The organism is Vibrio campbellii CAIM 519 = NBRC 15631 = ATCC 25920 (assembly GCF_002163755.1).
In the GTDB taxonomy this organism is placed as follows: Bacteria; Pseudomonadota; Gammaproteobacteria; order Enterobacterales; family Vibrionaceae; genus Vibrio; species Vibrio campbellii.
This window is the reverse complement of sequence record NZ_CP015864.1, coordinates 1-115,343: the sequence shown is the minus strand read 5'-3', so window position 1 is coordinate 115,343 and position 115,343 is coordinate 1. Positions and strand designations below refer to the sequence as shown.

Below are 115,343 nucleotides of genomic sequence, written 5' to 3'. Positions count from 1 at the left end.
GCGCTTATAAAAAGTGAGTGCCCTCGTGTTCGTTCGGCTTACAGAAAGTACCGCACGCAAGCACCCCGCCTGGCTCAACGTTCTGACGATATACTCTTGCACTTTAGGGGCAAGCCCTAATCCACGAAAATTCGGTTTTAGATAAATAAGGTGCACATAGCCCGTGTCCGGCTCGGGTGAAAAGCTGCGAAATTCGAGTTGCCCTGCAAACTCGCTATCCACAAATATATGAATGTAGAACCAACCTGATGTCGATAATCGTTCCAAGACTCGCTCACGATAGCCACTGATGAAGTCCTCGAAGCCATCATAGTGTCCGAAGCTACAAAAGTACGCATCCTTCCTAGATGCAACACATAGCTCGAAATCGTCATCCATGTTTATCTGTCGAAAAGTAATTTCCATCTTTACCTTTTTCCTAAATCAAATATAACGCCTAACTAAACAGGCAATAAACGGCGTCCCCACAAGGTACTATGATCAGGGATGAAAACCTAGTAGCAACTCAATCAATGTGCAACAAGTTTAAATTATTGAAAATATTATTCATTTACCATTGAGACGGATGACCTAACACGGCACAATGCCTCCCCAAATAAGACAAAAAGTTGTCCCGTCAACGTCATACAACAAGGAGAAGTTCATGATTGTCGTAGCGAGGTTTTCTTTTCCACATGAAGCACATATCGCCAAAGCAAACCTTGAAAGTGCTGGTATTCAGAGCTTTATCGCCGATGAGCATACCGTGAATACACAATGGCTCTACTCCAACGCTATTGGTGGTGTTCGCTTAATGGTTTCGGAAGAGGACTTTGAGGAAGCAACCGAGATCCTGAGTTGTGACTTCTCTGAAAGCCTTGAAACTCACTCCGCAGTCGCTGGAGAGAAAAAAGACCTTTGCCCTCATTGTGGAAGTAGTGATCTATCCGCCCACACAAAAGGAAAGCGACCTGCATTTCTGGTGTTCATATTGTTAGGGTTTCCACTTTTTTTCTATAAACAAGGCTACAAATGCAATCAGTGTGGTGAGTTCAGCGAGCAACTTTGAGCCATGGTATGAATATTACCTTCTCCCAACTCAAAGCAGCATTATTCGATAGGATTGAGAAATCATGATTGAGTGTAAAAAGTTTATTTTTGATGTCGATGCAACGTTAGTTGATACACAGGCCGTAATAGACAATATCTGGAAAAAGTGGTGTGAGACCGTTGGCGTCAGCTATGTTGATATGAGCCAATACATCCACGGAAGAAAAATTGAAGAAACCTTGCACTGTATATCCCCAAGTTACGCTTGTGACGTACAAGTAGAGAAAGTAAAAAGCATCGCATTGTCTGAGATGACAAAGGCACAGGCGATATCCAATGCCCATTCATTCATTTCCAACCTTAGTCCTAATGCTTGGGGTATTGCGACAAGCGGGCCAAAAAAAGTGGCGACCACCAGTCTACTAGCGTCAGGCTTTGATCTACCTAAAGTGATGATATGCGCCGAGGACGTCCTTAAGGGCAAACCAGACCCAGAACCGTTTATTAAAGCCGCACATGCACTGAATGTCACTCCGTCCGAATGTGTGGCATTCGAAGATTCCCCCTCGGGCGTGTTATCAGCGAAAAGAGCTGGATGCTTTACGGTCGCGCTACTCACTAGCCATAAAGAGGATGAATTGGAAGATGCAGACCGTATCGTGCAAGGCTTCGAATACCTATCGGTTGTTAAAAATCGGAATGACACATATTGCCTTGAAATCGCAATAACTTAAGAGTTCAAACTAACTAAGCTTAAGCAAGACACTTGATAACTTGTTTTTCAGATTTTGTAACGTTTGGGATTTAGTGCGAAACCTCACAATGCAATTGATGATTTCAATTTAATGAATAGCGTACTCTTAACGTCAAAACAAGTAGCAAAATCGGCGTTAATCTAACTGTGATATAGCTCGGTAACCTTCTTGAACTCCTTATTAAAGGACTTTTTCTACTTACTAGTAATCTGGAGACTATCATTAGGAATAGCTAATGCTTGTTAGCTATAAAAACTCTACCATTACAAATTATATACATTTTTTAACTTAGATTAATAATAATTATTATAAGTTTATATTTCAATTTTAATCATATTCTCTCTTACAGTATTATTATTATAAGCTCTAAAAAACTTGCACCTTTACTAGTATTTGATAAATATTTTGAATTTAAGTTGTTTTGAGTAATTTTTACAAATAGCATTTTGTTACAAGAAAAATCATTTCAAACTTAGAAAATATTATGCACAACCCAATCAAAATAATTTGTTTATCAATATTTTTACTTTTCTCCAATTCTGCACTGAGTTCATCATTATTTTTCAAGAATGGCTTGAACTTTTCAGGAAACTCCAATAATGAAGAGATGAAAGCTTTCTATTCATTAAATAAAGGATCCTGGGTGGATATTGCCCAATTAGATATGAGTGATACTAGCTCTCTATCTAATTTAGTGACGTATACCAATGGTGACAGGTTAAGAGTTAAAATCATGACCCCAACCAAGCGTTTTGTTAGCGAATCGGTATTAATACCAAACGATCGTAATTCCCAACCCCACATGTTTGAAATTAAAGGAACAACATTGCCAGAAGAATTACATGTTCAGGTGGATGGCGTTCTAGGACAAGGGACGATAAAACGCTCTTTCAAAACTGATTCTGGACGTCAATATCGTATTACTACCTGTGGAGGAGCAGGTGTAATCATCGCTTGTGCGGTTGGCAATTATGGTGAATTAGTAATGCAGTTCGCAGGCATAGCGACAATGCCTGTATTCTCGGGTTCATCCTATATTGATGAAAAGTTTTTCGACAAACTTGAGAAAGGTAAACAGGTCGAATTAACAGCTAGAAAAGGACACTATTTCGGCGGCTTATTCTATCACGAGGTCAAAGTTTGGGATCGAGACGTCGGTGAAATCTTTGATCTTAAAGCTGGCGGATTAGGGCTTGGTGTAGGCGACGCAATATCTATCAAATTCACACGTTGGTAATATAATAGTATTGAGAATCAAATGAAAAAATTAATTTTATCACTGAGTTTATTAGCATTTTCTGGCGTGCTGGAAGCAAGCCCTCAAGCGCTAGCAACCACAACAGAAAATGAGTTGTCGGCAACACATCAGACCGCTATAGGGCCATGGAGGCTCATCGGCATCAACGGTGAGACCCCGAAGCACAAATCATTAATACAAATTGCTCAGAAAAATATTTACGGTGATACCGGGTGTAACCGTTTTTTTGCTCAAATTATTACTTTTGAAAAAAACACATTGGAGCTTACCTCTATTTCCAATACAAGAATGGGGTGCAGCATAACTCAAGCGGCACAGGAAGCAATAATCTTAAATACTCTAGAGGAGGGGGTATCTATCGTCTATGACAGAGTCAGTGAATTACTAACTGTCAGAGGACAACACAACACACTGATCTATGCATCAGTAAAATAGGGTCATTATTTTATAAATAAAACTGCAATCTAATGATAAAGAGAACTATGCTAGATAACTCTCTTTAAAATACTTCTATCAATCATTATAAGTTAAGGGCTTAATTATATGAAAAATAATAAAAATTTATCAATACTCAGTCTTTCAGTCTTACTTCTCTCATTCAATACTTCTGCTGAAGAGTGTGATTTCAATAGTCTAATTGAAGAAATTAACATATCGAAATATGAGCAAAATTTCTCTGAATATTTTTCTCCATCCATTCTACATGAATTCAGAATGGCAAAATATAGAGAATATAACACTGTTGACTATCTACAATTTGAGATTCATGGAGAAGAACATCCTGACTTTGGAAAATTATTAAAGCAAATTATGATGGGGCATATTGCGCGTATTACCCAAGATAAATCATTGGCTGATAATTACAATATTGATACTGTCTCCGCTTCTGCTGACAGATTTAAAGCGAACATTCGATCAATATCACACCTTGATGACTACGAATTTTTTAACCAGTACTTAACGAACTCATACAGAGACTCAAGCCTTCATTATGATTTTCTTAAAGAAGCGATTACTTCTTTGTCTGTTCAGATTGATAAAACGCCGGTGAAGACTTGTGCTTATCAAGTTAATACTAATATTGGTAGAACTGACTTTGTACAAAATGTGACTTTTAAAATGAATAATGGAGTCATCGTTTCGCCTTCTCCGTTAGTATCAATGTTTGATTACCAAGCTGGTGCTTATAAGAATGAGGACATCCCGGATAATGCTGAGAGTGGAATAGATTTTGCCGATGTTCCCACTCATCTATATCCAGAAGGAGTTCAATGGTGGCGAGTCGATGATAGCAACCAATAAGTTTTGGCTAATTAATTAAAGTACTTGTCCTCAAATTAACTTTTGAAGTAACAGATCTATGCTTTATCTCTCTGAATAAGTATGAAGATCATGTTTAGCCGAGAGTTAACTGAGAGACACTCTCCTACAGAGCCGCTACAATCGTAGCGGTTCTTTCTTAGGCTCTACCTTTAAATTTTCAAGAGAGTTCCTATTTACCCCCTCCCCACTAATTACAATCCAAACAATTAATAAATTTCAAGATTTAACTCGCAAAAAATAAAAAAAAGAATCAATTTGAGAACTTGTGCCGCACACTGACATAAAAAAAACAGGCTAAATTTTGCACACATTCATGAAGTTGATAGGTTGGTCCCTGTAGGGTAAATACTCTATTAGTGATAAAAATTAAAATAAGGACTTTTTATGAGACCATCATTCTCGATCAGTATGGCGCTTGCTACCACAGTGGTTGGCTTCCATTCCTATGCAGACAGCATCAACACAACTACCTCGTCATTAACCTCAACCAACGTTGCTGAGCAAAAACAATCGTTAGCATTGCAGATCAGTGCCAGCTACGCCGATCTTGAGTCTTCTTTGAAAGCTCAGATCACCGAAAAAAGTTTATCGATGCCGATAGACAAGCTGAATTCAGCTCAGCCCTACTCGACCTTCTCTAGCGAGATGCAAAAAGCCGATCTTAGCTATCGCAAGATAAAAGGTATCAATAACTTCAGTGATTCCGTTCTTGAAATCCGCATGGCTGATGAAACCATGATTGACGCTTGGAAGGATGGTAAGAGCCCGCTGTTCGCATTCGAACCATCTGGTGACGATGCCGATTGGCAATACATTGAAGCGTATGACGTGTACGGGCAAGTTCATGAGTTAGACGTCTACCAAATGCCGGACGTTCCTGTCTTTGTGATTGATAGTGATGGCGCCAAAGAGCTCAAAGCGGGCCTGATGGCGATGCAAGCAGAGCTGAACCAGCTTGGCATAGCTACCCAAATTAATGCCGACGGTAAAAACAGTGCCGACAACACTCAAAAACAGCCTCTAATCGGCAAGGCTCGTCACTCTATATCCGAATCAGAACCGGAAGAGCTGAACACGACTCAGCTTACGAAGATTCGTTTAGCGGTGGATAGAGAACCTTGGATCTCAGGTAAAGCCGAAATCTACGCGATCGTAACGGGCGTTGATGCCAGCCGTTTAGAACCGCAAATTGACTTAGTTGAAATGCCTTATCTGGATTACAACAAGCACACCTATTACCCAAATCAAACCATCATTTTTTGGCCTCGTTACCGCTGGGGCGCAGCAGACATTATTCTGATGGAGCACGATGACGGCACCGACTATAAAGAGCTTGCAAAACTGCTTGTCAAAGCTGCAGAAGAGGTACTGAAGATGATTCCTGATCCAGAGGTACAGGGTTATGTGATCATCCCGCAGATCACTAGTAAAATCATTGAGTTGATTCCAAATAATATCTTGGTTAACGATGATGACTTTGTAGACGTGTACTACACCCTACTGCAAAAAACGCCTTATGTTGACCGCCCTGGCGCGGGTGGTAACGCGGTCGCATCTTTCGCTCCAGTCACCATACTGCCTACTGAGTAACACTTAGCACATAACTTTGGCTGATAGGACCTGCTATTGTGTATTTAGTGGCGATCTAGCCCGATAGAACGAGCGAAAGAAACGAGCCCTTCCTAAAAACAGGAAGGGCTTTAAATCTCGTAGACCCAGCACTCTTGCTGTGTATCGAGTAGTTCCGATTTACCACTTTCTATCTGATATGTATAAAACTGGTTCAGAGGAGGTGAGTAGACATGTAATGTAATAAGAGGCTCATCGTCAGCCTGTAAGTTAGATATCTGGTGTATGTCATTATCTTTGCTAACCGTCACATTACCCTCTTGATATTGGGTCGACTGAGAAGCAAAAATATGTCCATTAGCTGCCTTCTCAAACACCGTTTCTGTTGCTTCACCATGTAAAATCTTTACGCCACACGAAGTATTTAAATGATCGTGTATTTTACTTCTTTGTCCATTAAGCCAACTCAAAATTAAAACTTCGCAATGTTCACTCTTAAAAAGTCTTTGTCGAGAGTATGTCTCCTTATCAAAACTCGCCAACGACTTGATCTCTTCTTTAGTCAGTTCTACGTGATCCAGTATGAAACGGATAGAGGCTAAAGATATGGGTTTATTCGCTAGCTGTATTTGCTCTATAAACTCATGAAAGTTAAGCTTATAACCGCCATTAATTAACTCAGATAGGGTAATGGATTTCATCAGGTTGATATCAGTACGTTGCAAAATAATCACCTTGGCTATGCTTTCGCTTTTCCAAACTTGAAGTTCGAAAGTTCTCTTTGGATGATGAGAATATGGCTGATTTAACTCAGCAGAAGTCGAAGGATACTAGCACAAGAAACAAAAAATTAACATTACGCGTCGTGCATTTACATTTACACAACAAAACACCTAGTGATCTATTCTAGAATTTGTAATTGTCATATGATCATTAATTGGGCAAAAATGGCAGACTTTTTGAAAGTGCGAATAAAATGTAAAAATTATAGTGTAAAAGCCCACAATGTGAATAAACATTCAACTAGTAAAAGTTTTGGACAAAGATGGGTAGGCAGAATAAAATCTAAATAGATAACACTAGATTCGAAAATGTTCCTTGAACTCCATCAGATCCAACAATTAAACGTGCCCGTTAATGGTCGACTGTATCTGTGATCCATCAGCGTAGTCTGTTCGAGCTGCAACTTATCTCATCAAAAGTGTGGAAAATTAAGAGTTCCCTTTATTTAAACTATAAAATTTTGCTTCGTTTGGACTATTCTGACAAGTACGTTAATCTTTATCTTCAATCGTGAAAATACTGTGGATAATCAGTCGCTTTGATTTTCGCCCTTAAGGGCTACGACGACAATACTTTTAGAAGCACTTCATGCTACTTTCAAATTCAGTAAAAGCCACTCTAATTAGCTTACATTCATCGTTTTTATTGCGGCTGGCTGATTTTTTTTCTGAAAACGACACCCTATCCCCATCAAGCTCTGCATATATATCCGTCCCCCACGTATACCCAAAGTCTTTCGCCATAGTGCTTATATCACAACTAAAATATCTAGCCTTTCCCCCTAACCTAGAACGCATATACTGAACGATTTTCTTATCAGATTTCCAACCCATCTTGTTGTACTCATAGTGTTGTTCAAAGTTTCCAACTAAGTACCACGAGGTACAGCCATCAGCTCCACCAGATTTCAGTATCTCGAAAGTTTTTTCAATTTCATCCTTAGATGCTCCAGGAGAAATATGCGTGCCTATTATTCCGATGTTAGGTACAACTCCTGTTATGGTGATACATTGAATCACTCCTGGATATATGATTCTTTTTCCTGCAGCTGAGACTACATATTCATGCACTTTTTGCTCTTCTTCAATTGGGTGGAGCTTAGCTGTTACCCTCATCTCTTTATTTAATTGCCTCTCGCTTCTATTGGGAAGTGCTTTCGCTCGATTACGAGCCCATCGTTTCTCATCTTCGGCTGAATAAGTTAGTTCATTTCTGCGTTCAGTGCGCTGGCGTGCTGCACGTTCTCTTGTGTTTTCTTGTATCTCTTCTGAAGCTACAGGAGCGGATTCATATCTCATGGTGTCGGCTTTACTGATGTAAAAAGATAAGAGCCATATTGCCAGTGCTTTATTGGCATCAGCAAGGTGCCCCGACAATTAGATGATGAAAAGGGTTAATTTCAAGGGCAAAACAATCGAAATGAAGTCTCAAATCACGTTGAATTACAGTATACAAATAAGTTTTTATAGGTACACAAACGAGTCTCATTGATAGTGTATCGTAGACAAGACGGACCACGATTATGTTATCTGTAGAGCAACTAACTATATTTCTTTAGTAAAGAAAGCTAGCGCCCATAGAAACTCAGGTGATATCTTCAGCCCCTTACGCTTCTTAACCTCCTAGTTACCCCCTGAACCAGCAGGTTCGGAATCACAGGTATCTTGTGTTTGCTGCCCGTCGGACATTTAAACTCAATTCCCGCTTTAGGCACTCAATCCGACCAATAATCCTTTATCCAAGGGATCAAACCTATTTACTAGTAGGTAGTTTGATGTTATTGTCATTACCAGCGATAACAAACGTCGCTTTTTACAGCACTTAGGTATGCAATGCATAGATCCTATGTGTATCCATTAGAGTTTATAACTATGAATGTGAGGAAAAATAATGTCAGTACAACAAGCTAATGCAGTATGGCAAGGCACATTAAAATCTGGCAAAGGTGTAATGAAATACGGCGAAATAGAAGGTCCATTTACTTTTGCCTCTCGCTTTGAAACAGGTCCGGGAACAAATCCAGAAGAGTTAGTTGGTGCAGCTCACGCTGGCTGTTATTCGATGTTTCTATCTGCTTTATTGTCAGAAAAAGGTTTCAATCCAAACATTAATACGCAAGCGAAAGTTCACTTAGGTGAAGAGGATGGTCCAAAGATCACTCACATTGAGCTTGACTCTAAAGTATCTGCTGAGGGCTTAGAAGAGAAACTCTTACAAGAGCTTGGCGCACTAGCTAAAGAAAAATGTCCTATTTCACGCCTTTTTTCTGGCGCAGAAATATCCTTGACACTTACTCTTGTTTAGATTGAGAACACTATACTTAATTAACCTAATCCCGAGCCGATTGCTTAGACCCACGAATTAATATTCATCTATGGTTAATAAAAGAATTGACAGCAGATATCTGCTGTCAATTAAAGGCAAATATTATGAATTTTTATTTGATAGGATCATAAAGCGACCTGTTGCTAGACCGTAAATTCCGTCATAAGAGCCAATTGAGGCGGTAACCCTACCAACATAAACAGGAAACTAAAATAAGTCCCCCTCCTCGGACTACGGAGTCAGTGAAGCTGGTAACAAAGGCCTATAACATTAATAGTATTGGTATGAAAAACCTGCCATCACTTCCTTCCCATTTCATAGTAATCTCGCCAATTATTCACTTCCACATGCTTTTATCAGCACTGATGTATCAAGACGACCAAGGCCTCTTTCTTGTAAGGAGAGGTATTGACGATCAACTTCTTGAGTAAGAGGGAGAGACAATCCATTTTTTTCTGCTTCGTCAAGACAAAACTTGAGGTCTTTGCGCATCCAGTCAATTGCAAACCCAAAGTCAAACTTGTTCTGAGACATAGTAACTGCACGGTTTGCCATCTGCCATGAACCTGCTGCTCCGTGCTTTAAAACATCCACAACCTGTTCCATATTCAGACCTGATTTCTGGGCAAGAAGCACCGCTTCACTGAGTCCTTTTAAAACTCCAGCGATACATATCTGATTAACCATCTTACATCTCTGGCCTTGTCCGTTATCACCCAGCAGAACAGCTTGTTTTGAATAACTTGAAAGTACTGGCAAAGCGGCGTTAAAAACATCTTTTTGACCACCGCACATGATGGTTAATGCGCCATTGTCAGCTCCTGCTTGACCACCTGACACCGGAGCATCAATAAAATGTATGCCCCTCTCTGCACACTTAGAAGCAAGCTCTTCAGCCAACTCAGCTGAAGTTGTTGTGTGATCCAGTAATACCGAACCTGCACGCATACTATTCAGAATACCTGTATCACCGTATACCACACTTCGAACGTCATCATCATTTCCGACACAAATCGCAACAACATCAGCCCCCTCAGACGCTTCTGATGGTGTAACCGCAAATTTCCCCTGATATTCAGTTGTCCAGTTTTGAGCTTTTGAAACCGTACGATTATAAACGGTAACGTCAAAACCACGATTTGAGAGGTGACCGGCCATTGGATACCCCATTACCCCCAAACCAATGAAAGCAATCTTTGAAATTTTATTTGAATTATTCATTTCTTTTCCTTTTGACTAGGATGAACACAACATTGACATACACTAATCGATCACATTGACATATGTCAATGTGATCGATTTACTTATGTTTAAAATTTTTTAAATGAATTAAACTAGATATCTATCTTTGAAAATTATGGAAGTATCTTCAGGAGCACCAGTGAGCAACGCCAAGTTTGTCAAAATTGCCAAGGTTATCGAGAGTCGTATAGAAACTGGGGAATATCAACCTAACTCAAAGCTTCCGACTCACAGGGTTCTTGCTGATGAATTAAAGACAACACCAGCGACCGTTGCCAAAGCTTACAGCCTACTCGCAAAAAAAGGGAAAATTGAATCATACGTTGGCCGGGGAACTTATGTGAGTGAAAAGTCTGGTTTAGGTAAAGCGATTCAAGCCCCTGAACATAGCGATAGCTATAATTTTTCTATTCTTCAGCCTTGTCTGCACAAAAATGTCGACTCGCTTCAGCGAGCTTACCAGTCCACAGCGATGACAATCACGTCGGAACTGATCGGCTATGTCGAGCATTCAGGGCATGAAATCCATCGTCAAGCCGGCGCAACTTGGGCTGAACATTATGGTCTCGAAGGCGGGAATGCAAACAATACGATCCTAACCAATGGAGCACAACATGCGCTGTCGTTACTCATCGATGCAATGACTAAGCCTGGCGATACTATTGCTGTAGAGTCTCTCACTTACCCCGGTATTTTTGCTATAGCCAATCTTTCTCAGCGCAATATAGTTGGGGTTCCGATGGATGCATATGGTGTTTCCCCGGACGCTTTAGACTCGGTTATTACAATGCACAAGCCTAAATTGGTGATTATCCTTCCGTCGCACCAGAACCCGACCGGAATCACTATGCCAGAATTTCGCCGGGAAGAGCTTGCAAGGGTTATTCGTCGACATAACATATGGCTCGTTGAAGATGATATTTACTGTTTTCTTGATGAGACGCCAATACCCGCAATCAGTAACTATATTCCAGAACTCTCTTTTCATATATCTGCCTTATCAAAAGCAATCAGTCCCGCTATGAGATGTGGATACATCAAAGCCCCCGATAGTCAAGTTGCTTTGCTAAATGCCTACATACGCTCGACTATATGGCTTCCGTCTCCGATTAACTTTAATGCTGCAACACACCTTATTGAAACAGGAGAAGCATTTGATTTGGCCAACACTCAACGTAGCACTGCTCAAGAAAGGCAGTTAATAGCTCGTGAAATCATACCTACGATTAAATGTCGATCCACCGGTTATCATATCTGGTTGCCTTTACCAGAACAGTGGAAAGCGGAACACCTAGTTCAACAAGCTAAACATCACAATATCCTTGTCAGCAGCGGGAGCTATTTTGATGTAAACGGAATAGAAGCGGGTCATATCCGTCTTTCATTAATGAAAGTTAACACTGAAGCAAGATTACGAGAAGGTCTTAATAAATTAAAGTCTCTAATGGATTCAAACGTAAATACTATGCTCCCTTTCTAGTCTGTGGCTAGATGTATTGATTAATTAGAGCCTTAACTGCTGTAAATAAAGTTTGGATAGGACACAAAAAATATTCTCCATGCATACGCTTTTTGCAGAATCCGAATAAATTTGAAGAGCACATCAGCTCATATCAGGCGAAGTTTCAATTTTAAACTCACATTAGCGAAGCTCATCTTTCGTTATGTAGTATCCATTTCTTAGATTTATATTGATGATGGCATTAATTAAACCGGAACCGGGAAAATCAGCAACAACGATTCCCACATATTCTAGCCTATTATCTATAATATAATTTTTGGTCAGAGTATTAGTTCCTTCAAAAGCAATTGAGCAAAGACCGATAGAGCAACCAACTCTCGGGAAATCTGGATAGATACTTCCCCATTCTTGAGTTATTAAGCCAGTCAAAAGCCTAGGTGCCTTTGTTTCTTGATAGGAGTGACCACTTGCTACAAAGTATGGGAAGGCTCCTGTACTACCAGAAAGAAAATTGATCTGTGACTGTTTATTTTTATTTGCTTTGATTAAATGCTCTTTTACTTTCAGCCATTTGGCATATAAGTCCCAATTTGAAGTGAGTTTGTGGTCATCTTGTATGCTGAACGTATTGTGGTAGTCCAACCCGAACCATCCATATTTTCGTGAAGCAAAATTCTGCAGAAACACAATTTTCCCTCTAACTTCTTTAATCATTGGATTTTCAGCCTTAGATTTAGGTATCCAAATTATATTACTATTGCTGTTTACATACCTATTAAAAGTATCTTCAAAGGTTTCAGAGTTATTTTTAGCACTATATTCCTCTTTTACTCTTATAAAAACAAACTCTGTAGGGTTATTTTCTAAAAATGATTTAACCACTAAAAGAATATCTCCAAACATCTGCCTTTGATAAAATGGTCCATGATGTATAGCAAAAGCATTACCTATATGTCTTAATCTTATATCGAGAAATCGGATGCCTGCATCTAACTGCTGATTTATTGATAGTGTTTGGTTTCTTGGTATATCACCACCATAAAGCGCAGCAGAACCGTGTGTGCCTGGAATGGATATATTTCGAATTTTTACATCGTTATTAATTTTATTCATCCAGGGCTTATTAATCGGTAAGTCTGAGGTACCGTAATAATATGCGTTATCGTTATGTGCAAAAGACAGAAAGCTGATTGAAAGAGTACTAATGATTATGAGCATTCTGATTGTCATGGTAATACGTCCTTGTTTAATTGATAAACTTGATATAAAAATTCATAGAACAATAGCTACCGGCGCATTTTAAAAACAAAAAAACTATTTTACAAATTTTAATAATTTAATAAAAACTAATTAATCTGAGCATGTTATGTAGGGTAATATCAAGAGATGATTCTAACCTGAAGCTTTCATTAAGAGTGATTAGATTTCGCTACGAGCTATTTTTGATTGACAAGTGGTGCTTTTGCCATAATACCAGCAATACACGCCAATTTATTTTTTCAATATTTTATTTTTCTATGTTGTCTTGTCATCTTTGCAATTAGTTATTCTACTCTTGAAAGTTGGAGGATATAGATAACTCATCTTCCAAGCTTTTCTATAAAACTTTGGAACACCGCCACTAGCAATCCAGTTAATTAGCAAGCCCTAAACAAGCACTTCAAAAAACAAACATAAATTTCGCGACATAGATCACACCACCAATGCTTGGAAAAAATTAAAAATGTAAACTCAGTCAATATAACAGATTGATATTTCGAAACTAAATCTGCGATAGTTTAATTTTCACTCATGATCTGACAGAAAAATAACAATACAAATGATAGTAATTATCATTTTCATAAAATAATATGCCGCTCGTTGTTTTTGCTTCCTGTAGACTTAAGGTATTGAAGTAAATGTATAAAAAATCAATTTTGTCAGCATCTATTCTTATTGCCCTCTCGCAAGGTGCCTACGCTGAGGGTACATCCACGTTTAATGAAGTCGTTGTCTCAGCGACTCGTACAAACAACCAGATTGAAGATACTGCGGCATCAGTTGCAGTTGTCACAGATGAAAACATCGAAGAAAGTATGATAACTGGTCTTGATGAGCTTTTCGAATACACCCCGGGGGTTACGGTCAAAACTAATCCTCGACAAGGCGTTCAAAGTATCAATATCCGAGGTATCGAAGGTAACCGAATCAAAGTGCTAGTTGACGGCGTTTCCCAAGGTAACCAATTCGAATCCGGCAGTAACTTTATTAACTCGTCTCGCGTCGAAGTCGACACTGATCTTGTTAAAGCAGTAGAAGTGGTGAAAGGTGCAGCCTCATCCTTGCATGGTTCTGATGCGATTGGTGGTATTGTTGCCTTTGAAACTAAAGATCCCTCAGACTTTTTAAAAGGTCGCGATTTTGGTGGTCACGCGAAATTTAACTATTCTTCAGAAGACAACACCTTCAGTGAATCAGTTGCACTAGCAAATAAAACTGGCGAGCTCGAGTCATTAGTTGCTTACACTCGCCGAGATGGCAATGAGCTTGATAACTTCGGTGATTTGCTCGACGCCGATACCGCTGCAAATAACTTATTAGTTAAATTACAATACCAGTTAAATGCAGATCATAGGCTTGAATTTAGCGGTAACTATATTCGCAATGAAAATGATGGCAATCAGTCATACAGTGGCTACACAGATGGACGAAGCGAAGATACAACAGAACAATATCAAGTTGGTATAAAGCATATTTGGGATGCTCAAGCATCAGTTGCTGATACATTAACGTGGCAACTAGATTACTTAAGTAAAGATGAAAGAGGCTTAACACATCGTGTTAAAGGTATAAATAATCAGCTTAAAGACTATACATACAGCGATGAAGGACTCCAGTTTGACATGCAGTTAGATAAGTATCTAACGTTTGGTGATACTGAGCATTATATCGTCTACGGTGCATCTTATTTAGGTAAAGACATTAAAAATATAAATAACGAATACAACAGCTCAAGTCCTGATAGAGAAATGTTTTACATGCCATCAGCCACTGAGCATCGTTATGGGTTCTTCCTTCAGGATGAGATTACGGCAGGAAACTTTACTGTTACTCCGGGTATTCGTTACGATTCGTTTGAAACCGATCCTGGTGATGCAAGTGCTAACCAAAGTGGTAACACTCAAGACGAGTACCAAAAACACTCCGATTCTGCATTCACTGCTCGCCTAGGTACTTTATATAGGTTAAACGAAACACACAGCTTGTTTGCACAAGTCAGCCAAGGCTTCCGCGCTCCAGATTTCAAAGAACTCTTTTACTCATATGGCCATTCAGACGCGGGTTACATAAACAAACCAAACCCAGATCTTAAGGCAGAAGAAAGTATTTCCTATGAATTTGGCTGGCGTCACAACAACGAGTTCTCGAGCAGTGAGGTCTCTCTATTCTACAGCGACTACGAAAACTTTATCGAATACCGAACGATCAAGGGCGATTGGACGGACGAAAGCCCAGCGATAAACCAATATGTGAACGTTGGCAAAGCAACAATCAAAGGTATTGAATTCTCCAATCAACTGTCTTGGGATAAGTTCATGCCAGTTAAGGGCTTTAGCTCTCGAGTTGCTGCAGCTTATACAGAGGGTGAAAATGGGGATAACGATCCGCTTAACAGCGTTAATCCTTGGAATATAGTTGCTGGCTTAAATTACGACTCTGAACAGGATTGGGGCTCTTCATTAACGGTCAATTACATTGCCTCAAAAGATAGTAGCGATATCGACGGTGAAAATATCTTACCAATTTCTTCAGCAACGGTTATCGACGTAACCGCATACTATAAACCAATCCAAGATCTGACTCTTCGAGCAGGTGTATTTAATGTGGCAGACGAAGAATACTATAATTGGAATGATGTACGCGGCGTAGAAACTGAAAATAAAGATCTCACACAAGCAGGTCGTAACTGGGCTATCACGGCAAAATATGAATTCTAGTCAACTCTCATAAATACAAAAAGCCCGACAAGCTTGTCGGGTTTTTTGTACTTTCATCCCTACGCCACCGGAAACACAACTCTCTCGCTGAATTCTACACCTAGGTGCTTGTTGCAAAAACCAAACAACCTACAAGATCTTCACTAGGATTCTAACTGAACAATAGTTATGACCAAACTCGGCTTTAGACGGCGACATTTCCCCTTAACTAATCTAGATTTGCCTTCATTGGTATGACTCTAATTCCATGATAAATACTAAGTTTGGTGATGCGCTTTCAGAAGGAGATATTCCTGTTAATCACACCACCTCTCCACCAGCCAAAAAATGGAAAACAGCCGCCCGAAAGCACAGTATTTTCATCGCATGATGAGTTAATCACGACGACCTTTCAATTGAAATTTTGGGTCATGTAAGGTATTGGCACTGAATTTCCAACCACCATTAGACGCTCTATTCCTTCCTTTGACAGTCAAATCAGACTCAACACGCTCTACCTTTACTTGATTGCCCTCACTCGTTTTCATGTCAACAGTTCCTGTATAGGCGCCATCCGCAGCAAAAACAACATTCATTGAAGCAACCATTAATCCAAGTACAATTACCTTATGCATATATTAGCCCTTTATTTTTTCAATTTTTATTCGGTTAGTTACGGTATTTCTTTTATAAATCAGCTTTCACATCTTTAAAGGTCCGGTTTAGTTTCGACCCGCCATAACGCCGCCATCGACATTTAAAATCGTACCCGTTACCCAAGAAGACTTATTTGACAACAGATATTCAATCGCATCAGCAACATCGTCTGTAGAACCAATACGACCGATTGGGTGAAAATCATTAAAGCCTTCTAGTGCTGATTCAATCTCATCTTCAGCGATGAATGACTTATAAATTGTCGACATCACGACTGCTGGAGCCACAGCGTTTACACGTACACCGTGGTCGCCTAGTTCAATGGCCAAATTTTTTGTCAGTGCATGCAGTGCCGCTTTCTGCATAGAGTAAGCTGAAGAAGGCGTTGCTTTAATTGCTTGATGTGCCCACATAGAACCGATGTTTACAATGGCGCCACCACCGTGTTGTTTCATATTTTTCGCAACGGCTTGTGTAATGAAGAAGAAAGCACGGTTCATATCTAACTGAAGGTCGTAATCTTGCTCAGAATGCTCTAGGAAATCGACAGGTTTAAAGAAACCAGCTGCGTTCACCAAGTAGCCAATGTGACGTTTTTCTGCATTTAACTGTTCAATAAAGCTTTGAACAGCAGAAGGGTCGTATAAATCAACCTGAGCAGTTTCAACATGACCATTCGTGGTTGATTCCAGATCCAATTTTGCTTCAGCAAGATTCTGTTTGTCATGAGAGAGAATCATTACAGGCACACCAGACTTAAGCAGTCGCTCTGCTGTTGCTTTACCCATACCAGAAGAACCGCCAACAATTAGTGCAATAGAAGATGTGTTAAACATAATGAAATCCTTAATTTAAAAACTACCTATCAATAGGTAGTTAGTTTATTCAAAAAAATGGAGGAGTAGTAGAGACCATCTCCTCGTCAGTGGGTGTACTTTAAGATCAGTTCGGTTTCACGTCAATAACTTTATCTACCTACTAGAAGGTAGTTATTATGAATTCCACTATAAGCTCTTTCAAATCAGCAAGATAGGGACAATCAATTTTATAAAAATACTTATTTGGCCTTGTTGAAAAATCTCTAAAACACCAATTGAAGAGTCAAATCCATATTTTTCCAAGACTCAGTTTTTAGACATAAAAAAGCATTGTTACTTGAATCCGTAGAACTAAATAAAAAAACTCTACTCTGCAACACCTCTCAGTTATCCGAGCTCCATACCTGAAATTACAAAGCAACTAACTGGCAGCAGTACAACAAAGCCGCTCTGCCTTCCTCAACAAACTTTTTAACATATTTAGAATTTACGAAGGAATTGAGGTGCTCATACGGGCACCTCACAAATAACTTCCATCCCTTGCAACAATCCGAATCAGTGAGCCATAAAAGTACACCAGTAAAAACTTTTACATCGGAATGTATTTATCAAAACTCAACTGTGAGAGCGTTACTATGATTAGTAAACCGAAGAAGTTAACTTAGTTCTTACTTGCCAAACTTGAGGAAAGAATTGGCGATCAATCAATCTGGTTAACTTCTCAATCGGCTTACCTCTGGTTCCTTGAGTATTCATCCCCAAAGTTCTAACGGCAAGTTTGTAATGATATGTGCGCCATAAGCTGACATTCTCATCCCAGTCAATCAAAGATTCCATCAAAGCGAATAATGGAGTATGGGTTTGCGATTTGTATAGGTTGACAAGGTCAATGTCTTTCTCTGACAAATAAGTCTCCACCGCAATGTTTAACTGCTTGGCTATAGACTGAGTTTCACGCCAACCCGGTGATTCTATACCTGAGCCATTACCCAGTGCAGGCCGTATACCTTGGAAATCCCATGGAGTCATAGACTTTAATATACTCAATTGCTCGATGATCTGAGCAACTGCCAGTGCTGCTCTTCTGACATGAGTCATGGCTTGTTGAATTTTTTCCTGTTCTATCGATGATCTTGCCTGCTTCAACTCATAGCAACTTAGTTTGAGCCATAGCTCCGTCGATTGATGCACAATTTGAAACATCATCTCATCCTTATGGATCAGCTTTTCATCAGGCAGTTGAAGTGACAACAAAACATCGGTCTTCATGTAGCGTGCATAATCATTACGCCCTTCACCATCTAATACTGCACAGTTATCCGTTTTCATTGATTCTAAACCTCAAAAAATCAACATCTTAATGGCTAGAAAATAAAATAAGCAACCAAATGCATATTAAATCTAAGAAGTGTTAGCTAGTTCTAAATAAGCTTAACTATTAATAAATGGACGCTCATTTAACAATAACCTAGAGTCCCTTTACGGGTAGAATACAACAAGCCAATACAAAAAATTAAAGACATATATCAATGAAACTCAAAGCAACATGCTCAGGTAAGTTTTGGTCGCCGATCTATGTTGGTTTAACTGATCGTATACAAAACGCAGGTTCTATCATTTTGAGTCTCTCTCGCGGCACTCTCGAGTTGAGAAGTGCCATAAGTGCAAATTGCAGTCTTTTAGTTTTTGGGAGCAGCGCGTTAGAACTTCTAACTAAGTATCATTTTGACCATGAGCAACATAGCCCACAGAGTAAACTTCTCCCCTGCTATCATTAATGCCGTCAGAACTACTCAACCACGTCACCCCAATTGTTTCCCACGAAGTATAGTTTAGTCCGTGAACATCTTTAGGCTGACTCAGATTCTTATAAATGCACGCAAGGGAGTGTTGAGAGGTCGGCACCGTTGGCTCCTCATCAACATACCATACTTCAACCTTCGGGCGACCAAAATGTTCACAAACCGCTTTAAAACCATCACTTTGAAGAAATGAGGCCATTGCATGATGATCTCTCCAAACATAAAAAGGCGCATAACTATTTATAGGATTTTCATAACTTTTAGCATCTTTACGTGAATATAGAAAAGCCTTCAAAATTAACCCTGGAACCCCATCAAAAAGGTGACCTTTTTCTTGAATTCTTTTCTCAATAGACTCCATCGGATAATCAGATGGAAGAACTACTTTATATTGCATAGCGATCATTTCTATCTCCTATTTACTGAATACTCTATCTAAGCTAACGGCGTTACTTACACGCTTAATCACACTGTCAGTTGCAAACCACCGAACATAAAAAGCCAAATGAGTTAACGTTTCTTTGAATTCTCTGTTAGTGATCCCGTAAGTTGTTGCGAGATCTATGTGCGGGGGCAATTCTTTAAGCCTTCCTAACAAGGCTAGGTTTGTAAGCGTCACCCGACAGTACATTTTTAGTTAACTCGTTTAGCCTCGGGGTAATCGTTAATTTATCTTGGTTATTAGTCATTCCATTACTTCCGATTTCAAAACCGATGTTTATAATGACATCTGCAGACAATTCGAAAAATCAAAACATTCAGGACAATAAATTCACAATTTTGGGACATTCAGTGATATGAAAGATACGGTATTGGATCTTCAGGCTCTAAAAACATTCGTACTTGGCATTGAATATAAAAGCTTTGCCCTCGCGGCAAAACATCAACACAAGTCAACATCTGCTGTAAGTGCACATTTGAAAAAACTAGAAATGCAGACTGATTCCACACTAGTAAAGAAAGAGGGCCGATATCTATTACCAACTGAGCAAGGAGAGTATTTATTGAGCTACGCAAAGAGAATGCTTGCTCTGAACGATGAAGTGTTGGAAACCTTAAGATGCGTTGATTTGCAAGGCACAGTAAATGTTGGGTTACAAGAAGATTTTGCAGAAGAAATTCTCACCGAATGCCTTGGACGCTTTAGTCGCATTAATGAACAAATTCATATGAATACAATGATCGAGAGGTACGCTGGACTAATATCGGCTATTGAAGATGGTTCACTCGATATATCTGTTACTTGGCAAGGCGTTAAGCGAACTCCATACTCTGATACCATTGCCCATACTCCAGTACATTGGGTATCCTCACCAGATTTCCCCCTCGGTCATTTTCTCGAAAAAAATATACCTTTACCATTGGTAGTGGTTGAGCCAAATTGCCTTTTTAAACAGAAAGCCATAGAAGCGTTGGATGCTGAAAGAATAAAATGGAAAGTTGTATACCAAAGCCAAAGTCTCGGTGGTGTCTGGCCTGCTGTACACGCGGGAATAGGTATTACAGTTCGAACGAGCATGGGTTGTCCAGCTCACCTCGAAATCATCAAAAAAGGATTACCAGAATTGGGAAATATTGGCGTTCAAGTTCATCGTTCACAAGCAGCAACTGACAACGTGAAGGAAAAGTTGATTGATCTAATAACAAGGGTGATTAAAGCGAACTACAGCTGACATGAATAACTTTTATTAAGGCAAATATCATATACAGAATACGAATGAGTAAAAGCACTAAACACACTTTTGAGCTAGGAAGTGCATCGGCTAAAAAACTCGACCTGAGAAGCTTTGGACAAAAGCACGTTGGGGTATGGATTCTAACGTGCCCAAATTGGATTAGAAAAAGTATCTTGAATCCTTAAATATTTTTTTATATCAATAACCACTCTGTAGACAGAACTGACATCAGTACTTTATCGACAAATTCACCATTACGAAAACCTGATTGTCGCATCACGCCCTCATGTTTATAACCTGCATTTTCATAAGCCTTAATCGCACCGTAATTAAGAGAGCTTGCTGTAAGCTGAACTCTGTGCAAACCAAGAGTTCGTATAGCGTAATCTGTTACGATTTTTGTTACTGATGTACCAACCCCCTTACCCCAATAACTTTTTTCTCCAATAAGAATGAAGTATTCACCGCTACGATTTAGAGTACTGATCCCAGATATACCAGCATACCCAAGTAGCTGATCATTTTCGGTGCTACATATACCGAAAGATATATTTTTAGGATCTGAATTTATGGATAAAAGCCATTCCTCGATATCTGATTTTGATTGAGGATACGCGTATGAAGAAAGACTATAAAGTGTAACTTCACGGTCACGAGACCACTTGTAAAATGCTTCCTTATCTTCCACATCCAGTGAACGAAGATAGTAGCCATCTAGTTCCAATTGCATGATTTTCCCTATAATCTCAAAGTGGCATATAACACCCTGTTATTATGAATCCCCTCATAATTTCATATAAAACAATGAGTAGACGAGTACCACTCATTCTGATCGAATGAATTTCGCCAAAAACACACCTGATTAAATGGATTTAATAGGGAGCCCTAACGATGCGCGATATTCAAATTCTACAGCAAACTATAGAGAATCAATGCCCTGAAATTCACAAAAAACGACTTAGATCTCTAATGCTTGCAACCAAAGCGGTTCTTGATGGCTCTGTTCTAACACTCACTAAAATTGGAAGAGCTCTCGATACTGATACCACAGTGAAACATGCCATCAAACGTATCGGCCGACTGCTTGGTAATCGCAATCTACATCGTGAAAAAGAATCCATATATAGATGGCATGCCTCCTTTATTACACATGCCAATCCATTTTCGGTGGTACTGGTTGATTGGTCTTATGTTCGAGAACAACTGCGCTATATGACATTACGCGCTTCGGTATCTGTCAAAGCACGCGCCGTCACACTTTATGAGCAGGCATTTGAGTACAAAAGCTATAACTCACCCAAGAGCCACCATCACTTTCTCGATAAGCTGCAATCTCTGCTCCCAAAAGGTGGCACACCTATCATCGTCTACGACGCAGGTTTTAGAAATACATGATTTCGGCAAGTCGTCAATAAGTGGTGGTTCTTGCTTGGGCGTGTACGTGGTGAACTCTCGATTAAGTGTGGCAAAGACTCTTGGCAATGGAATAAAACGTTTTACCCTCAAGCAACAAGATAGCGTCAAAAATTAACTATTGACGCCATAGTCTCTTGTTATGTGCGTGCTTAAACTGAATACCTTTGCTAACAGAACAGCTAATCGATATAAGAGGCGACCGCAACTGCACCAAAATAAAGTTCAAGTGCGAAATAAAAAAGTACACTTTTGGAGACTTTCTTCTTTAAAAGCACTTTAACCATAAGAAGTGTGACAATGACGTATACGATGGCAACAACATTCTATCCCTACATGTAGCTTGAGCCTAACCGTGGCTACCCAACCGACAACACTTAGTAACCCGAACAATCAAGATGCTGGAAATGCAAAAAAGATATACAAGACTGCACCAAATACCGAGCCAGCCATGAACAAACCCAACTTAAGTGCTGTACTTTTATCCGATTCCTTTTTGGACATAGTAATTCCTTTTACTAATTTAAATTGACTTGCATGCACATCTAAACAACACGAACACCAAAGCACATAACGCCTTGTTAAGGTGTGAGGCACGCAATACCGAAGCCTCCGCATACCACCTTAACCACTAAAACCAACGCATAGTAAAAATGCCACGCGTGCCGAATCACTCTTGAACAATTTGTTAGCAGTTTTTCTGCTCAAAATTATGCTTTTATCGCATACACCGTTATGTGGTTTGAACTTTCACGCTCATAAACACTGACATGAAGCACTTGGAACCCTGCTTTCTCTAGTTCAACAACTAGATCATTTTCAGAGGTAACATGACGATATGGACTGCCATCTCTATAAGTTTCATAGCTCATTTCATTTTTAGAGCACAAGCTACTGACAAAAAACACCCCGTTTTCAGACAGTGAACGATAAACATGACTCAAGAATATGACTCGATCTGCACCGATAATGCAATGCAAGCAATTACCGTCAATAACAACATCATAACGTTCTGGAAGTTCAAGAGACGCTACCGTTAGGTCCGCTAAATAATAATTACCCTCGACTCCTGTTGCTCTGGCTTTTTCCTTTGCCCATTCGATTGCGGTTGGTGAAATATCTATACCTGTCACCTCAAAGCCCAACTTCTGGAAGGCTCTGCAATGATGTCCATCACCGCAACCTAATTCGAGCAGTTTACCTTGCACAGGTCGTTTAAATAGCTCGAGAAAACGCTCCACTAAAACTGCTTTAGACATTCGCTCGTTGCCACCCCAACCTTTCCAGCCAGCTTGGAGAGCTTCAACATACATGTCTTCATGAACTTGATAGTTTTGTTTCATATTCATCCTTGACTGCTAACGCCGCGTTAAGTGGTGAGCAACGCAGACCACCACACCTAAACCATTGTGACGTAAACACTAAAGCTGAATCAAACCGAAAATGCCGAGCGTTGGGAATCCGTCTTAAACGCTTTGTTAGCAAACAAACTCAACGACTTATGCATAACTCCATTACCACACAATCAATTCCTGCACCAAAACCGTTTGGGATGGTTTTGGTTACTGTAAAACCACGTTTCTCGTAGAAACCTTGAGTGTGTTGGGATGTTTCGATTTTCACCTTATGCAATGAGGTATTGTTCTTTATATAAGACAGTCGTAAGTCAGTTAACTGTGTTCCTATACCTTGACCATGAAGTTCTTTATGGACCAAGCCCCAAGCCAAAGAAGCAACTGATGACTTTAACCCGACACCACCACAACCAAGCAATTTCTCACTGTCGCTTTCAAGGCAAACATAGTATTCAGAACTTTCAGATAAAGCATCAAGATATTCGATAAATTCTACACGCTCTGATGAATCAAAGTATTGACCAATATTACTTTCAAACGCTTCAATACATTGCGCTCGATACTTACTACTATATTTTCGGATTTCCATATTTCCGCCTTGTTTGCTAGCGCCCTGTTAATGGGTGAGCAACGAGATACCAAAGCCGCCGCAGACCACCTTAACCACTAAAACCAACGCATATTGAAAATGCCACGCGTTGCGAATCCCTCTTGAACAGTTTGTTAGCTGCAAATTCCACCGTCAAAGATCAAACTCTAAGTTATAAACTTTGAAGACATTCACTAAAGGCTCTTCCCAACCGAGGCACACTCGTATCTGTTCAACTATGGGTTTAACTTGGCTCTTGGCCACGTTAATTTCTACTTTTAACAGTGGGTAGTTTTCCACTTTCCCCTTATCTCCAAATATGGGAGTTGAGCCATAGAGAGCTCGGTGAGACCCTGTAACCGACCCAATAGCCCAGCAGTGATCATAGTTTCCGATTTTATCGACACTTGACTCATGTAAAGTACTTAGAACTAGGCCTTGTTGCTCAGGTGTGCAAAAAATTTCTAGTTTATACATCTGATTTTTAATCTCCAAAATACCGATTGCAGCTAACGCCCTGTTAAGGGGTGAGCAACGCAATACCGATGCCGCCGCATACCGCCTTAAACACTAAAACCAACGCATAGTAAAAATGCCACGCGTTGCGAATCCCTCTTGAACAGTTTGTTAGAGCGCAACTCACAGGTTGAACAGAACTTTCAAAAGAGAATTAACCAAGGAAGAAACTCCTAGAAATAGTACTACTGGCAAGCCTATCGCTATTATCAGTTTAAACTCAACAAATTGACCTACAACAGCATCACCATACCTACCACCCAGAAACTTTCTCGATTCATCACCTACTGTCGATTTGACTTCATCTGTAACTGTCTTGCGATCTTTACCGATGAATTCTCTAAACAGCATGAAGCCGAAAGGAGCGATAATAATGCCGGCGATAAGATATGAAATGTATTCAACTATATCGGTCATGTTCATACTTTTTTCTCCTGCGCTCTAACGCCGCGTTAAGTGGTGAACAACGCCAACCACCAAACCTAAACTATTGTACCTTAGACACTAAATTCAATTTAAACTGAGATCGCTAAGCGTTGTGAATCCGTCTTAAACGCCTTGTTATATGCGAATTTGATACAAGTGCCCTGACTCAAATTCATTCTTGGCTGCACTCTTTATTTGCCAACCCAGTTTATGCGCTACTTTTTGGCTACCCACATTATCTGAAGCTATAAACACTTTCACTTGGGTTAAGTCGATGGTTTGAGCCAATTTAAATATTGCCAGCTTGCACATTAAAACAGCTAGTCCTTGCCCCCAAAACTTATGACGAATGAAATACCCAAAGTCTAGCTCAGCATCAAGTAGCGTAACTCCACAAAAGCCAACAATTTCGTTATTTTCAACAGACCTGAACGCAAATCTGGTTTCTGATTGTTGCTCATTAACAAACCAAGCCTCAGCTTCTCCATCAGTCAAAGGTCTTCTTGGTCCCAAAAACTTCATAGTCTGCTCGTTTTGGAGCAAGTCAAATACAGCACTTCGATCACTATCAACTAGGTGTGAAATAATGATTTTGTCCAATTCTTCCTCCTAGCATATAACGCCTTGTTAAGGTGTGAGGCACGCAATGCCGATGCCTCCGCATACCACCTTAACCACTAAAACTAACGCATAGTAAAAATGCCACGCGTGCCGAATCACTCTTGAACAATTTGTTAGCTTTCTAGCCAACGAAGTACACTGAATCATTTTCTGCAAATAAACAATCCAACGGGTAAGGCAGCTCAAGCCTTGGCATATTACCTTTTGAAAACCATTTAAGGCATACCGTTTCATCATCGAGTGCGGATTGAGAACAACTTTCTACTACACATTTGAACATGATAACTGTGTATTCAACTTGATCACCATTTGGGTATGTAAAACCAAAACCCTCACCACCGAATACACCAAGTAGGCGATCTACTTTTACAGCCAAACCCGTTTCCTCGCGAACTTCCCTGATCAATGCTTGCACTGGCGACTCTTGAGGTTCGATCATTCCGGCAGGAAGGGTCCATGTGCCATCTGATTTTTGCTGAAGTAGTAGCTCTTTATTTTCATTTAAAATGACACCCGCAACGCCGGGGATAAGAAGTGGCATCGTTCCAATCTTAGAACGAACCTCTTTGATATAGTCACTTGCGCTCAATTTTCCTCCTTGAAAGCTAACGCCCTGTTAAGGGGTGAGCAACGCAATACAGAAGCCGCCGCAAACCAAGTTAAACACCAAAACCAACGCATAGTAAAAATGCCACGCGTTGCGAATCCCTCTTGAACAGTTTGTTATGCTCATTCTGCAAGAGGGCACCGAAACTTGTTATCCCTATCTTTAGCGGTAATCGTTTCACCATAGGTATAGCATTCAAGTGTCAGCTCGTTGTTTTCAATTATTACGATAAACCCAACATCAACATTGCCTAGTTTTCCTACAAATACAGGTTCTGAAACAACATGTCTGTCTATGGGTATTGAACGGGACTTTAGCGTCAAAAAGTACCCAGCACCGGTAAAATAAATCTGCTGATTAAGATCTACACTATTAACAATAGTTTCCCAGTCAATCGAAAGAGTATCGAGCGCACTTTTAATAATGACCTTTTCAAACAATTTCATCGCTTTCTCTTTGAGCATAACGCCGCGTTAAGTGGTGAGCAACGCCAACCACCAAACCTAAACATTGCACCTTAAACACTGAACCTGACTTGAACTGAAATCGCCAAGCGTTGTGAATCCGTCTTGAACGCCTTGTTAGCAATAAGAACTCAGAGGTCGAGATAGCCTCTCAATCTTTGCTGGTTAGATGGCACAGCGTCTGGGAGGGCTAAGTACGCTTCTATGTCCATAAGCTTCCAATATTGCCCCTCATCACCAAACTGAATTTCACGTAACTCACTTTCGGTTATCGTCACAGCAAGAAAATACGCATAACCAAAACCTGTATGACTATCTACTTTTTGCTTGTAATGAATACGCGATGGGCACAGTTCGATCCCGAATTCTTCTTTGAGCTCTCTGAGTGCACAATCCTCTGGAGTTTCGTTCCCTTCACGGCCGCCACCAGGTAAATCCCAGTAATTCGGATATGAGATGGAAGAAATATTATCTCTTTTATAGGTGATAATTTGGTCGTTACACTTAACAACTAACTTGCACCCCTTAAAATGTTGCACACCATCCCTCCTAAGATTGCTAACGCCCTGTTAAGGTGTGAGCAACGCAATGCCGAAGCTACCGCATACCACCTTAAACACTAAACGCAACGCATAGCAAAAATGCCAAGCGTTGCGAATCACTCTTAAACAGTTTGTTAGTTGGTGGATGCCAAGGCTAACTGAAGACCTTCAACGTCTTTGCATCCAAGGTAAATATTTTTGCCACTAGACAACTTTAATTTAAGGGCTTTACCTACTGAAGCATTGTACAGCCAGCCGTCCTTTAACATACGAACTCCGATGCCCTGATACCACTTAGTTTCATAAATTGAAACTTCTGTAATGCTTGAAACTTCGACTTCCTTACGAAGAAACCCAAGACCAAAATACCAGCCAACTTTATTCCCATTTACTTCGATCGTCATCGAGTAAAACAATGTTCCTATAACAAAGTTGATTGCCAGAGCTATGAGCACAACTCCGATATAACTAGAGGTAAAAACTATAATCGCACTGAGAATCAAAAGGATGGTTATCAATGCTTTGTTAACTTCCGATTGTTTATACATAGCTTCAACTCCTTGAACCAACTAACGCCTTGTTAAGGGGTGAGCAACGCAATACCGATGCCGCCGCATACCACCTTAAACACTAAAACTAACGCATAGTAAAAATGCCACGCGTTGCGAATCCCTCTTGAACAATTTGTTATGTGGTTTTCCCACGTAGTCCTATTAAATTTCCAAATGGGTCCTCAACTTGGCACATTGAAAGCCCATCTTCAATTTCCATTGGTCCACGATAAAGGCACGCACCGAGTTCTTCAAAATGAGCCAGGGCAACACATAAGTTATCTACTGACCAGTAAACAACTGTGCCACTTTTACCAGCACCAACCTTTTTGTCTGCTTGGACTATTTCTAGTGAGAAACCATTTATATCAAGCGCTGTGAAGTCAAAGTCAGGATGGTAAACCGGTACGGCTTCTGGAAAAGCTTTCTTGTACCATTCAAGCCCTTTCGCTACATCTGGGACATGAACAAGAACCGCTGATGGATTCATAATTTTTCTCCAACCACATAACGCCCTGTTAAGGGGTGAGCAACGCAATACTGAAGCCGCCGCATACCACCCTAAACACTAAAACCAACGCATAGTAAAAATGCCACGCGTTGCGAATCCCTCTTGAACAGTTTGTTATGTGTATTGGGCAATGACATTGTTTATGGATTTCACCGCCGCAGTCCTATGTTTCGATAATTTAAAATGTTTCGGAAGATGCAGTAATGAGATTCTATATATTCCAAACTCGTCTTCGCGACGATCAGTTGATGCGAGATAATCCCGTATAGCAAGAGCATGCTCTTTTGACCATGCCCAAAGTACTTTACCTCTTACATCAAATCGCCAATATGCATCATCAGCCCAGTGAATGTTAGTAGAGTCACTTTGATAACCACACTTCAAGCACGATACTTCACATTTAAACGACCCGCTAACTACTTCGGGTTTATAACGAACAACCTGATTATTTACATTCTTAAGGTTTGGTAATTCGTTAGCTCTTGCTTCTGCGCCGCATTTAGGACAAGAGACCGAAAAATATTGTGGGAAGCTAAACCAGTCATAGATATACGTCATTCTATCTCCGAATCATCATACACATAACGCCATGTTAAGGTGTGAGCAACGCAATACCGATGCCTCAGCATACCACCTTAATCACTAAAACCAACGCATAGTAAAAATGCCACGCGTTGCGAATCACTCTTAAACAGTTTGTTATGCTAATGTGATTCGTTGTCCGTGCGAGCCTTTCTGCCCAAGTAACCGCCGTGATGTCTTAAACCATATTGTTCTTTAGTGAAGCCATTAAGTTCCATTACTGAGATCGCAATTGCATCGCTGATTGCAAGCATCACGGCAATCGTGGTCGTTGGTGTGAGATCAAGTGGGCAAGCTTCTTTATGCATTCCCATATCTAATACATATTCACAATGTTGCCTCAGCTCTGAGTCTGGATGAGAGGTTACACCAATGATATGTGTTACCCCTAAGTGACGTGCCAGCTCTAGAATTTCGATTACCTCTCGCGACTTTCCGCTCGTGGAAAATGCGATTAAAATGTCACTTGGGCTAACAATTCCTAAATCACCATGAGCGGCCTCTGCAGGATGAAGAAATACTGACGGAGAACCAGTTGAACTTAATGTGGCTGAAAATTTATGTGCAATATGCCCAGCTTTTCCGATGCCTGTTGTTATAATTTTGCTCTGACAGTTTGCTATTAACTTAACAACGCCTTCGTAAGAGTCGTTCACGTGAACAGACTGGATAGCTTTAGCTTCCTCGCTCAATACATATTTAACTCGTTCTAGAATATCCATTTTATTTTCTCATTTGCATAACGCGCAGTTAAGGTGTGAGAGACGCAGATCCACCCTAACCTAAAATAAACTCTGATAAATCCGTGCCTATTTGGGCACTAAAACCCCAATGCGTTTCGAATCGGCTTGAACGTCTTGTTATTCCGCAACTAAAGTCGGCTATGTTTACGCCTAATCTTTTGATATGACGAGAAATTTTCGGTATGCAGGCAAAAATCGAAGCCGAAGTATTTGGCAGCTCACTACCTTAAATCGCTTTAGCGTCACTCTTTAATTGCTGCGCCATATTAAGGTGCGCTTAAAGCGCTTTAAGGCTAGCATGGAAATGACCAATATTCGCCCTTTTCGCCGCTTTTCCACCCTATTACCCCGCCACTTTCACTCTTAGGCTACAACCACGTACATTCAGCCTGAGAGATCCGTTGCGGAAATAACGCCTTGTTAAGGGGTGAGCAACGCAATACCGAAGCTCCTGCATACCACCTTAATCACTAAAACCAACGCATTGTGAAAATGCCACGCGTTGCGAATCCCTCTTGAACAATTTGTTAGGTGTTTCTCAACGCGCTCAGTACCTTAAGCGAAAATTCGTCCCAACCTGGAGCAGTAAAGGCAATATTCCTTGCCTGTTTAACTGCGTCAATAGCTTCTTTAGGGGACAGTTTTTTAGTCCTCATTAAATATGCTGCCAAAGCTAGACCAGTGCGATCTTTACCTGGTTTACAATGAATAACAACCACACCATTGCGCTCGTGGTGTTCAATAAAATCGAGCATTTGTGGGAGAGTGCTCAAGCAAAGATCCAAATCACCATCAAGAGGTGGTGCATTACTTGAAAGCGGAATATTTTTGTAGGCAATACCCAATGAGTCCAGAAGAGAAACATGCACCATTTCACCGTCATTCACAGATAGAATGGCTACTACGTTGTTATTGTATAGTTCATTGAGGTCCCACATACAGTTGTCAGGACCACACCTACCAGCCACTGATTTTTCGATAAAAAATAACTGCTGCAAAATTGTTCTCCATTAAACACTGGTGTACCCCACAAAAAGTAGACAGTACATAACTACATACTTTCATACTCAACTGGGCTGACGTGCCCCAACGCTGAGTGTCTTCTTCTGCGATTGTAAAATACCTCGATGTATTCGAAGATGCCCATTCGGGCTTCTTCGAGGGTTTGGTAGTCTTCTGCGTATATCAGTTCGACTTTCAGTCGACTATAGAACGACTCCATCACTGCATTATCCCAACAGTTACCCTGCCGACTCATGCTCGGTACACCTCCATGCTTACGCATGAAGTCCTGATATTTATATGCTCCGTATTGTACACCACGGTCCGAGTGGATAATGACGCCCTTAGGCGGCTTACGTGACTCAAACGCCATTTTTAGGGCATTGGTGATGAGCTCGACGGTCATCGTTGTCCCTAACGACTAACCCACAATACGCCTTGAATGCAAGTCCATAACTGTCGCCAAGAAGAGCCAACGGCTCTTCACCCAGATATACGTGATGTCCGTAACCCACTTCTGATTTGGTACCTCAGATTCAAAGTCTCTACGCAGTAAATTGTCAGCAACATTCGTCATCGCAGCCACATCCTTGCTGTATTTAAACCCTTTACCATTCCGTGCCCTGATACCTTTTTCCTTCATGATATCAGCCACATAATTCACGCAGCAGGCATAGCCTGCTTCGTTTAGTTCTTCTGCTATTCGCACTGAACCATAGCATGCCCGATATTGGGCAAAGGTACACATGACCAACTGTTCAAAGCGCTCTCGCCGCTTTGAACGCTCACTCGGCGTATGATGGCACCACTTATAATAGCCGCCCCGACTCACTTCTAAGGTGCGGCACATTAAGCTAATGGAATACTCACCGCCATAGCTTTCAATGAACTCGTACTTCACTCTTGCTGCTTCGCGAAGTACGCCGAGACCTTTTTTAGGAATTCCATTTCATCTTTGAGTCGCTTGTTCTCGCGCCTTAGCGCTCGAAGCTCTTCGGACTCATTCTTCGAATAATCGACACCGTCTAAGGTGTTAAACTGTTTATCAGATAGGCGTGTGAACTGGCGCTTCCAGTTCCGGATCTGCTGGGCACTGATGCCCAGCTCCTTGGCAACGGAGACAGCCGTTCGGCCAGGAAGACTGGCCAAGCGCACTGCTTCTTTGCGGAACTCTTCGGTGTACGCTGGATTACGATGTTTAGCCATAAATCACCTCTCAATTAGACCCTAGATCTAACTTAGTAAAGTGTCTACTAAACGTGGGGTACTCGGACACCTAACGCCGCGTTAAGTGGTGAACAACGCGACCACCTAACCTAAACCATTATGCCGTAAACACTTAAACTGAATAAAACCGAAAATGCCAAGCGTTGTGAATCCGTCTTAAACGCTTTGTTATAAGCGTGGTGAAGAGTAGTACAGACCTATTTCACGAAACTCAGAGCAGTATCTAAACAGTTAAAGTCTTGAATACGCTGGTAATGATTTACTCTACCACCGACAATCACTACATTAATAGCTAACTCTTTGCACGCTTCTAAGTCCCATTCTGCGTCACCAAAATAGGTAACAGGATAGTTATCAATTTGGTTGATTGCTGATTTTGCCAACTCCATAATTTTGATACGAGAGTAGTGATCATTTGATGACATAATCGCTAGTTTCTCAGTTTCAAAACCAGCTGATTCCAACTTTATCTTAGCTGTTTCTCCCCACCCACCTGTAGCAATAGAAACAACATATTCGTCACTGTCTAACAGATATGACACGAATTTTTTGGCTCCGGATACTTCTTGGGGAGGTGATGTTTTAACCGATTGCTGAACATTACGGATAAAAATAGGTTTAACGAGACTCTCTAATTCAGCTAGAGAATATTTAAGGCCTTGTTGCTCAATAAAGGTTTTTAATACTCCTCTATCTGTGACAAAGGGATAACTACCCCAATCTGTAGATATTTCAAGCCCTATAGTTTCTCGCACAGCATCAACAAAACACTGTTCATCCATTGCATATGACTGTAGTAGTGTTCCATCAATATCTAGCATTACATGATGTTTCATTTAATTCCCTTTAAGCTTATAACGCCCTGTTAAGGGGTGAGCAACGCAATACAAAAGTTACCGCACACCACCTTAATCACTTAAACCAACGCATAATGAAAATGCCACGCGTTGCGAATCCCTCTTGAACAGTTTGTTATGTTTAGACTTTCTCATAAGTGGCAATTTCACTTAGCCACCAATTTAGTTTATCGTCGATTTGAGCATGATATCGCAACTCATAGATTTCCGATATAGCATGCTGCTCTGATTCAATGTCAATGGCTTCTAGAACCAGGTTGCCCGTTTCCCACAAAGTTGCTCTAGATAGCAAGCCGTTTCCTTCAATTTCAATGTATTGAGCTTTTACTTCGTCACCAAGTTTCTCTGACAATTCAACAATTAAACTTTCACCGCTAAATATCTTGGATTTTGATGATGCCCATGAAGCTAAATATTCAAGCATATCTACACCTATAAACATAACGCCCAATTAAGGGGTGAACAACGCCACCACACAACCTAAAACATTGTGCCATCAACACTAAACATGAAGTAGAAGCAAAAGTGCCAAGCGTTGTGAATCCCTCTTAAATTGCTTATTATAAAATACCTCAATGTTTGCCCTTACAAGTTAATGCTGTCTTTTGGGTGATGAATACCATCGTAAATTTTGACCGGCTCCAAATCATAAGGATTAACACCTTCAAGACACGCAACATTAATTGCGAATTGATGTGGATTGGAGCGCCTTTGGTGATGAGTATATATGCCGCAAGTTTTACAAAAGTAGTGCTTCGCCGTCATGGTATTAAATTGATAAAGGGTCAAGTTATCTTCACCTTTTACAATTTTGAGGTTTTCAAGCAAAACAGATGCAGCAATTGCTCCGCGCTTCCTACACATAGAACAAGAGCAACGACGAGGATCTTCTAGTCCATTTGGCAACGTTAGTTCTAATTCAACTGCCCCACAATGACATTTTGCATTGTGTACTCTTTTTATGTCCATATTATTGCCTCCATGCTAACACTCCGGAAAGTGTTATAACGCCTTGTTAAGGTGTGAGGCACGCAATACCGAAGCCTCCGCATAGCACCTTAACCACTAAAACTAACGCATAGTAAAAATGCCACGCGTGCTGAATTACTCTTGAACAATTGTTATGTAGCCGACTTTCAGGCTAGCGCTTTCTGTCCAAGTTGGATTTTGGGCGCGATACCAACTTTGCGATACAAAGCTAGAGCTGATTCATTGAAAGAGTATACTTCTAACCACAGTTCTTCCCCGCCGTTAGAAATAGCCCTTTCCTCAAATGCCTCTATTAGCGCCAGTCCAACGCCTTGGTCTCTAAAACATGAATCCACTACTATTTGTTCAATGCTTGCGATTTTTCGCTGTTTGAGTGTCCAAGACTTACGGACCCATAGCTCACCAAAAACCAAACCTACTAACTGCCCATTGATTTCGGCTACTAGAAAAATTGAGCTTTCACTTTCGATTATCTTGTGTAGGTCTATTTTTTGTTCAATTTCTTCCGGTGATAAAAAGTCGTCAGGTAAATTTGCTTGATGATACTCATAAAGCTGAAACTGTAGTTTCTTGATAACACTGATATCTTCAATGCAAGCTTGGCGAATATTTAACATATATAAACCCTTTTAACTTACCGCCCTCTCGCGGCTACATAACGCCCTGTTAAGGGGTGAGCAACGCAATACAAGAGCCGCCGCATACCGCCTTAAACACTAAAACCAACGCATAGTGAAAATGCCACGCGTTGCGAATCCCTCTTGAACAGTTTGTTATGTTTGGGGCTCAAGAGTTCTGCTCAACTCTATTTCCCTACCTGCGACTAAGTTTCCAGTAGGAATAAAACCACAATTTAAGTAGAAACCTTTTGGACCACCAGTGCCATCTACAACACTTGTATAAAGAGCCGATGCTCCAAACTCGTTAAGCAACTCTGAACTTAACAACTCGATAGCTCTACGACCATAACCTTTTGACTGTTGTGCCTGATCTAGCATGAAACGCCAAAGGAAAAGTTTATCTGCGGAAATGTCTGCGTTTACCAAGATGAAACCTATTGGCTTATCATCAGCATAGATGCCACGAAACCAAGGAAAATCCATATAGTTCGCTTCAGCCAATGAAACAGCATTGCTATCAACATGATTTAATTGACTTTTAGCAACTTTCAACTGGCAGATTTCATAGAAATTATCATGGTTAATTTTTCTTAGCTCTATGCTCATACTGACAATTCCCTCCTAAAACATAACGCCGCATTAAGGTGTGAGCGACGCTTGGCTGTACTTGAGCGAAGCGAAAATGCCAAGCGTTGCGAATCACTCTTAAATGCTTTGTTATGCTTTATTTTTACCCATCAAAGACGCCAGCCCTGTTAGAGAGTTAGTATTACCTGTTGGCTCTTTAAGGTTACCCAACCCCAATGAAAGGAAGTTTGGCTGGGATTCTGTAGCCTTAGCAGGCTGCCCTAAGCTCGTTTGAGATTTTAACCTAGTAAGTTCACTCTCCAGTTCTACTATTTTTGAATTCAACTCTGATTTTTCAGAGGTTAGCTTTTTTACACCTGATCGGTAGATGCTAATGAGAGATTTATCTAGCTTATCAGCTAACTCTTCTGGAGATGAGTAATATGCTGGATTGTGGCGACTAGACACGACACTTTTAAAGCGTTCAAATAGCTTCCTTTTCTTGGCATACTCTTTATCACTTTTATCGTCATGATATATAGGGTCAGAGCTAATTCCTGATTTGAAATAAGCGATAACTGGCTTACCCATTTTAATGGCATTGTTGTATTCCCAAAACGTAATACTTAACGTCGAGCTACCCGTCATACTTGGCAAAATTGATCCGTATCTGTCGCCAATAATGAGAATTACAAAGTCGCTTTCTCGTATGCCAGTTAAGATTTCTTTTTTAGATGTTTGGCTAGATGCTGGTTGGATATCCAAAGCATTAACATTCAACCCTCTATCAGCAAGTACGCTTGCAACTTGTGCTCTATCAGACTTCAAATCAACAAATGTTGAACTTATAAAAGCTGAAGGATGAGATGTGTGCATATTTATTTTCATTATTTTTAATACTCCGAAATCTATCTTAAAGCATAACGCTCTGTTAAGGTGTGAGCAACGCAATACAGAAGCTCCCGCATACCACCTTAACCACTAAAACCAACGCATAGTACAAATGCCACGCGTTGTGAATCACTCTTAAACAGTTTGTTAGTTCTTTGACCCACTGAGCGCCTGAGGTTTATAGCCTAGTGAATCCAAATCAACACCTTGCTCTAAAAGGAGTTTTTCAAACAATGGTAATAGTGGTCCAAGGTTTTCATTTAATGTGTCACGAACCGTATCAACAACTACTTGGGTACCACGCTCGATTTCTATATTGATAAAGTCACCAATGGCTTTTGATTCGAAAACCGTCATTCTACGAGTCTCAGGAATAAGCCAAACTTCAAACCAACCTTCATGCTTATTTACGTCAGCTACAGTCAAGCTCGCTCCATTTAGAGCTATATAACCTTTAGGGAAAACGTATCTTTTCCATGCTTCAGGGAGTGCTAAACGAACACAATAGTTATCCTCAATTTGTTTTACCTCGACGATAGCCACATTAAAGTCCACATGACCAGATAGCGGGTGGCCGCCAATTTCTGCCCCATCTTTTGCGGCTCTCTCAACGTTAACTAATTGGGATGAGCAATACTTACTCAGAGTTGTGATCAAGAGGCTTTGCAGCATTACGTCGAACTTAACACGAACATCTGACTGTATTTCAGTGACTGTCAGACACACACCGTCAATAGCAATGCTTGCCCCAATTTCTAGATCAGTACAAAACCCTTTAGGGAAGTCGATAACAAAAGTTCTAATCCCTCTTTGATCTGTCACATCAACAATTTCGGCTACCGCCTGAACTATGCCTGTAAACATACTTACTCCATTGATAGTTAAAACAACTTTGAGAACTAACGCCTTGTTAAGGTGTGAGGCACGCAATACCTTAGCTTCCGCAGTACACCTTAACCACTAAAACTAACGCATAGCAAAAATGCCACGCGTGCCGAATCACTCTTGAACAATTTGTTATATTCAGCACTAGCCATTGTGTCATTTGGACCTAAGAAAGATCCACAAAATACTCCACTACTTGAGCTAAGAGAAAAGCTTATCTGAGACCAAACATCGTTGAACTGATTTGGTGGGCAGAAGAATAAACTTGCGTCGGCTACGACTAGTGACACATCTGGATAAGTAAATGAACTAAAGTCATCGTTAGACAAATGTACACGCTCATCACCTTTAAATCGCGCCTGACATCGATTTATTGATTCTTCCTCCACATCAAAAGCATACACTTCAAAGCCTTTAGATCTCAAAAAAGCAATATCAGAACCGGCACCGCACCCACAATCTATAGCGATACGCTCTTCACCGACTAAACTGAGCGCATAAATTAAATCTTCTCGTACGACACGATTTTCCGTCGAGTCGTAGTATTCATTAATTTCTTTAGTACTCACCCATGACTCCCAGAAAAATATAACGCCCAATTAAGGGGTGAGCAACGCTACCACCCAAACCTAAAGCATTGTGCCATAAACACCAAAATTGAAGTAGAAGCAAAAATGCCAAGCGTTGGGAATCCCTCTTAAATTGTTTGTTAGGTTTGTGCCACAAAGCTCATTAGATGATAACTTTCTTGCCCTTTATCGACTGTCTCTTGAATTTTGAATCCTTGAGAAATGTAGAAATCTGTAGCATTTATATTTTGAACAAGACTTTTTAGGCTTAGGCTATTGCTTAGTTCTTTGGCATGATTTAACAGTTTGAAACCAATACCACGTTTAAGATTATTCGGACAAACGAACAAATGATGGATAAAGTTTTCAGGTTTCCAAATGGATATAAAACCGACAATTATCCCCTGCTCTACAGCCACCCAAATTTCTTCACCATCAGTGTCTTTAGCGAAGTCTGCCAGACTATATCCCGATGTATCCATGAAAGAAAAAGTAGCAACTCTAGATTCAAAGTAGATCCTCGCTGTAGCTTCGTAGTGATGAGACTGAAACCTGATAATTTCCATGAACTTACCTTATAAACCTAACGCCGCATTAAGGTGTGAGCGACGCTTGGCTATACTTGAGCGAAGCGAAAATGCCAAGCGTTGCGAATCACTCTTAAATGCTTTGTTATGTTTAATTACCTACCGCAAGTTCGGATATCTTTGTTTTGCCATTAACTGAATCGACAAGTCTAATGTATTTACCTTGATGTGCAGTCCAGAAAGCGCACCCACCTTGAGTGTCTGTGCTAATTAATGATTTTAAAAACGACTTTTCGTCCTCGGTGTCAACTGCAACCTTCTTTCCTGGCAATATCGTTAAAAGAGTGTTTCCTGAACCAACCTCAACCGTTTCATCTATTGCGAGCTTTCCTTCTTTGGTTATACAAAATGCGTAGTTCGTATTAATCTTGGCTTTGTCACCTACAACAAGATCATATACATAAACCTTCCCTGTCTTTTTTGAATAATCTTGAATATCTATATCCCACAACACTTCAGATTTGCATGTGAATGAAACAATCATTGGAACTAATAATGCTAAGATTTTCATTTTTACTCCTTGTTAAGATGAAACATAACGCCCTGTTAAGGGGTGAGCAACGCAATACGAAAGCTGCCGCATACCACCTTAATCACTAAAACCAACGCATAGTAAAAGTGCCACGCGTTGCGAATCCCTCTTGAACAGTTTGTTATATGCCTGTTTTCGAATAAACTGCCGTGCCACTCAATTCACCAGATGGCAATCTTCGGTCGTTCCGTAAAATACCTTCAAAAGCATACCCGCCTCGCTCTGCTACCATTCTACTTTTCAAATTCTGTTCAGCAGCTTTGATTTCAACTCGGTTAGCGCTTAGCTCATTAAACGCGTACGACTCTATTGCTTTCACTGCTTCAGAAATGAAACCATTGCCAACACCTGAACTACGCACCCAATAACCAATTTCAAAAAACGGTACTGATTTATCGCGAATAATTAACCCTATTGCACCAAGAAAGCGCCCTGTACTTTTTTCTATGATTGAATAACGTAACTCACCTTCAAAATTATCAAAGTTATTGATGGCTTGTTGCGTATTTTCAATTGATTCAGCTTCTGTTAACGCAAATGGAACCCAAGGAAGGTAGACACCGAGTTCATTTTTGCTTTCCCTTATCGCTTCAAGCATCAGAGGTTGATATTCCATTGAAGGAGGTAGTAGTTTAAGTCTATCTGTTTCCATATTTACCGATATCCAATTAAGGCTTATAACGCCCTGTTAAGGGGTGAGCAACGCAATACCGAAGCCACCGCACACCACCTTAATCACTAAAATCAACGCATAGTAAAAATGCCACGCGTTGCGAATCCCTCTTGAACAGTTTGTTATGTACCGCCGCAAAATAATGCACTTTCAATTTTGGACCATTGATCCATGAACGGAATAAAGTCACTTTTGGGGATGAACTTCTGTGCAGCGGTATTGTTTTTTAAGAACACCTCTTCCACAGCCCATACATGATGGTCAGCATAAACAGCCCATGCCTTTGCTCCATCATTAAGCTCAGGTTGTGTCATAGGTTTGATAGACAGATACCCTTTTAACAAGGCCAATGATTTATTAACATCCATGTCAAACATGTACATACAGGCTCTAGCCACCTCATAACCAGGTGGCATATTTTGTACTAGGTCCCAATCAATCACATCACTTACAGCACCGTTTAGATCAAAAAAGACGTTAAAATGATGAAAGTCGCCGTGAATTAATTGCCTGCTTGTAGACGGAGTATATGAGTGTACGGCTTGTGAGCTCGCTAGATAGTCACGCTGTTGTTTTACTCTTCGTAGCACCGAACCTTTTGCATCAAGCGCACTATTGATTTCAATACAGGCAACTATTTTTTGTAACCTATCGACCCAAGCACTTTTATCCCATGAGAGCTCGATTGTTGGAAAACCATTTCCAGCCATAGAAGCTAGTTGAACATGTAATTCAGCCAATGCTTTTCCTAACTGAAAAGCATGTAATTCCGACAGCTCGCTTTTTTCAATTAGCCCCCCTTTTGCCTCAGGGAATAATGCGTAAAAGCCCTCACCTATTTTGCCAAAGGAGCAGCCATCTCGCGTCAAAACTGGGGCAATTATAGTACTCAAATTTTGGGAGAGTTTTTGTAATAATTCATGCTCAAGCTTGATTTGTGCAACATTGCGAACACGATATTTTCTAAGGTAAAAAGTCTCTGAGGATTGGATCCGAAAGACATGATTAGTCGCGCCAGCTGATTGCCGATTTAAACTAGCATCAGCATCTATTTGGTTCCAGTTTTCACTAACCTCACGAACAAAATCACTCATAGTTCAATTGACCTCATAGGTACATAACGCCTTGTTAAGGTGTGAGGCACGCAATACCGAAGCTTCCGCATACCACCTTAACCACTAAACCTGAAGCATGGTAAAAATGCCACGCGTGCCGAATCACTCTTAAACAATTTGTTAGCAGGACATTACGCAAGTAGCCGATGCTTCATTGACATAACTATAACCTTCGACAGTGACTGTAATCTGCTCTAAACCAAAAACTGACTCTGACGTTATCACTATAGGGAAGTTTAGTCTTATCATGTCGTTATGATTGGGCTTCGTAATGCCAAACCAAAAGCCTACGGTTTTGCCATTTACGAACATATTGGGTTGAGAATATTCGACTTCAGCTAATCCGTAATGAATAAAACCAATAAACTCATTACCATTCGCATCGAAGAATTTCGCCCTGACAATGATGTTAGAGTTGGGATCTAGTGCATCATCTTGGCTAGCTTGACAAATGACAGTCTCATCATGACTATCATCTTTCCATGAGGGAAACTGCCATACAGCATGATCTTGTATATCTTGGGGAGTTATTTCCCATATTTGCTTAGCCATGTTACTCCTGTACTGCTAACGCGCAGTTAAGGTGTGAGAAACGCAGATCCACCCTAACCTAAAATAAACTCTGATAAATCCGTGCCTATTTGGGCACTAAAACCCCAATGCGTTTCGAATCGGCTTGAACGTCTTGTTATTCCGCAACTAAAGTCGGCTATGTTTACGCCTAATCTTTTGATATGACAAAAATTTTCGGTATGTAGGCAAAAATCGAAGCCGAAGTATTTGGCAGCTCACTACCTTAAATCGCTTTAGCGTCACTCTTTAATTGCTGCGCCATATTAAGGTGCGCTTAAAGCGCTTTAAGGCTAGCATGGAAATGACCAATATTCGCCCTTTTCGCCGCTTTTCCACCCTATTACCCCGCCACTTTCACTCTTAGGCTACAACCACGTACATTCAGCCTGAGAGATCCGTTGCGGAAATAACGCCTTGTTAAGGTGTGAGGAACGCAATACCGAAGCTTCCGCATACCACCTTAACCACTAAAACTTACGCATAGCAAAAATGCCACGCGTGCCGAATCACTCTTGAACAATTTGTTATACATTTATTCCGCCGCCTCTCGAAGCCAACTATCTAAGGACTCACGCGGATTTAACCCATATGCTCGTTCAACGTTTGTCGCGTCTGGCGGCATGATTTCTGCATTGATATAAAGTTTATTTCGACAATTTAAGCTATCGAGGTAACCTTCAATATCCAAGCGCTTAAGAGTCAACTCCATCGCAGATAAAAGAGCTGCCGTAGTTTCTTCACTAAAACCATATTCAGAGGTCACATTGTCCAAAAGAAGTTCAACACCTGAGAAGTATTTATCGCAGAAACCAAACAACGGTGAGTCTGCATATGACCATTTTATTTCTTCTCGGTCTTCAAAGGATGAAGCTTCGGTTTGCAACAGTTCATCAGACCAAGCCGAAAATATAGGTCGATGCCCCTCTCCAGTTGTGACCAAAGCTACGTAATAAAAGTGATGCTTCGGAAACTCAGACGACAACCTTACTATTATTGATTTGGTCGCCTTGTAGAGCATATTTTCTAGTTGCTTAAGTTTCATATTGATCCAAATGTATAACGCCGCGTTAAGTGGTGAACAACGCGACCACCTAACCTAAACCATTGTGCCGTAAACACTTAAGCTGATAAAAACCAAAAATGCCACGCGTTGTGAATCCGTCTTAAACGCTTTGTTAGCCGTTTTGGACGCCAACTATAGAAAAGTGGTGACTAGCGATATTGAAACCTTCGCGTAAATAGAACTTATGTGCTGGAAAACGCTGAACACCAGAATCCAAATGTATTTGTTCGCAACCGCTTTCTAAAGCATATGTTTTAAACCAATCGATAATAAATTTACCTACTCCACTCGAACGAAATTGCGCATTAGTTACTAAGTCTTCAATGTAAATATGCTTACCCCAAGCAAGCTTTTCACCTACGCTAAAGCCTGCTGCTGCTAGTACGCCTTCTGGCGATTTGACATAGACGACTTGGTAACCATTTGATTGCTGCTTCTCGATCTGACCAGACAAAGTATCTAAGTTGTAATTTGGGCGAAGTTGTAACAACACTTCTAGGACTGACTTGTAATCAGGGTTTTTCTCTAAGAATTGTACTTCCATGTTTTCTCCATTTTGACGGCTAACGCCCTGTTAAGGGGTGAGCAACGCAATACCAAAGCCGCTGCATACCACCTTAAACACTTAAACCAACGCATAGTAAAAATGCCACGCGTTGCGAATCCCTCTTGAACAGTTTGTTAGTATTCAGACCCAACCTGTTACACCGAACTTAAAAAGAAGTCTTATTTGTCAGTTCTCTATCGTCTTGATACCACAGTTTTCACAGATCGTATGTCGAGAAAACTCATCCATAGAAGCTAAAAATGGACCAACTGCCCAGCCTTTGATTAACCCAGCAACAAACTCTTTACGCTTTTGATGTTTTACACCAGCAAAAGGACTTGGGTTCCTAATCAATACGGTAATATGTTTGGATTTAATGTTGCAAGCAGAACAGTGATATTTGTCTATCTGATGAAGCACTAATTTTCCTCCTGAATACTAACGCTTTCTATACGGCTTGCAGCCGTTTTTCATACTCCTATAATGCAATCTTTGTGAACACAGTTCAATTGATAATCAATAGGTTAGTGAGGAGTGTTAAACATTAGATTGCAAGATGACGTATAATTTTTAAAAAGCTTACGTCGACACTCTCTTGGATAACTACAGATAAGGCAAACTTACAATTGCAGATTGTGGTTAGACTTTAGCGCTGAGAAGGAATGGGGCACTTTCGAGTTAGAAAGTGCCACGGGTAAAAATTCAACCTGAGAAGCTTTTGGACAATTCTGAGTCAGAGAGTGTACTAATTTAGCTTTTTACGGATAATTTTTAGTACTCCAAAGCACACACAGCTATCGCTTCTCACGATGGCCGTGTGTGCACGAAATGGACAAAACCAAGCAATTTATATCTATAGCATTGGATTCGCTTTATGCAGAATGTTTCGCTGAACATGCAAAATTAATCTAGCCCCGAAAACGCCCTAGAGATATTAGGACATTCAGATGTAGCGACGACACAAATCTATACCCATGTTATTGGCGAACATTTTGCGGGTACTGTAAGCCCACTAAATAAAATCTTTATTGAAAACTATAAGGAAAACCAATGATCCTTGCCATGAACCAAACATAAGAAAGATTAGGGCTTATTTGGAACAGATACTTGAGTGGAGTAAACAATCTTAATTGCTTTGGGGCACTTCTGAGTTACGAAGTGCCACTGTGAAGGTTCTGGACAAAAATGAGTTTCGGAAATTTTAATATTAGCAAAACATGAATAACTTGAGGTATGGCAAAGTGAAAAAAAACCACAGCTCGGAGTTAAGAAAGTGGGCAAAATATGGGTGACATGATGATATTGAAATAAGCAAGTAGATAATAAGCGCATGGTTTTACACTGACAACAGTGTTTCTACGACCTACTGATTGCTTTGGGCATTAGCGGGTTAGATTTCCTGCACTATAATCAAGTTTTATTTCATATAATTGAGAAAAAATGTTTATGTCAATATCACTCACGACTACTCATGAAATTTCGAAAGGCATTATCGGCTTATGTGTTGGTATTTTCTGTGCCTTAGTTGGCTACAACAACATCGTGGACTTTAATAGTAACTATCAGTTTGTTCAACACGTACTCGCTATGGATTCATTAGAACCATGGTTTGATGGTAAAGCATTAATGGGGCGAGCGATTACTGATGAAACATTTCATTTCATAGGTTACTGTGGCGTTATCGTAGGTGAAATATCTGCCGGTTTGTTCTGTATTTATGGTTCAATTAAAATGCTTCGCAATATTCGTCGCCCTGAATTTGAAACAGGTCAAGCCTTCTATATCATCGGCTGTACAATCGCAGCTTTAGTCTGGTATCTTGGCTTCGCTATTGTTGGGGCTGAGTGGTTCCAAATGTGGGCAAGCCAATGGAATGGCCAAATGAAAGCATATGCTTTTATCACATTTATATTATTAACCATGGTTTACATTATCATCCCCCCTCCAAGACGACACTAAAATTCAGTTCGGAAACGTTAGTGACCAAGGTATTAAACCAATTAATGTGCTTACTTAAAGTTGCGTAGTGGCACTTTCGATCTAGAAAGTGCCACGGGTAAAAATTCAACCTGAGAAACTTTTGGACAAAACTTTGCCAGTACTTTTACTAAATTAGAAAACCATCAATAACTAGGGGTATGGCAAATCTACTTGTTAAGAGCTAGTGCGTTGAGTAAGTTCGCACCATTAAAAGGGTTTGTATTTGTTTGTTAATGCGCACTAAGTGCCGTTACGTAAACTCAGGCATAAAAAACTATCAACTAACTGTCAGTCGGTACTAGGTTTCCTCCAAGTTTTCTTCGTGCTGAAAAAACGGCTCCAATCGGGAGCCGTTCTTGTATCTAAATCTAGGTTTGTACTAAGTGCAATTACGTTGAATAAACAATCTACGCAAAGCGAACTTTATGTTAAATTGAATGCTATTGTCTAGGATTTCTAGCAGAGCAAATTTCGCTTTCAAAGTCGCTACGGTAAGGGTTTATATCGAGACCACCTCTTCGCGTATATCTAGCAAAAACTGTCAGCTTTTCAGGAGCACAGCATCGTTTGATATCAGAATAAATACGTTCGACGCATTGCTCGTGAAATTCATTATGTTCACGAAATGAGATTAAATACTTCAGAAGACTCTCATGGTTGATTTTTGCTCCCGTGTAACGAATGTATACGCTTCCCCAATCTGGCTGATTCGTCACCAAACAGTTCGATTTCAAGAGATGAGAGCATAAAGATTCAGACACATATTCATCTACTGTACTCCCAAATAGCGAATCCGCATTATACTCAAACGAGTCTACCGTGATGTCCAAACCGTCAATACAATGAAATTGCTTATTTATTGAGGTTTGTTGTGGTTCATCTACATCCGTAAAAGATACCGTCACTTCTGCACCGGCAGCATTAGTTAAATCAGACTGCATTTTCTCAATAACAATGTCTTTTGACTCAAAGCGAGTTTGATTGAAGCTATTTAAATACAATTTGAATGACTTAGATTCAATCAAGTTGTCAGACGTATGAGGAACCATAAACTCCGCTATTGCGACGATTGGCTTTCCTTTATTGTTCAACCATGACACTTCAAAAGCAGTCCATAGGTCATAACCCGCATAATTGGCGACCTTTAGATCTTTAATCTCATCTCTGCCTATCTTTCTTGGGATAGGGTCGAGCAATTCAGGCTGATACTCAGAGATATACTCACTTCTTTTACCTAGGTTCTTATCGTAGGTTGTCATTATTATTTAGCTCCTTGACGTTGATTAAGCGGGAAAATAATTTTCTTGCGTAGTAAATTGGTGCGACGCTGAACAGCGCATATAAGATCTTGATAGTAACTTGGCTAAAAAACATAACCAAAAGCACGTCATTTGGTACTACATTAAAGAATGCAATACTAATAAATAGTGCGCTATCCACAACGGATGCGATACTAGTACTTGCTATGACTCGAATGGCAAGCCAGCGAGATTGTGTGGCGATCTTTATTTTGTACAGGACGTAAGCGTTAATGTTCTCAGAAATAAAGTAAGCACTTAAAGAAGCTAATAACACTGAGGTCATACTCGTAACAATTGAAGTATAATGCTCATCCATGGCTTGCCACGGACCTATGCTAGGAATGGTGGTGGATAAATAGAGAAGGGCGAGTATCCCTGCATTGACCAGTGTAGTTTGTCTAATGGCTTTTCTTGCGAGCTTTAGTCCAAAGTATTCGTTTAATATATCAACAAATATAAATGAAATTGGGTAAAGTATTATTCCGGCAGGTACGATCAGGCCTGTGTTGAATATTTCTACGGGTTTAATTCCGGTAATGTTTGACAATGTATAAAGCGAACACAGGCAAAGTACTAGAAAAGAGTAGCTTACCCAATAACTTTCATGTCTGTCTTCTAGCTCGTATGCCCCTTCAAAGCTCGTTTTTGAATATGCTTTCTTGCATACTTCAATTAATTCATTTCGATTTAGATCATCCGCAACCTCGCTGGAAATAAGTTCCTTAGCAGACATATTCATAACCTTTCCAGTTCCCCGAACCATCACGCTAGCCATCACTTCAGAGGCATTATTAAAACCAATTAATTTATATTTATTATTAAACACAAAAACGTTCCTCGAGTATTAATCCAAAAAGAAAATCATTTTCTAAGAGAGGGATGTTAGGGGGAAGAGAATGTAATTCACCATCGCGAACGATAAGCTTACTCAACTCTTTTTCATTGTAATTCGAGCGATCAATAATCAGTAGATTACCCTGAGTAAAATAATTAGATAGAACCTGCTCTACTCGAATCGCCACGATATTACCTCCTTCAGAAAAATGATAGGTAAGGGGATAATCAGTTACTAGGTCGCCGATGTAACATTCACATTTCTGTACGAACTCCATTTCACTTAGAATCGGGACTGCAATAGGGTTTTTATTGCCAAAGACCGATATTACGGGCGTTTCAGATAGAACATCTTCAAGGGACTCATTTTGAATAATATGACAGGTCGTCCCAAAGAAGTTGGCAATACGTTCAACAGTCGAGGCCTGCACCCTTTCAACTTTTCCATCCAGTATCTTATAGATAGTGGAACGCGTAACACCGGTTTTACGACTTAATGACGCCTTGGTTTCTTTACTTTTATTTAGGCCAAACTCTATGTTGTCTCTGAGTATGTCTAATTGCTCACTGTTATTCTTCATTTTTGTCCCTTCTAGTCATTAGCTAGGGTTCTATCTTAAGAAACTTGACCAGTATCATATAAAAAAAACTTTGATATGCATAGAGTTTAATAAAGTGTATCCTAATGTGTATCTTTAAAGGTTGGTTAATAGTAATGAATACAGAAGATCTAGAGCGTCACCTTCAAGAGATAACTTACTGGTGTAAGTGCTTTAATACAGAGCCAGAGAAAAAAGAGGCGGTAAGTTATCTTTATGTTCATACACAACTGCTATTGGACGAGCTTCAAAGTAAGAAGCCAGCCAATCAAGTACCTTCAAAAATGTAGATACCCCGTGAACTATGACTTTGATGTGACGGAAATATTGTTCTTTACGCTGAAATCTGAATATCATCATAAAGATATCCATCCTCTCAAAATCGGCGCTCATTATTCCCATTCCATTAATTGATATCTTTGGAATAAAAAGACAGTTTTCAAACGCTTTTGGAAAAGGTATTTGACTCTTTAGACAAGGCACTATGCTTCCATAGTGACTTGTAATTTTGTAACGCTTCTGAAGCGAGTTACAGGGCAAAAGCCCTCACATTCATTTGAGCCCAAAACGATACAATTACATCCACTTTTCGTAATTGTTGATCTTTGGCTACCAGATTAGTTATATGTGAGCAAATCACGGATGATTGAATACGCTAATTTGTTCGATAAAGCTGATAATGGGGCAACTGTTAGCCAGCAACTCAATTGACTCCCCCCAACAAAAACGCCCTTCACGTAAGTAAAGGGCATTTGTTATTTGAAGCTGAGTGTTGAAGGTTAAAGCACTAAACCACCGTCAATCTTGAGCACTTGGCCTGTTATGTAGGCGCTCTTGTCGGAGGTTAAGAAGGAGACGCCATTGGCGATGTCTTGCACTGAGCCCATTCGACCTAATGGGGTTTTACCCTCCATCATTTGAATCACTTTTTCTGGCAGGTTCTTGGTCATATCGGTGGCGATAAAACCTGGTGCAACGCAATTGACGCGGATCTGCGCACCCTTTCTTGATAGCTCTTTCGCCCAGCCTTTGCTCATCGAGATAACACCGCCTTTACTTGCGCCGTAATTACTCTGGCCGATGTTGCCATCCGTACCCACAATAGAAGAGATGCTGACAATGCTGCCTGCGCCCTGCTCTAGCATCACTGGCGCGACGCGTTGAGTGAGCAAGAACACCGCTTTTAGGTTTAAGTCGATAACGTTGTCCCAATCTTGCTCTAGCATGTCTGGCAACAAGGCATCACGCGTGATACCGGCGTTGTTAACCAGCGCATCGATTCTTCCATGCTGCTTTACGATGCTGTCTACCACTTCGCTGACCGCTGCTGCATCGCACAAATTGACTTGATAATTGCTTAGCTGCGCTGACTGGCTCCATTCCACAGGCGATATGTCTAGCCCGACGACGTGGAATCCATCTTCCAGTAATTGCTCACAAATCGCTTGGCCAATACCACGAGCCGCACCAGTAACAACTGCTACTTTTTCCGCTTTCATCTTGGTCTTCCTTAAATGTTGAGATTACAAATTCGCTTTTTCCCTAGCGTTTTTTATTTTTATGCCTAGCCGCGTTACAGCTGCGCTTCTCATACGCAGGGTCTTTTATATTTACTTCAAACTATAGGAACAGTCTGGGAGCCGGATGTGAACTAATCAAGACAACTTGATGATGGTTTGCAAAATAACGGGTTTCCGTCACCGTTCTGTCGATATGGCGGTGTAATAAGTGCGCTGTTTGTTGAATAACTCGCCTTTCATTTAGAGCTCATAAAACTAATTCTTAGATTATGCAGCAAAGTCCTAATAAACCTGTGGGTATTACATTCTTGTTATCAAAGTTCTCGATTACGGCTTAAAGATACAGCGTGCTTTTAAATATGGACGTAGCAAAGGACGCCTTACCTGAGAAAGATAACAAAACCTACGGGAGATAAAATGAATCAGGCTTACATAGATGCAGCAAGAACGCTGCAACAGTGCACGTTCGGGCCATCCCAACGTGACATTAATGATCTTGTTCAATCGGGAAGCATTGAAAACTGGGTCGCTCAACAAACACTTATTACACCGTCTTCTTGGCTGAAGCATTTTGAGCAAGATGAGCTCAACGTACCGGACTTAGGGCAAAGCTTATATTACGCCAGCAGCTGGACACGCATGACGGTCGAAGGCGATGATATCTTGCGTCAGCGTATTGCTTATACCCTGTCTCAACTCTTTGTAGTCAGCGTGAAAGATCCGGCATTTAAAGCGGCTTCTAAGCGTCGCTACATGTGTAATTACTTCGACGGGTTGCTCGACAATGCCTTCGGAAACTTCCGCGATGTGATTCGCTTTGTGTCGAAATCGCCAATCATGGGCGAATACCTGACTTTTGTGAATAACGTTTCTAACGAGCTCACTGCCCCAGATGAAAACTACGCACGTGAACTGTTGCAACTGTTCACGCTTGGCCCAGTTAAGCTGCGTAACAACGGTGAAGTGCGTTTGGATGCCGAAGGTAACGAAGTGGCGTCTTACACTCAAGAAGACATCGAGCATCTTGCGCGTGTGTTTACGGGTTGGAAGTTCATCGATATTCGCGGTAACGATAAGTACAGCCAGCCAATGGAACCGCGTGGCGAGCACGATATGGGCGAGAAACCCATTCTTGGTAAAACCTTCCCTGGCGGTGTCGGTGCAGAAGAAGAGCTGGAAGCGGTGATCGAGCATTTGATGAACCAAAACACGCTCTACACCTTTGTGACTAAGTTTTTCATCAACAAACTTGTGACCAGCAATCCAAGAGCGGGTTACATTCGCCGTGTGCGCCGTGCGTTCAAACGTTCTGATGGCGACATGCAAGCCTTAATCATCGCGATTCTGACGGATAAAGACGCGCTTCGCTCTGGCGGCACGGTAGGTAAATTGCGTGACCCGCTTTCTGTGTTTACCCATGCGATGCGCGCGCTACAAGTGAAGCGACGCGACGGCGTATTGATGTGGCCAAAACAGTTCAACAGGTATAACCGAACCTTGCCGCTGTCGGCACCTTCTGTGTTTTATCATTACCAACCTGATGATGCGCCAAACCACCCTGATTTTAATGGTCTCGTGGCACCAGAATTCAATGTGTACCAATGGCATGACATCTACCAATATGGAATTCAGTTCCGTGAGCTTGTCGCTCGTTTCGAGGAAGAGGCCAAAGAATGGTACATGGATGAAGTGCTGTTCACCCGATACCTTGCTTTTGATGACGAAGGCGTAGTGGATTACCTCAACGAACATTTGTTTGCTTATCAAATGAGTGAGCAAGCTCGTCAATGCTATCTCGATTACCTCGCCCAGTGCCCAAGTCGCCAAACTAAATGGCGCAAAGAGATTAAGAATCTCGTTATGAACGCACTGCTTTCACCAGAATTCATCACACAGGGGTAATCATCATGAACTTAACACGACGTCGTTTTTTACAAGCAGGTTCCGCTGGTGTTGGAGTTTCTGCACTTAACCTTGCTGCTTTTCCTGCCTTTGCAGACTCTTTCAATCAGTGCAAAAACGGCTATCGCGCCGTTGTGGGTATCGACCTTGCGGGCGGCAACGATGGCTACAATATGCTGATCCCAACGGCCGCACCGGCGAACAGCCAATATCGTGCACTGCGTGGCAGCTTAGCTTTGGATGAGACGAGCTGTATTCATTTAGATGCGGTCAATGATGACGCCAAACTGGCATTAAACCCTGCCATGGCAGCGCTCAAGACCTATTGGGATAATGCTAACCTTGTACCTGTTGTGAACCTAGGTCCACTGACACAGCGCGTAAATAATGTAATTTATGGTGAGAGTACTCGCCCAGCTCATTTGTTCAGCCACTCTCACCAATCCACTATGGTTCAGTCTCACGCGACTAAATCTCTGTCGAAAGAGGGCTTTGGTGCTAAGACTTCCACAGAACTCGGCACTATGCTGCGCAGTCTAAATAAGCTGTCACCAATGTTTGATATTGGCGGCACGCAAGTGTGGACCAACTGTATCGAGGCGCAATCTAACTCGGTCGGCTCTCAACCACCGAGCGATATTTTTAATGACCAACGTTCGCGAGATCTGTTTGATCAACTGCAAAACACGGGCAGTTACGGTAATGTTTTTCAGTCTCATTATGCTGGTGTCGCGGTGGATGCAACCAGAATGTATCAGGAGTTCAGCGCTATTTTGAATGCCGAGATTACTGAGGTGTTCCCAGAAACACGCATCGGTAATCAGCTAAAAGCGGTATTTAAACTGCTACTACATAAAGATCAGTTCCAGCATCCTGCGCAGTACTTTAGTTGTAAATTAGGCGGGTTCGATACGCACTCAGCTCAAATTAGCCGCCAAACGGGTTTGCTGCAAGAGTTGGCAGAAGCGATGGCCGCGTTCCAACTGGCTTTGGAAAACAATGGCTTGTTTGATCAGGTAACGACATTCACCCATTCAGAATTTGGCCGTACTTTGATTCCAAACGGTACGGATGGTACGGACCACGGCTGGGCAAGCCACGCATTGGTGATGGGCGGCGGTGTAGCAGGAAAAGTGATCGTGGGTGAATATCCAGACTTATCTGAGACAAGCCCTTACTTGCTCTCGCGTGGGCGTGTGATTCCGACCATCTCTTCCGATCAGCTTCATGCGAGTTTAATGGCATGGTTGGGGCTATCTGAAGCGGGAATTAATCATTTATTCCCTGCGCTGGATAACACTTTGACAGATTCAATCCAACCTCAGACTCTCCCTCTGTTCAAATCTTGCTAATATAGAAGGAGATATATAAGTAACTAAGCAATCTATTAATAGTCTAAATAATTACTAATAAGAAAAAGCAGTGCTAAACAAAAGGCTCCGTTCACGCGGAGCCTTTTTATCATTTGGAGAATAGTCACGCCGTCTCTTCATTAATGGAGGGCGATTTATGCAGCCAAGGCTGAACCAAGAGATTAAACAGCATACCCGCGATAAATAGGGTAATAACAATGCTCGCTCCGCTCGGTAAGTCGTACCGAGCTGACGCCGCAATGCCAGACAAAATCCCCACAAGGCCGATACTGATGCTCGCAATGAAAAATCTCGTTCCTTTTAACGCCGCGGCACACAAAGCCGGAATCACCAACAGAGCAAACTCTAAATAGATGCCCGTGAGCTTGACCGTTATTGGCATCAAGATAGCAAAGATTAAGTAAAAGCCACTGCCCTGCATAAACGCAGGTTTTAGCCAAACCAACAGCAACATCGCCGCGGTTATTAATGCCAAGGGCCACACATCATCCCATGTCGACCACAATAACTGCCCGTTAAGAATGCCTTGGATAAAGTCTGCACCATGCGGATCTTTACTTACGAGTAAGATCGCCAATGAGGCGGAGACCACAAACAAGCTGCCGATCATCGGCTCCAAATGCTGTTGGTAACGCTTCTCCATTAAGGCAATCAAACCACACAGCAATAACGACATCACCCAAGGGCCGACCATCTCGCCGAAGAAGGAACCCGAGAAGAGCGCGTATTGGTTCAGCCAATAATGACTGAGTGCAGCTCCCAATGCGGCAACTTGTGCCACCGCCAAATCAATGAAGATGATTTGGCGTTTTAGCACTTGTTGACCAAGCACCACGTTACCGACTAACGCGATCAAGCCACACAGCACCGCGGGCAATAACCATGCGTACTCTGTCATGGTTTAGCTCTTCACCGGATCGGGCTGCACCAGAACATCTAGCAATTCGTCGATGACTTGGTCGTACATTTCATCAAGGCTTTGCCCATTGGAAACCGTGAGCGGTAACTGGATCAAAGGCTTGTCTGTCTGCTGCTGTAACCAGTTCGCGGGGCGTTTATCTTGGTGCGATGAGAATACAATCGCATCAAAGCTATTGGCCTCTAACTTGGTTAATGATTGCAGATGAGAAGTGGTTGGCGAGATTCCCGGCTTCGGTTCAAGGTCAGCGATTTGCTCCATACCAAGCCAATCGTAAAGATAACGATAGGTAGCGTGATAACCGACAACTTGTTTGCCTTTTAACGGTGCCGCTTTCTCGTGCCACTCATTCAGCTTTTTGCGCCAATGAGCTCGGAACTTCATGCCGTTAAGTTGGTAAGTTGGCGCGTTATCTGGATCGATGATTTTCAAGCGATCAGTTATCGCCCGTGACAGGGGAATCATGTCATTCGCCGCAAACTGCACATGTGGGTTTCCGTGCGCATGTATGTCCCCCATACTGCGGTCGACATGATCATGAGTGTCTAACATACGCACGAAATCGGTCGCGTAAACCATGCTTGATGCGCCATTTTGCACAGCGCTATTACTACTGCGAACTTGCAGCATTGGTAGCCACCCGACTTCTAGCTCCGCACCGGAACACATTGCCATGTCCGCTTGGCGCATTTTGGCAATTAAAGAGGGACGCGCTTGCACGTAATGGGGATCTTGCTTAGCGGTCGTCGCAGAATAGATGGTGGCGTCTGGCGCATGGCTTTCAAGAAAGGCTTTCCATTCTGGCTCGCAGACGAAGATGTTCAGCGCCAAAGCAGGCGAAGAGATGATGGCAGCCCCCGCCGCCATCATCGCTACACTGCATTTACTGAGCGTAAGCTTAGAACGCATGTGCACCGTGCGCTCCAAATGTCATCACGTATTGCAGAGTGAATACGTTGTCTGTCTCGCTGTCTTGGTTGTCGATACGAGAGTATTGCGCTCGGATTGTACCGAAGTGAGAAGAATCCCACGCGATCATCGCATCCATTTCTTTGTCTTTTAGAGCAGTGAAGTGCATGTGGTCACCGTGTGCGTGGCCATCGTAGCTTTCTGCCTCACCGTAACGTAGACCTGCAGACCAGCTTGGGTTGAAACGGTAAACACCTGACACGTAGTAAGCGCTTAGGTTATCTGGTGATTCTGCATCGTCTTTGAACTTACTGTCTACCACACCGTCTAGCAGCATGTATTCAGCAGATAGTGTGAAGTTGCTGTATTTGTAGTTGCCGTCTGGGGCCCACTTCCAAACAAAGTCTGCGCCGTAAAGGTTAGCGCCAGTTACCGCTGCACCGTGACTATGGTCGTGTCCATGCTCGTTTGCATGACCGTGGTCGTGATCTTCAAACTCTGTCACTTTGCCGTTTTCGTTACGTAGGTAACTTAGGCCAAACTGCCAGCTTGAAGATTCAGAGAAATCGTCACCCAGTTTCAACGTTGTCGTGTAAACACCCACTTCAGAGCCATTTTCAACAGAAGACATCTTGCTGCCGCTTAGCGCTTCTACACCAAACTTCACGTAAAGATCTGTGGGTAGCACGATGCTTGCGCGTACACCATCATCGTAGTAATGCGAACCAAGGAAAGTACGATAAGCGATTGGACGCTCAACGAAACTGTCGGTATGCATATGCTGGTTGTTTAAGTAACCAAAATCAGAGAGGAATCGACCTGCACGCACATTTAAGCCGTGTGGAAGAGCTAGAGTCTCGATGAATGCTTCTTCAAGCATCAGTTCGGTTTCATCACCGTGGCTTTCTAGAACCGCCGTCAGTGAGCCGTGGAATTTATCATCGATGTTTGCAGACATGTTCACCTCAGTGTGACCAAGGCCGAAACCTTCTTCACGCTCTGAGTTGTTACGCTGGCCATCTTGATAGTAACCGTCTAGTACCACGCCGATCTGAGGATTCGACAGCGTATCGGCAAAAACTGGGGAAACAAACAAGCTACCAACCGCTAAAGAGACCAATTTCTTATTCACTACGTTTTTCCTTATTTTGTTATGTTATAACACCACTTAATATTTCGCAGATGTTATAGCATAACAAAACCTAAAAAAAGCGAGGTATGTAACAATTTGTAAATTTAGATTCTATTAAAATTATCAATAGCAATCATAAGGTTAATGAGATTTCGCCACACTTTAAGCTCTGTATGATCATCATTGTCCCGCTCTCTTTGGCTGCTCGATGTTGGTAAACAAGGGATACTCACTCGCTTGAAGGGGTGAAAGCTGGCATGGGTGGAACGGCATATACTTAATCAATACGGAGACAGGACTGGAAACACAAAATGCTCAATATGGACTTCTCACAACGTTTAGTGATTAAAACTCATCAACAAGAATGGATTGCTAGCCCAGCCGCTGGTGTTTGGCGTAAACCATTGGAAAGAGAGGCGAAAGAGTCCGGGCATACCACCAGCGTGGTCAAGTATGAGCCCAATTCACAGTTCGCAACACACGCTCACCCATATGGCGAAGAAATACTGGTGCTAGAAGGCGTATTTTCTGATGAAGATGGTGATTACCCAACGGGGACTTACCTTCGTAACCCCCCGGCAGTCACCATGCTCCGTTCAGCAAAGGAGGCTGCGTTATCTTAGTGAAACTCAATCAATTTGCTCCCAATGATCTAGAGAGCGTGCGCATCAACACGAACCAAGCAGAGTGGTTAGAAGGTATTGGCGGGCTAAAAGTGATGCCACTGCACAAGTTCGGGCACGAGCATGTCGCATTAATAAAGTGGCCGAAGGGCGAAAAGTTTCAGCCACACCGCCACTTTGGTGGTGAAGAGATCTTTGTGTTATCTGGAGAGTTCAAAGACGAGTTTGGCGAATACCCCACTTACACTTGGCTGCGTAGCCCTCATATGAGTGAGCATTTCCCTTTCGTAGACGAAGAAACGGTGATTTGGGTGAAGACTGGTCACTTACCTATAAGTTAACTAGGCCTTAAGTTAGCTAAACCGTGAATTAGCTGAGCCGTAAGTTAACTAAACCATAAATTAGTTAAGCCGTTCCTATCAAGTAATCGAGGCGAAACACAAGAACGGCTCGAATCACCGAGCCGCTATCCATGAAACATAACCGTTAAATTATGCGCTCATAATTTTTGAGGAGAGCCAGTCTTTTAGCTCCGCTCTGTTGTGTTTGAGTGTGTTCATTTCATGGTCGTCGATTGGGTTTCCTTGCAATTCGAGTTCGCGGATTTCTTTGTCGAGCTGGTTGTAGTTTTTTGCATTTTCAGCAAACGCGCTGTCGTTTGCCGTCAGTTGAGTGATGGTATCCAAATGTTCTGGGAATTCATGAGTTAATGAGTGATTTTCACCTAACATAGAGACCTCTTTGGCTGAGTACATTTTAGTTAAATAAGCTGCTTAATTCCTAAGCAACGCTTAAAGCCACCATAGCATTTCAGCCAAAGGGAAATTGTCGATTTGAGCACATTTTGACCGACATTTTATAACTTCATCCGTTTGTCATCTATTTACAAACGTATCTATAAAACAAGCAGATCGTGGGCTTTTCTCATCCGTTAAAAGCCTACTTTATGGCTTCGCTATTTTTCGCTAAAAGAAGCTGATCGGTAAATAGAAATCTAACTCGAACGCCTCTTCATGATTGAGGAAATGGTTTTTATGGTAGTGCACGTAGGCTGGTGTCGAACGTTGTTTGAAGCCCGAATTGGGCAGCCATTTCTCTAATACCATACTGATCTGCGGCAGCAATTCACCATACACCCCAGTAAGTCGAAATACCGCATGTAAGCCACCCGGAATGCTCATTTGATTCACAACGCCACGATACTTAAGCGGCTTATCAATTGCCATACAAGCAACGTAGCGGCATTTATCTAACTCAACCCAAGCAGGATTAGAATGATGCAAACCGTATTGGGTGGAAAAGTCACGATGCTCTGAGTTCGCCCAAGCTTTTAGCACCAACCAAGCATTGCGAATAGAACGGTTGTAGCCTTCATGACGAACGTAAGCAGCAAAGCGTTGTGGCACTTCAACTATCTTTGGCTCCGGTAAGGTACGCTTCGCGACTCGATGGTAACCCGCCGCCACTTCTGGGTCTTTGAGGTATGGCTTCTCAGCGACTTGCAAATCGTGCTTACGCCAAGCGCCGGGAGACATATCAAACGTGGCTTTAAACGCACGGCTGAACGAAGACACCGAGCTGAAACCACACTTATTGGCAATCTCCAATACCGATGATTTGGTATCAAACATCAACTGGTTTGCAGCGTATTCCATTCGGGTGCGACGAACGTATTGGTGAATTGACTCCCCAACAACGTCTTTAAAAATACGGTGGAAGTGCTGCTCAGAATACGCTGCTACATCAGCCAGATCTTTGGCGGATAATTCTCTACCGATGTCTTGATGAATATAGAACAACACATCATTGATTCTGGAAACCTGTTGCTGGCTCATAAGTGGGCGTTTTACTTAAATAGCATAAATGGACATGTTTAACAGCATAAATGGACACACCAAGTTTAGCAATTCCCATATAATATCTTTCAACTAAAACCAAAATTAAAAAAATACGAGAAGCACAACGCATGGAAATCGCACAGTCACTACAACAAGTAAAGTCATCGTACATTCGAGAGATCCTTGCTGCCGCTAGCGATAAAAACGTCATCTCGCTTGCTGGCGGTTTGCCCGATGAAAAGACCTTCCCTATCGACTTAATGAAGCCGACTTTAGAAAACTTGGCAAACATGCCTGAAGTTTTTCAATACGGCTCAACGGCAGGCTACGCACCACTGTTAGAGTTCCTAAACGGCTACTTCAAACTGCCTGAGACACACGCCGCAATGATCACCACAGGCTCTCAGCAAGGCCTAGATCTGATTGCACGTGCTTATGTAAACCCAGGTGATAAAGTCGTGATGGAGGCACCAAGCTACCTTGGTGCAATGCAGGTGTTTGGTTTGGTTCAGGCAGACATCGTGACTGTCTCTCAAACAGAATTTGGTCCAAACCTTGAAGAGCTAGAGCAATGCTTTGCAGAACAAAAACCGAAGATGTTCTACGCTGTACCCGATTTCCATAACCCAACAGGGGTTTGCTGGGCGCTAGAAACGCGTCAAAAAGTCGCAGAGCTTTGTATTCAATACAACGTCGCTTTTATTGAAGACGCGCCTTACCGTGAGTTGCGTTTCTCTGGTGAAGCACTGCCGCTTGTCTCCGATTTCTGTCCTCAGCATTCTATCGTGCTACGTTCATTCTCTAAGATCGCTTCTCCGGGTCTTCGCATTGGTGTGGTGACGGGTAAAAGCAGCTATCTAGAACCGCTGATTAAAATCAAACAGGGTGCGGATCTGCATTCTAGCGTACCAATGCAAGCACTGTTGCACGGTCTGCTTCAACACGATAACTTTGAAACCCACATCAGCACCATTTGTGAGCTCTACATGTCGCGTTACGATGTCATGTACGCCGAGCTAGAAAAACAGCTTCCTAGCAATTGTGTATTGAAACCTGTTGATGGTGGCATGTTCGTATGGGTGGAAATTCCAGAATGCGATACCTTTGAACTAGCAAAATCATTGCTTGCGAACGGTGTGGCTGTTGTACCTAGCCCAGTGTTCTATCCAGAAGGATCAGAAGTAAAAGCAGCGCTGCGCCTCAACTTCACCAACGCAACGCCTGAAGAGCTCAAAGTTGCCGTGACTCGTTTAGCCGACGTACTGAACGCGCTGTAATATAAATTACACCTTAGAATCCAAATACCTGCCTTTGAGATGCGAATTAAGTCTCGAAGGCAGCGTTTCAAAAAGTTCCCAAAAAAATTTATTTTTTTCTCTCAAAATCAACTCTCTACGTTAAGTGTCTGTTTTCGCTTGATCCTCTAACGATCGCAAAAAAGAGACCTTGATCACAAATTTGAAGCCTTGAAAAGTTACGTCTATCTTTCAGAAAAAAGGCATCGACCTTGTCGCATCATCTGCGAATTCAAACACTTTTGATCATGAGGGCTTATCACTATCAAAAGTTGCGCTGAAACCATCAGCAAAGCAGTCTGTGAAGATGAACGCCGCAAGGACGCAACTACAACCATTCTGAATGTCGCTACACCAATCCGTGATTGGACTTATACACGTCGGCTTAGCGCATCATATTACAGAGGGGTTTATCAGGATGAACATTCGACCATCGAAAGGACTTGTTGTCACAGGCTTGTCCACCATACTTTCACTCGCAGCCATGCAAGTAGCACACGCGAGCAATTCACCAAACTGTAGCGACGTACTAGCAGGTAACAAAACCGCCGTGTCTCAAAAAATGACCGTGCTGTTGGGTGAAGACATCACGCAATCCAACCTAGTCACGACCGTTGTTCCAGCAAAGAACAACCCATTCGTCACAGAAGCGCTGGTCTCTGTTTCTAACGATGTTTCTCCAAACGGCTTGCTGCCGAAGAAGTCACTAGAAGAAATCCAGCAAGTGCGCGAAAACATCGAGAAAGCCGGCGTAGAGGTAAGCAAGTTACAAAAAACGTTTGAAGTCGCGTTTGTAAGCCTTATCGACGGACATTGTCAGTTCTCGACCAACAAGCTAACAACCAACGCCAAGATTGATTTTGACCACTTAGAAGGTCTGTCTGCCTACTCTATTCCTGCTCTATTGGCCATGGTTGATAAGTCGTACACAATCGCAGAAGCACGGATTGAAGCCGAAAAAGCGCATGCGGCAGAAATAGAACGTGAGAAAGAAAGACAGCGAGAGATGGCAGCCGCAGCGGCGGCCGCACGCTATCAAGATGCTAACGTACTGGTAAGAGTCGAGAAGTTTGATGGCTCCAACATCACCTTCTCTGTGACTAACCTAGCTACTGACGGTGAATTACAGCCGAACTTCAATACTTTTAGAGCGTATCAGACCGATAAAGGTGAGTTGATTTATAAATCGGAGTCGCTACTCAGCCTCGTCGATAGCGAAGGGAACGGACTGACGACCATCGGTATTGCCGAGCTTGGCCCAGATAGCGGCACAGAGATGAGTATCTCTCCGGGTGAAACACGTAAGTTCATTACGAGTATTAAATCTGAAGTGGCGCCAGAGATGAAATTGAGCTTAGAGTTCCCTGCAAAAGTGCTTAACACCGATGAAGCCTTCACCCTATCCTTTACGGATTCTGTTGCGATGGCGACCGCAGGGCTAAATTAGACAGTAGCTACATTAAGCCGTAATTGCACTAGGCGATAACTGCGTCAGATAGAGATAACATTAAATATCAAAACAAAAAAGCAGACTATCACGTCTGCTTTTCTTTTAGTTTTTACACTAGTATGCGTTAGCGAACATAGTCACTGAGCTAGAGAATCCTAGCGGTTGATACAAGTAAAGCGTATCCGCGCCTAACTCTGCTGCTTTGATACGCATTGGGTTGAGTTTCCCCCACCATGTTTTTTCATAGCAATATTCTCTTTTTCAGATGTAGTAGTAACGGTACGAGAAAAAGATTACACAACAATCATTGCATACGCACAGTTGCAATAAATATAATCCATCTCAATCATCGAAGGAATAACAGAAACCTATATTAAACTCATGTTTTAAAACACAATTATTAAATACACAAAAATGAGAGCGCCATTGGATTTTGTGAGCAAATTGGAGTAAAACTGAAGAGTAGATGAAAAAGAGGGACTGAATTTGGCTTCCAAAAATAAACTGATCCGTTATCAATCCATTGAAGTCGAGGATGTCTTCAGCAAGGAAGATGAGTTGATCAAACTCGTGCAAACGGATCAACTCTCTCAGGTGCTATTGTTATGGCAGGTGAAAAGCCCAACACTGGTTCTTCCGGCAGGAAAGAAGTGGCCTATTTCGGATGAACTTGAACAAGGCCTCAAAGACACAAACTGGAAGCTCTTCTCAAGAAAAACAGGGGGCGCACCAGTCCCGCAAGTTCCGGGGATCATTAATCTCTCACATATTTACCATTGGCCAGAAGATCAGCCATACGACATTAAGAAAGCATACCTTGATTTGTGTTCCGTGCTCACCGTCTTCTTCAAACAGCTCGGTGTAAATGTCGACGTACACGCAACGCCAAATTCCTACTGTGATGGCGACTACAACCTAAACATCGATGGACAAAAAGTGGTGGGGACTGCACAGCGCGTATTACTAAAGAAAGGCGGCGGACAAGTTGTGCTTTCTCAAGCCTGTATCCTTATTGAAACCGATGTCGAGAAAATCGTTGAACCGGTAAAACTGTGTAATCAATTGTGTGACCATTCCGATCATATTCGCGGCGATGTCCACACTCCCCTATTTAACCACATTGAACAAAGACCGAGCGTGGATGCCTTGTTCCAACTCATCACACAAGCTTTCTTAGACCATGCTAAGCAAGGCTGAACTTTGTTCAACAGACCCTTTACCTTTTGGGAATCGCCTCTGCAATGGTACTGACACCTTTTCAATATAGCGTTTAGAACAGTGAACTTAGATATTTCGACTACAGTATTGCTATCGGCGTATTAGTACAAAATGTAATGTTATAACATAAAAAACTCTTTCATTTTTAATTCTAGCTGAAGGAAAACAAAATAAACATCTATTAATTAAAAGATTGAATATTAAAATCCGAAATAAAGGACCCTTATGCAACCAAGTGATTAAATGTTTATAAGTTTTCTTCATAAGAAATAATCAAAATCCAATATAGGTTAGGTTAATTAGCAACCACTAATAACTTCTGTGACCACTGTTCAACTTATTAATATATCTATAACTTAATGGTGGGAAAATTTTTACAAATGATTCTTTATATGTATCTTATTTAAATGGTGAATATTCCACCCCCCATGTTATTTGCCATAAACATAAGATATTTTTACTCACACTAAAACATAACAGGTAAATAAATGAATACATTTGTTAAAATTACTGCGCTATCTGCTCTCACCTTTTCATCAATGAACGCTTTTGCCGTGAGCGATACTTTTGACGCGACTCTAGAAGTAAAACAAGCGATCACTATGACCAGAACGTCGAATCTTGACTTCGGTATTATCACTTCAGACCGTACGACAGATATTGTGATTGCTCAAGGCGACGCTGGCGCTGCGACCTTCACTATCGACGGCGGTGCTGGTGAAGTCGTTGATGTTGCTATCGCTGGTACTAACCTTGTAAATGGTGCAAACAACGTTGCAGCGACCTTTGATTTCTCTCCTACACTGACGCTAACAGGCGGTACAGCAGAGCTTAAAATTGGCGGTACAGCAGAAGTATCAACAGCGACACTTGTTGCTGGTACGTACTCTGCAAGCGTTCCAGTTGATGTTACTTACCAGTAATCAATAGTATCGTTTAATGAAATGGCGGCAATAACATATTGTCGCCATTATTAGTATAAGAATTTTATGCCATTAAAAGTCGCTTTTTATTTATGGTTATTTTTATTTACCCACCAAAGTTGCTTGGCATTGACGATCGTACCAGAAAATATGGGTATCTCTTTTCCAGGAACATATTTATCTGGACGAGGACAAAATGCGGTTTCTAGCCCTGCCCACAATCAACTGTATGTTGTCCGTTTTTATGTTGAAGGTGAACCAGGGAAAAAAATTACCGTCACCGTACCTAATAACCAATATCTTAATCATGACAAGACATCTCGAAAAATTAAGATACGTCGAATTTTTTATGGGTGTGGTTTATCTAAACGCGGGCGCACAAAAATAAACAGCAATGGAAGAAGCAAATTGTTATGTATCGGCGCAAAGATTCGGATAGGCGCCAAAATTCCAGCTGGCAACTACTCTGGCACCATTCCTTTTGAGGTTAATTATCGATGAAGCACCTAATTCTACTGCTGACAACAGTGATCATCTCGCTACCTATTCATGCGCAACTGTTGATTGCTCCGACCCGCTTGGTGCTGAATGCAGATCAGTCAGTGACCGAGAAGATTATCGTTGAAAACAGCTCGGACAAGCCCATTCGACTTGAAATCAAACCGGTTTATCGCCCTATCACTTTGAGAGGCGTCACCCGCACCGATAAAAACATCGCGCAAACAGAAGATATTGCGGAGTGGATTAAAGTCTCTCCACCTGTCATTCGTGAATTAAAGCCAAACCAACGACGCACCATTCGCTTGAGATTTAGCGCCTTACCAGCAGATAAAGACAATGGTGAATATAGAGCGTATTTGTGGTTCTCTCCGATCACGTTGGCCCAAGGCCAAACCACAGACTCCCAAAGCACGGGCCCCTCTTTTAATCTCGACTTCAGAGTGAACAGCTATATCCCTGTATATGCACAACGTGGCGAGATAAAACAAGACGTGTCCTTCCAGTGCGAAAGCGGCGAGTTACGCATTCAAAATAAAGGCAAATATCAATTTAACGCGATGCTAAACACTGAAAACCTTCAAGAAAAGTTGGTACTACTTAGACAATCAGAGCTTGTGAGATCGCTACCGGCTAAGACTAAAGTTCTGATCACACAAGACGAACAATCACTACACGAATGTACCTTGTAATCTACCTTACATCGATTCACGCACCGAGCCCAATCTAACCAGAATGAGACTACGTTACATTGGGCTGTGTTTGTCGATGCTCTTCGCCCTCTCTTTTCCATTATTCGCCAACGAACCATCGCAGTTATCCTTGTATCCTGCGCACATTGAAGTTCGGTTAGGCAATGTAGGAGACAGTTTTTATCGTGTCATGATGGACGATGAGGAGGAACCCTACCTGCCTATCGAGAGCAGTATTGCTTACTTATTAGAAATGCATGGAGATTGTGTTCAACAGCGATGTGAAATTCACTTGCCACAGGACATGGCACGAGAGACTCCGGCCTTCATTATCGACCTAGCCCACAGTGTGTGTTACCGGTCTAACTCGCCACAACAGCCCATTCAGGTCCTCAATTATGAACAGGAATGGCTCATCCACTGGCGTAGCCTGAACGATTGCTTACCCGTTAAAGCTCGATGGTACATCGAAGACTATCAACTCATCATCGACAAGGGCTATAAGTCTCCCTCAGAGCTGGAAGAGGAAATTCAAAAGTTAAAACGCGACTCTCGCGAAAAAGCCAAACAACTTGAAAAGCTAGCAAGACAACCTGTGGTCAGGCCGCTATCAACGTTGGGGTTCTCCACACGCCTTTCCGCAACCGCGTCATATGAGAGCGATAACAAAGAAGGAGGATACCTTCTCTCTGACTCGCTGATGAGCACTGAGAACTGGATAGGTCAGCTGTCTATTGACTCACGGGAAGATCAACCTGTGGCTTACTACAACTTCACGCTCGCCCCACCAAACAATAGTAATCAAGTTGAACTCGGGCATGTGTTACTAGATGGCGGCCTCTACTCCAACCCTGTGATTCTAGAAAATGGGGTTCACTACACCAATCATGAAACAACACCTAAATTTGGCGATCTGCAACTTGAACGAACAACGCAGCCAAACATCAACATCGATGTGTTGGTCAACGGGATTTATCAAAGCTCCTATCGCTCTGATGATTTTGGGCGCTTTGTCATCGAAGAAAACAATATCGCGCCAGGTGACACACTCACGTTTCGCTATTACTTGGCGAAAGGCGTTTGGCAGCAAGAGGAAGTCGTTATCGCAGGCTTGGATGGCGGTTTCCTTCCGAAAGGAAAGTGGGGAGTAGATGCCATCGTCGACTTTGAAGGCGCCAAAGTTGGAGCGGGTATCATCGAGTATGGCATAGATGACTATCTAACCTTTGGAACCACCGCGTTGATCGCGGATCACGACACGCTGCTGGCTTTCCAAACACGATATCTTCCGAGCCACTGGTTGGCAATGCAAGTGGGTTGGATTCCTGAATTACAGCGCTTCCCTATTGAGCTAGATATGCAGTTTGGCCGCGCCCAATCGTTAAGCTTGGAGCTCAACAAGTCTGCGAATTTCACACGGAATTCCGACTTGTACGACGCCTTAAAATACAGCTATTCAGGCGCTTACTATAATGCCTATCTGGATCTAAGGCATGAAGACGGTGGCTATAAAATCTCGCCTCAAGTCAGTATGAAAGTCGCTCGTAATCTTTTTCTCCGCTATGAATCTAATTACACCCACGATAAGAAAGAGAATGTCGACGAATTCTTACACACTATCGAACTCGCCAAAAATGGCTTTTCAGATACCTCATGGCGTGTGAAAGGGGCATGGGATAAATCCGGCTCTCTCGATCAGACTGAAGCTTCATTACGAAATATTTGTACCGATTGCTGGCTCAACCACGGGCAGTACTTCGAGGAAGTTATGTCGAACCTGTCTGCCAGCTATAACAATACTGATCTCGAATTGTCCGCAACGGTCGAAGCTCGGGTGAACTCAAACTTCAAAATCAAACTGTTTGGCAATCATGAACATTACGGTGTCGAGCTTACGACGGAAGCCGCGGTTCGCAGCCATTTCGATGAAAACATTGCCGAGCTATTAGATTGGAGCAAATACAGTTTCGCAAAACTCGTTGGTACCGTCGTCGATCAACAAGGCAACGCAATCCCGAATGTGAGTTTGCGCGTGCTCGATCAGTTCGCCATGAGCGATGAAAACGGCGAGTTTGTTTTTCACCAAGTTCCTGCCCACGATAATCTCTCCATCTATGTTGATGAAAGTGCACTCGACCTTAACTTAACCACGCAGCACAACCCCATTCTCGTAAATACGCGCCAAGCAGGGATCACACAGATATCCGTGGTTTTGATCGCCTCTTTTGGCGTTGATGGCGTGATAGAAGGCCAACTCGAAAGCAACAGCTACCTGCACTTTAAACACATAGCCAATGATATGGAGTTCTCAAGCAAGATTGAGGAGGATGGCTTTTATATGGTGGAGGGGCTAACGTCTGGGCTCTATCTCATTACTTTAGAAAACGGCCAACAAAAAAGAATGATGCAAGCGCATCTCGACAATGAGTTTTGGATAAGCGGACTTAACTACCAAGTTTCCGACTTCTATTGAAGGTCTAATAAATACGGATAATGCTGATATAAAAGACAAATATACAGAGCACATCACCAAAGCTCCCTCCTCTTTTTGAATGAAAAAGCGGCGTGCCGAGCCCTGCCTCCGTTGAGCAATTTGAAAATGAGATCTAGCTCAAATATTTATCCATGACGGAAATAGTTGAAGCCAACGCCTAAAAGCCTCAGAATGTCGCACTTTTCGCGTCGAACATAAAATCGACGACTTTTTATCCAACTCGACAATTGAGAATCATACATATGGGTTTTACCTCGTTAGGTCTATCTGCTCCAATCCTTAAAGCTATTCAGGAAAAAGGCTACGACACCCCTTCGCCAATTCAGGCACAAGCAATTCCTGCGGTATTGGAAGGGAAAGACGTAATGGCAGCAGCACAGACTGGTACAGGTAAAACGGCAGGCTTTACGCTTCCGATTCTTGAACGTCTGTCGAACGGACCACGTGTACGCAGCAACCACATCCGCGCATTGGTGCTAACCCCAACACGTGAGCTTGCTGCGCAGGTACAAGAAAATGTATTCATGTACAGCCGCCACCTACCTCTAACAAGCGCAGTGGTATTTGGTGGTGTGAAGATCAACCCACAAATGCTTCGCCTACGTAAAGGTGCGGACGTATTGGTTGCAACACCAGGTCGTCTAATGGACCTATACAACCAAAACGCAGTGAAGTTCGACCAACTAGAAATGCTAGTACTGGACGAAGCAGACCGCATGCTAGATATGGGCTTCATCCGTGACATTCGTAAGATTCTAGAGTTGCTTCCAAAACAGCGCCAGAACCTATTGTTCTCAGCAACGTTCTCAAACGAGATCCGCGACCTTGCAAAAGGTTTGGTTAACAACCCGGTTGAGATTTCAGTAAACCCTGCAAACTCAACAGCACGCACTGTAGAACAATGCATCTACCCAGCAGACGTGAAGAAGAAAGCGCCAATGCTGGTCAAACTGATCAAAGACGGTGACTGGAAACAAGTATTGGTGTTTACCAAAACCAAGCATGGCGCGAACCGCTTAGCCAAGTTCCTAATCGACCAAAAGATCACGGCAGCGGCGATTCACGGTAACAAGAGCCAAGGCGCACGTACTAAAGCACTGGCTGACTTTAAATCTGGCGAAGTTCGTGTATTAGTTGCAACAGACATTGCTGCACGCGGTATCGATATTCCTCAGCTTCCTCAAGTGGTTAACTTTGAGCTGCCAAAAGTGGCAGAAGACTACGTTCACCGTATCGGTCGTACTGGTCGTGCTGGTGAAGTGGGTAAAGCGATTTCTCTAGTGTGCGCACTTGAAGCATCAGAGCTGTTTGCGATTGAACGTTTGATTCAACAGCTGCTTCCTCGTAAAGAACTGGAAGGCTACGCACCAACGAACGTATTGCCAGAGTCGAAGCTTGATACTCGCCCTATCAAGCCAAAGAAACCGAAAAAGCCTAAGAAGCCAAAAGCAGAAGGTGAAAACGGTCAAACAGCTGAAAAGAAAAACAGCGACGGTAACAACAAACCAAAGCGTCGTTTCAACAGTGACAACAAAAATGGCAAGGGCGAAAACAAATCAGGCAAAGGCGGCGCTGGTAAGCCAAAAGGCAACCGTGACGGCCAAGCTCGCTCAAACGGCAAGCCAAGCGGTAACAAGCCGAATAGCAACCAGTCTGGAGCGAACAAACCGGGCGCAAATAAAAACGGTAACGGTGGCAAACCATCAGGTAATCGCAAGCCTAACAGCGGCAAACCAGCAGGCGCAAAGCCTTCAAACGGTAAGCCATCAGGACAACGTCGCAAGCCACGTCCGCAAGCTGCTAAGTAATTAGATACCGAATTAAAACGACAAAGCCGCTGATAATCTCAGCGGCTTTGTTTTATCCAGCGCGTTTGGAATCTCCTCGCCAAAAAACAGGAACACCGACGTTATAACTAGTTATACAGTCGCTTTGAAAATGTTCTCTCCTTTTATTTTTGCGTAAAATATGCGCATAACGTAAAAGGAATACCAAATGAAAAACAGATGGTTAGGTATGGCTTGCGTGCTTCCTTTATTGGTTGCATGTGATAGCGAAAGTTCGGCAATCCCAGTGTCTAGCGAGACCGTCTCTCAACAGCAAATCGATACGATTGTGTCGAACATCAATAAGCTTTATCCAGAGGCAACTCCAGAGCAAAAGCTGAGAGCAGCCAAAACCGTAGTTCGAGCTATTGAAGAACTTGTGTTTGTTGAAGGCGGGAGCTTTGAGATGGGCGATTTCGGTGCTCCTTGTGATCCACCAAGTCGTACACCAAATCGTATGGATTGGTCACCGGATGTACAATGTTTGAGTAACCCATCCAGCGGTGAAACAGGGGCTTATAATCTAAATAAGGTAACCTTAGACTCGTATTCTATTGCAAAACTTGAAACGCGTTTTGTCGATATGGAGTGGATGCGATGGATCAATAAGCTGCCAGTGGCAGAAGATGACTCTAGAGATCGCACTCACATCCCTCGAGACTCTGTTAAATATAAATTCTTGCTAGAAGATAGACAAAAGGCTGCCGCTTCAGCAAAGCAGTGGCAGGAAGCGAAAGACTACTGCCAGTGGTTAGGTGATGTCAGCGCCTTGCCATTTGATCTGCCCACAGAGGCACAATGGGAGTATGCCGCCAGAAATCGTGGAGAAAAGGTGTACTTCGCCACCAATAATGGCTATGCCCAACTCCAAGGAGGCGATTACTTTGATCCGGCCTCAGGTCGTTATATTGATTATACCGATGAAGAGGTGAATGCAGCTAAGCGTATCGAAGATGTGGATGCGTACCCTCCTAACACCCTAGGTGTGGCGGGCATGTCTAACCAAATAAGTGAGTGGGTTAATGATTGGTATGCTAAAGATTATTATCTTGTTTCACCAGAGCATAATCCGCAAGGTCCTGAGTCAGGTACAGAAAAAGTACGTCGTGATGCTGCGGGAACGACCATGGTCTTTTCACGTATCCATGATCTTCCTGAATTAGAAGGATACTTTGCATCGGTGAGCTTTCGTTGCGCGCTTCAGCAAACCACGCCAGCTAAGTAATGTCCCAAAGCGTTCCAGACTCACATCAGCTTGGCAGACTTCCTTCCGGCAACACCTAACCAAAACAAAGTATCGCAGCTTCTAGACAATACATCCCCCAAAAACAGGAACGAAGTCGTTATAACTAGTTATACATTCGCTTTGAAACTGTTTTCTCCTTTTATTTTTGCGTAAAATATGCCCACAAAGTAAAAGGAATACCAAATGAAAAACAGATGGTTAGGTATGGCTTGCGTGCTTCCCTTATTGGTTGCGTGCAACAGCGAAAGTTCAGCAATTAAGGTGTCTAGCGAGACCGTCTCACAAAAGCAAATCGATACGATAACGTCGAACATCAATAAGCTTTACCCAGAGGCGACTCAAGAGCAAAAGCTGAGAGCAGCAAAAACCGTAGTTCGAGCTATTGAAGAACTTGTGTTTGTTGAAGGCGGGAGCTTTGAGATGGGCGATTTCGGTGCTCCTTGTGATCCACCAAGTCGTACACCAAACCGTATTGACTGGTCTCCAGGCGTGCAGTGTTCGAGTGACCCATCCAGCGGTGAAACAGGGGCTTATAACCTGCACAAGGTAACATTGGACTCGTACTCCATTGCAAAATTTGAGACACGTTTTATTGATATGGAGTGGATGCGCCAAATTACGGGCCTACCTGTTGCGCGTGATTTGTCTAAAAATGGGCCACATGTTGAAAGAGACTCAAAACGCTATGAAGTATTAATAACAAAGCGCAAAAATAATGCAGCGGCAACAAAGACTTGGCAAGAAGCTAAAGATTACTGTCAATGGCTGAGCGATGTCAGTACGTTGCCGTTTGACTTACCTACGGAGGCACAATGGGAATATGCGGCAAGAAGCCGCGGGGAAAAGGTATATTTCGCGACTAATACTGGCTACCGTCAAATGTACAATTCTCATTACTTCGATCCAGAAATGGGTCGCAACGTGGATTACAAAGAGAGTGAAGTCAACAGCTCAACAGATATCGAAAGTGTTGATTCCTATCCCCCAAACCCGTTAGGGATAGCAGGCATGTCTAATCAGGTAAGCGAATGGGTCAATGACTGGTACTCACCAACATATTACCAGAATTCACCGGAACATAATCCGCAAGGCCCTGACTCTGGCACGGAAAAAGTGCTTCGCGATGCAAGAGGAATGACTATGGTCTTTTCACGTATCCATAGTCTTCCAACTCAAGAGAGATATTTTCCGTCGGTGAGTTTTCGCTGCGCGCTTCAACAAACCATGCCAACTAAGTAATTAAACAGTAAGGGGCTGGGCTATAGCAGCCTAGCCTCTTGTTTTCGTTCTCGACTATCTATACGGTAAAGACTCATCGGCACGAGCTGCGATTTGGTCTCTCTTGCGTGTAAGCGCATCACCACTAAGCGGTGTATAAGGCTGACCGGTCGCATCACTCTTACCTTTTTCTGCTAGTTGAGAGACCCACAAGTTAAAATCATGTTGTTGCGTGTTATCCAATATAGCGTTGATGCGAGCAAGGTTATCAAACATCACTTTATCACCTAAAACAGCCTGACCCGCAGGGTTCATACATTGCAAAATCTCTTCAAACTTGTGCCAGCTGTAGGCACTCTTTCTCAACAACTTATATATCGCACTTTCTTGCTGCTCATTGAAACTAAACAAAAACTCTTCAACTAATAGATCGAGCATAATACCGACTGCTTCCGGTAGGAGTTGTTCAAATGGTACGCCTGATAACGTCGATTCATCGAGAATGCGTGTAGCTAACGCATTTGCTTTTCTTTTACGGTCCACACAATCTTCAAAATCTTGCTTCCAAGTTTCTATCTGAGTTTCACCTGCAAGTAACGCTTTTTCAAGTGTCTGAGGGGGGTCAACAACCAAGTCTCTAGCAAACGCGACCAACGTTGAGTTGAGCAAGTGCTTGTATGCGTCTTCATTTATATTATAGAGATAACGGTAATCGACGTATTGCAAGGCTTTTAAAATAGTTAGGGTCAGCTCCCACAGTTTCTCGCCATCAATAAGTACGCCAAAACCGCCGCCGCCGCCTACGCCCCAGACCAGCTGGCCTGAGCACATTAAATAGAATTTGCCGCCAGTGAGGGCGAGTTGAAAGTCCGCACCAAAACCACCTCCCGCGCCAATATTTCCGGCCAAACTCACCTTAGCAAGCGCATTGAATGAGCGGGAGTTGTCACCCTCTGGAGCTTGCCACTCTATTGCTCCGGTTAGCTGACCGCTCACTTTGCCTCCGGCAAACCCTTGAACTTTGAATCCCACCTGTCCCTTTGGGGATTTCGCCATGTTAATTCGAGGAGTGAAAAGGACACCGACACTTTCACCGTTTTCATTTCCGTTGCCTGCACTCCCTCCGCCTTCTGCTGCTATTCCGACAAAGCATCCAATGCCTACCGACCCATTGAACCGAAAACAACCAAATGAATAAGTTGCGTCCTCTCCATTAGCATCGCGATAGCTTAGCCGAGCAGCAAAACCACTTTCATAAGGTAGAAACAGGTTCGCTTCTGCTTTGGCTTCTACAAGCGATACACTTGCATCAGCACCAACACCGATGTCAATTTTACCTTTCGTTGGCTCAAAGTTACTGGCTGCGGTAGCTTGAGCTCCCCAGCGAAAAAGCTGCGCCTCTGCGCTAACGGCAAAAATGGCATTGCCTTCATACTGCAATAATTCCTGAGTCGCTTTCCACTCAACCCATTTATTACCCTCTGCCTTCCACTGCGCTAACTGCGTGGTAATTTTAAGATCATTTTCTGTCTGTTTAATGTCTTTAGCAACGGCGTTACCAAAGCCTTTGTAATCTTTTTGCTCAAGAGCCTTCATCGCATTTGTATGCGTATATGAACGTTGCCAGCGTTTTTCCTCACGCTCATGAAAGTGTGAGCGTACATATACGTAGCGGCCTTGTTTAACAGAATAGACTTCAGCAACGTGCGTTTTTACTTTACGTGTTTTGAGTTCCTTTTTGACAGTGTTGCCATTGAGACTAACCTTTGTAACTGTCTCATTTGTTTTTTTGCTTTCCGCCTGATCTTCTAAGCCCTGATAGTAATCAATCTCGCTTTGAATACTTTTGAGGACTTGCTGTCTTAACGCCTCTGTCGAGCCTTCAGCAAAGAAAGTTGTCTTGTGGTACTTTTCAACAAACGCTTTACGCTCTTCTAGCGATTTCTTGGATGAACTCGCTCGCTTTGAATTGAGGTTTACTTGGGGCTGGCTTTCTCTTATTTGTGCCGCTCGTCGGCTTGCTGGATTATTCTGAACCTCTTCTGTTGCAAACATCCCGGCATAGTTTGCATCGGCAAGCCAAGCTTCTTTTTTCCGTGCATGCGCTTCCATCGACTCACGAGTGATCTCGTCTCCTTTTGGCGCCGATTCTAGTAGTGTCTTGTAGTTATCCAAAAGAAGGTCCGTATTTTGACTTTCTTGTTCAAGTTCTTTGGCAGCTTTCTCATCTAATAACCAATACTCAAAAGGGCTGTCCCCAGTTAAGAAGATAACATCTTGAACATCAATAGGTTGACAGAGAGGGGGTGCGAATAAGGGGCTGTCCGAAGCCAGCTCTCGCATATCTGAAACTGGCTCTACAGGGTGCTCGGGCTCAACGACTTCTACCGGAGTGTCGTCTGGTAGCGTGAGCGCCTCGCCGATACGGATAAAGTCAGGGTTCGATTGGTATTGGGGGTTCAGTTCAAGCAATGTTGTGAAGTCCACGTCTTGCTCAATCGCGATTTTAAGTAGAGTATCGCCTGCGTTGATGGTGTAAGTTTTGCTCATTAGGCGCTCACTCCTTGCCAATGGGCTGAGATTAAGTTCATGGTTTGTATTTGTGACGGCGTTAGATCCCAAGTCACTGGAATATTCTGACTCTTCTCTGGTGTTTGCCATGAAGCGCCCAACCACTGCCGGTCAAACCATTGGATTCGAGTCAGTAATGGGAAGAACTGCTGCCTTTGGTTCGAATTCAATGAACCAATGAACATGACAAGTTTACGAGGCTCATAAAACCGCATCATAGCTTGCGCTTGACCATGCTGGACAAAAAGACGATTTCGTAAAGATGTGGCAAGACTTTCTATATCTATCGAATTTGCGGTAACAACAAGGCAGCCAGAAGGCGTTGCTTCTAGGTGGTTTTGCACAGTCTCTAGCTTCTGTTTCTCGAGAATTTCCACTAACAGAGGGCCATTACCAACGGCTGCGAATCGAGTTTTAGCAAAAAGTGGAACAGCTTCACAGTCGGATAACGATTCCTCCCACTCAGGCCATAATGTAGGTTCAATCAGCACGTAAAGCTTTTCGTCACCCGACGAGAATAATGGTGGAATAAGTTTAATATCCCATTCAGGGTTTAGCTGTGTAATTGGCATGTTCTTCCACTCCCACAATCACAAATTTCTTGTAGTAAACTGCCTTCCTCAACCAATCCGGCATACGCCGCGGGTGACATCACAGGCATCGGTTTCATCGCCAGCGATGGTTTTCTTGGTCTTCTTGTAGAAACCCTGTTATTACCGTTTGCCGCGCCGCCCGGATTGATGTCTACTTTTCCACCCGTTGCGGTGACACTACTCGCACCATCAATCGTAATGGAGGTGCCGTTTAAATGGATGTTGCCGCTGCTCTTTAGCACTAAGCTGGATGCGCCGACGAGGACCTTGATTTCATCCGCTGAGACCACCGCGGTTTCGCCATCAGAGCGGATAGAGGTATTGCCGTTGACTTCGACACTGAGGTTATTGCCAATACTATGTGTATCGTCAGCCCCCACATCAATAGAGCGCGATGCCATGATTACCGTGTTTTGGTCTTGCCCTACATCCAGTGAATCGTCTTTACCAATCAAAGTTTGACGATTTTCGTCGATGTATAAATCTCGGTTGTTGGCTATTTTCTCGGATTCATTCGCGTTGTAAGTAACGTGAACATCTTTCTCTACCTGCTCCATAAAGGTTTGCTTGGTGATGGAGGTTTTATGCCCATCAATGACTTCTTTACGGTCGCCTAAGATGTTGTTTTCTTGATTGTTGCCGACCTTTAGTTCTTCATCATTACCGATGTCTCGATAACGGTTATTGAGCACTTTGGTCTTCATGTCTTTTTGAGCGCGGAAGTGAACCTCTTCTTGGTCACTCTCATCCTCAAAATACATTTCGTTATAACCTTCAGCCTTATGGCTTTGGGTTCTAAAAACGGTACGTGTTTTGTTTTCTGGTAATGGGTATGGCGGCGTATGTAAACCGTTGTACACCGCCCCCGTCACTAACGGGCGGTCTGGGTCACCCTCTAGGAAGGTCACAATCACTTCATGACCAATGCGAGGTAAATACACTGCGCCCCAGTTGGGTGCTGCCATTGATTGACTGACACGTAGCCAACATGAACTATGCTCATCACTTTGCGCATAGCGATCCCAATGGAACTGAACTTTGATGCGTCCATATTCATCGGTGTAGATTTCTTCACCCGCAGGGCCGACCACAACCGCAGTTTGAGGGCCATCAACGATAGGTGACGCCATTTTAGGCGCACGGAATGTCACATCTCGTGGTAAGCAGACAAACTGATTGTGATAAGTTGTAGGCTCATCGCTCGATTCTTCTTCGTGCACACGAGGGTTAAAGCCAGTGTGCATCACCGTCAACATGAGGTAATCACGGTTGATGCCTAAACGAGGGTGCTGGCTGATATCGAAGCTGTAGCCTGCGGTGAGACGCATGATATCGCTCGCAGCTTCAATCTGATGGCTGTCCACCGTGTATTCGGACATCCACTCTGTTACACGCTGCTGACCTAATTCTGGCGTTGTGTAACGACCAAGATAGTCGTAGCGCTGCAAATCAAAGTTCGGGCCTTCATCAGCGCTTTTTCCTTGTGGGATTTTCGGCGTGAGGTAGTTGTAATCGCCATAGCTGACGATGCCAGTGCGAGTACGATGCGTTTGTTCGAGGTCGAAGATGTGTTCTCGATCTGGCGTGCCACCACCTTGGGCATGATAAATCACTGGCCCTAGGTAAGAAGCATTAGTAGGTGAACTGATAAGCTCTGGTATCGCATCGTTGCTATCGACGATGACCATGGTATGTTCAGCTTCGTTATGTTCGAAATAATACCAGAGGCCATGCTCTGCCATTAATCGCTGCACAAAATGCTGGTCGTTCTCTCGGTATTGAAGAACGTACTCTTTCGCCTCATATTGCGCTGACAGCTCAAAGCGGTAATCGCTCATGCCTGCATCATCAAAAACCTGACGAATAATGTCAGGCGCCGCTTGCATCTGAAAGATACGACAGTCCTGACGCTGAGTGAGAAACCAGAGGTGTGGAACCAAGGTAATATGATAACGCGAGAAGCGGCGGCCAGAGCCTAAGTAACGAAGCTCAGAGATACTGCCGTTAAACTGGCGAGCCGTTCCTACACCTTGACCGAACAGGCTCAGGACGCCCATTTTTCGACTTAAGGCTTCAAACGTGATGGCATCGTCGTCGGACAACACCGTCAAGTTCATTTCAAAGGGAGAAGAGACTGTTTCCGTAATCCGGAAGCTTTCGACTTTAAATGCACCTGAGAACCCAGACACATCAAAGGTGAAGTTTACATCATTAACCATACCATTCGGCTCTTATGACAGTGAAGAAGTGTGTAAACACCCCCACAGACGCTAAATTGGCCAAACTGTATCAAGTTATATGACGTTCATCACCGTGATGAATTAACAGATAATTTGCACGTTAGACTAGGCATTTATTAGGGAAAAATACGCCAATCATCTGTGACACCAAAAATATGACTTTTTATATGGTTATTTCATCGGTCATGTACCGATTTTGAATGTGTCAGTATGTGATTTAACCCAACAAAAAATGAACAGAAGCTCTCAAATAGACACTTGCCAACTTCACACAGATGTGTGTCTTTTTTATGTGACACCTAAGCCCCCCTAATTTTTGAACCTGTTGAACATTCAACTTTGAATAACAATATTTTTTGGTTACATAGCTATCTCAGCATACAGGTCTCTACGGCTTAAATTTGAATTCAAAAGTTGATGATTACTTAAAAGAAAGCTCTTTCATTAGCCACGCTTTAAACGCACTGATACGCAAAGAGCGCGAAGAAGATGGGTCATCAATTACCGAGTAACGAACACCTGGCTTTAAACCAATATCAAAAGGTTTCACTAGCATACCTCTTTCAATAAAGTCGGCACAAACACTATCTGTTGCTAAGCACGCCCCGTGACCAGCTACCACAGCATTGATTCCCATATCAAAGGTGCCAACCTCCATCCACTGAAGTCTGTCTTTTTGAGTATCAACGTTGGCAGCTTTAAACCACTGATCCCAATTGAATGCCTCTGAGTGGAAGTCAATCAGCCAACAACGTTGTAACTGTTCAGGATGGGTAAACTTTATTGATTCAGCAAGTTGCGGAGAGCAGTAAGGATAGATTTCTTCTTCAAATAACGTCACTTGCTCCAACCCTAATTCGGTTGCATCTCCATCACCTTGCCAAATAAGTACATCGGTTTCAGTGTGCCTGATGTCCATGGTCTGGAGGTTTTGCATTCGGATAGGAATGTGTGGGTACTCCATTGTAAATTTCCATAACCTTGGCATAAGCCAACGAGTGGAAAAAGAACGTGGAGCACTCACATTCAACACGCCTTCTACCGGTTCGTTTTGAATACGATTTAGACCTGTAATGATGTTTTTGAAGCCATCATTAACGTGTTGATGAAGAATTTGCCCTTTATCCGTCAGATGCATTTCACGTCCACGTCGAATGAACAGCTTGCAACTCAAACGCTGTTCTAACTGCCTCAACTTTTGGCTTATCGCAGCCTGAGTGATGCAAAGCTCCTCAGCCGCTTTGCTGTAACTTTTTAGTCGAGCAGCAGATTCAAAGTAATGAAGCGCTGAAAGATAGCGAAGTCTATTGTCCATAATCTCTACTTATAATACTTGTAATAAATCGTTGTTCGTAATGGAGCTTTGTTGGTTCGATAATACTGACATCAAATGGTCGAACAAGGAAATTCAATTGAAGAACATATTGTTAAAAACTCGAAAAATAGAATCTATACTATTGAATGAATTGAATTTAATTAAAAAAATCAATATTGATAGGTATTACATTAACGACCTCAGCAATCACGTAAGAAAGGATATAGGAGTCCAATCCTACGAGGAGAAAAGCTCACATTACTCAAATTATCTATAACGTAAAATTATTTAAATTTCACTCTACCTGAGTTAAAGCAAAAAGTTCAGACAGAATCCAACCTTTAAAGCTTTACAATGAATCGTGATACATCAAGACCAATCAACCTGTGCTAACCTAACCAACACCGTAATTCTCATAAGTTAAGGTTGACCATGACATACGATGAATTTAATCAATTCTGTGGCTCATTCGCTGCTACTTCTCATGTTGTTCAATGGGGTGATGCGCACGTTTGGAAAGTCGGTGGAAAGGTATTTGCCATTGGCGGTTGGAGTAAAGAAAAGCAGCCGGCATTTACGTTTAAAACTTCTCCTTTAAACTTCGACTTTTTAAGTGATTATGAGGGCTACATTCCTGCCCCTTATTTCGCAAACCGAGGTATGAAATGGATTCAGCAAACGGAAACCTCAGGACGCCTAGACGAAGAGCTAAAGTACTATTTATCAGAATCTTATCGATTAGTTGCACTTGGTTTGAGTAAGCGAAAACGCGATGAACTAGGCATTGAACTACCACCAGCGAAACAATAACGATGCTTGAAGATAAACTTGCTCAGTTACTGGCAGAAGATCCACGTCGCATTCAAGCATTGCAATGCGTCCGCTCGCTAGATTTACCAGATTGTTATATTGCTGCGGGCTTTGTACGAAACCTAGTGTGGGACCACCTTCATCAAAAGAATAATCCAACACCATTAAACGATCTTGATGTGGTTTATTTCGATCTGAATGAGTTGGACGAACAAGCCTACCTCAAATACGAAGCTCAACTAAACGCCCTAATGCCAGAGCTCAACTGGCAAGTTCGCAATCAAGCAAACATGCACCTAAGGAATGGTGATGAGCCATACCAAAGTACCTTAGATGCGATGAGTTACTGGCCAGAAAAAGAGACAGCGGTCGCTGCCAGATTGAACGGAAAAAACCAGATAGAGTGCATTTCAGCGTTCGGGATTGAGTCTTTGTTTGAAAGTCAGATTACTTACAATCCCAAGCGAACATTAACGCTGTTTCAATCTCGGGTAGAATCCAAAAACTGGCTAATCACATGGCCTCAATTGCAGGTTGCCGTCTAAGCCTTGCTTACTCCGGAAACTGGCTATGAAAACGCTCAATCAAGAAGTTCAAAAACAAACGAAGTCGCTTGGGTTGATACTGGCGGCTCAGGTAAATCACGTTCAAATCTGCGCCTGCAGAAGAAGTTGAGGCGTTGAAGTTCTTCATATAGCCATTTAACACCGTCACTAAACGCTGCTGTTTAATGTCTTCTTGCACATCGAGAATCGATTTCAACGCAATACCTGCGCCATCTAACGTCCATTGACGAATCACTTCGCCATCATCAGAAAACCGCTTCGGTACGACAGTAACAACGTTGTGCTGCTCTTCATCTTGAAAGTGCCATGTTTTCAACTCTTCATTGCTGCGGACCATGGCTAAACAATCGTGCTGTGCTAAATCTTGTGGCGTGATCGGCGTGCCTTTCTTTGCCAAATACTGAGGAGAAGCGCAAAGCACTCGGCGACTGGACGCCAGTTTGCGAGAGATAAGGTTACTGTCGGCTAGCTCCCCATATCGGATAACAATATCCAAACCGGACTCCGCCAAGTTGGATAGATTATCGTTCAAATACAGGTAAGGGATCACATCGGGATGGAGCTGACTAAATTCCGACAGTATTGGTGAAATATATTGCTTACCAATATCACGAGGAGCCGAGATTTTAAGTGTGCCGCGCACTTCTTTGGTGCCAGTTTGGAGTAAGTTCTCCATCTCTTTAACGCTGTCGATGATTTCCAGACACGCCTGATGGTACATAGCGCCAGAGTCCGTCAGTGAGATATGCCTTGTACTGCGATTAAGTAATTTCACCCCATAACGGTCTTCCAGCGACTGCAATCTTGCCGTTACTGTTGCTGGCGATAAGCCGAGCTCTCTGCCAGCCGCCGCCAGCCCTTGGTTCTTCACTATGCTGACAAACAGCGACATATCCGAAAACTTGTCCACATTCTCTCCTAAAGCCTCATTATTCGACTGATCTGAATAATAAATTCAAATATTACCCAATTATCAAATTTCTTCTACCTAATATACTGAGTCCATCAAATACGACTGGATAAAAGATAATGAGCAAACTATTTGAACCAGCACAGCTGAAACTACTGACTCTACAAAACCGCGTAGTCATGGCACCAATGACCCGAGCGCGCACTAGCCAACCGGGCAACATTCCAAACCAAATGATGGCGACTTACTACAAGCAGCGCGCTACCGCAGGGTTAATCATCTCTGAAGCCACCCAGATTTCAGAAGATTCGCAAGGTTACTCGTTCACACCAGGCGTCTACACTGATGAACAAGTGGCTGGCTGGAAAACCGTCACTCAAGCAGCAAAAGAGCAAGGCGCTGCTATATTTTGTCAGTTATGGCATGTTGGCCGTGTATCACACCCGAGATTCCAAAAAGGGGAACAGCCTATTGCCCCATCCGCACTAAAACCAGTAGAAACCCAAGTGTGGATTGCCGACGAGCAAGGCAACGGCAACATGGTCGATTGTGTAGAGCCACGAGCGATGACTCAAGCCGATATTGACCGTGTGGTAAGGGATTTTGCCCACGCAGCGAAACGTGCGATGGAATCAGGCTTTGATGGCGTCGAAATCCACGGCGGGAATGGTTACCTGATTGACCAGTTCCTGCGTACCAATTCAAACCAAAGAACCGACAGCTACGGCGGTACTCGCGAAAACCGACTTCGCTTTTTATTAGAAGTGGTCGATGCGGTGAGCGAAGCCATCGGTGCCAACAAAGTGGGAGTACGACTCGCACCATTCATCACTTTCAAGGACATGAACTGCCCAGACATTGTGCCAACCATCCTCGATGCATCGAAACAGCTTCAAGCTCTTGATATTGCGTACTTGCACCTGTCTGAAGCAGATTGGGACGACGCTCCGGTGATTCCAGAAAGCTTCCGTATCGAGCTGCGCGAATACTTCACCAACACGATTATCGTCGCGGGCAGTTACACCCAAGAGCGTGCTGACGAGGTACTTGAGAAAGGTTATGCGGATTTAGTCGCGTTTGGACGCCCGTTTGTTTCTAACCCAGATTTGGTGGCGCGCTTACAGCACCAACAACCTCTGGCTGAACTGGATGGCTCTACGCTTTTTGGTGGTAATGAACACGGCTATACCGATTATCCGGCGCTTGGTTGAAGGGTTTACCCGCTTCTGAAAAGGTTTTATCCGCTTCTGATAGCGATTCATAGCGTGCCGTATTTCCCAAATTAATCAGTTGTTATCCCATAAAGAGAAAAGCGCAAAGTAGTTCAACGTTTTCTTGTGTTTAGGTGTATTAAACTGGCTGCATATTCAGAATGCAAATTTAGGAGAACGCTCGTGTCTGATGAAAATTCAAAATAAGAAGTGACGGTTGTTGATATTAAAATGCCATTTATGTCGATGGTGATCTTTATGGTCAAGTTCGCTATCGCTTCAATTCCTGCGATGATCATTCTGGGGATCATCTTCAGCATTTTAGGGATGATATTTGGCGGAATGTTCGGTGGCATGTTCCACGGTTCTGGTCACATGTAAGCGCAATCACCGCAGTCGCTTAAGTTCGGGATAAAGCCACGCTGTCTCTTTTACCAAAAAATCACTCCCTATTTTCTATTACTCGTTAAAAGTAGATAAAAAATGAGTGAGGGAGTGGTTTCTTGATGGTTCACCTTACAAGGTTTGCTCAAGCGCTTGTTTAAGTTCTGCTTCTGCTCGCTCAATCACTTGCTGAGCCTGCTCGCGTTGCGCTCTGCCTTCCTTCACTCGCGATAGCGTATTGTTCAACGTTTCTATCGTCAGTTGATTCACGGTCTCTAGAGAATCGAGATCGAGAATGCCACGCTGGTAGTTTTCTGCAATTTGTTCTTCTAACGCCTTAAGTTTCTCTGCGTTTTGCACATATTGCTTATTGGTGTAATCCTTCACCGCACGCGTTACCTTCAACGCTTTCTCTTTTTCATAATTGGAAATCGCAATCAAGAATTGGCGCTTCCACAATGGGAAAGTGTTGTGCACGATATCTTGAATGTCTTCCATCAGCATTTTATTGCCTTCTTGAGACAATCGAATCTGAGGTGCGGTTTGGATAGCAGCAAGGCGAGTGAGCTCAAGGTTATGCACGCGCTTTTCTAAACGCGCAACGGCTTGAGTCGCATCACGGTATCTCTGGGCATCTAACGCATCACCACTTTGCTCAGATTGTGCCAGTAAGCTTGGTAATACATTTTGCGTAAGCTGGTTTAACTTGTACTTACCAGCGGCGATGTACTGCTCTAATCCGCCGAGCAACTCTAAATTATGGTCATAGAGCGTATCGAGCTGGCTAATATCATGAGCCAACTTCATCTCTTGTGCTTCTAAACGTCCTGAAAGCTGTTCCAATTGGCTTTTCACTGAATCAAAACTTGCCGAGAATTTTTTGAAAGAATCAAAAAGCTCACCGACTAAAGGAAGCCTCGATAACAAGCTGGTTTTGCCCAAATTTGAAAATTCAGCGCTGTCCATGGACGATACCATTGCATGCAAAATATCGCCCGCTTCACCACTGTCGCGAACACGAACTTGCTCTAACACTTCGTCAGAGAAAGCGGTGATTTTTTCCAGCGCCTCTTTACCAAAAGTGATCGTCGCTACGCTATCAAACGCATCAAATTGCTCTGCGAGTGCGACGATTTGAGGAGTAGCGTCCACCTCAAGTACCTGATGTTCAGAATTCATCAATTCGGTCATGGGATCTCCCTATATTTATGACGGCTTATGGCAAGGAAACTTCTGCCATAGCGTTTCAAATTGTCTTAAGAACGCAGAAACAAACCTGCGGTCGTCGGTAAGCGTGATATCTTCCTGATTGTATTTAGAAGCGCTGCGTGTCCAGTTAAAGCTGCCATTGATCAACCTCTGTTGGTCGAAGATCGCGAACTTATGGTGCATATGGTATCGAGTCGTATCAATTTTGACCGCCACGCCCTGTGCTGCAAGGTATTCAACATCACTGCCTTTATCGTACATCTTGTCGTTGTCGGTCACGATTCGGACCGCCACGCCTCTTTTATGCGCGGCGAGGATCTGATCGGTTAAGTCGTTATCCGCGATAGTGAAAACACAAATGTCCACCGAGTGACGAGCCAGCTTCAGCTGTTCAATGATGCCGGACGCACACGCTCTACCCGGAGAAAACCAGCTCGACGCGGTGTCTGCCGAGTTCTGACTCATGACATTGTCTAAAACCTTGACCACGCGCTCCAACCAACGAACTAAAGCGGCTGCATCACCTTGATTTTGGATTTCTTGCTGCACGAGCTTAAAGCTCATATTACGCAGGTAGGAGCGGTCTTCATGACTTAATACCGAGTCCTGCAGCTCTGATTGGAGCTCTCTTCGCTCACTATCATCTAGGCGATAATCTTGTATCGAAGCCTCTAGCCACGCTGACCATTTCTGTCGATCCATTTAGCTCCCCTCCTGATCATGACGACCAAATCGAGCAACATGCTGATTCAACATAGCAAGTTGCTGCACAACCTGTCCTGCTCGGTCTTCGGAATCACCCATCATTTGCTGACGCTGATACCCTTCTTTGATTTCAGACCAACGTGCTTGCTGTTCATCCGTCATGTCACCACGCAGCTCTGCAAGCTTGAGTAGGTTTTCCTCAGTACCCGCGGCCAGCGTTTGTGCTTCACCCTGATAGTGATCTTGAAGCAGCGTATGCATCTCTTGGTCAGTCATCACTGACGAGATTTTCTCCGCCAGTTTATTCATGTTTCGATACGAGCCTTGCAGCTTGAACGGAGGTTCGACACGATACTGATCCGCGGTTGCGGCTGACTTGATGTACTGCTGATTCACCTTCAAGACAATTTGCTGCGCCATGATCAGTTTTTGCAAGGTTGTCACGATCTCGCCCGATTCGATCGCAGAATAAGAATGGCTCATCTCACTCAGCGCGATGCTTTCTCCCTCTGCCATTCTGACAAAGCGGTACAAATCATTCAGGTCTCGCGTTGCTAAAGGCGCAAGCACGTTGTTGGAGGTGAGCGAGTTTTCGATAAAGCTTAAATCGAAGATCGATTTCTGGTCAGAGAGCATATCACCGAGGTTGTAGATGTCCGCACGGTTAGCCAACATATCTGGGATTCTGAATGCTTCGCCACTCTCTGTGTACGGGTTACCCGCCATCACGACAGCAAACTTTTTGCCGCGCATGTCGTAGGTTTTCGTTTTCCCTTTCCAAGTGCCTTCTATGCGACGCGTGCCATCACAGAGTGAGATGAATTTCTGTAAGAATTCGGGATGGGTATGTTGAATATCATCCAAGTAAAGCAACACGTTGTTGCCCATCTCGAAAGCGAGGTTAATTTTCTCAATTTCGCGAGCCGCATTTTGATCAGGGGCGTCAGCGGGGTCGAGGGATGTCGCTTGATGACCGATGGATGGGCCATTGATCTTCATGAACACCAAACCTAATTTGTGTGCAACATACTCAATTAACGTCGTTTTACCATAACCAGGCGGAGAGATAAGAAGTAGCATCCCCATCAAGTCAGTACGTTTTTTATCGCCTAACGTACCCATTTGCTTAGCAAAGTTGTCGCCAATAAGAGGTAAGTAACTCTCACTGATCAGCTTGTTGCGTACAAATGACGTTAATGGGCGAGGTTTAAACTCACTAAGACGGAAATCTTCCTTTGCAGAACTCAACAACTGGGTGCGCTGGGATAGATAAGCTTCAAAGCTCGGAACCACAGAGCTTCGGTGATGTTCGTTTCTTTGAATAAAGTCATCCAATACGAGCTCTAAACTGCCTTTGCTAATTAGGGTGTGCTCTCCCAGTAACCCTTCGACATGACACACCAATGAAAAGTCGACACTGGCTAGCCTTTTCTCAGACAAGGTATTCACCACTGCCACCGTCGCCGCTTCGCATACGAATGCCTGACCGTATTGCTTTTTCGCAGTGTACGCACTTAACCACTGATGATGATCGTTAAATGACTCGGTAAAACTGAGCGGTTGAGGTTGCCAGCCCAAACTGCGTCTAAATTGCAAATAATCTTCGCAGAGAGAAAGGGAATCCTGACTCACTTCGATTTGCCAATCTTGCTCACTCAATAGCTGCGCAAGGTAGTCAGCGGCTTCATGTTGATCATCATTTAGGGAATCAACCAGTTGTTTTTGCAGCTCTTGATACGCTTGCGATGCATTTAAATGCTCTCGCAATAACTTCGCGTTTTGCGCCTGTTGTTGATAATGATCTATTTGGTCAGCATCTTGCTCTAATAGCCACAAGATGGCCTTCGAGCGCGCGGTTTGGCTGTAACGCAATAACCCCGCTTGCTGATAAACAGGCAGCACTTTACGTAAAATGTTGACCGCATCATGATCGTGGATACCTTTGACATACCCTTCTCGATAACGTGGTGCTGCAAAGCGTTGAACAAGTTCGTTCAACTTATTTTCTCTCAAGGCATCATAAAGCTTATCTAGGCTCTGCCCATCTTGATTGATAGACGCTTGATGCAAGATTAAGTACGCCAGATACTCCGCTCGATAGACTTCCTCACTCTCTGAGGCAACGTCTAAACGAGAGACGGTTTGCAGATCGAGAAATGCTTTGTCTTCTACCGCTTGGTAAAAATCCGTACCGGAGATGTGTAGCGCCAACTCACCACTTTGATCGACCAAGCTGAGGTCAAGTGGTTGCTGGTTGACGCTAAATCTATGCTTGCCCAAGCGCAGAACCGTTCCACCTTTCTCGAAGATGTCTTGGTTATCTCGTAATGCACGTAGCGATTGGTCTTGAAGCGACTTCAATTTTGAGTCAACGCTGTCTGCTTTGACACTGTCGCCAAGCTCACGAATAGTCTGAGACAACTGTTGTAGCTTGAGAACCATTGCGTCGGTGGCAAAGTAGCTGTTCAGCCCTGCAACATCATCGAATCGCTCAACGCGTTTTTCTATGCTGCTCATGGTGACGTTGGCAGCTTGAAGTAAGTTTTGTACTCGACGTTGTTGACCTGCAATGAGCTGCTGCTTGTGGTTATCCAACGTTGATTGGATCTCATCACGCTTTGAATAAATCTCGCTTAAAAACTGGTCGAAATCCGCGAAGCGCGACTCTAACTTATCCAGTTGCCCAACGAGCTTAGCAAGCTGGGTATCACAATCATCTGGCGTTAACGCTTGCTCCATTGCACTGCTCACAGACTGGCTGAGCAGCTTAAATTGAGCACTGAATTCCGCTTGAGCTTCTTCACTTTGTAAGCTTTGAGATTTTGCTCTTAGCTTGGCTGAAACAGTGTTAAGTAGCGACGTTACTTCTGTGGTAAGGTCTAAGATTCGAGTTGCTTGTGTCGGGTCTTCGGTTTCGATGTCCGTGACTTCTTCCGTCACTATCTGGAGCTCATGACGAAGCGTTTCCACTTCTTCATTAAGCTTCTGAATCTCCGCCGTTTTAGTTACTTCTTCGAGCTGTAATTCAATTTTTTGAATTTGCTTCTTGAAAGGGACGTACGCTTTTTCGTCTTGAAGAAGGGTGAGCAAATGCAGATTAAGTGACTCGCGCTGTGCCTGTAATTCTTCAAGCAAACGGTCAACTTGAACTTCATCAATGTAATGTTGCTGACGGAGCGACATAGTCACACCGACTTGCCCTTTTACTTCACTAAGCAAACTCAGTAATGTGTTCGCTTGCTCTTTTGGGGCCAGTTTGATTTTGCCAATGAGCTCGGAAACTGCCGATTTTTGCTCATCAAGGCTGCTGGAAGCATGTTTTTGTAACTGCTGAACTTTGGCAAACTCATCGATGATCTTATCGGTAGTCCCCATGAGATCATTGATCGCACTGCCTATTCCACAAGCGTAATCATGATTGAGCCAAGTGTAGTGATCGAGGGTCGAGCGACACTGCTTGATAAGTACTTCATAGGCAGCTTGAGTTACTTCTTCACTCTGCGCTAATTGGCAAATCGAAAGAACAGAAGACAGCGCTCGAACCAACTCAGTATTACCAAGATTGAACAGTGGACTGCTGCCTTGGGTTTGCGCGTTGACTTTCGCATAGTGCTCTGGGGTAGAAAATGGCGTATCCCAAATCCTCATCGGGTGGATGGTCGACGCCTCTTCATTCTCAGACAATTGAAACACTAACCAGCGGCCATCTGGGTATAAGCTGTAACCGTGGCTCTCCATTGGTGCTTCAAATTTCTTCTCAATCAAGTTGTAGGTGTACGCGATGTAATAACCTTCAACGGCGTTGAAAAAGATATAAAGAATGTCTTCACCATTCGGTGACGTGATCTGCTGGAAAAACTTGAGCTGGTCAGCGTCAAAGGCGAACTGTTTGTCTTCACCATTAGATAGAACGTAGCCATTGGCGTACAGCACGCCATGATCTTCAGGTAGCGTTTTTGCGCTTCCCCCTAATGCATCAGCCCTTACGACGGACTGAGTCACTGAATTGTAGAGGAAGTATCGAGCGTGCTTTTCTCGGTTTGGCTTTACTCGTAGCGCAATTAAGTCTCCGACAAACGCGTAATCGATGTGTGCGTCAGCCACGCTTTGGTGTGGGTCTTCAACGTCTTCTCTATAGATACCTTTACCATCTTTGGTATTGTCTTCGACCTTGATGGTTAAGTCCCCGCCAACACATTCAACAAACAACTTATCTTGAATAGACACGTGCGGATGATCGCCAAGCACGTGGTCATCTCGCGTTGTTGGGATCCAATCAAAATCATGTTGAGGAACACTGGTTAAGGCGTTCTGACCCAGGGAATCAATGTACTCGATAGAATGAGCGTTGATCTGAAAACGGAAAACTTTTCTGTCTTCTGGACGCATGCCAATTTGGAAGGCGATATAAAGCGTGCTTTCTTGACGAGAGATTTGAGAAAGCTTTGCGTCTCGGTAGTAAGTAAACAGTTCCGTCAATTCATGGGTAAAACGGGAATCGGATAAAAAACTGGATTCAAGTGGAAGCGGCTCAACACGAAATGTCCCTTCATTTTCATGGAGGTGATAAAGCCCAAACACATCGTCTAATGAAGGCGTCGCTTTCATCCCAACTTGCACATGATAACCGAACAATAAATGCTGGTTTACCTGAGCCATATCGATTGGAATGCACTTAGCATCGGTTTGAACATTGACCTTGCCGATCAATTTAAAATCTTGGCCGCCAAACGTTTCTTGGCGTTGCTGATTGAAGGATTGGGAGAGAGACTTTAGCTGGCTGCCTTGCTGCAACAAACGCGTCTTTAAAACATCGTATGCACCAGCATCACTCACCGCTTTTTGAGTCATATCTGACATGCTAATACCTATAAATCCCGCTTACGAAGAAGCGGGATTTTTTAGAGAGAGTGAAAATTATGATTTATCGCTGGTTGTCGTATCTAGGGAGCTTTGTATTTTCTTCATTAGCTCCGCAGCGCCACCTTGTGAATTCAGTAAACTCGCGAGCGCGACATTACTCAAGTCACTGCTTTTCAGTTCTGTACTCTCTAAAACGTCTTTGATGTCTTGCGGCAGGCTACGGTTGCCATTCACATAATCTGAGACCAGTGGGTTAAGAACCTCTGATTCATTAAACTTCGCATCGACGACAGCGGCATCCATGATAGTGCGACGGATTTGCTCCATTCCTTCACCACCAAACAAACGGATATCGGCTTTCGATAGCGCCTCACCCAAGGCTTGAGCGTTCGCCCCAACCACGGTTTTCTGAGCATCAATGCGCGCCAATTCAAGGTCTTTCTCTTGTTGCAACTGCATTACCCACTTGTCGTGTTCACGGGTGTGATCATCGTATTGCTGAGCCGCCTCAAAGCGAGCTGTCTGAGCTTCTGCTTCTGCCAGGCCTTTAGCACGTAGAGCTTGCGCTTCCGCTTCACCGGCACTTTGTAAGGTGTAAGCTTCTGCTTCACCCGTCTCTTTGATCGCAAGTGCACGCTCGCGCTCAACTTCCACTTCAGCAAGACCCGTAGCACTGATCAGCTCTTTTTCTGCCTGTGCCATACGCTCTTTTGCTGCAGCTTCACGGTCTTTCGCCACAAACTCAGCTTCTGCACGCTTGGTCGTCACTACTTGTTCCGCTTCGGCTTGACGTGTCTTCACCGCTAGCTCGTTTTCCGCATCACGCGTTTTCACTTTCAGCTCAGCTTCGTTCTCAATCAAAATACGTTCAGAACGTTCGCGAGCGGCATCTTTCTCTGCACGAGCGGCAACCAGCAGTTCAATCTGTGCAGATTCAGCAACCGCTTCTGCTTCCGTCAGTTTGATGCGTTTTTCACGGTTAACTCGCTCATTAACGCGTAGGTTTTCCGTCTCTTCTTCTTCGCGAGCAATCTTACGTTCGATTTCTACACGCTGAGAACGAGTTTCCGCGACAGACTTCATCGCTTCTTCTACCGTCGTCTCTTTCTGCATTTCTCGCTCAGCAACCTCCGTAGAAGTACGAACTCGCTCAGTCTCTACTGAACGGTTCAATTCTTCTTGTTGAATTGCCACTTGGCGTTGGTTTGCGATACGCGTCATCTCGACTTCCATCTCGACGCTTTCGCGCTTCTTGGCCACTTCTTCTTCAGTTTCCAGCTCCGCTAGCTTGGTGATTCGCTCATATTCTTCACGTTTTTCAGCGGCCAACGCTTCTTCTTGCGCTTTGATAATATCGATTTCACGCTGAGTGCGGGCAATACTCTCTTTTTCTTGCTTATCAAGCTGTAAGCGGTTTGCTTCAGCTTCAACATTTTTCTTCTTGATCGTTGTGCGTTCATCCTGACGAATCGCGTTGGTTTCCGTATTCTTTTGCGCTGTAATGGCAGAGATCTTACGGATACCTTCTACGTCAAGAATGTTGCCCGGGCTATGGGCGTCCAGCGCGGTTTGGTCAACTTTATCGATAACAACGTCGTAGATCTTAAAGCCATCCATTTCGCTACCGATGACTTCAACAACGGCATCACGGAAAGCGCGGCGATTCGTTAACAGCTCTTCAAATTCAAACTGTTTTACTGCCGTTTTCAGTGCTTCAGAGAACTTAGGCTGGAAGTGCTCTTTTAGGCGCTCTAGGTTAGAAGCATCATGAGCAGTAAAAAGTTTAGCAACACGAACAATATCTTCTTCTTCGTGATTCACACCGATGTAGAAATCAACTTTAAGGTCCGCACGAATGTTGTCTCGGCAATGAAGGCCTTCGTATTCTTCGCCTTCTTGATCTTTGCGTCCACTTCGAACAACAGAGATCTTCTTACGAGTAATATCCATAAACTCAAATTTGTTGATCACTGGCCATACAAAAGTACCAGTTAGAGAAGCGCGCGTGGCATGCAGTCCATTGACAATTAGTGCGTCGCCTTCACCTCGAACCTTTTTATATCGGGTGGTGAGAAAGATAAGAATAATCAAAAAAATCCCGATACCAATCCCAAGGAATATCAGACTTGGAGAAATCTGCATAGCTGCTCCTTAATTTTCTAGCTACTGATTAATAATGTAATATTTTTTTTGTTTATTGAGAGAAACGATCACAACATCGTTCCCATATTCAATGGGTGCATCAGACTCCAAAATCCGTGCATCCAGTAAAAATTCGCTGCCATTATGATGAACAATAATTTCACCGCGTTGACTGTTCACCTCACTGCTGTGAACTTTTGCTTTCATTCCAATAAAATCGACCTTTGCAAAAGCTTTACTCTTATCAAAAAGTGGCGCTAAGGGCCTTAATAGCTTCGCGCTGATATACAAGGATAGGTAGAAGTTAACTGGAATAGAGACAAGTTCCGCAACCGTCAAAAAAACAGAACTAAGGTGTTGATTTAGGGAAGATGATGAGTAAAACGATAGAATAGTGGCGAAAAAGAAACTAACACACAAACCCACCGCCAAGGGTACTTTGGATAAAATAGGTGGTAATAAAAGCCCACCGCTAAATAGGCTGCCTGATTCGAATAATTCTATATCTGCAACGGCTACATCTACCACGTTGAAGATGAGATCAATGCACATAATAAGAAGAAGAAAAACAAAAGGCGCAAAGAAAACATTCGTCGGGAAAGACAGCAATATATCGGTCATTACTAGCAACAATATTAAATGATGAGAGTCATCCCATTATGGTAAAGGATCATTAATTAAGTTTATTTCCTTACCTTTTCTTTTGTGACTGATATCGACAAATTTAAAACCAACCAAATAAAATGTACGTTATTTAATAGTTACTAATATTAACAGCGTCACAATAAATTAATATTTAAATTATAAAACAAACATTAGAGATAAGAACTCTAGGTATGAATAGATATATTCAACACGCGATCCCATTTAATATTACCGGTTTTTATCGCATAAAGTTCTTTATTTGAACCACTTCTCAATGCTATTGCTCCCCTTGTTTCAAGCAATCCAATGTAGATGAGAAAGGCACCAGCCCCTTTCTTTGCGACGAATGACTGGTTAAAATGCACAAAATTGCGCACTAACTGGATAGAACATGGCAAAACTTACCCTTCAAGAGCAGATGCTAAAAGCAGGCTTGGTTAACGAGAAAAAACTGAAAAAAGCGAAAAAAGGCTCTAAAAAATCACGCGTTCAAGCTCGCGAAGTAAAGGCGGCGGTTGAAGAGAACAAACGTCAGCAGTTAGAGCGTGACAAGCAATTGAGCGAGCAACAAAATGCAGAACGCTTGAACAAAGAAATCAAAGCGCAAATCAACCAGCTGATTGAAATGAACAAGGTTGATTTGAAAGATGGCGACATCAAATACAACTTCACACACGGTACACTTGTGAAGTCGCTTTACGTCGATTCAATCATCCGTGATCAATTGATCAAAGGTATCTTGGCGATTGCCATCGTCGGTGAGAGCTATGTAGTTATTCCTCGCCCTGTTGCAAACAAGATTGCTCAGCGTGACGAGTCTGTGATCATTGAACAGAAAGAGCCTGAGTCAGATATCCCAGCAGAAGATGACCCATACGCAGATTTCGTCGTGCCAGACGATTTGATGTGGTAAAGCAAGTTCGCAACAAAACTCGATAAGTAAGGTCAAGCTCCCGTCTGGTTTCACTCTTTGTAAACAGCAAAACCAAGATCACGGTTGCTTGACCTTCAAACTGTATAATTCTCTCTCATCATTGCTCAGTTAGTTTCGAATGTTTGGCATTGGTTTGGATCACCCGATTGAAAGCCTTTTTGAAACCACTCGACCCGCTGCTCTGAAGATCCATGAGTAAAACTATCGGGCTGTACACTTTGCCCTGCCATAGATTGTAATCGGTCATCGCCCACAGCACTTGCCGCAGCAATCCCCTCTTCCATATCTCCAGACTCAAGCAGTTTCATCTCATTATTGACGTAGAATCCCCATACGCCAGCGTAGCAGTCAGCTTGCAGTTCAAGTTTGACACTCAATTCATTCGCTTCAACTCTAGAGGATTGCTGTTGCAATTGGCGAACTTGATTGTTGGTGCCAAGCAGTGTTTGTACGTGGTGGCCAACTTCATGAGCAATTACGTAAGCGAAGGCAAAGTCTCCCGGTGCTCCGAGTCTTTTAAGCTCATCCATAAAGCTCAAATCTAGATATATTTTCCGATCTGCTGGGCAATAAAACGGCCCTGTCACCGCCTTACCCACGCCGCACCCTGTCATTGTAGAACCACTGTACAACACTAAAGTAGGCTCCGAATAACCATTAGGCAGCAGTTCACTCCAAACCGTTTCGGTCGTCCCTAGTATGGCCGCAACAAATTGGGCATTCTCATCCGTTAACGCTTGGCTATCTGCTGAGTTGTTTGGCTGTTGCGTCACTGCTGGCGTGCCTGCAATTTGTCCCATCAGGTCACCATCTCCCATAAGAGCTTGATACCCAAAGAACAGAACGCCACCAAGTAACACCACTCGCCCTACCTTGCTTTTTAAAAGGAAAGGCAGAAAACGGAACAATTGCGCAACGAGCAAGCCTGTAGAAGCAGAGCTTCTTACCCCTGGTTGTCCTCGACGGTCTTCTACGTTTGAGCTTCTTTTACTATTGCGCCATCGCATGTTTTCCTCCTGTCGCGATGCTGATTTCACTTTACATTGTGGTTCAATTTTAAGGATATTACCCAAATCACAGGCTTCTAAAATCAACAGGAGCCTAGGATCACACGACTGATCCTAGGCACTCGTGATCATTATTCGTTAGAGCTACTTTGTAATATCTACGCCAAAATGCTCGGTACAAGTCACTTGGCTAGGCTGACCGCCCGAATCATAGCCACAAAAGTCTTCCTCAAGAATGGCGTATTCGGCACGCGCATCTGCCAACTGCTGCATAAATTCTTCTTTGGTGACTTTCTTTTCTCGGTAGAAACTTGCATAAGTTGGCTGGTCCATAAAAAAGCCTTGAGCTGTGCGCACTCTCGTATCGTTTGGTGGGAGGGTCGTTAACTGGTTTTGCATGATACTCCCGTCAGGCAAATAAACTTGATAAAGAACACTGTCCTCACCCATTAAAGTGGTTGAGGTGTCAACCATCATTCCATAAGCTTCGTAGGAACCCGCCAAGCCCCCATTACAGTCCGATGCACTTTGATCGGCACTAAAGATTTTCTCATTACCATTCGTTCCACAAATACCGGGGCCAATCACGTCGGTATCGCTGGAACAATCTTGTGCCAATTTGGGAGGGTAGAGGAATACGTTACGCTGCTTGATACTGTTACCCACCACTTCGAGGTGGATAAAGCCTTTGTAGTGGTCGTATCGATAAGGCCATCTCGAAGACACGTTTGGATTACCATCACTCCCTAAAAATGTATATTCACCAACCCACCAGCCCTCTTCTCTCTGCCAAGCTTCGAAATCGAGTAAGTTAACCGCCTCTAAATCACACGAGGATTCAAGAGCGAAAGTTGTATCTTCTGTCGTATCGCTGTTACACGCTGCAATTAAAGTACAAGTAAAAATGGAAACGATTATACGTGGGGACATAAAACCTCCTTGTATTGGCTTTTATTTGTGAACCAAGGCCAACGATGCAGGTTTTATGCCCTTAAACACATAAGGCTTAAAATTACATTAAAAAGCCGTTCTATTAATTTCTTCAGTGCAACTATAAAACCTATAAATCAATAGCATAAAAATAATAGAGCATTAAAAACAGTCTCATTACTCACAGTAAAATAAACATTTCCAAGATTAGCCCATTGAAAGGTAATTAAAGATAGGAGGATAAGACTTTCCTGCAGTGATCATTTACCGATGAAAGATTTGGTAAGACCAATTTACAATACTTTAATCACAAAATGCTAATTCTCATCTAATTTCTCGCTTCTTTCGTAGTATTTCTAATTTAGGTCGTTTAGGAATTCCAAAAATTTTGATGTGTAAGTGATTTAAATAAGGACTAATTCGGAAACAATTTCAGTGAAAGCGAAAAATTTATAACTTATAACTATCGGCCTCTAAAAATAATAAATAAACTCCCCCGAGGCATGAAACCGATTCGGGGGAAATTCTTGACACCCGTATTAGTAAACCTCTAAGTATCAACAATCGGCGAGTGAATACTAGGCTCAGAAAAGGTCAAATAGCCCTTACAGTAAGTGGCTGTGACCGCCCTACTTTAGTAATAGCTATTTGCCATAAATTTAAATCTCGAGCTCTGAAGGCACCAGCACACGATAACAAATAGTATCTCCACAACCGGAAGAATCGAGAGCCGTATTTTTCTTCAAGGGATGGCCAAGTATGCTCGAAGTTTTCATACCAGGCACATAAAGTTTTATCATAGTCAGGACCAAAATTATGGAGATCTTCAATAGTAAAGTTTGGTTCCATTGCCGAAGAAAGTTGACTCAAAGAAGGAATCACACCATTGGGAAATATATATTTGTTTATCCATTTTTCGCAATCTGATTTCGAAACATTTGAGCCTATTCCATGTAGCAAGAATATTCCTTCATCACTCATAAATCTGTCAACACATTGAAAGTAATCTGAATAGTTTTTCGGACCAACATGCTCAATCATACCAATTGAAACAACAGCATCATATTTAACTTCAGGCTTATATTCACGGTAGTCTTTAAGTAAAAATCTAATGGGCAATTTTGCTAAATCGGCCTTTTTTTGCCCCATTGTTGCCTGCTCTTTCGATAAAGTTAAACCATCGCAGATCGCGCCGTAACGTTCTGAGGCAAAAGACATGAAGCTCCCCCAACCGCATCCAATATCTAGTATACGCATCCCTTTCTTAAGTCCTATTTTTCTACAAATAAGGTCTAATTTAGCTTCTTGAGCTTCTGATAAAGTCGCTGCATTTTTCCAATACCCGCATGTGTATGCCATACTCGGGTCTAACATCGCCTCATAGAGGTCATTTCCTAAATCGTAATGAGCACTAACATCTTCTTTCGCACGCACTATGCTCTGGGGATTAAAAAGTTCTTTCACTTTCTTTTTACTAAGCTCAGTTCCAAACTTTATTTTCTTGGACAATGAAATCTTAGATTCAAGATCTGCAGCAATTAGCTTGCTGAACATCAACGAAAGATCTTCACAATCCCACTGACCATCGACATAGCTTTCTCCAAAACCAAGAGAGCCGTCCGACAAAATTCGGTTAAACATATCTGTGTCATTTACTCTTATATCCCAAGCTCTATTACCATTGAGCTGAATATCTGCTGTACCCAACAAGCTTTTAAATAAGTTAAAGTTACTCATGATCACCTCTTTTAAAACATAGATAACCACTCTAATACAAACACTTACAAAAAAAACATCAACTTAAGGACGCACTTCATATTTATTAAGACTTTAATCAATAAAAGTTAACACTTACATTTACGAAGTGAATTTAAAGCACCTTCATCTATCAGAACTCGTTAGAATTAATAAAAATTTATCGTTCATCAGTTCTTATACTCACCCTAGATAACACTTACATATCAGTTTTATAGAATTCACCATTGAAACAACATAGATTTTATTTATAATCAGTAATTAATAGATATTCTTGTAAAAATACTAGGTATAGAGATAATGTGTGTGAGAAAAATATCCGTTATAATTCCTGCTCATAATGAGGAGAAATATATAAGAGGCTCGATTGAATCGGTTATTAATGCAAGTAAAAACATTAAGATTGAGACTGAGATAATCGTTGTTTTAAACAACTGTACAGATAACACAGAGTCTATCGCAAAGTCTTATGATGTCATCCTAGTTAAGGAGGAAATCCCAAACATATCAAGAGTTAGAAATACAGGTATAAAAAACGCCAGTGGGGATGTTATAGTTACCCTCGATGCAGACAATACTATGGATCCAGGCGTATTAGCTGAGGTTGTAAGACACTTAGAGACAGGTAAGTACATTGGCGGTGGTATAAGTGCTCGTCCTGATAGATATTCAATAGGAATATTACTTACAGCTTTATTAGCATTTTCAATTATCAATCTGAAAAAGAGAGTATCATTAGTTCTTTTTTGGGCTAGAAAAGAAGATATTGAGAGAGTAGGTTATTTTGATGAAGATCTGTTCATGGCTGAAGACATTGACTTCGCGCTCAGATTAAAAGAGTTGGCCAAGAGAAGAAGTTTGAAGTACGGCACCATAAGTAGATCTAAGGTTACTTGCTCTACAAGAAAGTTTGACCAATTTGGTGACTTTTTTGCGCTAAAGCTAAATATAAAAGAAATACTTAAAGGAAAAAATAAAGAAATATCGGATAGATATTGGTATAAAACTGGAAGGTGAGCTCACTTCTATTTATTTTTAACAATCAAGACTTCAGCGAATAGTATTTTAGCTAAACGTTTGCTGCAAAACGCGCTTTCCTTGCCTGTACTAAAGTGCAATTTGTTTCCGACATTAGCTCTGCCAAAGTAATGTTTGGGTTCTCCATTACCAATCGAATAAGTTTGGCTTCCAAAGGTTCAAGCTTATCGCTGTGTTTGGTAAGACCAATTTCCAATTTTTTAATCACAAAATGCAAATTTTCGTCGTCTTGGGAACGGATAACGTCGAGAAATGCTTTTAAATTCAGAGCTTCACCAGCAATTTGCCAATTGCGAGAGCGTCGAATGCGCTTCAGTTCGCACTTGTTCTCTGCGGCTATAGCTTTGGCTCGCTTAGCATGGTCACCACCAATTCGGTGAATCAAAGATGGTAAAGAGATGGTAATCGTTGTGTCTTGCATACCGTTAAACCTCTACCACAGATACATTCTCACCCACCCACTTCAATAACTGTTTGGCAGCTTTGGATAACACCTGATTCTGGCGCACGATGTAGCCAAAATCAGTGTTGGGGAAGCTGGGTAAGGGCGTCACGTCTCGTGAGAGTTTTAATCTTGGATCGAGTGAGAAGTCCGGCACAATCGCCGTTCCGAATCCGGCTTCTGCCCAATCAATTTGAGCCTCGACACTACCCACTTCCATAACTCTGTGTTTTGGCAGGTTTAGCTCTGGCAGAGAGGCATCAATCAGTTCACGCGTTCGGGTATCGTGCCCCAGTAGAATCAAGGTTTGATTTTCTTCTGTGTTCTCTTTCCATTTGAAAATATTATCGCCGAAAGCACACCAGTGTATTTGCGTCAGAGGAGTAAAGTGCAGCGGTTGACTCTCTTTCTGCGCAATAACAAAGCCGATGTCTGCGCGGGCACTTTTTACTAAATCTACCGCTTGTGATGAAGTGGTGTTGAACAGCGCTAAATCGATACCAGGATATTCATTTTTGAATTGTTGGAATGGCTTGATAAGTAACAGGCGCGAGACAATATCACTCGCCGCAATCGAGAGCGTTCCTTGCGTTAAGTCATTAATGGCATTGAGATCGGATTGGCAGATTTGCAGCTCATTCAGCATGTGCTGTGCGGTGTCTAACAAACGCTTTCCGGCTTGGGTCAATTGCACAGGGTTACGTTCAATCAACTTAGCCCGCGTTGCTTGCTCTAGCTGTTTGATATGAAGACTGACATTTGGCTGCGTCATGTGCAGTTCAATCGCTGTTTTTCCGAAATGTTTTACTTCTGCCAAAGTGACAAACGTACGTAACCAGTTCAAATCCAACATGGAAAATTACCCAATATGACTTTCTTATCAATTTAATTAGTATAATTAATTTCTCTTATTCATGCGAGCATCCTAAGATTTTCCGGTCTGTTTTTGGAGAATGAATTATGTCGTCTATCGTTGTTGTAGGTGCAAACTGGGGTGATGAAGGCAAAGGCCGCATCGTTGACTTTTTGGCAGAGCAAGCTTCTGCAAGCATTCGTTTCCAAGGTGGTAACAACGCGGGTCACACCGTAGTTAACGACCTAGGTACGTTCAAGCTGCACCAGCTACCAAGTGGCGTTTTCAACCCTGACTGTTTGGCAGTTTTAGGTCCGGGTATGGTTATCAGCCCTGCGTCGCTGTCTGAGGAGATTGCGGAAGTCGCGGAAGCGGGCGTTAAAGTGAACATGTGCATCTCTGATCGCGCAACACTGTGTCTACCTCTACACGCACTAGAAGATACGCTAGAAGAACAACGCTTAGGCGACAAAGCATACGGTTCAACTCGTCAAGGTATTGCACCTGCATACGGCGACCGTGTGATGAAAAAAGGCATCCTAGTTGGTTGGTTAAAACAACCAGAAGTTCTAGTAGAACGCATCAAGTTCTGGATGGACTGGAAACTTCCACAACTAGGTGCCCTTTACCCAACGTTTGAATTCGAGCAAACCGCTGAAGAAATGGCGAACTGGTTGCTGGAAGTGTCTGCCCCTTGGCGTGATGCTATTTGCAACGTAACGCTGCCGCTAAAAGAGCTACAAGCAAAAGACCAAACTCTACTGTTCGAAGCACAACTAGGTGCGGGCCGTGACCTTGTTTACGGTGAGTACCCATGGACAACCTCTTCAAACGTTGTGTCTATGTACGCTGGCATCGGTAGTGGTCTTCCTGCTCTGCGTCCAGAGCGTGTTATTGCAGTCGCAAAAGCGTTCAGCTCATCAGTAGGTACTGGTACGTTAATCACTGCAATGGAAGAGCAAGATGCATTCCGTGAACTAGCGGGTGAGTTCGGCGCAACAACAGGTCGCCCACGTGACATGGGTTACTTTGATGCAGTAGCGACTAAGAACGGCGTTGAGCTTCAGGCAGCGACTGAAATCGCACTGACAAAAGTAGACTGTCTGACAGGTCTTAAAGATCTAAAAATCTGTGTTGGTTACGAAGGCGAGCACAGTGAGAACCCAATTTGGCCTCAAACGGCTGCACTAGCACCAATCTACGAGAAGATGGAAAGCTGGAGTGAAGACATTACCGGTTGCCGTAAATTCGAAGAGCTACCAGTTGCGGCACAAAAATACGTTCTGCGTATTGAAGAGCTAATGGGCGTACCAGTGAAAATGGTATCGGTTGGCCCTGGTCGTGAACAAATGATTATGCGCTAAGACGTGGAATAACACGTCTATATCCAAGTTACAGTAAGTGCTTGGTTATATTAGCAAGCGGCTTTTATCTTTTCCGGGGTAAAGCCGCTTTTTTTACTTCATCAAATCATTGAGAGCTTCGGATACAGCATGCTCTTATTCCGTGACCTTCGACAAACTACACTTTCATTTAAAATTATGTAAAAAGCTCAAAAAGAGATAGGATCCTCAAAACATCAAGAGCACTTGTACTCAAGACTCTATCGTCATTAACAGCAAACACCTTTATCAACCATCAATTGACTCTTTAACCTCCAAGAGTTAATTCCAAAAATAAATATAATCATATCAAAAGCAGCCTGAATTCCGACTCCAATTTAAACGTAGTCTCTTTACTGCCGCCTTACATTTAGAGAATCCACGCTTTCTGACTTAAAAATCTATTTCAAAGACATTTTACATGACGAATATCACACTTTTATGCGCTCAATTCCTAAAAGTGAGACAATTGATATACGTTACCCAATTACTTTCTGGTTGCACCCATAACTGTGAATAATAAATTTTTTAAAAGCCCATCCAAAAGTTGGGGTGACAAGATTGTAATGATGCTTGTTGCTGTTCTCTCTTTTTGCGTCACAATGCTGGCGCTGATACCTTTCTCGCACAAACATCATAAAAAGCTCACCGAAGAGGCCACCTTGACGATTGAGTCTGAATTTTACGATTACGTAGCGCATTTAACACATCTTCTAGACGATGACTTTTTTCTTAAGTCATGTGATGATCTAATCCATGATCTAAGAGCAAGCATTTTTGGTTTAGGTATGGCTAAAGACATCGCTATCTTCGATCCAAGCGGAAAAGTGTCGTGTATGAGTAGCGAGCGCCACCCATCTTTTAGTATTTATTCACCAGTATTAACGCGGCTTGGCGACAGCGCTGGACATACAACATTGGCTTTTACTCAAAGAGTGTTAACTAACAATCAAGCTTTATTTCTCTTTTTCACCAAGCAACACGGTCGTGGCATAAGTGTAGTTTTCCCAAAAGAGTTATTAGAAGTTCTCATCAGCGATATTTTTCGCTTTGGCAACATAGATTACCGTATCGAAATAATGGAAAAAACAGTCATAAGTTCTGTTAAGTCACATCAACTTAGGTTCGAAAAGGTCAGCTCTTCAGTTCTACCATTTACTGTTTACTCAGCGATCAGCTACCCGTTTTATTTTCAATTCTTACTTAGTAAGTTTTGGGTTGGATTGCTCGGTATGGCGTGTGCACTGTTTATTCATTTATATTTTTCTTCAAGAAAGTTCGCCAAAAATAGCTTAGAGTTCTCACTTTCACGAGCGATTAAAGAACGTAATTTGACTGTTCACTATCAACCCATTGTCGATCAACGTGATGGCAGCGTTATCGGGGGAGAATCACTTGTTCGCTGGGACGACCCGGTACAGGGGTTTATTTCGCCAAGCATCTTTATTCCCCTAGCAGAAAAGGTTGGATTGATCGAACACATCACTTACCTTGTGTTGGATAAAGTGATTAGTATGATAAACAGTAATAAGATTGCTTTCGATGATCGCTACATTAGCGTCAATGTGTGCCGTTCATTAATTCTCAGAGCAGACTTCATTCGACAAGTCGAATCACGCCTTAAATACAATTATTTCATTAGTGAACACTTGGTTTTTGAGATCACCGAAGAAGCAATCTTCACCGGCAGTGAGCTTGTTATTCTTCGTCAGCATTTAGACCGTCTTACAGCGCTTGGAATTCGTATTGCGGTGGATGATTTTGGAACAGGTTATTCTGGCTTGGATTTTATCAGTCAGTATTCATTCGACATAATCAAAATTGACCGCGTGTTCGTCAATAACCTTGGAAACGGACAGACTATCCAACCTTTGTTAGAGGCAATATATACGCTTACAAAAACACTTGGTATGGCGGTTATTGTAGAAGGGGTAGAAGATCTAAATCAGTTAAAAATCTTGCGTAATCTTGGATTCTATAACATTCAAGGGTTCTACTTTTCGCAACCACTACCTAAACTAGATTTTCTTGACTATTTGAACGTAAAACCGACTACTGCTTTTAAAGAGTGCAAGTCAACTGCGATTTAAGGCCGAATTCCTTGTTGGTCTGGCCCTCGCTCGAGTATGTGCAAGGCTAAAAACTCGGCTCAATTCATTGAGATTAACTTGAAGCTCATATTTTTAATTAGCCATTTTTACTCTAATTATGCAGGAGCGAGTGTTGAGCTCTCTCAAGCTTACTGGTTATCCCCCCTCTTCATCCTGCTCTTCGGTGTCAACGAAAATCTTTCATATATTGAGCAGGAGGTTTGCCTAATAATTTTTTGAAAAAAGTGATGAACGCACTGACCGACTCATAGCCTAAATCTTCGGAAATTCGTTGAACACTTTCTCCTTTCGACAGTTTTTGTATCGAGACAATCGCATGTAATTGCGCTCGCCATTGACCAAACGTCATGCCTAATTCTTGTTTAACCAACCTCGCTAAAGTGCGCTCGCTCATCGCCAATGATTTCGCCCATTGGCCAACGTGTATTTGATTGTTCGGATCATCAATCATCCAATACGCTAATTTATTGAGTCTCGGCTCTCTTGGAATTGGGAAATCAAACCGCTCTGTCGGCATGCGGATAAGTTCATCGATTAAAACTTGGGCTAAACGCCCAACTCGTCCTGCTTCATCATAGTCTTTCTCTTCGCTGGCAAGCTCTATAACTAATTCTCGCAATAAAGGAGAAACCAATAAGGTGCACGTTTTATTGGGTAAACCTTGAACAGCCGGATCGACAAACAGCATGTAAATATCGGAGTTTGGAGCAATATCATTTTTATGAGGAATCTGGCTAGGAATCCAGACCGCACATTGATTTGGCACCATCCAAATCGCATCTTCTATCTGACTCTTTACAAACCCGGTCAAAGGCATGACCAATTGTCCTTTGTGGTGCTGATGATAAGGCAGTTCATCTTGTTTAATTTCATGCATCCGTAACGCCACCACTTTTTGGTGGTAGCTATCAGAGTCAAAATAGAAGCTAGAGAGTGGGTTCACCATGCTTGTCTGTTTTTAGCAATAATTTGTCAATATCGATAAATTCAGATTCTAATCGAAGACGTACTATGACGCCACTATCTAGGAGGCGACACTATGTCACGTAAAAATACATCAAAGCTCAATCATCCTCTTTTCCTAATTCTTGGTATTATGTTTATCGCGAGCACGTTAAGAGCACCAATCACCGGGGTAAGTCCCATTCTCGATTTCATCTCCAAAGACTTAGCACTTTCACCCACTTTGGCGGGTTTTATCACGACCTTACCTTTGATCGCCTTTGCTGTATTTTCTCCTATATCGTCAGGCGTTGCGCGTAAAGTAGGGCTAGAACCAGCTTTGATGTTTGCACTAATGACTATCTCTTTCGGGATTGTTCTACGCTCACTTGGGTCTGTTACTATGCTTTATAGCGGCACTCTACTAATTGGCATTGGCATTGCTTTTGGGAATGTACTTTTGCCCAGCCTACTAAAAAGAGACTTTCCTAATAAGGTAGCGACTCTCACTTCTATGTATGTCTTGATGATGGGAGTCGCATCAACAATCAGTGCAAGCGCAGCGTATCCAATTATGGATTGGGCAACAAAATTGCACATTGACCAAATCCCACGCTGGGGACTGTCATTGGCTAGCGTCTTGATTTTCCCAGTTCTCGCGATTGTGCTGTGGCTACCGCAAGTACGCCAGCAGACCCGGCCAACAGCAGATACCATTAAATTAGAAGGTCATCATTATCTTTGGCACACACTTTCAGCATGGCAGGTTACAACCTACCTCGCGCTTAATTCTTTTATGATGTACACCTTGATATGTTGGCTACCAAACATATTACTTGAAAAGGGTTATTCAGAGAGTGAAGCTGGCTTCTTGCATGGAATGCTTCAACTGGCCACCGCTATTCCTGCTTTGGTTCTTATTCCCCTTATGGCCAGAATGAAGGACAAACGCGGTTTGAGCAGCATGATTTCAGCTTGTGCCGTATTAGGGCTTGTCGGATTAATGCTATTGCCTCAGCTTGCTGTGGTTTGGATCATTGCGATCGGGTTTAGTCTTGGTGGAGGGTTTATTCTTAGCCTGTCTTTTGTCGGCTTACGCACGCACGATGCACACCAAGCGGCTGCGCTGTCAGGTATGGCGCAATGCGTCGGGTATTTATTTGCCGCCACTGGCCCGATTGTTTTCGGCTTTTTGCATGAGTCCTTTCATTCTTGGCAAGAGCCTTTGATTTTCCTATTTGCGATTTCCTTGTTATGGACTAGCATCGCTTTCATTTCAGGCAAACCACAAATGATCAAAACCCGTTAATACTTCCGGCTTACTTAGCATCAATGCAATGAATTGAGACAAGACCTCCATAAAAAGACACACCCACAAGAAAACAAGGTGCCGATATTGGCTATCAGCACCTTGTTAAGTTCTGCTCACAAGTAATATCCGGAAATGTTCTTAAAATAGGCGACGTTTCATTCCTGCTTTTTCTAATATACGCGTAGTGATTTCTTCCACCGACAAAGACGAAGTGTTGATATAAGGAATTGCCTCCCGTCTAAACAGCGCTTCTACCGTATCAAGCTCCAACTTACATTGCTCTGTGCTCGCGTATTCGCTGCCTGACAATCGGTTCTCGCGGATCTCGTTCAAACGTTCTGGATTGATGGTTAAACCAAATAACTTGTGGCGATGAATCTCAAACTCCGGCAATAAGCGCATCATCTTGACGTCTTCTGCAATAAACGGGTAGTTCACCACACGTAAGCCAAATTGCATCGCCATGTACAGGCTGGTCGGTGTTTTGCCACTGCGTGACACGCCAAGGAGGATAATATCGGCCTCATCCAAGCCTTTAAGTGTGATGCCATCATCGTGAGCAAGCGTGTATTCAATCGCAGCGATACGGTCGAAATAGGTGTCCGAATCTTTGCTTACGCTGCGTGAGCGCTGCATCTTCGGCTGTGGCTCCATCTGAATGTCGTCTTGTACCTTCTGCACAATGCTCTCCAGCACGTCATAACCGTGAGCTGGCGCTTTGAGTAACATTTCACGAATTTCTGGCACAACAATCGAGAAGAATACCAAGGGCTTAACCCCATCACGTTGGTAGGAAATCTCGATTTCCTTGATGACATCGGCAACTTTGTCTTCACTTTCGACAAAAGGGAAGGTTTTTTCATTAGGAATGAAGGAAAACTGACCCAAAACAACATGGCCTAATGTCTCACATGTTATGGCCGTTCCGTCAGAAACATAGAATACATCACGACTTTGGCTATTTATTTGCATTTTTGTTTATTTTTTCAAATTCATTTGAGTAGGATGGTTTACATAATATTAATAAATGAGTTTGGCTTGCAATTGCGTGCCCCACAGCTTTGAAAATTCTTCGGAGTTTTTTTAAGTAAACACGTAATCGTTTGCCTTTCATATCAACCAAGAAAAGTGTTGATACATGTTTGCGTCGGAAAATTCGTTTAAGCCCTAGTTGGGAAGTTGTAGTTAACGCCCCTTAGCTGCAATGGCTGTTGTCAGCCCGAGACTGTGTCTTCGATGACATTAACCTGCAAGGATGAACCACCGCTGTTCAAGGTTGGTATTAACCCCCTACAAAGCTGCAATGTTTCTGGAGAAAGACATGCAAAAGAACACCCTCTGGTTCAATGGACTATCCATGGATGATGTCGACAAGGTCGGCGGTAAGAATGCTTCACTTGGCGAAATGGTTTCTAACCTAGCCAATGTTGGTGTATCAGTACCAAACGGTTTTGCGACAACCTCATATGCGTTTAACCAATTCCTTGACCACGAAGGTTTGGATGAGCGTATTCACCAACTACTTGATGAACTAGACGTTGAGGATGTAGAGGCTCTGCGAAAGACAGGTGCCACCATTCGTCAATGGGTATTAGAAGCCCCGTTCCCTGCGGATCTTGAACAAGACATCCGTGATAACTACAAAGAACTGACAGACAATCATCCTGAGATTTCTGTTGCCGTTCGCTCTTCTGCAACTGCAGAGGATCTACCGGATGCGTCATTTGCTGGTCAGCAAGAGACGTTCCTAAACGTAAAAGGCATTGATGCAGTACTAGAAGCGACCAAGCACGTTTACGCTTCTCTGTTCAATGACCGTGCAATTTCATACCGTGTACACCAAGGCTTTAACCACCGCGGCATTTCGCTGTCGGCAGGTATTCAACGCATGGTGCGCTCGGACAAAGCCTCTTCTGGCGTTATGTTCACCCTAGATACGGAATCGGGCTTCGACCAAGTCGTGTTCATCACCTCTTCTTGGGGCTTGGGTGAAATGGTGGTTCAGGGCGCAGTTAACCCTGATGAGTTCTACGTTCACAAGCCAATGCTAGAAGCGGGTCAACACCCGATTGTTAAGAAGACCTTTGGCTCTAAGCAGATAAAAATGATCTACTCTGACCGTCAAGAGATCGGTAAGCAAGTTGAGATCATCGACACGCCAGTAGAAGAGCGCAACGCCTTCTCTCTGAATGATGAAGAGATCAAAGAGCTAGCAAAACAAGCGATGATCATCGAGAAGCACTACAAACGCCCTATGGATATTGAATGGGCAAAAGATGGCATCGACGGCAAACTTTACATCGTACAGGCACGCCCAGAGACCGTATGTTCGCAAAGCGAGCAAAACGTGATTGAGCGTTACGAGCTAAGCAACAAAGCAGACGTTTTGGTTGAAGGTCGTGCGATTGGCCAACGTATCGGTAAAGGCCCAGTGCGCTTAGTCGATTCTCTAGACCAAATGTCACTGGTACAAGACGGTGATGTGCTGGTGACAGACATGACTGACCCAGATTGGGAGCCAGTAATGAAAAAGGCATCTGCGATTGTCACTAACCGTGGCGGTCGTACTTGTCACGCTGCGATCATCGCACGTGAGCTTGGTATTCCTGCAATCGTTGGTTGTGGTGATGCCACCGGCAAACTGACGGACGGTGAGACAGTGACTGTGTCGTGTGCAGAAGGTGAAACGGGCTACGTTTACCAAGGTGAGTTGGAGTTTGAAATCAAGCGCTCTGCGGTCGATGAGCTTCCACTGCTTCCAACGAAAGTCATGATGAACGTGGGTAACCCAGATCGTGCATTCGACTTCGCTCAAATTCCAAACGAAGGTGTGGGCCTTGCGCGTCTTGAATTCATCATCAACAAGATGATTGGTATTCACCCGAAAGCCTTGCTGAACTTCGATGCACAAAGCGATGAGCTAAAAGCTGAAATCACTGATCGTATCCGTGGTTACAAAGATCCAATTGATTTCTACGTTAGCAAGCTAACCGAAGGTATTGCGACCATTGCATCTGCATTCTGGCCAAAACGCGTGATCGTTCGTATGTCTGATTTCAAATCGAACGAGTACAGCAACTTGGTGGGCGGTAAAGGTTACGAACCACACGAAGAAAACCCTATGCTGGGCTTCCGTGGTGCGTCTCGCTACATTTCTCCAGTGTTTGAAGACTGTTTCGAGCTAGAAACTCAAGCAATCAAACGCGTTCGTAACGAGATGGGTCTGAAGAACGTTGAAATTATGATCCCATTCGTACGTACACCGAGCGAAGCGGCATCAGTAATCGACCTACTAGCCAAGTTCGACCTTCGTCGTGGCGACCAAGGTTTGAAAGTCATCATGATGTGTGAGCTACCGTCAAACGCAGTACTTGCTGAAGAGTTCTTGAAGTACTTCGATGGCTTCTCTATCGGTTCGAACGACATGACTCAGCTTACACTTGGTCTTGACCGTGACTCTGGCGATGTTGCTCACCTATTCGATGAACGTAACCCAGCAGTAAAAGCCATGCTGCAAATGGCAATCGATGCGGCAACCAAAGCAGGCAAATACGTCGGTATCTGTGGCCAAGGTCCATCCGACCACGATGACCTAGCGGAATGGTTGATGGAGCAAGGCATTAGCTCTGTGTCATTGAACCCAGATACGGTTATCGATACTTGGTTGAAGCTAGGTAAAGTGAGCAAGTAAAACGAGCCTTCCTAACTTGTAATACGAAGCCCTCAAGCTCCTAAGTTTGAGGGCTTTTTCTTTACCCAGCATGTCAAAGCGATGTAAGTTCGTGACCGCAATCCCAAGCTATGTCTTCCTCTCATTTTCCCTCCACCCTTTTTCACCTAAAATTAAAACACACCTATTTCATAGAAGAATGGATATATGAAAAAGCCTCTTGCCCTTATCACTGCCTTAACCTTGCTCGCTTCTCCGGCTTATGCCGACTGGGACGACATTTCTAACAGCCTTTCAGACTTAGGGGATGCTGTTTCCGATACGGCTAAAGAGACATGGGGCGACACCAAAGAATTCGCTAAACAGGCATGGGAAGATTTCACTAATTGGTCAGAAGATGCGATCAACACTGCTGGCGAATGGACGGATGCAAGTATAGAAACCAGTAAAGAGTGGATCGACGAAGCTGACAAGAAAATTGATGAGCTGATGGAAGGTGATACACCGGAAGAAGCTCGCAAAGCGATTGACTTGATGTCGGATAGCACCCTGCTCAAACTGTTTAATGAGAAGCCAGAAGCGAAAGATCTTTACGATAAAGCTTACGGTTATGCGGTGTTTGATTCACGTAAACTGTCGTTGTTGTTCCACACAAACTCCGGTTCTGGTGTTGCAGTCAATAAGTCAACGGAAAAGCGCACTTACATGAACATGTTTGGTGCTGGCGTCGCCCTTGGCGTTGGTGGCAAGTTCTACCAACAAGTCGTGCTGTTTGAAAAAAAAAAAGACTTCAACACCTTTGTCGAGGACGGCTGGGAAGCATCGAGCGAAGCTTCTTTAGTTGCTGGTGAGGATGTCGAAGAGATGACAGCGAAATTCAACAGTGGCGTAGCCGTGTATCAGCTAAACACCACGGGGTTGTTGGTTGATGCGAACTTTTCTGGCTCGAAGTACTGGGTCAACGAAGAGTTGACTAACTCACAGTAAGCTTTGAGTAAAGCTGGGAATAGCTCATTTGAGGGTTAACATGATCTAACCTCATCAGTTAATCCTCTTAAATGGTATCAAACCGGTTATCCAGCCTTAGATACTTCCTCAAAGTTTACGTTCGCTTGTGGTGCCTTAGCTTGGGCAATTAATATATTCGCGATATCGCGATTATTGGAGACTCTGGGAATCTTTTGTTGATTATCGACTTGTTTCTTATTTTTAAGGAGATAATCGCAAAATGAGCGTTCTCTTAGCCTTGTCACTACAGGCATGCTAAGTTCTCCCTTACTACGAAATGCCTGATAAAATGCACACTGTGACATTAACGCTTCATCAAGCTTCTCAGATAACATCGATAAGTTGACCTGTTCATTATCGGGTAATTCGATAAACCATTGATGATAAAATAATTTGGCGTCATTGCAAATTGGGCTAGGGGCTACTGTAAACTCATGCACACTAATATTTAGCTTTTGCGCAACCTGACTCATCACCAACTCAACATGTTCACTCCGGATATGTTCACCCATAATATTTAATTCATGCTGTGTCCTTCCACATACCACTATACGGTAAGGGTTGGTAGAAACAAATTTCACTATATCACCCACACAATAGCGATATAAACCTGAAAACGTGGATATTAACATCACGTAGGCTTGGTCTACTTGTACCTCTTGCAAAGAAAGACATGTAGGTATCGCATTATGAAATTCGTTCAAAGGGATAAATTCAAAAAAGACGCCGTTATGAGTATCGAGTAACATTCCCTCTTCTTTTAAATCTTGCACTGCAAAAAAAGCCTCCGAAGAACAATAAAACTCACGAACATTTACTTTATGACCCAATATCTTCTCTATCGCGGGCAAGTAAGGTTGGTATCGAGTCCCTGAAGAATAAAAAGTATCAAGATTAGGGAATATATGATCTAAGCACTCAGAGCCGGATACTTTTTGACAAGCTTGCAACATTACAACCACCCAAGAAGGAAAGCCGACGATAGAACGAATATCCTCAGCATGGATAGCCTCACGAGCAATTTGTAGCATCATCTCTTCGTGCTCAGGAATATCTAAAGTATCCTCAGCAGGTATAACACCTGTGAATAGCCTTTTAGGCAATAGTTTACGAGTCAATCCTGAAAGCCTACCAATGGGAAAACCATTCATCGAGGCGGTCTTACACGAACCCGTTAAGGCAATACAGTTGGCGTGGACCAGTGATTTTTGCTGACTCACTAAAGGGTATAAATGTGCCAACTGCATCGAGCCAAGTAATTGATTGGCCTGACTTTCCTTTGTCACTGGAACATATTTGATTTCTCCCGTCGTGCCTGAAGTACACGCAAAGTAACGCGGTTTACCAGGCCAAAGTACATTTTTCTCCCCAAGAGTAACTCTTTGCATATAAGGAGCAATGGTTTCATTAGTCTGGATGGGAACAAACGACTGAAAATCTCTTATGTTACAAACTCGATGGAAATTATATCGCTGACCAAATTGGGTTTTCCTACCTAGTTTAATCAACTTCTTAAACACGTTTTCTTGACCAGTGATGGGGTCATTAAGTAGTTTCTTATATTTTTTCTTAACTTGAGCATATCGAAGAGCGTGGATAAATTTCACTGTCTAATCCTTATCATTGGGTAAGCATCTAAATGATTCATATAGCAAGAAGGTAAGGATAAATGCGGTATTGAATGCAATACCTTTCTGCTAATTGGATAACATTAGACCAATAAAAAATAAGCAATCGAATGCATACTAAGAATTTTTGGTGGGCTTTGCTAATTTTGATTGTAATCACAATTATTTATGTAACAACAGAGTGCTCTCTTAAACGAGGAAAGCTTAAAGCTAGGTATTAATAGCCCTTTTTGAGATTAGATGGACGTTATTCTTGTTGGAAAAGTGAGAAACATTAGATATGACATTAATTTTCGCTCTGCACCATGGTAACGAGCGCAACATAAAGAGGTGGAAGCCCGTAACTTAGCTAACTATCAAATTATTAATCAACAAAGCACACACTAATGAACACTTATCTTTGCAGCAATAGTTCGGCATGAAGCTGAATCATCTGGTGTTTTGAAAGAAGTTCCTAATCAAGCAGATTCTACAGTGCTCTGTATTCCGTTTTTCAAACTAGGCACTTAGATTTCTTTGATTTAAATTTTATGGTTTTAACTTCTACCAATTTACAATAATACGCTAACACAAAATAAAATGTATGAAGGTTCTCACCCCATGATCAGACACATTCTACTCATCAAATTTCAAGCTTCTGCCACCAGCGAAAAAATCCAACACTTGCGAGAGCTATTCGAAGCCATGCCAAAGAAAGTGGAAGGCGTCACCGACGTTGAATGGGGCTTAAACAACAGCCCAGAAGGTAAAAACAAAGACTACACACACGCTGTAATGATGACGTTTGCCAATGAAGCGGGTCGTCAGAACTACCTACCTCACCCAGAGCACGATGCGTTGAAAGAGGTGTTTAGACCACTGCTTGAAGACATTATCGTGTTCGATTACGAGGTCTAGTATCGACTAATCACTCCAAATCGGAAGGACGCATCATCATGTATACGTCCTCCTTTCCAGCCGCCATAGCCCAACAAATTCGATACCTCTTGCACGTTGTAATCACCACCTTCGATAAGGTCATTCGAGACATCAGTGCGCAGAGACTCAATTTCAGCAACCATTTAGAAGTGATATAAAAAACTGGAAAAAATCAATTTATTAGTTATAAAAACGATACAAAATCAAAACTGAAAAATAAAAACCCAAAAAAAACAACAAAAAAACAACAATGCGCCGACCTTTTAGTAATAAAATTCTTACTGCTACGTTAGGTAGTTCATTTAAAAATTAAAAAAGTAAGAAAGTGAAGGTCTCAACATTATGATGAGTTTAATATTTCTAATACTCCTAGTCGCTATGATAAGCGTATTTACTGGCAAGAAGGGGCTGGGCTATACGTGTTTTGTGACGTCCGTGATCCTGAGTTTGTACTGGTTTCAACACCATGCAACAGACAGCTTGTCGATCTTGTTGTAGGGGGTGAAGCAATGAATAGAAAAACAATAGATACACTCAACACGCTAGGACTTTTGGGTATGACGCTTGTTCTACTCACGGGTTCAATTTTACAATTTAGCTTGGGGGAACTACCCTGCCCACTTTGTTTGTTGCAAAGATTAGGGTTTGTGATGATCATGTTTGGCTTCTTGCTAAATGTCGTATATGGCATTGAGCAAAAACACTACGGGGTTATTCTGATTGGCGCTTTATTCGGTATAGCGACATCACTAAGACAGATCTCTCTTCACGTTATCCCGGGAACACCGGGGTTTGGAAGCCCTATCTTAGGCATGCACTACTACACATGGGCGTTCGTTATCTTCTGTATGGCTGTTGCTGGTATTGCTCTGCTTCTCATTCTCTGGGATAACAGGTATTCAAACCAAAACCACGAAATGAGCCCGCTTGCCAAAAGTGTTTGCATACTAGCAATCGCAACAGTTCTAATAAACGTCATTTCAACGTTTATCGAGTGCGGCCCATTTGAGTGTCCGGCAGATCCTGTGAGCTATTGGCTTCTTGATCTATTCAAATAATTAAAAAGCTCAGCACCACTTGAAGAACACCGCCCTCACTAGCCCCGGAGTTACCTGCTTTGGGGCTTTTTAATACAAATTCCCAAGATGGGATTGTTCGCATAATTCCACATTACAAACCAATAAATTTCTCTTTTTTGTTGTATAAATTCGCGCATTAACCTCCAGTATCTATAGTTAAAAGGATTGAAATCAGAGAGTAAGGAAGGAACTCCTCATGATGGCACTAATCTTTTTACTATTATTAATCGCAATGCTTAGCGCATTTTTAGGTAAGAAAGCAGTGGGCTACGCCTTCTTTGCTTCCTCGGTGATCATTGGTCTGTATTGGTTCAATCATCACGCCACCGATCCTCTTTCAATATTGCTATAAAGGGGGCTACACATGAATAGAAACAATCTAGCTTTACTTAATACCTTTGGCCTACTTGGCATGACTGCCGTGCTGTTGATTGGTTTTGTGCTGCAATTTGCTCTGAATGAGCTGCCTTGCCCACTCTGTTTATTGCAACGTATCGGCTTTGTTATGATCATGTTTGGTTTCTTATTAAACGTGGTCTATGGCCCACAATCTCGACACTATGGTGTAGTGCTGATCGGTGCGTTATACGGTGTGGCAACTTCATTGAGACAAGTTTCGTTGCACGTGATACCTGGTACGCCAGGTTACGGTAGCCCAATCTTTGGGATGCACTATTACACTTGGGCGTTTGTCTTGTTTGTTGCCACGATATTTGCAGTCGCAGTCATCCTTATGCTGACCAGCAGAGAAGAGTCACCAGAGCCTTATGAAATGAGTAATTTGGGACGTATCACATGCCTACTAGCGATCTCTGTCGTAGCACTTAATGTTATTGGCACGTTTGCGGAGTGTGGTCCTTATCAATGTCCTGATAATCCAGAAAGTTACTGGCTATTTAACTAACGGGTTATTCATCGAACTAAGAGGAGTGTACAAGGCTTATTCAACCTTGTATCACTCCTCTTTTCTATTGGTCACAAAAGTACGGTTTTCAACGGCAATGGCAAACATGTCGGCGGTCGCGCAAAAGTATGGTAATTCACACCAAGCCTTTATCATCGTGCCTTTGGTCTGCGCATTTTTCATCGATTTAGCCAATGCACTGATCATCCCTTACTTCATCACCTGGATTGGATAATTAACACACCACTCGGTTAAAAAGAGGTCACTCCGATGGCCTCTTGCTGTATTCGCGTAAATATTGCTAACACCCTCCCCCTCACTCAGTTGTATAATACTTATCCTGAAATATTTTGTTACGAGCTCTGTAACTCTTGAGATGAACATGAACAGCAGCAGATGGGTTGGCCTATCAATCGGCACACTCTTTTTAATTGGCACACTCTTTCTCTTTGGCTCGACGGTCCATGCGTCGTGGTACAAGATGCCAATGGAAGCCGTAAACGGCATCGCGTTTACCTTGTCTTTTGGCTTGGGACTGAATCACTTTTTTGCCTACATTTCTGCCTTTGTGACGCTTGCTGCTCTGTTTTATCTTGGTTATGCAATGGGTTACCTTGTCCACCGAAAACTCAAGTAGTAGCCTCCGACTTGAGAATGATGTTATTGATAATCCTTAGCACTTAAGTACCAGTTTTTACAAGATAAATTTGCCGGTATCCCACTTTTTATGCGGACATATTGAGATCGGGGCATTTTCCCGAAAACCGTATAGTTTTATGCAACTTTGCCTCATAGAATAGTTTATAAAAACGGCAGTAGGTATCGAGCAACTTTATGAAATGCAGTGTCGCTTGCAGACGAGAAAAACGCCCGAAAAAAGCATATGCGCATCGCACTTCTAACTTCATGCGATACCATTTATTTGTTTCTCACGTTCTCCATTCACACTCACCCCATACGGACTCCTCTCGCTAACTGCCCATTATTTGCTGTTCCTTTGAGACATAACTATGGACAGAACGCAGTTCACCAAAATTTTTACGCACTACTACATGCGCTCAACAAGTTTGGGGATTCTTATTACCCTTTTCGCTTGTGCAATCAGAGGGGTTGATTATGTTGTATACCTTCCTTATGCATTATCCGCGGGAATTTGCTTTATCTACCTTTGGGTGGGCAAAGCATTCGCACTCGAACAAAAACAGCGCTCAGTTGTTATCGCACTGATACTCGGATATACCCTCACATTTTATTTGTACTACTTCTTAGGCGGACACTTTCTTTTTTCTTCCTTGGTTACAGTCAATATTCTTCTCACTTTGATTGAGTTTGGCGTTCTTTGGTCGTCAATCACATATGTCCTATCAATGGCTATTTGCTTTAACATTGATTTGATAACCGCGGGTAACGACCCGTTTAAACTACAAAGTTTAAGTGAGTTTTCCATTCGGAGTACGTTTCTGTACTTGTTCAACCTATTTATTTACAAGGGCTTACGCTCAATTGAAAGTTATTGGCACAGCGCTTGGCAAACGCAATATGAACAAGTTGAAAAACTAGAAAGACTGCTAGAGATAGATGAGCTAACAGGCTGCTACTCTCGCTTCAAAGGCAATCAGTTGATAGAGCAACAGATTCAACGAGCTCAACCGTTCACTTTGCTATATATCGACTTAGATGGCTTTAAAGCCGTGAATGACGAATTTGGTCATGACGCTGGAGACAAAGTACTGCGTATCACTGCGCAACGTATTTTGAACATGCTGCACAACGACCAATTCGCCACAAGAATTGGCGGTGACGAGTTCATTCTTTGCTTACCTGAGCTCGAAAATACAAAGGATTTAGAACAGTTTCAGTCTTTGCTACATCAAGCATGCAGTGCACCTATTTTTATCCATTTTCAAAACGTTCACATCGGTTTGAGTGTTGGCGTTGCTCGCTTCCCTTATGAGGGAAGCTCTAGTGACACCTTAATCCAACATGCAGACCAAATGATGTACCTCACAAAAAGATCAAGAACATAGAGTTTTGGCTCATTCTGAGCCGCTTCGAAGCAATTAAAAATATAATGAGTTCAGGACGTAGATATATGGTTAACAAGTTAGAATTTTCGCACGCAGTTGCTGCAATTCGAAAGGAGAGGGGTTTAACTCAAGGCCAATTAGCCGATGAGTTAGCAAGGAGTTACAGTGCTTTTGAGAGTTTAAACCAACCGACGTTAAGTCAATGGGAAAGCGGCAAAGTAACACCAAGTTTATTAAAACGACTCGCCTTCTCTCACTATATAGGCGAACAATACCAATACACTTCCAGCGAGTACAAGCGTGTCAAAACCTCGCAAAGTAAAAGCATTTACTTGAGCTTTAAAGACATTGTTTACCAGTATCAGGTTACCGATGTCAAAAGTTGCTCCCTCAGCCAAATCAGCCTGTCCGAATACGAACAGATCGACGCAGTTCACAAGCAGTTAATCACACCAGGCGGTGTGGAAGACACGCTGAACCAATTTGGTGAATCCCCCAGTAAGGCGCGTCTTTATTACTGCAAAGGTATGTTAGTTGGTCATCTCATTTACCAAGAGCTGAGGTCTGAATTTAGGATTCTCAGCTTATGGCATTTAGGACGGTCGATTTTGAAGTTTTTGGTCTCAGATATCCTTCACGTAATGGGCAATGCCATCATCCATTTTCCGGTTCATGAGCCCGTGATTAAACAACTTTTATTCGACATTTTCATACGGGATTTCTACCACCATAGACGAGTCACGTTTTTTAAAGCATCCGCCACACAAATATTTGAAAACCCCATGGTAAAGCATTGCTTTGATGGGCTTTTGGATCTGGTGCTCTATCGCTTCCATCAAGTAGGAAATGAATTTATGCAGTCTCGAGAGGAGGCCCACTAATGCTGAACAACAACACAATCAAAAACACCATCTTATTGTTTACCTTCAATAATATTCAAGGTCGAGGTTTACAAACCGCCATTGAACAACAACTTGGGCAGCCGGTGTTATTGGCCAAAGGCGCTGAAGTTGACTTACCTCCTCACCAAGATGAGCACTATGTCGCAATCGTCGATAGCTCGTTACCTGATCTTTCTGAAGTCAAGATGACACTCAGTGAATTGGAACATGTCGATGCGACCATATTAGTAAACGCCGAACCCAACTTAGGCGTAGAAAGCCTGCTCACTTGGTC

At 42.7% G+C, this 115,343-nt stretch carries 113 protein-coding genes and 6 pseudogenes (1 of these 119 running past the window's edge); 48 read left to right on the top strand and 71 right to left on the bottom strand.

The genetic code is table 11. From position 1 onward, the window contains the following. Positions 1-405, bottom strand: partial view of a GNAT family N-acetyltransferase gene (locus tag A8140_RS16330; RefSeq protein ID WP_005531873.1) — the 5' portion only. Its footprint begins 123 nt before the window's first position; the window shows 405 of its 528 coding nt (coding positions 1-405); the start codon lies at positions 403-405; its stop codon lies beyond the left edge, outside the window. 238 nt (positions 406-643) lie between these two features. On the opposite strand from A8140_RS16330, the gene A8140_RS16325 reads away from it, so the two are divergent. From A8140_RS16325 to A8140_RS16300, 6 genes are all read left to right on the top strand, one after another. Continuing rightward, the gene (locus A8140_RS16325) at positions 644-1,048 is read left to right on the top strand and encodes a putative signal transducing protein (protein WP_005426375.1); all 405 of its coding nucleotides are present in this window, start codon (positions 644-646) and stop codon (positions 1,046-1,048) included. 64 nt (positions 1,049-1,112) lie between these two features. Then, complete coding sequence (locus A8140_RS16320) at positions 1,113-1,763, top strand: HAD-IA family hydrolase (protein WP_005531871.1); 651 nt, start codon at positions 1,113-1,115, stop codon at positions 1,761-1,763. A gap of 505 nt (positions 1,764-2,268) precedes the next feature. Then, the gene (locus A8140_RS16315) at positions 2,269-3,021 is read left to right on the top strand and encodes a hypothetical protein (protein WP_231692830.1); all 753 of its coding nucleotides are present in this window, start codon (positions 2,269-2,271) and stop codon (positions 3,019-3,021) included. Between the two features lie 21 nt (positions 3,022-3,042). Beyond that, a complete protein-coding gene (locus A8140_RS16310) occupies positions 3,043-3,477 on the top strand; it encodes an META domain-containing protein (protein ID WP_005537348.1) in 435 nt (144 codons plus the stop codon). 108 nt (positions 3,478-3,585) lie between these two features. After that, a complete protein-coding gene (locus tag A8140_RS16305) occupies positions 3,586-4,344 on the top strand; it encodes a hypothetical protein (protein ID WP_038863575.1) in 759 nt (252 codons plus the stop codon). A gap of 405 nt (positions 4,345-4,749) precedes the next feature. Continuing rightward, entirely contained in the window at positions 4,750-5,955 is a 1,206-nt protein-coding gene (locus tag A8140_RS16300) for a DUF3103 domain-containing protein (RefSeq protein WP_005536618.1), read from the top strand. Between the two features lie 110 nt (positions 5,956-6,065). Here A8140_RS16300 and A8140_RS16295 read toward each other — a convergent pair whose 3' ends face one another. Further along, complete coding sequence (locus tag A8140_RS16295; protein ID WP_005536619.1) at positions 6,066-6,659, bottom strand: cysteine dioxygenase; 594 nt, start codon at positions 6,657-6,659, stop codon at positions 6,066-6,068. Positions 6,660-7,292: 633 nt separating this feature from the next. After that, positions 7,293-8,015, bottom strand: a complete 723-nt coding sequence (locus A8140_RS16290; protein ID WP_005536620.1) for a hypothetical protein — start codon at positions 8,013-8,015, stop codon at positions 7,293-7,295. Positions 8,016-8,607: 592 nt separating this feature from the next. Here A8140_RS16290 and A8140_RS16285 point away from each other — a divergent pair. Beyond that, positions 8,608-9,021 (top strand): OsmC family peroxiredoxin, encoded by a 414-nt coding sequence (locus A8140_RS16285; protein WP_005536621.1) that lies wholly within the window; start codon positions 8,608-8,610, stop codon positions 9,019-9,021. 354 nt (positions 9,022-9,375) lie between these two features. Here the strand turns inward: A8140_RS16285 and A8140_RS16280 are convergent, their stop codons facing one another. Continuing rightward, entirely contained in the window at positions 9,376-10,263 is an 888-nt protein-coding gene (locus A8140_RS16280) for an NAD(P)-dependent oxidoreductase (RefSeq protein ID WP_010647226.1), read from the bottom strand. 160 nt (positions 10,264-10,423) lie between these two features. Here A8140_RS16280 and A8140_RS16275 point away from each other — a divergent pair, with 160 nt between their 5' ends. Next, positions 10,424-11,764, top strand: coding sequence for an aminotransferase-like domain-containing protein (locus tag A8140_RS16275; protein WP_005537225.1), 1,341 nt, complete (start codon positions 10,424-10,426; stop codon positions 11,762-11,764). Between the two features lie 162 nt (positions 11,765-11,926). Here the strand turns inward: A8140_RS16275 and A8140_RS16270 are convergent, their stop codons facing one another. Then, on the bottom strand, positions 11,927-12,976 hold the full coding sequence (locus tag A8140_RS16270; RefSeq protein WP_050566985.1) for a phosphatidylinositol-specific phospholipase C: 1,050 nt from the start codon (positions 12,974-12,976) through the stop codon (positions 11,927-11,929). Between the two features lie 668 nt (positions 12,977-13,644). Between A8140_RS16270 and A8140_RS16265 the strand changes: the two genes are divergently transcribed. Further along, positions 13,645-15,723 (top strand): TonB-dependent hemoglobin/transferrin/lactoferrin family receptor, encoded by a 2,079-nt coding sequence (locus tag A8140_RS16265; RefSeq protein ID WP_005536387.1) that lies wholly within the window; start codon positions 13,645-13,647, stop codon positions 15,721-15,723. 374 nt (positions 15,724-16,097) lie between these two features. Here the strand turns inward: A8140_RS16265 and A8140_RS16260 are convergent, their stop codons facing one another. From A8140_RS16260 to A8140_RS16245, 4 genes are all read right to left on the bottom strand, one after another. Beyond that, positions 16,098-16,337 (bottom strand): VPA0252 family protein, encoded by a 240-nt coding sequence (locus A8140_RS16260; protein ID WP_005536389.1) that lies wholly within the window; start codon positions 16,335-16,337, stop codon positions 16,098-16,100. Between the two features lie 87 nt (positions 16,338-16,424). Beyond that, the gene (locus tag A8140_RS16255; protein ID WP_005536391.1) at positions 16,425-17,195 is read right to left on the bottom strand and encodes an SDR family NAD(P)-dependent oxidoreductase; all 771 of its coding nucleotides are present in this window, start codon (positions 17,193-17,195) and stop codon (positions 16,425-16,427) included. A gap of 621 nt (positions 17,196-17,816) precedes the next feature. After that, positions 17,817-18,506, bottom strand: coding sequence for a tryptophan 2,3-dioxygenase family protein (locus tag A8140_RS16250; protein WP_005536393.1), 690 nt, complete (start codon positions 18,504-18,506; stop codon positions 17,817-17,819). 384 nt (positions 18,507-18,890) lie between these two features. Next, positions 18,891-19,385 (bottom strand): DUF4865 family protein, encoded by a 495-nt coding sequence (locus tag A8140_RS16245; protein WP_005536395.1) that lies wholly within the window; start codon positions 19,383-19,385, stop codon positions 18,891-18,893. A gap of 391 nt (positions 19,386-19,776) precedes the next feature. Between A8140_RS16245 and A8140_RS16235 the strand changes: the two genes are divergently transcribed. After that, positions 19,777-20,652 carry a LysR substrate-binding domain-containing protein gene (locus A8140_RS16235; RefSeq protein ID WP_005536397.1) on the top strand — a complete coding sequence of 292 codons (876 nt, stop codon included), beginning with the start codon at positions 19,777-19,779 and terminating at the stop codon, positions 20,650-20,652. Between the two features lie 196 nt (positions 20,653-20,848). On the opposite strand, the gene A8140_RS16230 is transcribed toward A8140_RS16235, so the two are convergent. Further along, positions 20,849-21,385: a GNAT family N-acetyltransferase gene (locus A8140_RS16230; protein WP_005536399.1), complete on the bottom strand. Its 537-nt coding sequence runs from the start codon at positions 21,383-21,385 to the stop codon at positions 20,849-20,851. A gap of 161 nt (positions 21,386-21,546) precedes the next feature. Between A8140_RS16230 and A8140_RS16225 the strand changes: the two are divergent. After that, positions 21,547-22,167 (top strand): annotated as a pseudogene (locus A8140_RS16225) (IS4 family transposase); the annotation flags it as partial. 611 nt (positions 22,168-22,778) lie between these two features. On the opposite strand, the gene A8140_RS16215 reads toward A8140_RS16225, so the two are convergent. The 32 genes from A8140_RS16215 to A8140_RS15975 all read right to left on the bottom strand — a co-directional run bounded on the left by A8140_RS16215 (position 22,779) and on the right by A8140_RS15975 (position 42,693). Continuing rightward, on the bottom strand, positions 22,779-23,417 hold the full coding sequence (locus tag A8140_RS16215; RefSeq protein ID WP_087490661.1) for a class I SAM-dependent methyltransferase: 639 nt from the start codon (positions 23,415-23,417) through the stop codon (positions 22,779-22,781). Positions 23,418-23,559: 142 nt separating this feature from the next. Beyond that, positions 23,560-24,012 (bottom strand): GNAT family N-acetyltransferase, encoded by a 453-nt coding sequence (locus A8140_RS16205; RefSeq protein ID WP_005536936.1) that lies wholly within the window; start codon positions 24,010-24,012, stop codon positions 23,560-23,562. Positions 24,013-24,165: 153 nt separating this feature from the next. Continuing rightward, the gene (locus A8140_RS25905) at positions 24,166-24,489 is read right to left on the bottom strand and encodes a YqfO family protein (protein WP_005536938.1); all 324 of its coding nucleotides are present in this window, start codon (positions 24,487-24,489) and stop codon (positions 24,166-24,168) included. A gap of 162 nt (positions 24,490-24,651) precedes the next feature. Continuing rightward, positions 24,652-24,951, bottom strand: a complete 300-nt coding sequence (locus tag A8140_RS16185; protein WP_005536942.1) for a hypothetical protein — start codon at positions 24,949-24,951, stop codon at positions 24,652-24,654. 138 nt (positions 24,952-25,089) lie between these two features. Continuing rightward, positions 25,090-25,554 carry a GNAT family N-acetyltransferase gene (locus A8140_RS16180; protein ID WP_005536945.1) on the bottom strand — a complete coding sequence of 155 codons (465 nt, stop codon included), beginning with the start codon at positions 25,552-25,554 and terminating at the stop codon, positions 25,090-25,092. 142 nt (positions 25,555-25,696) lie between these two features. Further along, positions 25,697-26,164: an NUDIX domain-containing protein gene (locus A8140_RS16170; protein WP_005536949.1), complete on the bottom strand. Its 468-nt coding sequence runs from the start codon at positions 26,162-26,164 to the stop codon at positions 25,697-25,699. 140 nt (positions 26,165-26,304) lie between these two features. Continuing rightward, entirely contained in the window at positions 26,305-26,628 is a 324-nt protein-coding gene (locus tag A8140_RS16160) for a hypothetical protein (protein WP_005536953.1), read from the bottom strand. Positions 26,629-26,777: 149 nt separating this feature from the next. Further along, the gene (locus A8140_RS16155; RefSeq protein ID WP_038863928.1) at positions 26,778-27,185 is read right to left on the bottom strand and encodes an NUDIX hydrolase; all 408 of its coding nucleotides are present in this window, start codon (positions 27,183-27,185) and stop codon (positions 26,778-26,780) included. Between the two features lie 137 nt (positions 27,186-27,322). After that, positions 27,323-27,736, bottom strand: a complete 414-nt coding sequence (locus tag A8140_RS16145; RefSeq protein WP_005536567.1) for a hypothetical protein — start codon at positions 27,734-27,736, stop codon at positions 27,323-27,325. A 139-nt stretch (positions 27,737-27,875) separates the two neighbouring features. Next, entirely contained in the window at positions 27,876-28,229 is a 354-nt protein-coding gene (locus A8140_RS16135) for a VOC family protein (RefSeq protein WP_005536569.1), read from the bottom strand. A gap of 135 nt (positions 28,230-28,364) precedes the next feature. Then, positions 28,365-28,808, bottom strand: coding sequence for a hypothetical protein (locus A8140_RS16125; protein ID WP_005536571.1), 444 nt, complete (start codon positions 28,806-28,808; stop codon positions 28,365-28,367). A 146-nt stretch (positions 28,809-28,954) separates the two neighbouring features. Beyond that, positions 28,955-29,554 carry a KpsF/GutQ family sugar-phosphate isomerase gene (locus tag A8140_RS16115; protein WP_005536572.1) on the bottom strand — a complete coding sequence of 200 codons (600 nt, stop codon included), beginning with the start codon at positions 29,552-29,554 and terminating at the stop codon, positions 28,955-28,957. 548 nt (positions 29,555-30,102) lie between these two features. Beyond that, positions 30,103-30,573, bottom strand: a complete 471-nt coding sequence (locus A8140_RS16105) for a protein-tyrosine phosphatase family protein (protein WP_005536573.1) — start codon at positions 30,571-30,573, stop codon at positions 30,103-30,105. Between the two features lie 53 nt (positions 30,574-30,626). Then, positions 30,627-30,983, bottom strand: a complete 357-nt coding sequence (locus A8140_RS16100; RefSeq protein WP_086016019.1) for an IS3 family transposase — start codon at positions 30,981-30,983, stop codon at positions 30,627-30,629. 15 nt (positions 30,984-30,998) lie between these two features. Beyond that, positions 30,999-31,478, bottom strand: coding sequence for an IS3 family transposase (locus tag A8140_RS16095; RefSeq protein ID WP_152429135.1), 480 nt, complete (start codon positions 31,476-31,478; stop codon positions 30,999-31,001). Beyond that, positions 31,475-31,783, bottom strand: coding sequence for a transposase (locus A8140_RS16090; protein WP_005536574.1), 309 nt, complete (start codon positions 31,781-31,783; stop codon positions 31,475-31,477). Before A8140_RS16090 ends, A8140_RS16095 begins: the two co-directional genes overlap by 4 nt. Positions 31,784-32,001: 218 nt before the next feature. Beyond that, entirely contained in the window at positions 32,002-32,640 is a 639-nt protein-coding gene (locus A8140_RS16085) for an HAD family hydrolase (RefSeq protein ID WP_005536576.1), read from the bottom strand. 142 nt (positions 32,641-32,782) lie between these two features. Then, positions 32,783-33,085, bottom strand: a complete 303-nt coding sequence (locus A8140_RS16080) for an immunity protein TriTu family protein (protein ID WP_005536578.1) — start codon at positions 33,083-33,085, stop codon at positions 32,783-32,785. A 161-nt stretch (positions 33,086-33,246) separates the two neighbouring features. Beyond that, a complete protein-coding gene (locus A8140_RS16075) occupies positions 33,247-33,630 on the bottom strand; it encodes a GFA family protein (RefSeq protein ID WP_005536580.1) in 384 nt (127 codons plus the stop codon). A gap of 167 nt (positions 33,631-33,797) precedes the next feature. Further along, positions 33,798-34,268 carry a GNAT family N-acetyltransferase gene (locus A8140_RS16065; protein WP_005536584.1) on the bottom strand — a complete coding sequence of 157 codons (471 nt, stop codon included), beginning with the start codon at positions 34,266-34,268 and terminating at the stop codon, positions 33,798-33,800. A gap of 156 nt (positions 34,269-34,424) precedes the next feature. Then, positions 34,425-34,877, bottom strand: coding sequence for a GNAT family N-acetyltransferase (locus tag A8140_RS16055; protein ID WP_005537494.1), 453 nt, complete (start codon positions 34,875-34,877; stop codon positions 34,425-34,427). A 111-nt stretch (positions 34,878-34,988) separates the two neighbouring features. After that, complete coding sequence (locus A8140_RS16050; RefSeq protein ID WP_080619574.1) at positions 34,989-35,726, bottom strand: DUF4062 domain-containing protein; 738 nt, start codon at positions 35,724-35,726, stop codon at positions 34,989-34,991. Between the two features lie 150 nt (positions 35,727-35,876). Further along, a complete protein-coding gene (locus A8140_RS16040) occupies positions 35,877-36,593 on the bottom strand; it encodes a riboflavin synthase (protein ID WP_005536778.1) in 717 nt (238 codons plus the stop codon). A gap of 89 nt (positions 36,594-36,682) precedes the next feature. Then, a complete protein-coding gene (locus A8140_RS25900) occupies positions 36,683-37,183 on the bottom strand; it encodes a class I SAM-dependent methyltransferase (protein ID WP_005536776.1) in 501 nt (166 codons plus the stop codon). Between the two features lie 140 nt (positions 37,184-37,323). Next, the gene (locus A8140_RS16025) at positions 37,324-37,749 is read right to left on the bottom strand and encodes a GNAT family N-acetyltransferase (RefSeq protein WP_005536774.1); all 426 of its coding nucleotides are present in this window, start codon (positions 37,747-37,749) and stop codon (positions 37,324-37,326) included. Positions 37,750-37,861: 112 nt separating this feature from the next. Beyond that, a complete protein-coding gene (locus A8140_RS16020; RefSeq protein WP_005536771.1) occupies positions 37,862-38,281 on the bottom strand; it encodes a hypothetical protein in 420 nt (139 codons plus the stop codon). 142 nt (positions 38,282-38,423) lie between these two features. Next, the gene (locus A8140_RS16010) at positions 38,424-38,954 is read right to left on the bottom strand and encodes a GNAT family N-acetyltransferase (RefSeq protein WP_038863386.1); all 531 of its coding nucleotides are present in this window, start codon (positions 38,952-38,954) and stop codon (positions 38,424-38,426) included. Between the two features lie 143 nt (positions 38,955-39,097). After that, a complete protein-coding gene (locus A8140_RS16000) occupies positions 39,098-40,069 on the bottom strand; it encodes a phosphotransferase (protein WP_005536767.1) in 972 nt (323 codons plus the stop codon). Between the two features lie 141 nt (positions 40,070-40,210). Beyond that, positions 40,211-40,642: a hypothetical protein gene (locus tag A8140_RS15990; protein WP_005537477.1), complete on the bottom strand. Its 432-nt coding sequence runs from the start codon at positions 40,640-40,642 to the stop codon at positions 40,211-40,213. A 553-nt stretch (positions 40,643-41,195) separates the two neighbouring features. Continuing rightward, positions 41,196-41,705, bottom strand: coding sequence for a DUF4303 domain-containing protein (locus A8140_RS15985; RefSeq protein ID WP_005536927.1), 510 nt, complete (start codon positions 41,703-41,705; stop codon positions 41,196-41,198). A 133-nt stretch (positions 41,706-41,838) separates the two neighbouring features. Then, the gene (locus A8140_RS15980) at positions 41,839-42,270 is read right to left on the bottom strand and encodes a GNAT family N-acetyltransferase (RefSeq protein WP_005536928.1); all 432 of its coding nucleotides are present in this window, start codon (positions 42,268-42,270) and stop codon (positions 41,839-41,841) included. A gap of 189 nt (positions 42,271-42,459) precedes the next feature. Next, positions 42,460-42,693: a hypothetical protein gene (locus A8140_RS15975; RefSeq protein ID WP_005536929.1), complete on the bottom strand. Its 234-nt coding sequence runs from the start codon at positions 42,691-42,693 to the stop codon at positions 42,460-42,462. A gap of 508 nt (positions 42,694-43,201) precedes the next feature. Here A8140_RS15975 and A8140_RS25650 point away from each other — a divergent pair. Next, positions 43,202-43,327: pseudogene (locus A8140_RS25650) on the top strand (recombinase XerD); the annotation flags it as partial. 392 nt (positions 43,328-43,719) lie between these two features. Beyond that, complete coding sequence (locus tag A8140_RS15970; RefSeq protein WP_005536930.1) at positions 43,720-44,232, top strand: DUF2165 family protein; 513 nt, start codon at positions 43,720-43,722, stop codon at positions 44,230-44,232. 461 nt (positions 44,233-44,693) lie between these two features. On the opposite strand, the gene queF is transcribed toward A8140_RS15970, so the two are convergent. Genes queF through A8140_RS15955 form a run of 3 tightly spaced genes read right to left on the bottom strand, consistent with a single transcriptional unit; the run spans position 44,694 to position 46,969 of the window. Next, a complete protein-coding gene (queF, locus tag A8140_RS15965; protein ID WP_087490660.1) occupies positions 44,694-45,512 on the bottom strand; it encodes an NADPH-dependent 7-cyano-7-deazaguanine reductase QueF in 819 nt (272 codons plus the stop codon). After that, positions 45,496-46,380: a queuosine precursor transporter gene (locus tag A8140_RS15960; RefSeq protein ID WP_005532364.1), complete on the bottom strand. Its 885-nt coding sequence runs from the start codon at positions 46,378-46,380 to the stop codon at positions 45,496-45,498. Before A8140_RS15960 ends, queF begins: the two co-directional genes overlap by 17 nt. After that, positions 46,373-46,969, bottom strand: coding sequence for a helix-turn-helix domain-containing protein (locus tag A8140_RS15955; RefSeq protein ID WP_005532363.1), 597 nt, complete (start codon positions 46,967-46,969; stop codon positions 46,373-46,375). The genes A8140_RS15960 and A8140_RS15955 overlap by 8 nt, the downstream gene beginning before the upstream one ends. A 134-nt stretch (positions 46,970-47,103) precedes the next feature. On the opposite strand from A8140_RS15955, the gene A8140_RS25425 reads away from it, so the two are divergent. Then, positions 47,104-47,277: a hypothetical protein gene (locus A8140_RS25425; RefSeq protein ID WP_169317552.1), complete on the top strand. Its 174-nt coding sequence runs from the start codon at positions 47,104-47,106 to the stop codon at positions 47,275-47,277. A gap of 489 nt (positions 47,278-47,766) precedes the next feature. Here A8140_RS25425 and A8140_RS15945 read toward each other — a convergent pair whose 3' ends face one another. Continuing rightward, on the bottom strand, positions 47,767-48,486 hold the full coding sequence (locus tag A8140_RS15945) for a beta-ketoacyl-ACP reductase (RefSeq protein ID WP_005532361.1): 720 nt from the start codon (positions 48,484-48,486) through the stop codon (positions 47,767-47,769). Positions 48,487-48,924: 438 nt separating this feature from the next. Between A8140_RS15945 and A8140_RS15940 the strand changes: the two genes are divergently transcribed. Further along, positions 48,925-50,409, top strand: coding sequence for a DUF1800 family protein (locus A8140_RS15940; protein WP_005532360.1), 1,485 nt, complete (start codon positions 48,925-48,927; stop codon positions 50,407-50,409). Positions 50,410-50,414: 5 nt separating this feature from the next. Then, positions 50,415-51,761: a DUF1501 domain-containing protein gene (locus tag A8140_RS15935; RefSeq protein WP_005532359.1), complete on the top strand. Its 1,347-nt coding sequence runs from the start codon at positions 50,415-50,417 to the stop codon at positions 51,759-51,761. Positions 51,762-51,885: 124 nt separating this feature from the next. Here the strand turns inward: A8140_RS15935 and A8140_RS15930 are convergent, their stop codons facing one another. The 3 genes from A8140_RS15930 to A8140_RS15920 are packed head-to-tail and all read right to left on the bottom strand — an operon-like array spanning position 51,886 to position 54,742. Beyond that, complete coding sequence (locus tag A8140_RS15930) at positions 51,886-52,680, bottom strand: metal ABC transporter permease (protein ID WP_005532357.1); 795 nt, start codon at positions 52,678-52,680, stop codon at positions 51,886-51,888. A gap of 3 nt (positions 52,681-52,683) precedes the next feature. After that, positions 52,684-53,610, bottom strand: coding sequence for a metal ABC transporter solute-binding protein, Zn/Mn family (locus A8140_RS15925; RefSeq protein ID WP_005532356.1), 927 nt, complete (start codon positions 53,608-53,610; stop codon positions 52,684-52,686). After that, a complete protein-coding gene (locus A8140_RS15920; protein ID WP_038863884.1) occupies positions 53,600-54,742 on the bottom strand; it encodes a hypothetical protein in 1,143 nt (380 codons plus the stop codon). Before A8140_RS15920 ends, A8140_RS15925 begins: the two co-directional genes overlap by 11 nt. A 311-nt stretch (positions 54,743-55,053) precedes the next feature. Between A8140_RS15920 and A8140_RS15915 the strand changes: the two are divergent. Continuing rightward, positions 55,054-55,706, top strand: a pseudogene (locus A8140_RS15915) (cupin domain-containing protein). A gap of 150 nt (positions 55,707-55,856) precedes the next feature. Here A8140_RS15915 and A8140_RS15910 read toward each other — a convergent pair. Together A8140_RS15910 and A8140_RS15905 are read right to left on the bottom strand one after the other, a co-directional pair. Continuing rightward, on the bottom strand, positions 55,857-56,096 hold the full coding sequence (locus tag A8140_RS15910; protein WP_005532354.1) for a YdcH family protein: 240 nt from the start codon (positions 56,094-56,096) through the stop codon (positions 55,857-55,859). Positions 56,097-56,330: 234 nt separating this feature from the next. Further along, positions 56,331-57,200, bottom strand: coding sequence for an AraC family transcriptional regulator (locus tag A8140_RS15905; RefSeq protein ID WP_005532353.1), 870 nt, complete (start codon positions 57,198-57,200; stop codon positions 56,331-56,333). A gap of 131 nt (positions 57,201-57,331) precedes the next feature. Here A8140_RS15905 and A8140_RS15900 point away from each other — a divergent pair, with 131 nt between their 5' ends. Continuing rightward, complete coding sequence (locus tag A8140_RS15900; RefSeq protein ID WP_005532352.1) at positions 57,332-58,480, top strand: aminotransferase-like domain-containing protein; 1,149 nt, start codon at positions 57,332-57,334, stop codon at positions 58,478-58,480. A gap of 436 nt (positions 58,481-58,916) precedes the next feature. Next, positions 58,917-59,945, top strand: a complete 1,029-nt coding sequence (locus tag A8140_RS15895) for a hypothetical protein (protein WP_005532350.1) — start codon at positions 58,917-58,919, stop codon at positions 59,943-59,945. A gap of 117 nt (positions 59,946-60,062) precedes the next feature. Here A8140_RS15895 and A8140_RS15890 read toward each other — a convergent pair. Further along, positions 60,063-60,179: pseudogene (locus A8140_RS15890) on the bottom strand (DUF4156 domain-containing protein); the annotation flags it as partial. A gap of 255 nt (positions 60,180-60,434) precedes the next feature. On the opposite strand from A8140_RS15890, the gene A8140_RS15885 reads away from it, so the two are divergent. The 8 genes from A8140_RS15885 to A8140_RS15850 all read left to right on the top strand — a co-directional run bounded on the left by A8140_RS15885 (position 60,435) and on the right by A8140_RS15850 (position 70,084). Continuing rightward, positions 60,435-61,145: a lipoate--protein ligase family protein gene (locus tag A8140_RS15885; RefSeq protein ID WP_005532348.1), complete on the top strand. Its 711-nt coding sequence runs from the start codon at positions 60,435-60,437 to the stop codon at positions 61,143-61,145. Between the two features lie 509 nt (positions 61,146-61,654). Next, positions 61,655-62,089: a DUF4402 domain-containing protein gene (locus A8140_RS15880; protein ID WP_005532346.1), complete on the top strand. Its 435-nt coding sequence runs from the start codon at positions 61,655-61,657 to the stop codon at positions 62,087-62,089. A 66-nt stretch (positions 62,090-62,155) separates the two neighbouring features. Further along, positions 62,156-62,590 (top strand): DUF4402 domain-containing protein, encoded by a 435-nt coding sequence (locus A8140_RS15875; RefSeq protein WP_029388692.1) that lies wholly within the window; start codon positions 62,156-62,158, stop codon positions 62,588-62,590. Beyond that, positions 62,587-63,279 (top strand): fimbrial biogenesis chaperone, encoded by a 693-nt coding sequence (locus A8140_RS15870; protein WP_005532345.1) that lies wholly within the window; start codon positions 62,587-62,589, stop codon positions 63,277-63,279. Before A8140_RS15875 ends, A8140_RS15870 begins: the two co-directional genes overlap by 4 nt. Positions 63,280-63,355: 76 nt before the next feature. Beyond that, complete coding sequence (locus A8140_RS15865; protein WP_231708897.1) at positions 63,356-65,752, top strand: carboxypeptidase-like regulatory domain-containing protein; 2,397 nt, start codon at positions 63,356-63,358, stop codon at positions 65,750-65,752. Between the two features lie 263 nt (positions 65,753-66,015). Then, positions 66,016-67,581 (top strand): DEAD/DEAH box helicase, encoded by a 1,566-nt coding sequence (locus A8140_RS15860; RefSeq protein ID WP_005532343.1) that lies wholly within the window; start codon positions 66,016-66,018, stop codon positions 67,579-67,581. Positions 67,582-67,768: 187 nt separating this feature from the next. Next, entirely contained in the window at positions 67,769-68,824 is a 1,056-nt protein-coding gene (locus A8140_RS15855) for a formylglycine-generating enzyme family protein (protein WP_005532342.1), read from the top strand. Positions 68,825-69,028: 204 nt separating this feature from the next. Then, positions 69,029-70,084 (top strand): formylglycine-generating enzyme family protein, encoded by a 1,056-nt coding sequence (locus A8140_RS15850; RefSeq protein ID WP_005532340.1) that lies wholly within the window; start codon positions 69,029-69,031, stop codon positions 70,082-70,084. A gap of 54 nt (positions 70,085-70,138) precedes the next feature. Here A8140_RS15850 and A8140_RS15845 read toward each other — a convergent pair whose 3' ends face one another. The 4 genes from A8140_RS15845 to A8140_RS15830 all read right to left on the bottom strand — a co-directional run bounded on the left by A8140_RS15845 (position 70,139) and on the right by A8140_RS15830 (position 76,782). Next, complete coding sequence (locus A8140_RS15845; protein ID WP_005532339.1) at positions 70,139-72,613, bottom strand: LysM peptidoglycan-binding domain-containing protein; 2,475 nt, start codon at positions 72,611-72,613, stop codon at positions 70,139-70,141. Then, positions 72,613-73,206 carry a DUF4123 domain-containing protein gene (locus A8140_RS15840; protein ID WP_005532338.1) on the bottom strand — a complete coding sequence of 198 codons (594 nt, stop codon included), beginning with the start codon at positions 73,204-73,206 and terminating at the stop codon, positions 72,613-72,615. Before A8140_RS15840 ends, A8140_RS15845 begins: the two co-directional genes overlap by 1 nt. Then, a complete protein-coding gene (locus A8140_RS15835; RefSeq protein ID WP_005532337.1) occupies positions 73,188-75,446 on the bottom strand; it encodes a type VI secretion system Vgr family protein in 2,259 nt (752 codons plus the stop codon). Before A8140_RS15835 ends, A8140_RS15840 begins: the two co-directional genes overlap by 19 nt. 442 nt (positions 75,447-75,888) lie before the next feature. Then, positions 75,889-76,782: a LysR substrate-binding domain-containing protein gene (locus tag A8140_RS15830; RefSeq protein WP_005532336.1), complete on the bottom strand. Its 894-nt coding sequence runs from the start codon at positions 76,780-76,782 to the stop codon at positions 75,889-75,891. 432 nt (positions 76,783-77,214) lie between these two features. On the opposite strand from A8140_RS15830, the gene A8140_RS15820 reads away from it, so the two are divergent. Together A8140_RS15820 and A8140_RS15815 are read left to right on the top strand one after the other, a co-directional pair. Then, entirely contained in the window at positions 77,215-77,592 is a 378-nt protein-coding gene (locus A8140_RS15820) for an MmcQ/YjbR family DNA-binding protein (RefSeq protein WP_005532333.1), read from the top strand. Positions 77,593-77,594: 2 nt separating this feature from the next. Further along, on the top strand, positions 77,595-78,137 hold the full coding sequence (locus tag A8140_RS15815; RefSeq protein WP_005532332.1) for a nucleotidyltransferase family protein: 543 nt from the start codon (positions 77,595-77,597) through the stop codon (positions 78,135-78,137). Between the two features lie 7 nt (positions 78,138-78,144). Here the strand turns inward: A8140_RS15815 and A8140_RS15810 are convergent, their stop codons facing one another. Beyond that, positions 78,145-79,068, bottom strand: a complete 924-nt coding sequence (locus tag A8140_RS15810) for a LysR family transcriptional regulator (RefSeq protein ID WP_005532331.1) — start codon at positions 79,066-79,068, stop codon at positions 78,145-78,147. Between the two features lie 119 nt (positions 79,069-79,187). On the opposite strand from A8140_RS15810, the gene A8140_RS15805 reads away from it, so the two are divergent. Both A8140_RS15805 and A8140_RS25830 read left to right on the top strand, forming a co-directional pair. After that, positions 79,188-80,279 (top strand): alkene reductase, encoded by a 1,092-nt coding sequence (locus A8140_RS15805; protein WP_005532330.1) that lies wholly within the window; start codon positions 79,188-79,190, stop codon positions 80,277-80,279. 258 nt (positions 80,280-80,537) lie between these two features. Further along, positions 80,538-80,660: a hypothetical protein gene (locus A8140_RS25830; protein WP_255960111.1), complete on the top strand. Its 123-nt coding sequence runs from the start codon at positions 80,538-80,540 to the stop codon at positions 80,658-80,660. Between the two features lie 135 nt (positions 80,661-80,795). On the opposite strand, the gene A8140_RS15800 is transcribed toward A8140_RS25830, so the two are convergent. The 5 genes from A8140_RS15800 to A8140_RS15780 are packed head-to-tail and all read right to left on the bottom strand — an operon-like array spanning position 80,796 to position 90,203. After that, entirely contained in the window at positions 80,796-81,854 is a 1,059-nt protein-coding gene (locus tag A8140_RS15800) for a toxic anion resistance protein (protein ID WP_005532328.1), read from the bottom strand. Positions 81,855-81,869: 15 nt separating this feature from the next. Then, on the bottom strand, positions 81,870-82,574 hold the full coding sequence (locus A8140_RS15795) for a phospholipase D-like domain-containing protein (RefSeq protein ID WP_005532327.1): 705 nt from the start codon (positions 82,572-82,574) through the stop codon (positions 81,870-81,872). Then, entirely contained in the window at positions 82,575-87,437 is a 4,863-nt protein-coding gene (locus A8140_RS15790) for a DNA repair ATPase (RefSeq protein ID WP_005532325.1), read from the bottom strand. It lies immediately after the preceding gene. 57 nt (positions 87,438-87,494) lie between these two features. After that, positions 87,495-89,582, bottom strand: coding sequence for a peptidase (locus A8140_RS15785; RefSeq protein ID WP_005532324.1), 2,088 nt, complete (start codon positions 89,580-89,582; stop codon positions 87,495-87,497). A 21-nt stretch (positions 89,583-89,603) separates the two neighbouring features. Further along, positions 89,604-90,203 carry a hypothetical protein gene (locus A8140_RS15780; protein ID WP_005532323.1) on the bottom strand — a complete coding sequence of 200 codons (600 nt, stop codon included), beginning with the start codon at positions 90,201-90,203 and terminating at the stop codon, positions 89,604-89,606. Between the two features lie 415 nt (positions 90,204-90,618). Between A8140_RS15780 and A8140_RS15775 the strand changes: the two genes are divergently transcribed. After that, on the top strand, positions 90,619-91,140 hold the full coding sequence (locus A8140_RS15775) for a DUF2058 domain-containing protein (protein WP_005532322.1): 522 nt from the start codon (positions 90,619-90,621) through the stop codon (positions 91,138-91,140). 125 nt (positions 91,141-91,265) lie between these two features. Here A8140_RS15775 and ypfJ read toward each other — a convergent pair whose 3' ends face one another. The 3 genes from ypfJ to cfa all read right to left on the bottom strand — a co-directional run bounded on the left by ypfJ (position 91,266) and on the right by cfa (position 94,835). Next, complete coding sequence (ypfJ, locus tag A8140_RS15770) at positions 91,266-92,168, bottom strand: KPN_02809 family neutral zinc metallopeptidase (RefSeq protein WP_005532321.1); 903 nt, start codon at positions 92,166-92,168, stop codon at positions 91,266-91,268. A gap of 144 nt (positions 92,169-92,312) precedes the next feature. Continuing rightward, the gene (locus tag A8140_RS15765; protein ID WP_005532320.1) at positions 92,313-93,098 is read right to left on the bottom strand and encodes a hypothetical protein; all 786 of its coding nucleotides are present in this window, start codon (positions 93,096-93,098) and stop codon (positions 92,313-92,315) included. A 594-nt stretch (positions 93,099-93,692) separates the two neighbouring features. Next, complete coding sequence (gene cfa, locus A8140_RS15760; protein WP_005531862.1) at positions 93,693-94,835, bottom strand: cyclopropane fatty acyl phospholipid synthase; 1,143 nt, start codon at positions 94,833-94,835, stop codon at positions 93,693-93,695. A gap of 318 nt (positions 94,836-95,153) precedes the next feature. Here cfa and A8140_RS15755 point away from each other — a divergent pair, with 318 nt between their 5' ends. Then, a complete protein-coding gene (locus tag A8140_RS15755; RefSeq protein WP_005531859.1) occupies positions 95,154-95,870 on the top strand; it encodes a glycosyltransferase family 2 protein in 717 nt (238 codons plus the stop codon). 52 nt (positions 95,871-95,922) lie between these two features. Here the strand turns inward: A8140_RS15755 and A8140_RS15750 are convergent, their stop codons facing one another. Both A8140_RS15750 and A8140_RS15745 read right to left on the bottom strand, forming a co-directional pair. Continuing rightward, positions 95,923-96,312 (bottom strand): ribosome recycling factor family protein, encoded by a 390-nt coding sequence (locus tag A8140_RS15750; RefSeq protein ID WP_005531857.1) that lies wholly within the window; start codon positions 96,310-96,312, stop codon positions 95,923-95,925. Positions 96,313-96,316: 4 nt separating this feature from the next. Then, positions 96,317-97,186, bottom strand: a complete 870-nt coding sequence (locus A8140_RS15745; protein ID WP_005531855.1) for a LysR family transcriptional regulator — start codon at positions 97,184-97,186, stop codon at positions 96,317-96,319. Positions 97,187-97,293: 107 nt separating this feature from the next. Here A8140_RS15745 and A8140_RS15740 point away from each other — a divergent pair, with 107 nt between their 5' ends. Continuing rightward, entirely contained in the window at positions 97,294-98,550 is a 1,257-nt protein-coding gene (locus A8140_RS15740) for an adenylosuccinate synthetase (protein ID WP_005531852.1), read from the top strand. 584 nt (positions 98,551-99,134) lie between these two features. Further along, positions 99,135-100,658 carry an EAL domain-containing protein gene (locus tag A8140_RS15735; protein ID WP_005531851.1) on the top strand — a complete coding sequence of 508 codons (1,524 nt, stop codon included), beginning with the start codon at positions 99,135-99,137 and terminating at the stop codon, positions 100,656-100,658. Positions 100,659-100,845: 187 nt separating this feature from the next. On the opposite strand, the gene A8140_RS15730 is transcribed toward A8140_RS15735, so the two are convergent. Next, a complete protein-coding gene (locus A8140_RS15730) occupies positions 100,846-101,625 on the bottom strand; it encodes an AraC family transcriptional regulator (protein ID WP_005531850.1) in 780 nt (259 codons plus the stop codon). Positions 101,626-101,718: 93 nt separating this feature from the next. On the opposite strand from A8140_RS15730, the gene A8140_RS15725 reads away from it, so the two are divergent. Continuing rightward, on the top strand, positions 101,719-102,930 hold the full coding sequence (locus A8140_RS15725) for an MFS transporter (RefSeq protein WP_005531849.1): 1,212 nt from the start codon (positions 101,719-101,721) through the stop codon (positions 102,928-102,930). Between the two features lie 141 nt (positions 102,931-103,071). Here A8140_RS15725 and ppsR read toward each other — a convergent pair whose 3' ends face one another. Continuing rightward, complete coding sequence (ppsR, locus tag A8140_RS15720) at positions 103,072-103,905, bottom strand: posphoenolpyruvate synthetase regulatory kinase/phosphorylase PpsR (protein ID WP_005531848.1); 834 nt, start codon at positions 103,903-103,905, stop codon at positions 103,072-103,074. 349 nt (positions 103,906-104,254) lie between these two features. On the opposite strand from ppsR, the gene ppsA reads away from it, so the two are divergent. Further along, positions 104,255-106,624: a phosphoenolpyruvate synthase gene (gene ppsA, locus A8140_RS15715; RefSeq protein ID WP_005531847.1), complete on the top strand. Its 2,370-nt coding sequence runs from the start codon at positions 104,255-104,257 to the stop codon at positions 106,622-106,624. Between the two features lie 186 nt (positions 106,625-106,810). Further along, a complete protein-coding gene (locus A8140_RS15710; RefSeq protein ID WP_038863446.1) occupies positions 106,811-107,590 on the top strand; it encodes a lipid-binding SYLF domain-containing protein in 780 nt (259 codons plus the stop codon). Between the two features lie 86 nt (positions 107,591-107,676). Here A8140_RS15710 and A8140_RS15705 read toward each other — a convergent pair whose 3' ends face one another. Beyond that, a complete protein-coding gene (locus A8140_RS15705) occupies positions 107,677-109,218 on the bottom strand; it encodes a GH3 family acyl-acid amido synthetase (RefSeq protein WP_005531845.1) in 1,542 nt (513 codons plus the stop codon). Positions 109,219-109,839: 621 nt separating this feature from the next. Here A8140_RS15705 and A8140_RS15700 point away from each other — a divergent pair. Continuing rightward, a complete protein-coding gene (locus A8140_RS15700; RefSeq protein WP_005531843.1) occupies positions 109,840-110,136 on the top strand; it encodes a Dabb family protein in 297 nt (98 codons plus the stop codon). On the opposite strand, the gene A8140_RS25420 is transcribed toward A8140_RS15700, so the two are convergent. Further along, positions 110,133-110,300 carry a DUF6559 family protein gene (locus A8140_RS25420; protein WP_169317551.1) on the bottom strand — a complete coding sequence of 56 codons (168 nt, stop codon included), beginning with the start codon at positions 110,298-110,300 and terminating at the stop codon, positions 110,133-110,135. The genes A8140_RS15700 and A8140_RS25420 overlap by 4 nt on opposite strands. A 199-nt stretch (positions 110,301-110,499) precedes the next feature. Here A8140_RS25420 and A8140_RS25645 point away from each other — a divergent pair, with 199 nt between their 5' ends. The 9 genes and pseudogenes from A8140_RS25645 to A8140_RS15670 all read left to right on the top strand — a co-directional run. After that, the gene (locus tag A8140_RS25645; protein WP_225247124.1) at positions 110,500-110,655 is read left to right on the top strand and encodes a DUF5993 family protein; all 156 of its coding nucleotides are present in this window, start codon (positions 110,500-110,502) and stop codon (positions 110,653-110,655) included. Between the two features lie 11 nt (positions 110,656-110,666). Then, entirely contained in the window at positions 110,667-111,215 is a 549-nt protein-coding gene (locus A8140_RS15695; protein ID WP_033000154.1) for a disulfide bond formation protein B, read from the top strand. Positions 111,216-111,432: 217 nt separating this feature from the next. After that, entirely contained in the window at positions 111,433-111,588 is a 156-nt protein-coding gene (locus A8140_RS25415; RefSeq protein WP_005531837.1) for a DUF5993 family protein, read from the top strand. A 12-nt stretch (positions 111,589-111,600) separates the two neighbouring features. Beyond that, a complete protein-coding gene (locus A8140_RS15690) occupies positions 111,601-112,140 on the top strand; it encodes a disulfide bond formation protein B (protein ID WP_005531836.1) in 540 nt (179 codons plus the stop codon). A gap of 91 nt (positions 112,141-112,231) precedes the next feature. Then, positions 112,232-112,375 (top strand): annotated as a pseudogene (locus tag A8140_RS25180) (sodium/glutamate symporter); the annotation flags it as partial. Between the two features lie 147 nt (positions 112,376-112,522). Continuing rightward, positions 112,523-112,777 carry a hypothetical protein gene (locus A8140_RS15685; RefSeq protein WP_080619520.1) on the top strand — a complete coding sequence of 85 codons (255 nt, stop codon included), beginning with the start codon at positions 112,523-112,525 and terminating at the stop codon, positions 112,775-112,777. Positions 112,778-113,150: 373 nt separating this feature from the next. After that, a complete protein-coding gene (locus A8140_RS15680) occupies positions 113,151-114,167 on the top strand; it encodes a GGDEF domain-containing protein (protein WP_005531830.1) in 1,017 nt (338 codons plus the stop codon). A gap of 65 nt (positions 114,168-114,232) precedes the next feature. After that, complete coding sequence (locus A8140_RS15675; RefSeq protein WP_005531828.1) at positions 114,233-115,048, top strand: helix-turn-helix domain-containing protein; 816 nt, start codon at positions 114,233-114,235, stop codon at positions 115,046-115,048. Then, positions 115,048-115,341, top strand: a pseudogene (locus A8140_RS15670) (LuxR C-terminal-related transcriptional regulator); the annotation flags it as partial. The gene A8140_RS15675 and the pseudogene A8140_RS15670, both read left to right, overlap by 1 nt. Between the last annotated feature and the right edge of the window lie 2 nt (positions 115,342-115,343).

What these genes read in the sequence shown, in the direction of transcription:
- A8140_RS16310 (WP_005537348.1), top strand. Translation starts at nt 3,043, where the DNA reads ATGAAAAAATTAATTTTATCACTGAGTTTATTAGCATTTTCTGGCGTG.
- A8140_RS16290 (WP_005536620.1), bottom strand. Translation starts at nt 8,015, where the DNA reads ATGAGATATGAATCCGCTCCTGTAGCTTCAGAAGAGATACAAGAAAAC.
- A8140_RS16040 (WP_005536778.1), bottom strand. Translation starts at nt 36,593, where the DNA reads ATGTTTACAGGCATAGTTCAGGCGGTAGCCGAAATTGTTGATGTGACA.
- A8140_RS15865 (WP_231708897.1), top strand. Translation starts at nt 63,356, where the DNA reads ATGCTCTTCGCCCTCTCTTTTCCATTATTCGCCAACGAACCATCGCAG.
- A8140_RS16080 (WP_005536578.1), bottom strand. Translation starts at nt 33,085, where the DNA reads ATGCTTGAATATTTAGCTTCATGGGCATCATCAAAATCCAAGATATTT.
- A8140_RS15840 (WP_005532338.1), bottom strand. Translation starts at nt 73,206, where the DNA reads ATGCCAATTACACAGCTAAACCCTGAATGGGATATTAAACTTATTCCA.
- A8140_RS16260 (WP_005536389.1), bottom strand. Translation starts at nt 16,337, where the DNA reads ATGCATAAGGTAATTGTACTTGGATTAATGGTTGCTTCAATGAATGTT.
- A8140_RS16235 (WP_005536397.1), top strand. Translation starts at nt 19,777, where the DNA reads ATGAAAGATACGGTATTGGATCTTCAGGCTCTAAAAACATTCGTACTT.
- A8140_RS15755 (WP_005531859.1), top strand. Translation starts at nt 95,154, where the DNA reads ATGTGTGTGAGAAAAATATCCGTTATAATTCCTGCTCATAATGAGGAG.
- A8140_RS16055 (WP_005537494.1), bottom strand. Translation starts at nt 34,877, where the DNA reads ATGAGCATAGAGCTAAGAAAAATTAACCATGATAATTTCTATGAAATC.
- A8140_RS15860 (WP_005532343.1), top strand. Translation starts at nt 66,016, where the DNA reads ATGGGTTTTACCTCGTTAGGTCTATCTGCTCCAATCCTTAAAGCTATT.
- A8140_RS16065 (WP_005536584.1), bottom strand. Translation starts at nt 34,268, where the DNA reads ATGTTAAATATTCGCCAAGCTTGCATTGAAGATATCAGTGTTATCAAG.
- A8140_RS16215 (WP_087490661.1), bottom strand. Translation starts at nt 23,417, where the DNA reads ATGAATATGAAACAAAACTATCAAGTTCATGAAGACATGTATGTTGAA.
- A8140_RS16000 (WP_005536767.1), bottom strand. Translation starts at nt 40,069, where the DNA reads ATGAGTGATTTTGTTCGTGAGGTTAGTGAAAACTGGAACCAAATAGAT.
- A8140_RS15955 (WP_005532363.1), bottom strand. Translation starts at nt 46,969, where the DNA reads ATGAAGAATAACAGTGAGCAATTAGACATACTCAGAGACAACATAGAG.
- A8140_RS15710 (WP_038863446.1), top strand. Translation starts at nt 106,811, where the DNA reads ATGAAAAAGCCTCTTGCCCTTATCACTGCCTTAACCTTGCTCGCTTCT.
- A8140_RS15870 (WP_005532345.1), top strand. Translation starts at nt 62,587, where the DNA reads ATGAAGCACCTAATTCTACTGCTGACAACAGTGATCATCTCGCTACCT.
- A8140_RS16115 (WP_005536572.1), bottom strand. Translation starts at nt 29,554, where the DNA reads ATGGATATTCTAGAACGAGTTAAATATGTATTGAGCGAGGAAGCTAAA.
- A8140_RS15750 (WP_005531857.1), bottom strand. Translation starts at nt 96,312, where the DNA reads ATGCAAGACACAACGATTACCATCTCTTTACCATCTTTGATTCACCGA.
- A8140_RS15875 (WP_029388692.1), top strand. Translation starts at nt 62,156, where the DNA reads ATGCCATTAAAAGTCGCTTTTTATTTATGGTTATTTTTATTTACCCAC.
- A8140_RS16075 (WP_005536580.1), bottom strand. Translation starts at nt 33,630, where the DNA reads ATGGACATAAAAAGAGTACACAATGCAAAATGTCATTGTGGGGCAGTT.
- A8140_RS16010 (WP_038863386.1), bottom strand. Translation starts at nt 38,954, where the DNA reads ATGGAAACAGATAGACTTAAACTACTACCTCCTTCAATGGAATATCAA.
- A8140_RS15845 (WP_005532339.1), bottom strand. Translation starts at nt 72,613, where the DNA reads ATGAGCAAAACTTACACCATCAACGCAGGCGATACTCTACTTAAAATC.
- A8140_RS15695 (WP_033000154.1), top strand. Translation starts at nt 110,667, where the DNA reads ATGAATAGAAAAACAATAGATACACTCAACACGCTAGGACTTTTGGGT.
- A8140_RS16280 (WP_010647226.1), bottom strand. Translation starts at nt 10,263, where the DNA reads ATGAATAATTCAAATAAAATTTCAAAGATTGCTTTCATTGGTTTGGGG.
- A8140_RS15790 (WP_005532325.1), bottom strand. Translation starts at nt 87,437, where the DNA reads ATGTCAGATATGACTCAAAAAGCGGTGAGTGATGCTGGTGCATACGAT.
- A8140_RS16020 (WP_005536771.1), bottom strand. Translation starts at nt 38,281, where the DNA reads ATGAAAATCTTAGCATTATTAGTTCCAATGATTGTTTCATTCACATGC.
- A8140_RS15740 (WP_005531852.1), top strand. Translation starts at nt 97,294, where the DNA reads ATGTCGTCTATCGTTGTTGTAGGTGCAAACTGGGGTGATGAAGGCAAA.
- A8140_RS15795 (WP_005532327.1), bottom strand. Translation starts at nt 82,574, where the DNA reads ATGGATCGACAGAAATGGTCAGCGTGGCTAGAGGCTTCGATACAAGAT.
- A8140_RS16050 (WP_080619574.1), bottom strand. Translation starts at nt 35,726, where the DNA reads ATGAAAATAAATATGCACACATCTCATCCTTCAGCTTTTATAAGTTCA.
- A8140_RS25420 (WP_169317551.1), bottom strand. Translation starts at nt 110,300, where the DNA reads ATGGTTGCTGAAATTGAGTCTCTGCGCACTGATGTCTCGAATGACCTT.
- A8140_RS16205 (WP_005536936.1), bottom strand. Translation starts at nt 24,012, where the DNA reads ATGGAAATCCGAAAATATAGTAGTAAGTATCGAGCGCAATGTATTGAA.
- A8140_RS15850 (WP_005532340.1), top strand. Translation starts at nt 69,029, where the DNA reads ATGAAAAACAGATGGTTAGGTATGGCTTGCGTGCTTCCCTTATTGGTT.
- A8140_RS16300 (WP_005536618.1), top strand. Translation starts at nt 4,750, where the DNA reads ATGAGACCATCATTCTCGATCAGTATGGCGCTTGCTACCACAGTGGTT.
- A8140_RS16085 (WP_005536576.1), bottom strand. Translation starts at nt 32,640, where the DNA reads ATGAAACATCATGTAATGCTAGATATTGATGGAACACTACTACAGTCA.
- A8140_RS15685 (WP_080619520.1), top strand. Translation starts at nt 112,523, where the DNA reads ATGAACAGCAGCAGATGGGTTGGCCTATCAATCGGCACACTCTTTTTA.
- A8140_RS15800 (WP_005532328.1), bottom strand. Translation starts at nt 81,854, where the DNA reads ATGACCGAATTGATGAATTCTGAACATCAGGTACTTGAGGTGGACGCT.
- A8140_RS15900 (WP_005532352.1), top strand. Translation starts at nt 57,332, where the DNA reads ATGGAAATCGCACAGTCACTACAACAAGTAAAGTCATCGTACATTCGA.
- A8140_RS15815 (WP_005532332.1), top strand. Translation starts at nt 77,595, where the DNA reads ATGCTTGAAGATAAACTTGCTCAGTTACTGGCAGAAGATCCACGTCGC.
- A8140_RS15880 (WP_005532346.1), top strand. Translation starts at nt 61,655, where the DNA reads ATGAATACATTTGTTAAAATTACTGCGCTATCTGCTCTCACCTTTTCA.
- A8140_RS25830 (WP_255960111.1), top strand. Translation starts at nt 80,538, where the DNA reads ATGGTCAAGTTCGCTATCGCTTCAATTCCTGCGATGATCATTCTGGGG.
- A8140_RS15745 (WP_005531855.1), bottom strand. Translation starts at nt 97,186, where the DNA reads ATGTTGGATTTGAACTGGTTACGTACGTTTGTCACTTTGGCAGAAGTA.
- A8140_RS16025 (WP_005536774.1), bottom strand. Translation starts at nt 37,749, where the DNA reads ATGGAAATTATCAGGTTTCAGTCTCATCACTACGAAGCTACAGCGAGG.
- A8140_RS15725 (WP_005531849.1), top strand. Translation starts at nt 101,719, where the DNA reads ATGTCACGTAAAAATACATCAAAGCTCAATCATCCTCTTTTCCTAATT.
- A8140_RS15895 (WP_005532350.1), top strand. Translation starts at nt 58,917, where the DNA reads ATGAACATTCGACCATCGAAAGGACTTGTTGTCACAGGCTTGTCCACC.
- A8140_RS16270 (WP_050566985.1), bottom strand. Translation starts at nt 12,976, where the DNA reads ATGACAATCAGAATGCTCATAATCATTAGTACTCTTTCAATCAGCTTT.
- A8140_RS15905 (WP_005532353.1), bottom strand. Translation starts at nt 57,200, where the DNA reads ATGAGCCAGCAACAGGTTTCCAGAATCAATGATGTGTTGTTCTATATT.
- A8140_RS15940 (WP_005532360.1), top strand. Translation starts at nt 48,925, where the DNA reads ATGAATCAGGCTTACATAGATGCAGCAAGAACGCTGCAACAGTGCACG.
- A8140_RS15930 (WP_005532357.1), bottom strand. Translation starts at nt 52,680, where the DNA reads ATGACAGAGTACGCATGGTTATTGCCCGCGGTGCTGTGTGGCTTGATC.
- A8140_RS25645 (WP_225247124.1), top strand. Translation starts at nt 110,500, where the DNA reads ATGATGAGTTTAATATTTCTAATACTCCTAGTCGCTATGATAAGCGTA.
- A8140_RS15830 (WP_005532336.1), bottom strand. Translation starts at nt 76,782, where the DNA reads ATGGACAATAGACTTCGCTATCTTTCAGCGCTTCATTACTTTGAATCT.
- A8140_RS16255 (WP_005536391.1), bottom strand. Translation starts at nt 17,195, where the DNA reads ATGTTTAACACATCTTCTATTGCACTAATTGTTGGCGGTTCTTCTGGT.
- A8140_RS15935 (WP_005532359.1), top strand. Translation starts at nt 50,415, where the DNA reads ATGAACTTAACACGACGTCGTTTTTTACAAGCAGGTTCCGCTGGTGTT.
- A8140_RS16250 (WP_005536393.1), bottom strand. Translation starts at nt 18,506, where the DNA reads ATGAAAACGGATAACTGTGCAGTATTAGATGGTGAAGGGCGTAATGAT.
- cfa (WP_005531862.1), bottom strand. Translation starts at nt 94,835, where the DNA reads ATGAGTAACTTTAACTTATTTAAAAGCTTGTTGGGTACAGCAGATATT.
- A8140_RS15765 (WP_005532320.1), bottom strand. Translation starts at nt 93,098, where the DNA reads ATGTCCCCACGTATAATCGTTTCCATTTTTACTTGTACTTTAATTGCA.
- ypfJ (WP_005532321.1), bottom strand. Translation starts at nt 92,168, where the DNA reads ATGCGATGGCGCAATAGTAAAAGAAGCTCAAACGTAGAAGACCGTCGA.
- A8140_RS16135 (WP_005536569.1), bottom strand. Translation starts at nt 28,229, where the DNA reads ATGAATCCATCAGCGGTTCTTGTTCATGTCCCAGATGTAGCGAAAGGG.
- A8140_RS15680 (WP_005531830.1), top strand. Translation starts at nt 113,151, where the DNA reads ATGGACAGAACGCAGTTCACCAAAATTTTTACGCACTACTACATGCGC.
- A8140_RS16160 (WP_005536953.1), bottom strand. Translation starts at nt 26,628, where the DNA reads ATGAAATTGTTTGAAAAGGTCATTATTAAAAGTGCGCTCGATACTCTT.
- A8140_RS16145 (WP_005536567.1), bottom strand. Translation starts at nt 27,736, where the DNA reads ATGTATAAACAATCGGAAGTTAACAAAGCATTGATAACCATCCTTTTG.
- A8140_RS25905 (WP_005536938.1), bottom strand. Translation starts at nt 24,489, where the DNA reads ATGTATAAACTAGAAATTTTTTGCACACCTGAGCAACAAGGCCTAGTT.
- A8140_RS16305 (WP_038863575.1), top strand. Translation starts at nt 3,586, where the DNA reads ATGAAAAATAATAAAAATTTATCAATACTCAGTCTTTCAGTCTTACTT.
- A8140_RS15775 (WP_005532322.1), top strand. Translation starts at nt 90,619, where the DNA reads ATGGCAAAACTTACCCTTCAAGAGCAGATGCTAAAAGCAGGCTTGGTT.
- A8140_RS16320 (WP_005531871.1), top strand. Translation starts at nt 1,113, where the DNA reads ATGATTGAGTGTAAAAAGTTTATTTTTGATGTCGATGCAACGTTAGTT.
- ppsR (WP_005531848.1), bottom strand. Translation starts at nt 103,905, where the DNA reads ATGCAAATAAATAGCCAAAGTCGTGATGTATTCTATGTTTCTGACGGA.
- A8140_RS15690 (WP_005531836.1), top strand. Translation starts at nt 111,601, where the DNA reads ATGAATAGAAACAATCTAGCTTTACTTAATACCTTTGGCCTACTTGGC.
- A8140_RS15980 (WP_005536928.1), bottom strand. Translation starts at nt 42,270, where the DNA reads ATGGAAGTACAATTCTTAGAGAAAAACCCTGATTACAAGTCAGTCCTA.
- A8140_RS15985 (WP_005536927.1), bottom strand. Translation starts at nt 41,705, where the DNA reads ATGAAACTTAAGCAACTAGAAAATATGCTCTACAAGGCGACCAAATCA.
- A8140_RS16090 (WP_005536574.1), bottom strand. Translation starts at nt 31,783, where the DNA reads ATGGCTAAACATCGTAATCCAGCGTACACCGAAGAGTTCCGCAAAGAA.
- A8140_RS16285 (WP_005536621.1), top strand. Translation starts at nt 8,608, where the DNA reads ATGTCAGTACAACAAGCTAATGCAGTATGGCAAGGCACATTAAAATCT.
- A8140_RS15945 (WP_005532361.1), bottom strand. Translation starts at nt 48,486, where the DNA reads ATGAAAGCGGAAAAAGTAGCAGTTGTTACTGGTGCGGCTCGTGGTATT.
- A8140_RS15925 (WP_005532356.1), bottom strand. Translation starts at nt 53,610, where the DNA reads ATGCGTTCTAAGCTTACGCTCAGTAAATGCAGTGTAGCGATGATGGCG.
- A8140_RS25425 (WP_169317552.1), top strand. Translation starts at nt 47,104, where the DNA reads ATGAATACAGAAGATCTAGAGCGTCACCTTCAAGAGATAACTTACTGG.
- A8140_RS16315 (WP_231692830.1), top strand. Translation starts at nt 2,269, where the DNA reads ATGCACAACCCAATCAAAATAATTTGTTTATCAATATTTTTACTTTTC.
- ppsA (WP_005531847.1), top strand. Translation starts at nt 104,255, where the DNA reads ATGCAAAAGAACACCCTCTGGTTCAATGGACTATCCATGGATGATGTC.
- A8140_RS15735 (WP_005531851.1), top strand. Translation starts at nt 99,135, where the DNA reads ATGATGCTTGTTGCTGTTCTCTCTTTTTGCGTCACAATGCTGGCGCTG.
- A8140_RS15855 (WP_005532342.1), top strand. Translation starts at nt 67,769, where the DNA reads ATGAAAAACAGATGGTTAGGTATGGCTTGCGTGCTTCCTTTATTGGTT.
- A8140_RS15990 (WP_005537477.1), bottom strand. Translation starts at nt 40,642, where the DNA reads ATGGCTAAGCAAATATGGGAAATAACTCCCCAAGATATACAAGATCAT.
- A8140_RS16125 (WP_005536571.1), bottom strand. Translation starts at nt 28,808, where the DNA reads ATGACGTATATCTATGACTGGTTTAGCTTCCCACAATATTTTTCGGTC.
- A8140_RS16185 (WP_005536942.1), bottom strand. Translation starts at nt 24,951, where the DNA reads ATGAACATGACCGATATAGTTGAATACATTTCATATCTTATCGCCGGC.
- A8140_RS15910 (WP_005532354.1), bottom strand. Translation starts at nt 56,096, where the DNA reads ATGTTAGGTGAAAATCACTCATTAACTCATGAATTCCCAGAACATTTG.
- A8140_RS16325 (WP_005426375.1), top strand. Translation starts at nt 644, where the DNA reads ATGATTGTCGTAGCGAGGTTTTCTTTTCCACATGAAGCACATATCGCC.
- A8140_RS16265 (WP_005536387.1), top strand. Translation starts at nt 13,645, where the DNA reads ATGTATAAAAAATCAATTTTGTCAGCATCTATTCTTATTGCCCTCTCG.
- A8140_RS15780 (WP_005532323.1), bottom strand. Translation starts at nt 90,203, where the DNA reads ATGACCGATATATTGCTGTCTTTCCCGACGAATGTTTTCTTTGCGCCT.
- queF (WP_087490660.1), bottom strand. Translation starts at nt 45,512, where the DNA reads ATGACAACCTACGATAAGAACCTAGGTAAAAGAAGTGAGTATATCTCT.
- A8140_RS16245 (WP_005536395.1), bottom strand. Translation starts at nt 19,385, where the DNA reads ATGATCGCTATGCAATATAAAGTAGTTCTTCCATCTGATTATCCGATG.
- A8140_RS15805 (WP_005532330.1), top strand. Translation starts at nt 79,188, where the DNA reads ATGAGCAAACTATTTGAACCAGCACAGCTGAAACTACTGACTCTACAA.
- A8140_RS25415 (WP_005531837.1), top strand. Translation starts at nt 111,433, where the DNA reads ATGATGGCACTAATCTTTTTACTATTATTAATCGCAATGCTTAGCGCA.
- A8140_RS15835 (WP_005532337.1), bottom strand. Translation starts at nt 75,446, where the DNA reads ATGGTTAATGATGTAAACTTCACCTTTGATGTGTCTGGGTTCTCAGGT.
- A8140_RS15700 (WP_005531843.1), top strand. Translation starts at nt 109,840, where the DNA reads ATGATCAGACACATTCTACTCATCAAATTTCAAGCTTCTGCCACCAGC.
- A8140_RS15820 (WP_005532333.1), top strand. Translation starts at nt 77,215, where the DNA reads ATGACATACGATGAATTTAATCAATTCTGTGGCTCATTCGCTGCTACT.
- A8140_RS15785 (WP_005532324.1), bottom strand. Translation starts at nt 89,582, where the DNA reads ATGCAGATTTCTCCAAGTCTGATATTCCTTGGGATTGGTATCGGGATT.
- A8140_RS16100 (WP_086016019.1), bottom strand. Translation starts at nt 30,983, where the DNA reads ATGACCGTCGAGCTCATCACCAATGCCCTAAAAATGGCGTTTGAGTCA.
- A8140_RS15730 (WP_005531850.1), bottom strand. Translation starts at nt 101,625, where the DNA reads ATGGTGAACCCACTCTCTAGCTTCTATTTTGACTCTGATAGCTACCAC.
- A8140_RS15675 (WP_005531828.1), top strand. Translation starts at nt 114,233, where the DNA reads ATGGTTAACAAGTTAGAATTTTCGCACGCAGTTGCTGCAATTCGAAAG.
- A8140_RS16230 (WP_005536399.1), bottom strand. Translation starts at nt 21,385, where the DNA reads ATGCAATTGGAACTAGATGGCTACTATCTTCGTTCACTGGATGTGGAA.
- A8140_RS15970 (WP_005536930.1), top strand. Translation starts at nt 43,720, where the DNA reads ATGTCAATATCACTCACGACTACTCATGAAATTTCGAAAGGCATTATC.